100 protein-coding genes, 2 tRNA genes, 10 pseudogenes, 1 riboswitch and 1 other annotated feature (1 of these 114 running past the window's edge) are annotated in these 115,343 nt (G+C 32.8%); of the genes and pseudogenes, 84 read left to right on the forward strand and 28 right to left on the reverse strand.

Annotated features, from left to right (window positions below):
- From dnaA to gyrA, 6 genes are all read left to right on the forward strand, one after another.
- On the forward strand, positions 1–1,368 hold the full coding sequence (dnaA, locus tag LG295_RS00005; protein ID WP_107529959.1) for a chromosomal replication initiator protein DnaA: 1,368 nt from the start codon (positions 1–3) through the stop codon (positions 1,366–1,368).
- Positions 1,369–1,610: 242 nt separating this feature from the next.
- Positions 1,611–2,744: a DNA polymerase III subunit beta gene (gene dnaN, locus LG295_RS00010; RefSeq protein WP_026113537.1), complete on the forward strand. Its 1,134-nt coding sequence runs from the start codon at positions 1,611–1,613 to the stop codon at positions 2,742–2,744.
- 677 nt (positions 2,745–3,421) lie between these two features.
- Positions 3,422–3,655 (forward strand): S4 domain-containing protein YaaA, encoded by a 234-nt coding sequence (gene yaaA / locus LG295_RS00015; protein WP_171914394.1) that lies wholly within the window; start codon positions 3,422–3,424, stop codon positions 3,653–3,655.
- Entirely contained in the window at positions 3,652–4,767 is a 1,116-nt protein-coding gene (recF, locus tag LG295_RS00020) for a DNA replication/repair protein RecF (RefSeq protein WP_107529960.1), read from the forward strand. Before yaaA ends, recF begins: the two co-directional genes overlap by 4 nt.
- Positions 4,768–4,779: 12 nt before the next feature.
- Entirely contained in the window at positions 4,780–6,714 is a 1,935-nt protein-coding gene (gene gyrB / locus LG295_RS00025; RefSeq protein WP_199186474.1) for a DNA topoisomerase (ATP-hydrolyzing) subunit B, read from the forward strand.
- A gap of 35 nt (positions 6,715–6,749) precedes the next feature.
- Positions 6,750–9,464: a DNA gyrase subunit A gene (gyrA, locus tag LG295_RS00030; protein ID WP_404476064.1), complete on the forward strand. Its 2,715-nt coding sequence runs from the start codon at positions 6,750–6,752 to the stop codon at positions 9,462–9,464.
- 41 nt (positions 9,465–9,505) lie between these two features.
- On the opposite strand, the gene LG295_RS00035 is transcribed toward gyrA, so the two are convergent.
- Positions 9,506–10,324, reverse strand: a complete 819-nt coding sequence (locus tag LG295_RS00035; protein ID WP_107529963.1) for an NAD(P)H-hydrate dehydratase — start codon at positions 10,322–10,324, stop codon at positions 9,506–9,508.
- A gap of 390 nt (positions 10,325–10,714) precedes the next feature.
- On the opposite strand from LG295_RS00035, the gene hutH reads away from it, so the two are divergent.
- The 10 genes from hutH (at position 10,715) to LG295_RS00085 (ending at position 23,109) form a co-directional block, all read left to right on the forward strand.
- Positions 10,715–12,223 carry a histidine ammonia-lyase gene (gene hutH / locus LG295_RS00040; RefSeq protein ID WP_107529964.1) on the forward strand — a complete coding sequence of 503 codons (1,509 nt, stop codon included), beginning with the start codon at positions 10,715–10,717 and terminating at the stop codon, positions 12,221–12,223.
- Positions 12,224–12,286: 63 nt separating this feature from the next.
- Positions 12,287–12,483 (forward strand) — a binding site (T-box leader).
- Positions 12,484–12,548: 65 nt separating this feature from the next.
- Positions 12,549–13,832, forward strand: coding sequence for a serine--tRNA ligase (gene serS, locus LG295_RS00045; RefSeq protein ID WP_107554714.1), 1,284 nt, complete (start codon positions 12,549–12,551; stop codon positions 13,830–13,832).
- A 328-nt stretch (positions 13,833–14,160) separates the two neighbouring features.
- Positions 14,161–14,862 carry an AzlC family ABC transporter permease gene (locus LG295_RS00050; protein ID WP_107554713.1) on the forward strand — a complete coding sequence of 234 codons (702 nt, stop codon included), beginning with the start codon at positions 14,161–14,163 and terminating at the stop codon, positions 14,860–14,862.
- Positions 14,859–15,188, forward strand: coding sequence for an AzlD domain-containing protein (locus LG295_RS00055; protein ID WP_404476065.1), 330 nt, complete (start codon positions 14,859–14,861; stop codon positions 15,186–15,188). Before LG295_RS00050 ends, LG295_RS00055 begins: the two co-directional genes overlap by 4 nt.
- A gap of 131 nt (positions 15,189–15,319) precedes the next feature.
- Positions 15,320–15,419, forward strand: a riboswitch (SAM riboswitch).
- Positions 15,420–15,479: 60 nt separating this feature from the next.
- Positions 15,480–16,448, forward strand: coding sequence for an alpha/beta fold hydrolase family protein (locus tag LG295_RS00060; RefSeq protein WP_107529968.1), 969 nt, complete (start codon positions 15,480–15,482; stop codon positions 16,446–16,448).
- 304 nt (positions 16,449–16,752) lie between these two features.
- Positions 16,753–17,679, forward strand: coding sequence for a DUF2232 domain-containing protein (locus LG295_RS00065; RefSeq protein ID WP_199186481.1), 927 nt, complete (start codon positions 16,753–16,755; stop codon positions 17,677–17,679).
- A gap of 14 nt (positions 17,680–17,693) precedes the next feature.
- Positions 17,694–19,661, forward strand: coding sequence for a DHH family phosphoesterase (locus LG295_RS00070; protein ID WP_107529970.1), 1,968 nt, complete (start codon positions 17,694–17,696; stop codon positions 19,659–19,661).
- Positions 19,658–20,104, forward strand: coding sequence for a 50S ribosomal protein L9 (rplI, locus tag LG295_RS00075; protein WP_017723688.1), 447 nt, complete (start codon positions 19,658–19,660; stop codon positions 20,102–20,104). Before LG295_RS00070 ends, rplI begins: the two co-directional genes overlap by 4 nt.
- 30 nt (positions 20,105–20,134) lie before the next feature.
- Positions 20,135–21,538: a replicative DNA helicase gene (gene dnaB / locus LG295_RS00080; protein ID WP_107529971.1), complete on the forward strand. Its 1,404-nt coding sequence runs from the start codon at positions 20,135–20,137 to the stop codon at positions 21,536–21,538.
- Between the two features lie 287 nt (positions 21,539–21,825).
- On the forward strand, positions 21,826–23,109 hold the full coding sequence (locus LG295_RS00085) for an adenylosuccinate synthase (RefSeq protein ID WP_107529972.1): 1,284 nt from the start codon (positions 21,826–21,828) through the stop codon (positions 23,107–23,109).
- A gap of 92 nt (positions 23,110–23,201) precedes the next feature.
- Here the strand turns inward: LG295_RS00085 and LG295_RS00090 are convergent, their stop codons facing one another.
- Positions 23,202–24,419 carry a macrolide family glycosyltransferase gene (locus tag LG295_RS00090; protein ID WP_107529973.1) on the reverse strand — a complete coding sequence of 406 codons (1,218 nt, stop codon included), beginning with the start codon at positions 24,417–24,419 and terminating at the stop codon, positions 23,202–23,204.
- Positions 24,420–24,726: 307 nt separating this feature from the next.
- Between LG295_RS00090 and LG295_RS00095 the strand changes: the two genes are divergently transcribed.
- From LG295_RS00095 to rlmH, 10 genes are all read left to right on the forward strand, one after another.
- Positions 24,727–24,801 (forward strand) — tRNA-Glu (locus tag LG295_RS00095).
- Between the two features lie 6 nt (positions 24,802–24,807).
- Positions 24,808–24,880: transfer RNA gene (locus LG295_RS00100), tRNA-Asp, on the forward strand.
- Positions 24,881–25,300: 420 nt separating this feature from the next.
- Complete coding sequence (gene yycF / locus LG295_RS00105; RefSeq protein ID WP_017723692.1) at positions 25,301–26,002, forward strand: response regulator YycF; 702 nt, start codon at positions 25,301–25,303, stop codon at positions 26,000–26,002.
- Positions 26,003–26,014: 12 nt separating this feature from the next.
- Positions 26,015–27,847 (forward strand): cell wall metabolism sensor histidine kinase WalK, encoded by a 1,833-nt coding sequence (gene walK, locus LG295_RS00110; protein WP_107529974.1) that lies wholly within the window; start codon positions 26,015–26,017, stop codon positions 27,845–27,847.
- Positions 27,837–29,174, forward strand: a complete 1,338-nt coding sequence (gene yycH, locus LG295_RS00115; RefSeq protein WP_107557447.1) for a two-component system activity regulator YycH — start codon at positions 27,837–27,839, stop codon at positions 29,172–29,174. Before walK ends, yycH begins: the two co-directional genes overlap by 11 nt.
- Positions 29,175–29,957, forward strand: coding sequence for a two-component system regulatory protein YycI (locus LG295_RS00120; protein WP_404476068.1), 783 nt, complete (start codon positions 29,175–29,177; stop codon positions 29,955–29,957).
- 198 nt (positions 29,958–30,155) lie between these two features.
- On the forward strand, positions 30,156–31,595 hold the full coding sequence (locus LG295_RS00125; protein WP_241959654.1) for an MFS transporter: 1,440 nt from the start codon (positions 30,156–30,158) through the stop codon (positions 31,593–31,595).
- A gap of 14 nt (positions 31,596–31,609) precedes the next feature.
- Complete coding sequence (locus tag LG295_RS00130; protein ID WP_326018740.1) at positions 31,610–33,547, forward strand: right-handed parallel beta-helix repeat-containing protein; 1,938 nt, start codon at positions 31,610–31,612, stop codon at positions 33,545–33,547.
- A gap of 457 nt (positions 33,548–34,004) precedes the next feature.
- Entirely contained in the window at positions 34,005–34,805 is an 801-nt protein-coding gene (locus tag LG295_RS00135) for an MBL fold metallo-hydrolase (protein ID WP_026113541.1), read from the forward strand.
- 912 nt (positions 34,806–35,717) lie between these two features.
- Positions 35,718–36,197, forward strand: coding sequence for a 23S rRNA (pseudouridine(1915)-N(3))-methyltransferase RlmH (rlmH, locus tag LG295_RS00140; RefSeq protein ID WP_326000876.1), 480 nt, complete (start codon positions 35,718–35,720; stop codon positions 36,195–36,197).
- Between the two features lie 183 nt (positions 36,198–36,380).
- On the opposite strand, the pseudogene LG295_RS00145 reads toward rlmH, so the two are convergent.
- Positions 36,381–37,045 (reverse strand): annotated as a pseudogene (locus LG295_RS00145) (IS6 family transposase).
- A 745-nt stretch (positions 37,046–37,790) separates the two neighbouring features.
- On the opposite strand from LG295_RS00145, the gene LG295_RS00150 reads away from it, so the two are divergent.
- Positions 37,791–38,645: an SDR family oxidoreductase gene (locus LG295_RS00150; protein WP_021459430.1), complete on the forward strand. Its 855-nt coding sequence runs from the start codon at positions 37,791–37,793 to the stop codon at positions 38,643–38,645.
- A 212-nt stretch (positions 38,646–38,857) separates the two neighbouring features.
- Here LG295_RS00150 and LG295_RS00155 read toward each other — a convergent pair whose 3' ends face one another.
- The gene (locus LG295_RS00155) at positions 38,858–39,376 is read right to left on the reverse strand and encodes a type 1 glutamine amidotransferase domain-containing protein (RefSeq protein WP_325999229.1); all 519 of its coding nucleotides are present in this window, start codon (positions 39,374–39,376) and stop codon (positions 38,858–38,860) included.
- A 445-nt stretch (positions 39,377–39,821) separates the two neighbouring features.
- Between LG295_RS00155 and LG295_RS00160 the strand changes: the two genes are divergently transcribed.
- The 7 genes and pseudogenes from LG295_RS00160 to LG295_RS00190 all read left to right on the forward strand — a co-directional run bounded on the left by LG295_RS00160 (position 39,822) and on the right by LG295_RS00190 (position 44,813).
- Positions 39,822–40,562 (forward strand): SDR family oxidoreductase, encoded by a 741-nt coding sequence (locus LG295_RS00160; protein WP_002509534.1) that lies wholly within the window; start codon positions 39,822–39,824, stop codon positions 40,560–40,562.
- Positions 40,563–40,853: 291 nt separating this feature from the next.
- Entirely contained in the window at positions 40,854–41,486 is a 633-nt protein-coding gene (hxlA, locus tag LG295_RS00165) for a 3-hexulose-6-phosphate synthase (RefSeq protein WP_222985195.1), read from the forward strand.
- Positions 41,487–41,488: 2 nt separating this feature from the next.
- Positions 41,489–42,037 carry a 6-phospho-3-hexuloisomerase gene (gene hxlB, locus LG295_RS00170; protein ID WP_002510765.1) on the forward strand — a complete coding sequence of 183 codons (549 nt, stop codon included), beginning with the start codon at positions 41,489–41,491 and terminating at the stop codon, positions 42,035–42,037.
- A 437-nt stretch (positions 42,038–42,474) separates the two neighbouring features.
- Positions 42,475–42,590, forward strand: a pseudogene (locus LG295_RS00175) (DUF536 domain-containing protein); the annotation flags it as partial.
- Positions 42,591–42,960: 370 nt separating this feature from the next.
- Positions 42,961–43,396 (forward strand): annotated as a pseudogene (locus LG295_RS00180) (NmrA family protein); the annotation flags it as partial.
- Positions 43,397–43,525: 129 nt separating this feature from the next.
- The gene (locus tag LG295_RS00185; RefSeq protein ID WP_017723550.1) at positions 43,526–44,050 is read left to right on the forward strand and encodes a hypothetical protein; all 525 of its coding nucleotides are present in this window, start codon (positions 43,526–43,528) and stop codon (positions 44,048–44,050) included.
- A 460-nt stretch (positions 44,051–44,510) separates the two neighbouring features.
- On the forward strand, positions 44,511–44,813 hold the full coding sequence (locus LG295_RS00190) for a putative quinol monooxygenase (RefSeq protein ID WP_103388356.1): 303 nt from the start codon (positions 44,511–44,513) through the stop codon (positions 44,811–44,813).
- Positions 44,814–44,964: 151 nt separating this feature from the next.
- On the opposite strand, the pseudogene LG295_RS00195 reads toward LG295_RS00190, so the two are convergent.
- Positions 44,965–45,632: pseudogene (locus tag LG295_RS00195) on the reverse strand (IS6 family transposase).
- Positions 45,633–45,848: 216 nt separating this feature from the next.
- On the reverse strand, positions 45,849–46,196 hold the full coding sequence (locus tag LG295_RS00200; RefSeq protein WP_002510637.1) for a MerR family transcriptional regulator: 348 nt from the start codon (positions 46,194–46,196) through the stop codon (positions 45,849–45,851).
- Positions 46,197–46,273: 77 nt separating this feature from the next.
- On the opposite strand from LG295_RS00200, the gene LG295_RS00205 reads away from it, so the two are divergent.
- From LG295_RS00205 to LG295_RS00230, 6 genes and pseudogenes are all read left to right on the forward strand, one after another.
- Complete coding sequence (locus LG295_RS00205; protein WP_002510638.1) at positions 46,274–46,957, forward strand: type 1 glutamine amidotransferase domain-containing protein; 684 nt, start codon at positions 46,274–46,276, stop codon at positions 46,955–46,957.
- 21 nt (positions 46,958–46,978) lie between these two features.
- Positions 46,979–47,644: an NAD(P)-binding oxidoreductase gene (locus tag LG295_RS00210; RefSeq protein WP_107557451.1), complete on the forward strand. Its 666-nt coding sequence runs from the start codon at positions 46,979–46,981 to the stop codon at positions 47,642–47,644.
- Between the two features lie 34 nt (positions 47,645–47,678).
- Positions 47,679–47,826, forward strand: a pseudogene (locus tag LG295_RS00215) (NADP-dependent oxidoreductase); the annotation flags it as partial.
- Between the two features lie 610 nt (positions 47,827–48,436).
- A pseudogene (locus LG295_RS00220) lies at positions 48,437–49,215 on the forward strand (tandem-type lipoprotein).
- Position 49,216: 1 nt separating this feature from the next.
- Positions 49,217–49,588, forward strand: a pseudogene (locus LG295_RS00225) (hypothetical protein); the annotation flags it as partial.
- Between the two features lie 19 nt (positions 49,589–49,607).
- Positions 49,608–50,000, forward strand: a complete 393-nt coding sequence (locus LG295_RS00230; RefSeq protein ID WP_241961560.1) for a hypothetical protein — start codon at positions 49,608–49,610, stop codon at positions 49,998–50,000.
- Positions 50,001–50,402: 402 nt separating this feature from the next.
- On the opposite strand, the gene LG295_RS00235 is transcribed toward LG295_RS00230, so the two are convergent.
- Together LG295_RS00235 and LG295_RS00240 are read right to left on the reverse strand one after the other, a co-directional pair.
- Complete coding sequence (locus LG295_RS00235; RefSeq protein ID WP_107557452.1) at positions 50,403–51,098, reverse strand: flavin reductase family protein; 696 nt, start codon at positions 51,096–51,098, stop codon at positions 50,403–50,405.
- A 120-nt stretch (positions 51,099–51,218) separates the two neighbouring features.
- On the reverse strand, positions 51,219–52,397 hold the full coding sequence (locus LG295_RS00240) for an MFS transporter (protein WP_107557453.1): 1,179 nt from the start codon (positions 52,395–52,397) through the stop codon (positions 51,219–51,221).
- A 173-nt stretch (positions 52,398–52,570) separates the two neighbouring features.
- Between LG295_RS00240 and LG295_RS00245 the strand changes: the two genes are divergently transcribed.
- The 8 genes from LG295_RS00245 to LG295_RS00280 all read left to right on the forward strand — a co-directional run bounded on the left by LG295_RS00245 (position 52,571) and on the right by LG295_RS00280 (position 60,523).
- Complete coding sequence (locus LG295_RS00245) at positions 52,571–52,771, forward strand: hypothetical protein (protein ID WP_107557454.1); 201 nt, start codon at positions 52,571–52,573, stop codon at positions 52,769–52,771.
- 186 nt (positions 52,772–52,957) lie between these two features.
- Entirely contained in the window at positions 52,958–54,457 is a 1,500-nt protein-coding gene (locus LG295_RS00250) for an NAD-dependent epimerase/dehydratase family protein (protein ID WP_042737832.1), read from the forward strand.
- A gap of 47 nt (positions 54,458–54,504) precedes the next feature.
- Positions 54,505–55,005 (forward strand): TspO/MBR family protein, encoded by a 501-nt coding sequence (locus LG295_RS00255; protein WP_107557455.1) that lies wholly within the window; start codon positions 54,505–54,507, stop codon positions 55,003–55,005.
- 4 nt (positions 55,006–55,009) lie between these two features.
- Positions 55,010–55,483, forward strand: coding sequence for a glycosyl-4,4'-diaponeurosporenoate acyltransferase (locus tag LG295_RS00260; RefSeq protein WP_107557456.1), 474 nt, complete (start codon positions 55,010–55,012; stop codon positions 55,481–55,483).
- Entirely contained in the window at positions 55,484–56,974 is a 1,491-nt protein-coding gene (locus LG295_RS00265; protein ID WP_107557457.1) for an NAD(P)/FAD-dependent oxidoreductase, read from the forward strand.
- A 66-nt stretch (positions 56,975–57,040) separates the two neighbouring features.
- Positions 57,041–58,084, forward strand: a complete 1,044-nt coding sequence (locus LG295_RS00270) for a glycosyltransferase family 2 protein (RefSeq protein ID WP_107557458.1) — start codon at positions 57,041–57,043, stop codon at positions 58,082–58,084.
- Between the two features lie 55 nt (positions 58,085–58,139).
- Positions 58,140–59,021, forward strand: coding sequence for a phytoene/squalene synthase family protein (locus LG295_RS00275; protein WP_002510647.1), 882 nt, complete (start codon positions 58,140–58,142; stop codon positions 59,019–59,021).
- The gene (locus tag LG295_RS00280; protein WP_107557459.1) at positions 59,018–60,523 is read left to right on the forward strand and encodes an NAD(P)/FAD-dependent oxidoreductase; all 1,506 of its coding nucleotides are present in this window, start codon (positions 59,018–59,020) and stop codon (positions 60,521–60,523) included. The genes LG295_RS00275 and LG295_RS00280 overlap by 4 nt, the downstream gene beginning before the upstream one ends.
- A 176-nt stretch (positions 60,524–60,699) precedes the next feature.
- On the opposite strand, the gene LG295_RS00285 is transcribed toward LG295_RS00280, so the two are convergent.
- Positions 60,700–61,125: a pyridoxamine 5'-phosphate oxidase family protein gene (locus tag LG295_RS00285; protein WP_016911010.1), complete on the reverse strand. Its 426-nt coding sequence runs from the start codon at positions 61,123–61,125 to the stop codon at positions 60,700–60,702.
- Between the two features lie 183 nt (positions 61,126–61,308).
- Here LG295_RS00285 and LG295_RS00290 point away from each other — a divergent pair, with 183 nt between their 5' ends.
- From LG295_RS00290 to LG295_RS00305, 4 genes and pseudogenes are all read left to right on the forward strand, one after another.
- On the forward strand, positions 61,309–62,682 hold the full coding sequence (locus LG295_RS00290) for a cryptochrome/photolyase family protein (protein ID WP_404476071.1): 1,374 nt from the start codon (positions 61,309–61,311) through the stop codon (positions 62,680–62,682).
- A 21-nt stretch (positions 62,683–62,703) separates the two neighbouring features.
- Positions 62,704–63,144 carry an antibiotic biosynthesis monooxygenase gene (locus LG295_RS00295; protein ID WP_230623014.1) on the forward strand — a complete coding sequence of 147 codons (441 nt, stop codon included), beginning with the start codon at positions 62,704–62,706 and terminating at the stop codon, positions 63,142–63,144.
- Between the two features lie 660 nt (positions 63,145–63,804).
- Complete coding sequence (locus LG295_RS00300; protein WP_107557461.1) at positions 63,805–64,389, forward strand: hypothetical protein; 585 nt, start codon at positions 63,805–63,807, stop codon at positions 64,387–64,389.
- 574 nt (positions 64,390–64,963) lie between these two features.
- A pseudogene (locus LG295_RS00305) lies at positions 64,964–65,511 on the forward strand (DJ-1/PfpI family protein).
- A gap of 76 nt (positions 65,512–65,587) precedes the next feature.
- On the opposite strand, the gene LG295_RS00310 reads toward LG295_RS00305, so the two are convergent.
- Positions 65,588–66,691, reverse strand: coding sequence for a hypothetical protein (locus LG295_RS00310; protein WP_404476073.1), 1,104 nt, complete (start codon positions 66,689–66,691; stop codon positions 65,588–65,590).
- Positions 66,684–67,937 carry an acetyl-CoA carboxylase biotin carboxylase subunit family protein gene (locus LG295_RS00315; protein WP_107557465.1) on the reverse strand — a complete coding sequence of 418 codons (1,254 nt, stop codon included), beginning with the start codon at positions 67,935–67,937 and terminating at the stop codon, positions 66,684–66,686. Before LG295_RS00315 ends, LG295_RS00310 begins: the two co-directional genes overlap by 8 nt.
- A 398-nt stretch (positions 67,938–68,335) precedes the next feature.
- On the opposite strand from LG295_RS00315, the gene LG295_RS00320 reads away from it, so the two are divergent.
- The 4 genes and pseudogenes from LG295_RS00320 to LG295_RS00335 all read left to right on the forward strand — a co-directional run.
- Positions 68,336–69,289, forward strand: coding sequence for an alpha/beta hydrolase (locus LG295_RS00320; protein WP_107557466.1), 954 nt, complete (start codon positions 68,336–68,338; stop codon positions 69,287–69,289).
- Positions 69,290–69,387: 98 nt separating this feature from the next.
- Entirely contained in the window at positions 69,388–70,308 is a 921-nt protein-coding gene (locus LG295_RS00325; protein ID WP_107557467.1) for an NAD-dependent epimerase/dehydratase family protein, read from the forward strand.
- A 4-nt stretch (positions 70,309–70,312) separates the two neighbouring features.
- Positions 70,313–71,002, forward strand: coding sequence for a type 1 glutamine amidotransferase domain-containing protein (locus tag LG295_RS00330; RefSeq protein WP_107557468.1), 690 nt, complete (start codon positions 70,313–70,315; stop codon positions 71,000–71,002).
- A gap of 60 nt (positions 71,003–71,062) precedes the next feature.
- A pseudogene (locus LG295_RS00335) lies at positions 71,063–71,215 on the forward strand (MBL fold metallo-hydrolase); the annotation flags it as partial.
- Between the two features lie 466 nt (positions 71,216–71,681).
- Here the strand turns inward: LG295_RS00335 and LG295_RS00340 are convergent.
- Positions 71,682–72,431, reverse strand: coding sequence for a DeoR/GlpR family DNA-binding transcription regulator (locus LG295_RS00340; protein ID WP_107557469.1), 750 nt, complete (start codon positions 72,429–72,431; stop codon positions 71,682–71,684).
- Positions 72,432–72,574: 143 nt separating this feature from the next.
- Between LG295_RS00340 and LG295_RS00345 the strand changes: the two genes are divergently transcribed.
- The 8 genes from LG295_RS00345 to LG295_RS00380 all read left to right on the forward strand — a co-directional run bounded on the left by LG295_RS00345 (position 72,575) and on the right by LG295_RS00380 (position 81,163).
- Positions 72,575–73,330, forward strand: coding sequence for an ABC transporter ATP-binding protein (locus tag LG295_RS00345; protein ID WP_069793302.1), 756 nt, complete (start codon positions 72,575–72,577; stop codon positions 73,328–73,330).
- The gene (locus LG295_RS00350; RefSeq protein WP_318832489.1) at positions 73,320–74,945 is read left to right on the forward strand and encodes an ABC transporter permease subunit; all 1,626 of its coding nucleotides are present in this window, start codon (positions 73,320–73,322) and stop codon (positions 74,943–74,945) included. Before LG295_RS00345 ends, LG295_RS00350 begins: the two co-directional genes overlap by 11 nt.
- Positions 74,946–75,947: an extracellular solute-binding protein gene (locus LG295_RS00355; protein WP_107557472.1), complete on the forward strand. Its 1,002-nt coding sequence runs from the start codon at positions 74,946–74,948 to the stop codon at positions 75,945–75,947.
- Positions 75,948–75,960: 13 nt separating this feature from the next.
- Entirely contained in the window at positions 75,961–77,055 is a 1,095-nt protein-coding gene (phnW, locus tag LG295_RS00360; protein WP_107557473.1) for a 2-aminoethylphosphonate--pyruvate transaminase, read from the forward strand.
- A 2-nt stretch (positions 77,056–77,057) separates the two neighbouring features.
- Complete coding sequence (phnX, locus tag LG295_RS00365) at positions 77,058–77,846, forward strand: phosphonoacetaldehyde hydrolase (protein WP_107557474.1); 789 nt, start codon at positions 77,058–77,060, stop codon at positions 77,844–77,846.
- Positions 77,847–78,262: 416 nt separating this feature from the next.
- Positions 78,263–80,284 carry a heavy metal translocating P-type ATPase gene (locus LG295_RS00370; protein WP_107557475.1) on the forward strand — a complete coding sequence of 674 codons (2,022 nt, stop codon included), beginning with the start codon at positions 78,263–78,265 and terminating at the stop codon, positions 80,282–80,284.
- Between the two features lie 18 nt (positions 80,285–80,302).
- Positions 80,303–80,848, forward strand: coding sequence for a YdhK family protein (locus tag LG295_RS00375; RefSeq protein ID WP_107557476.1), 546 nt, complete (start codon positions 80,303–80,305; stop codon positions 80,846–80,848).
- A 231-nt stretch (positions 80,849–81,079) separates the two neighbouring features.
- On the forward strand, positions 81,080–81,163 hold the full coding sequence (locus LG295_RS00380; RefSeq protein ID WP_107557477.1) for a helix-turn-helix domain-containing protein: 84 nt from the start codon (positions 81,080–81,082) through the stop codon (positions 81,161–81,163).
- Between the two features lie 22 nt (positions 81,164–81,185).
- Here the strand turns inward: LG295_RS00380 and LG295_RS00385 are convergent, their stop codons facing one another.
- On the reverse strand, positions 81,186–81,740 hold the full coding sequence (locus LG295_RS00385; RefSeq protein ID WP_325999241.1) for a TetR/AcrR family transcriptional regulator: 555 nt from the start codon (positions 81,738–81,740) through the stop codon (positions 81,186–81,188).
- A gap of 151 nt (positions 81,741–81,891) precedes the next feature.
- Here LG295_RS00385 and LG295_RS00390 point away from each other — a divergent pair, with 151 nt between their 5' ends.
- On the forward strand, positions 81,892–82,569 hold the full coding sequence (locus LG295_RS00390; RefSeq protein ID WP_107557479.1) for an SDR family oxidoreductase: 678 nt from the start codon (positions 81,892–81,894) through the stop codon (positions 82,567–82,569).
- A 359-nt stretch (positions 82,570–82,928) separates the two neighbouring features.
- On the opposite strand, the gene LG295_RS00395 is transcribed toward LG295_RS00390, so the two are convergent.
- On the reverse strand, positions 82,929–84,533 hold the full coding sequence (locus LG295_RS00395) for an amidohydrolase (RefSeq protein WP_107557480.1): 1,605 nt from the start codon (positions 84,531–84,533) through the stop codon (positions 82,929–82,931).
- Between the two features lie 197 nt (positions 84,534–84,730).
- Here LG295_RS00395 and LG295_RS00400 point away from each other — a divergent pair, with 197 nt between their 5' ends.
- Positions 84,731–84,907, forward strand: a complete 177-nt coding sequence (locus LG295_RS00400) for a hypothetical protein (RefSeq protein WP_404476075.1) — start codon at positions 84,731–84,733, stop codon at positions 84,905–84,907.
- Positions 84,908–85,000: 93 nt separating this feature from the next.
- On the opposite strand, the pseudogene LG295_RS00405 reads toward LG295_RS00400, so the two are convergent.
- From LG295_RS00405 to LG295_RS00425, 5 genes and pseudogenes are all read right to left on the reverse strand, one after another.
- Positions 85,001–85,138, reverse strand: a pseudogene (locus tag LG295_RS00405) (pyridine nucleotide-disulfide oxidoreductase); the annotation flags it as partial.
- A gap of 308 nt (positions 85,139–85,446) precedes the next feature.
- Positions 85,447–86,196: an SDR family NAD(P)-dependent oxidoreductase gene (locus LG295_RS00410; RefSeq protein WP_107557481.1), complete on the reverse strand. Its 750-nt coding sequence runs from the start codon at positions 86,194–86,196 to the stop codon at positions 85,447–85,449.
- A 25-nt stretch (positions 86,197–86,221) separates the two neighbouring features.
- Positions 86,222–86,977 (reverse strand): SDR family NAD(P)-dependent oxidoreductase, encoded by a 756-nt coding sequence (locus LG295_RS00415; protein ID WP_107531648.1) that lies wholly within the window; start codon positions 86,975–86,977, stop codon positions 86,222–86,224.
- Positions 86,970–88,250 (reverse strand): MFS transporter, encoded by a 1,281-nt coding sequence (locus LG295_RS00420; protein ID WP_404476077.1) that lies wholly within the window; start codon positions 88,248–88,250, stop codon positions 86,970–86,972. The genes LG295_RS00415 and LG295_RS00420 overlap by 8 nt, the downstream gene beginning before the upstream one ends.
- 27 nt (positions 88,251–88,277) lie before the next feature.
- A complete protein-coding gene (locus tag LG295_RS00425) occupies positions 88,278–88,721 on the reverse strand; it encodes a MarR family transcriptional regulator (RefSeq protein ID WP_326028805.1) in 444 nt (147 codons plus the stop codon).
- Positions 88,722–88,872: 151 nt separating this feature from the next.
- Here LG295_RS00425 and LG295_RS00430 point away from each other — a divergent pair, with 151 nt between their 5' ends.
- Both LG295_RS00430 and LG295_RS00435 read left to right on the forward strand, forming a co-directional pair.
- Positions 88,873–89,316: a GNAT family N-acetyltransferase gene (locus LG295_RS00430; protein ID WP_107531645.1), complete on the forward strand. Its 444-nt coding sequence runs from the start codon at positions 88,873–88,875 to the stop codon at positions 89,314–89,316.
- 69 nt (positions 89,317–89,385) lie between these two features.
- Positions 89,386–90,120: a glucose 1-dehydrogenase gene (locus LG295_RS00435; protein ID WP_325999243.1), complete on the forward strand. Its 735-nt coding sequence runs from the start codon at positions 89,386–89,388 to the stop codon at positions 90,118–90,120.
- Between the two features lie 359 nt (positions 90,121–90,479).
- Here the strand turns inward: LG295_RS00435 and alsE are convergent, their stop codons facing one another.
- The 6 genes from alsE to LG295_RS00465 are packed head-to-tail and all read right to left on the reverse strand — an operon-like array spanning position 90,480 to position 94,930.
- On the reverse strand, positions 90,480–91,166 hold the full coding sequence (alsE, locus tag LG295_RS00440; protein ID WP_107531643.1) for a D-allulose 6-phosphate 3-epimerase: 687 nt from the start codon (positions 91,164–91,166) through the stop codon (positions 90,480–90,482).
- Positions 91,167–91,178: 12 nt separating this feature from the next.
- Entirely contained in the window at positions 91,179–92,279 is a 1,101-nt protein-coding gene (locus tag LG295_RS00445) for a PTS fructose transporter subunit IIC (RefSeq protein ID WP_197715148.1), read from the reverse strand.
- Positions 92,280–92,293: 14 nt separating this feature from the next.
- Positions 92,294–92,740, reverse strand: a complete 447-nt coding sequence (locus LG295_RS00450) for a PTS sugar transporter subunit IIA (protein ID WP_107557486.1) — start codon at positions 92,738–92,740, stop codon at positions 92,294–92,296.
- Positions 92,741–92,751: 11 nt separating this feature from the next.
- Positions 92,752–93,069, reverse strand: coding sequence for a PTS fructose transporter subunit IIB (locus tag LG295_RS00455; RefSeq protein WP_107531640.1), 318 nt, complete (start codon positions 93,067–93,069; stop codon positions 92,752–92,754).
- Between the two features lie 6 nt (positions 93,070–93,075).
- Positions 93,076–93,465 (reverse strand): PTS sugar transporter subunit IIA, encoded by a 390-nt coding sequence (locus LG295_RS00460; RefSeq protein ID WP_107531639.1) that lies wholly within the window; start codon positions 93,463–93,465, stop codon positions 93,076–93,078.
- Positions 93,458–94,930: a BglG family transcription antiterminator gene (locus LG295_RS00465; protein ID WP_404476081.1), complete on the reverse strand. Its 1,473-nt coding sequence runs from the start codon at positions 94,928–94,930 to the stop codon at positions 93,458–93,460. Before LG295_RS00465 ends, LG295_RS00460 begins: the two co-directional genes overlap by 8 nt.
- 272 nt (positions 94,931–95,202) lie before the next feature.
- Here LG295_RS00465 and LG295_RS00470 point away from each other — a divergent pair, with 272 nt between their 5' ends.
- The 5 genes from LG295_RS00470 to LG295_RS00490 are packed head-to-tail and all read left to right on the forward strand — an operon-like array spanning position 95,203 to position 100,075.
- Positions 95,203–95,964: an IclR family transcriptional regulator gene (locus tag LG295_RS00470; protein ID WP_081325033.1), complete on the forward strand. Its 762-nt coding sequence runs from the start codon at positions 95,203–95,205 to the stop codon at positions 95,962–95,964.
- Positions 95,961–96,902 (forward strand): sugar kinase, encoded by a 942-nt coding sequence (locus LG295_RS00475; RefSeq protein ID WP_318832492.1) that lies wholly within the window; start codon positions 95,961–95,963, stop codon positions 96,900–96,902. Before LG295_RS00470 ends, LG295_RS00475 begins: the two co-directional genes overlap by 4 nt.
- Before the next feature lie 8 nt (positions 96,903–96,910).
- The gene (locus tag LG295_RS00480; protein ID WP_107557489.1) at positions 96,911–97,534 is read left to right on the forward strand and encodes a bifunctional 4-hydroxy-2-oxoglutarate aldolase/2-dehydro-3-deoxy-phosphogluconate aldolase; all 624 of its coding nucleotides are present in this window, start codon (positions 96,911–96,913) and stop codon (positions 97,532–97,534) included.
- A gap of 12 nt (positions 97,535–97,546) precedes the next feature.
- Positions 97,547–98,692 (forward strand): galactonate dehydratase, encoded by a 1,146-nt coding sequence (gene dgoD / locus LG295_RS00485; protein WP_404476083.1) that lies wholly within the window; start codon positions 97,547–97,549, stop codon positions 98,690–98,692.
- A 21-nt stretch (positions 98,693–98,713) separates the two neighbouring features.
- A complete protein-coding gene (locus tag LG295_RS00490) occupies positions 98,714–100,075 on the forward strand; it encodes a gluconate:H+ symporter (protein WP_318832494.1) in 1,362 nt (453 codons plus the stop codon).
- A 423-nt stretch (positions 100,076–100,498) separates the two neighbouring features.
- On the opposite strand, the gene cstB is transcribed toward LG295_RS00490, so the two are convergent.
- Entirely contained in the window at positions 100,499–101,833 is a 1,335-nt protein-coding gene (cstB, locus tag LG295_RS00495) for a persulfide dioxygenase-sulfurtransferase CstB (RefSeq protein WP_318832495.1), read from the reverse strand.
- A gap of 35 nt (positions 101,834–101,868) precedes the next feature.
- On the reverse strand, positions 101,869–102,936 hold the full coding sequence (locus LG295_RS00500; protein ID WP_404476084.1) for a DsrE/DsrF/DrsH-like family protein: 1,068 nt from the start codon (positions 102,934–102,936) through the stop codon (positions 101,869–101,871).
- Between the two features lie 138 nt (positions 102,937–103,074).
- On the opposite strand from LG295_RS00500, the gene cstR reads away from it, so the two are divergent.
- From cstR to LG295_RS00515, 3 genes are read left to right on the forward strand one after another with little or no spacing between them, the layout of a single operon-like run.
- Positions 103,075–103,335 carry a persulfide-sensing transcriptional repressor CstR gene (gene cstR, locus LG295_RS00505; RefSeq protein ID WP_017722250.1) on the forward strand — a complete coding sequence of 87 codons (261 nt, stop codon included), beginning with the start codon at positions 103,075–103,077 and terminating at the stop codon, positions 103,333–103,335.
- Positions 103,335–104,090, forward strand: a complete 756-nt coding sequence (locus LG295_RS00510) for a sulfite exporter TauE/SafE family protein (protein ID WP_124227457.1) — start codon at positions 103,335–103,337, stop codon at positions 104,088–104,090. The genes cstR and LG295_RS00510 overlap by 1 nt, the downstream gene beginning before the upstream one ends.
- A 23-nt stretch (positions 104,091–104,113) precedes the next feature.
- Positions 104,114–104,722 (forward strand): bifunctional 2-polyprenyl-6-hydroxyphenol methylase/3-demethylubiquinol 3-O-methyltransferase UbiG, encoded by a 609-nt coding sequence (locus LG295_RS00515; protein WP_124227456.1) that lies wholly within the window; start codon positions 104,114–104,116, stop codon positions 104,720–104,722.
- Between the two features lie 166 nt (positions 104,723–104,888).
- Here the strand turns inward: LG295_RS00515 and LG295_RS00520 are convergent, their stop codons facing one another.
- On the reverse strand, positions 104,889–105,644 hold the full coding sequence (locus LG295_RS00520; protein WP_404476087.1) for a DeoR/GlpR family DNA-binding transcription regulator: 756 nt from the start codon (positions 105,642–105,644) through the stop codon (positions 104,889–104,891).
- Between the two features lie 200 nt (positions 105,645–105,844).
- On the opposite strand from LG295_RS00520, the gene LG295_RS00525 reads away from it, so the two are divergent.
- The 8 genes in view from LG295_RS00525 to iolG are tightly spaced (at most 58 nt apart) and all read left to right on the forward strand, a layout consistent with a single transcriptional unit that may run on beyond the window.
- Complete coding sequence (locus LG295_RS00525) at positions 105,845–107,299, forward strand: CoA-acylating methylmalonate-semialdehyde dehydrogenase (protein ID WP_404476088.1); 1,455 nt, start codon at positions 105,845–105,847, stop codon at positions 107,297–107,299.
- Positions 107,300–107,315: 16 nt separating this feature from the next.
- Positions 107,316–108,134: a 5-deoxy-glucuronate isomerase gene (gene iolB, locus LG295_RS00530; protein WP_404476089.1), complete on the forward strand. Its 819-nt coding sequence runs from the start codon at positions 107,316–107,318 to the stop codon at positions 108,132–108,134.
- Between the two features lie 15 nt (positions 108,135–108,149).
- Entirely contained in the window at positions 108,150–109,109 is a 960-nt protein-coding gene (gene iolC, locus LG295_RS00535) for a 5-dehydro-2-deoxygluconokinase (protein WP_404476090.1), read from the forward strand.
- Between the two features lie 14 nt (positions 109,110–109,123).
- A complete protein-coding gene (iolD, locus tag LG295_RS00540; protein ID WP_404476092.1) occupies positions 109,124–111,037 on the forward strand; it encodes a 3D-(3,5/4)-trihydroxycyclohexane-1,2-dione acylhydrolase (decyclizing) in 1,914 nt (637 codons plus the stop codon).
- Between the two features lie 16 nt (positions 111,038–111,053).
- Positions 111,054–112,073: a Gfo/Idh/MocA family oxidoreductase gene (locus tag LG295_RS00545; RefSeq protein ID WP_404476094.1), complete on the forward strand. Its 1,020-nt coding sequence runs from the start codon at positions 111,054–111,056 to the stop codon at positions 112,071–112,073.
- Positions 112,074–112,083: 10 nt separating this feature from the next.
- The gene (gene iolE, locus LG295_RS00550) at positions 112,084–112,968 is read left to right on the forward strand and encodes a myo-inosose-2 dehydratase (RefSeq protein WP_404476096.1); all 885 of its coding nucleotides are present in this window, start codon (positions 112,084–112,086) and stop codon (positions 112,966–112,968) included.
- Between the two features lie 58 nt (positions 112,969–113,026).
- The gene (locus tag LG295_RS00555) at positions 113,027–114,616 is read left to right on the forward strand and encodes a solute:sodium symporter family transporter (protein WP_404476098.1); all 1,590 of its coding nucleotides are present in this window, start codon (positions 113,027–113,029) and stop codon (positions 114,614–114,616) included.
- Positions 114,617–114,629: 13 nt separating this feature from the next.
- Positions 114,630–115,343 carry the 5' portion of an inositol 2-dehydrogenase gene (iolG, locus tag LG295_RS00560; RefSeq protein ID WP_404476100.1) on the forward strand. The gene runs 282 nt beyond the window's last position, so 714 of the gene's 996 nt are visible here — the first part of the coding sequence; it begins with the start codon at positions 114,630–114,632; its stop codon lies off the right edge, out of view.

The following is a 115,343-nucleotide window of genomic DNA, read 5'->3' on the forward strand; positions in this document are numbered from 1 at the left end:
ATGTCAGAAAAAGAAATTTGGGAAAGAGTTCTAACCTTAGCTCAAGAAAAAGTTAGTTATCCCAGCTATCAAACTTTTCTTAAAGATACAAAACTTTATCAACTACAAAACAATGAAGCCATTGTAGTTATAGATGATCCTTTTGTTGCTAATTGGTTAAAATCGAATTACGTTGAAATTGTTCAAAGTGCCTTATACGAAGCAATTGGTCATGAAATTATGCCTGTTTTTTATACAGAAGATGAATTGGAAAACTTAAATCCAACTAAAAACCAAGAAACTAATGAGGCTGAGCAATTCAAAAAAGAATATACACCTGGAGTAGATGAAGCTGCTATTGGTGGAGAACAATTCAATACCCATAATACATTTGAAACATTTGTTATTGGACCTGGCAACAGATTTCCTCACGCAGCAAGTCTTGCAGTTGCTGAAGCGCCGGCACAAGCATACAATCCATTATTTATCTATGGTGGCGTTGGTTTAGGTAAAACCCATTTGATGCATGCAATTGGCCATTATGTATTAGCAAACAATCCTGATGCTAAAGTTATTTATACCTCAAGTGAAAAATTCACCAATGAATTTATTAAATCTATTCGAGATAATAAGACTGAACGTTTTAGAGAAAAATATCGTAATATTGATGTACTTCTCATTGATGATATTCAATTTATTCAAAATAAAGAGCAAACACAGGAAGAATTCTTCCATACGTTTAATGAATTACATCAAGCAAATAAGCAAATTGTTATTTCTAGCGATAGACCACCTAAAGAGATTGCTAAACTTGAAGATCGGCTGCGTTCACGTTTTGAATGGGGACTAATCGTTGACATTACACCACCAGATTATGAAACAAGAATGGCAATTTTACAGAAAAAAATTGGTGAAGAAAACTTAGATATTCCCACTGAAGCACTTACTTATATTGCAAATCAGATTCAGTCAAATATTCGTGAACTTGAAGGTGCATTGACTCGTGTATTAGCATTTTCGAAATTACAAGGTCAACCTATTACCACTGAATTAACAGCTGCAGCATTGAAAGATATTATTCAATCACCTAAATCTAAAAAGATCACTATACAAGATATTCAAAAAATTGTTGGCCAATACTATAGTGTAAAAATTGAAGACTTTAGTGCCAAAAAACGTACAAAATCAATTGCTTACCCTAGACAGATTGCGATGTATCTTTCTCGTGAACTAACAGATTTTTCACTTCCTAAAATTGGCGAAGAATTTGGTGGACGTGACCATACTACTGTTATTCATGCACACGAAAAAATTGTAAAAGATATACAAAATGATCCAACATTTAAACAAGAAGTTGAAAATTTAGAAAAAGAAATAAGAAATCAGTAAAACATTCTGTACTATAACAGTTTTATGGTAGCTTATTTGAGGAATAACATGATGGAACTATTTTTGTGAATTGTGGATAATGTGTAAAAGTCATACACAGTGTGCACAAGTTATCCACACCCTTTAAAGGACGATACTATCACTTAAATTTGAGTTATCCCCTAATCCACAAGCCCTACTACTATTACTACTGTTTTAAAACCTATATAATTTAATATATAAACGACTGGAAGGAGTTTAATATGATGGAATTCACAATTAGAAGAGATTATTTTATTAATCAATTAAATGACACGTTAAAAGCCATCTCACCAAGAACAACATTACCAATCTTAACTGGTATAAAAATTGAAGTTAAAAACAACGAAGTAATACTTACTGGATCTGATTCAGAAATATCAATAGAAATCACTATCCCTAAACAAGTTGATGGTGAAACGATTATTGAAATTGCAGAAACTGGCTCAGTGGTACTTCCTGGTCGTTTCTTTGTAGATATTATTAAAAAATTACCAGGTAAAGAAGTTAAATTATCTACCAACGAACAATTCCAAACATTAATAACATCTGGTCATTCTGAATTTAATTTAAGTGGTTTAGATCCTGATCAATATCCGTTATTACCACAAGTTTCTCGTGATGATGCAATTCAATTGTCAGTCAAGGTACTTAAAAACGTGATAGCACAAACGAATTTTGCAGTGTCCACCTCAGAAACACGCCCAGTACTAACTGGTGTTAACTGGCTTATACAAGATAATGAATTAATATGCACAGCTACAGATTCACACCGCTTGGCTGTAAGAAAAGTAGCTTTAGAAGACGATTCTGAAAATAAAAATGTCATCATTCCAGGTAAGGCATTATCTGAATTAAATAAAATTATGTCTGACAACGAAGATGATATCGACATTTTCTTTGCATCTAACCAAGTACTTTTCAAAGTGGGTAACGTAAACTTTATTTCACGTTTATTAGAAGGTCATTATCCTGATACGTCTCGTTTATTCCCAGAAAATTACGAAATTAAGTTAGGCATTGATAACGGTGAATTCTATCACGCAATTGATCGTGCATCATTATTAGCACGTGAAGGCGGAAATAATGTAATAAAATTAAGCACAGGTAATGAATTAGTAGAATTATCTTCAACATCTCCAGAAATTGGTACTGTGAATGAAGAAGTTAAAGCAAGTAATGTAGATGGGGGCAATTTAAAAATTTCTTTCAACTCAAAATATATGATGGATGCACTTAAAGCTATTGATAACGATGAAGTGGAAATAGAATTTTTCGGAACTATGAAACCATTTATTTTAAAACCAAAAGATGATGACTCAGTTACACAACTTATTTTACCAATTAGAACATACTAAGTTAGTATTAGGTGTGGATAAGTGAGCCATTGCAACTAAATTAAGCAGCATATAATTTTATATGCATAGCATGAAACAGTTAACTAAGCCATATTGAAACTATTTTATTAACTGACTGGTTAACTTTGCAGGAGCGAGACTATGAAACCAATTTGTATATTGGTTTCTGTCCGTTCCTTTTTTTATGGAAATTTAGCAGAATAAAAGTAATGTGACACATTAAAACGTGTATATAAGAAAGGGCTAATGCTAGAAAAGTGAGTAGATTAAGAGAATATAAAATAAATTTTAATGATTAGAAGCATATAGAAGGCCAATATAAGTGAAAAATAGACAGTAGTGGACCGAAACATCGTAATTCAAAAAAATACGCTAAAAAATAGCTTAAAATGCAAATTTTAGTTGAGCGCATAAAAATCATGAATTTTATAGCAACACTTTTAATTTATTTTTAAATAATGATTTGTACATAGATTGATATTAATTTTAAGGAAATGGATTATTAATCATTAATTTTTGATATAATATTACTAGTAAAGAGCTGTTATAAACAACTTTGAAACTAAATATAAAAAAATAGTTAAAATAAGTTGAAAGAAATCGCTTACTCACTGTATTTTACATGAAATTTTTCGTAAAAAAAGGTATAATATATAAGTGAGCTTAAAAGAAATGGAGTGATTGATTTGGTTGAAGAAGTAATCGTTGATGGGGACATTACTTTAGGACAATTTCTAAAGACAGAAGGTATTATCGAATCTGGCGGACAAGCAAAATGGTTCTTACAAGATTTTGACGTCATGATTAATGACGAGCGTGAAACACGTCGTGGTAAAAAATTAAATCATCGAGATAGCATTGTTATACCAGAAGTCGGTTCATTTTTGATTTTACATCAAGGTGAAGAATGAAATTAAAGAAACTCCAGCTAGAACATTATCGAAATTACGAGTCAATCAGTTTAAATTGTCATCCTGACGTAAATATTTTGATTGGTGAAAATGCTCAAGGGAAGACAAACTTACTTGAATCCATATATACCTTAGCATTAGCAAAAAGTCATCGAACATCTAATGACAAAGAATTGATACGTTTCAATAGCGATTATGCTAAAATAGAAGGTGAACTTAGCTATAGATATGGCGACATGCCTTTAACGATGTATATTACCAAAAAAGGCAAACAAGTTAAAATCAATCACTTAGAGCAAAGTAGACTGACACAATATATAGGTCATTTAAATGTCGTATTGTTTGCGCCTGAAGATTTAAACATTGTCAAAGGATCGCCACAAGTTAGACGCAGATTTATAGACATGGAACTTGGTCAAATATCTGCGGTATATTTAAATGATTTATCGCAATATCAGAGAATTTTAAAACAAAAAAATAACTATTTGAAGCAACTGCAATATGGTCAAAAGACGGACAGTACAATGCTAGAAGTCTTAAATCAACAATTTGCAGAGTATGCGTTCAAAATTACACAAAGACGTGAACATTTTATTAAAGAACTTGAATCACTAGCTAAACCTATCCATTCTGGTATTACCAATGAACGTGAAACATTGTCACTAGAGTACTTGCCAAGCATTAAATTGGCAGATGGAGAACAAAGTGAGACGGAACGCTTAGAGGAAGTCTTAACTTTACTTAATGACAATATGGAACGTGAGAAAGATAGAGGCGTATGTTTATATGGTCCTCACAGAGATGATTTAGGTTTTAATGTAAATGGTATGGACGCTCAGACATATGGTTCGCAAGGTCAACAGCGAACAACGGCACTATCAATAAAACTCGCAGAAATTGAGTTGATGAATATTGAAGTCGGTGAGTATCCAATATTATTGCTAGATGATGTATTAAGTGAATTAGATGATTCGCGTCAATCTCATTTATTGAGCACTATTCAACATAAAGTGCAGACTTTTGTAACGACGACATCCGTAGATGGTATAGAACATGAAATTATGAAAAACGCTAAACTTTATCGCATTAACCAAGGCGAAATTATAAAGTAACAGAAAGTGAAGGTGGAAGCATTGTCAGATGTGAACAACACGGAAGATTATGGTGCTGGACAGATACAAGTATTAGAAGGTCTAGAAGCGGTACGTAAAAGACCTGGTATGTATATAGGATCAACTTCAGAAAAAGGTTTACACCATCTTGTATGGGAAATTGTCGATAATAGTATTGATGAAGCACTTGCAGGGTATGCTAACCAAATCGAAGTTGTTATTGAAAAAGATAATTGGATTAAAGTAACAGATAATGGACGTGGTATTCCAGTAGGTATACAAGAAAAAATGGGACGTCCAGCAGTTGAAGTTATTTTAACAGTACTTCATGCCGGTGGTAAATTCGGCGGCGGCGGATACAAAGTTTCTGGTGGTCTACATGGTGTAGGTTCTTCTGTAGTTAACGCCTTATCTGAAGACTTGGAAGTTTATGTATATAAAGATCGTCAAGTTTATCATCAAGCTTATAAAAAGGGTGTTCCTCAATTCGACTTGAAAGTAGTTGATGAAACAGAAGATGATAATACTGGTACAGTGATTCGTTTTAAAGCGGACCCTGAGATTTTTACAGAGACGACTGAATATCACTATGAGACATTACAACAACGTACAAGGGAACTTGCTTTCTTAAATAAAGGTATTTCAATTACTTTAAGAGATGAACGTGGTGAAGAAGTCAGAGAAGACACTTATCACTACGAAGGTGGTATTAAGTCTTACGTTGAGATGTTAAATGAAAACAAAGAACCATTACATGAAGAGCCTATATATGTCCATCAAACAAAAGATGATATTGAGGTTGAAATTGCATTACAATATAACAAAGGCTTTGCAACTAACTTATTGACTTATGCGAATAACATACACACTTATGAAGGTGGTACACATGAAGAAGGCTTTAAACGAGCACTTTCTCGTGTATTAAATAGTTATGGTATAAGTAGTAAAATTATCAAAGATGATAAAGAGAGACTTTCAGGTGAAGATACACGTGAAGGTTTAACAGCGATTGTCTCAATCAAACATGGCGACCCACAATTTGAAGGGCAAACAAAAACAAAACTAGGTAACTCTGAGGTACGTCAAGTTGTTGATAAATTATTCTCTGAGTTGTTCGAGCGCTTCTTATTAGAGCATCCGCAAGTAGGACGCATTGTTGTTGAAAAGGGTATTATGGCTTCTCACGCACGTCTTGCTGCGAAAAAAGCACGCGAAGTAACACGTCGTAAATCTGCTTTAGAAATTTCGAGTTTACCTGGTAAACTTGCAGACTGTTCTAGTAAAGATCCTTCCAGAAGTGAAATCTTTATCGTAGAGGGTGACTCTGCCGGTGGGTCTACAAAATCAGGTAGAGACTCAGAAACACAAGCAATTTTACCATTGCGTGGTAAGATATTAAACGTTGAAAAAGCTCGCTTAGATAGAATATTAAATAATAATGAAATCCGTTCTATGATTACAGCATTCGGTACAGGTATTGGTGGAGAATTTGATTTGAGTAAAGCGCGTTACCACAAAATTGTATTAATGACTGATGCTGACGTCGATGGTGCGCACATCAGAACGTTGTTATTAACGTTCTTCTATCGCTTTATGAGACCGTTAATAGAAGCAGGCTATGTATATATTGCTCAACCGCCTTTATTCAAATTGACACAAGGTAAACAAAAGTATTACGTGTTTAATGAACGTGAGTTGGAAAAACTTAAAGCTGAGTTAGATCCTACACCGAAATGGTCAATTGCACGTTATAAAGGTCTTGGTGAAATGAACGCAGATCAATTGTGGGAAACAACAATGAACCCAGAAAATAGAGCTATGTTACAAGTATCATTAGATGATGCGATAGAGGCAGATCAAGTTTTTGAAATGCTTATGGGAGACGTTGTTGAGAATCGTAGACAGTTTATTGAAGATAACGCAGTCTATGCCAACCTAGATTTCTAATACAATGAACTGAATTTTTGAAGGAGGATATCTTGATGGCTGAATTACCTGAATCAAGAATTAATGAACGAAATATAACGAGTGAGATGCGCGAATCATTTTTAGATTATGCGATGAGCGTTATTGTATCACGTGCTTTACCAGATGTTAGAGATGGTTTGAAACCAGTACATCGACGTATATTGTATGGTTTGCATGAACAAGGTATGACACCAGATAAGTCATACAAGAAGTCTGCCCGTATTGTTGGGGACGTAATGGGTAAATATCACCCACATGGTGACTCATCTATTTATGAAGCAATGGTAAGAATGGCACAAGACTTCAGCTATCGATATCCTTTAATTGATGGACAAGGCAACTTTGGTTCAATGGATGGCGATGGCGCAGCGGCGATGCGTTATACTGAAGCACGTATGTCTAAGATCACATTAGAAATGCTTAGAGATATAAACAAAGATACGATAGATTTTATAGATAACTACGATGGTAATGAGAGAGAACCGGCAGTCTTACCATCAAGGTTCCCAAACTTACTAGTTAATGGTGCTTCAGGGATTGCAGTAGGTATGGCTACAAATATTCCACCACATAATTTAACAGAAGTTATTAATGGCGTATTGAGTTTAAGTTATAACCCTGATATCACTATTGCGGAATTGATGGAAGATGTTCAAGGTCCTGACTTCCCAACGGCGGGAATTATACTTGGAAAGAGTGGTATTCGTCGCGCCTTTGAAACAGGTCGTGGATCTATTCAAATGCGTTCTCGTGCTGAAATTGAAGAACGTGGTGGCGGACGTCAACGCATCGTCGTTACAGAAGTCCCATATCAAGTAAATAAAGCCCGTATGATTGAAAAAATTGCTGAATTAGCACGTGATAAAAAGATTGAAGGTATCACCGATTTACGTGACGAAACAAGTTTACGTACAGGTGTACGTGTTGTTATTGACATTCGTAAAGATGCAAACGCAAGTGTTGTACTAAATAATTTATATAAACAAACGCCATTACAAACATCATTTGGTGTAAATATGATTGCTTTAGTTAACGGTAGACCTAAATTAATTTCACTGAAAGAAGCTTTAGAAGCATATTTAGAGCATCAAAAAGTAGTGGTACGTAGACGTACAGAATACAACTTGAAGAAAGCATTAGATCGCGCACATATTTTAGAAGGACTAAGAATTGCATTAGACCATATCGATGAAATTATTCGAGTGATCCGTGAATCAGAAACTGATAAAGTAGCGATGGCTAGCTTACAAGCACAATTTAAATTATCTGAACGTCAAGCTCAAGCTATCTTAGATATGCGTTTAAGACGTTTGACAGGTTTAGAGCGAGACAAGATTGAATCTGAATATAATGAATTAATAGCATATATCGAGGAATTAAAAGAGATTCTTGCTGATGAAGAAAAATTATTACAAATCGTCCGCAACGAATTAATCGATATACGTGAACGTTATGGTGATGAACGCAGATCTGAAATTCAACTTGGCGGATTAGATGATATCGAAGATGAAGATTTAATACCTGAAGAACAAATCGTGATTACATTAAGTCACAATAACTATATTAAACGTTTACCAGTTTCTACATATAGAGCACAACACCGTGGTGGGCGTGGCGTACAAGGTATGAATACACTTGAGGAAGACTTTGTTAGTCAACTTGTAACGTTAAGTACGCACGACAACGTATTGTTCTTTACTAATAAAGGACGCGTGTACAAACTTAAAGGTTATGAAGTGCCTGAACTATCACGTCAGTCTAAAGGTATCCCAGTAGTCAACGCGATTGAACTAGATAATGACGAATCAATCAGTACTATGATTGCCGTTAAAGACTTAGAAAGTGAAGATGATTACTTAGTATTTGCAACACTCAAAGGTAGAGTGAAGCGTTCTGCATTGAGTAACTTCTCTCATATCAATAAAAACGGTAAGATTGCGATTAGCTTCAAAAATGATGATGAACTGATTGCTGTTCGTCTCACTGATGGAGAACAAGACATTCTGATTGGTACATCTCATGCATCACTAATACGCTTTAACGAAACTACATTGCGTCCGCTCGGTCGTACAGCAGCAGGAGTTAAAGGTATTACACTTAGAGAAGATGATAAAGTTGTCGGTTTAGATGTCACTAATGCTGAGAGCGACGAAGAGATTCTAGTCGTTACTGAAAATGGATACGGTAAACGTACCCCAGTTGGTGATTATAGATTATCAAACCGTGGCGGTAAAGGTATAAAAACAGCTACAATTACTGAGCGTAACGGTAACATTGTATGTATTACTTCAGTAACTGGAAAAGAAGACCTGATGGTTGTAACAAACTCAGGTGTCATTATTCGTATTGATGTAGAAGATATCTCGCAAAATGGTCGTGCTGCCCAAGGTGTAAGATTGATTAAATTAGGTGAAAACCAAATTGTATCAACAGTAGCTAAAGTAAATGATGAAGATGAAATTAAAGAAGTTGATGAATCAACTGAAGCTAAAGCCTCTGATGTAGATAATGACAATGCATCACAAACTGATTTACAAGGTTCTCAAAATAGTGAAAACATTGTAGAAGATGATGCGCCAGGAAATGCGATTCACACAGAAGTTGAAGACGAGGAAAATGCGTCAAACAATGATGAACGACAAGAAGTAAGACAAGACTTCATGGATCGTGTTAATGAAGATATAGACAACGCGGATCATGGAACTGATGAAGACAACGAAGAAGAATAACGCTAATAAAAAGACCTACCTCATATGAGGTAGGTCTTTTTTTATTTTTCATTTTCTAATGATTTCATAGCGATTGGAATCTCACTGATTAGTCTAGAAGGCGGAACGACATACATTTTTTCAGCTAATTGTTCGCCAATAAAACTGTGTGTATATGTCGCACTTGTAACAGCTTCTTCGATATCATTAAATTGTCCAACGAAGCTAGTTATCATACCAGATAAAGTATCACCCATGCCTCCAGTAGCCATCGCTGGTGTACCAATAGGTAGTTTGTAATCTTTATCTTTAAAGTAAAGTTCTGTACCGTGCATCTTCAGTATAATTGTTGCACCAATACGGTCTACCGCTTCACGGTTACGTTCATAAGTTTGTTCATCTATCGGGATACCACTTAAACGTTCCCACTCTTTTTGGTGCGGTGTGAATATGACTTTACAAGTTGGAATCTCAGGTTTCAATTTACTGAAAATCGTAATAGCATCACCATCTACTATCAAAGTTTGATGAGGTTGTATATTTTGAAGTAGGAAAGTAATTGCATTATTACCTTTAAAATCACAACCTAATCCAGGACCGATTAAGATACAATCTGTGTTTTCAATCATTTTTGTTAACATTTTTGTATCATTTATATCGATTACCATTGCCTCAGGACAACGTGAATGCAAAGCAGCATGGTTTGTGGGATGAGTTGCTACTGTTATTAAACCACTACCACTGTATACACATGCTCTTGCTGCAAGCATGATTGCACCACCTAAGTTCGCATTACCACCAATTAAAAGAATTCTACCATAATCACCTTTATGTGTTTCATCTTTACGTTTTGGAATGCTCACTGATGATAAAGTTTCCATATTGAAACCCCCTTCTTAAATTACTGAATGTGTGTAAATTTCTGTATTTTAATAAAGAAAATGAACCGACTAACACCTTAAAGAGGTTCTGCTTTTAATAGCGATTATAACAATTGCAGAACGATTTGTATTTCAGTTACTTTTCCTTTGTTTTCGTAATAGGAATTATAAATACAATAAGAAATATTATACCTGGTTGTCCTATTAGTCAATAGTTAAAAGCGTTAAGAAATTATAAATTTCAATAAACTTATTTTTATTACAACTTTATCCCATTAAAACAGTAATTTAATACCATGTTACGGATATTGGTTAAGCTATTGTCCAACAAAAAATGTAAGCGTATACTCAAAATAATTAGAGAAAAATATTAAGCGAGGAGATGGGAAAATGACATTACAACTTAATGGGGAAACATTAACGATTAATGATATTAAACAGTTTTTAAATAGAGAAGATAAGGTAGAAGTTACGGAAGATGCATTTGAACGTGTGAAAAAGAGTCGCCAAACAGTTGAAGATATTATAGAGAATAAAGAAACAATTTATGGGATTACAACTGGCTTTGGTTTGTTCAGTGATGTACGTATAGACCAAGGAGAATACAACCAATTACAAGTCAATTTAATTCGTTCACATGCATGTGGTATGGGGAAACCATTTTCAGAAGAAGTTGCATTAGTGATGATGGTATTAAGATTGAATACGTTATTAAAAGGGCACTCTGGTGCAACTGTAGATTTAGTAGAACAACTACTGTATTACATCAATGAAAGAATTATACCTGTTATTCCGCAACAAGGATCATTAGGTGCTTCGGGAGATTTGGCGCCACTATCACATTTGGCTTTGGCATTAATAGGAGAAGGTAATGTCTTTTATAAAGGTGAAGAAGTAGACAGTCGGTATGTCTTAAATCAGTTAAATCACAAAGTTTTAGAGTTACAAGCTAAAGAAGGGCTTGCGTTGATTAATGGCACACAAGCAATGACTGCTCAAGGGGTTATAAATTATATAGAAGCGGAAGCTCTAGGTTATCAAGCGGAGTGGATTGCCTCCCTTACACACCAAGCTTTAAATGGTATTACAGATGCCTATAATGACAAGGTACATAAAGTGCGTAATTTCCAAGAACAAATTGATGTTGCGGCCAGAATGTTAGACTGGTTGGAAGGTTCAGAATTGACGACGACCCAAGGTGAAATACGTGTACAGGATGCTTATACTTTGCGCTGTATCCCTCAAATTCATGGTGCTAGCTTCCAAGTATTCAATTATGTGAAGGAAAAATTAGAGTTCGAAATGAATGCTGCAAATGACAATCCACTTATATTTGATGAAGGTGATGAAACACTTGTTATTTCAGGAGGGAATTTCCATGGTCAACCTATAGCGTTTGCTTTAGACTTTTTAAAATTAGGTGTCAGTGAATTAGCGAACGTGTCAGAGAGACGTCTAGAACGCTTGGTAAATCCTCAATTAAATAATGGGTTACCGGCCTTTTTAAGTCCACAACCAGGCTTACAAAGTGGTGCGATGATTATGCAGTATGCAGCAGCAAGTCTTGTTTCAGAAAATAAAACACTCGCACACCCAGCAAGTGTTGATTCTATACCTTCTTCCGCTAACCAAGAAGATCATGTTTCCATGGGAACTATAGCTTCAAGACATGGCTATCAAATGATTGAAAATGCACGTCGTGTATTGGCCATTGAAACAATCATTGCTCTGCAAGCTGTTGAATATAAAGATATTGATAAGTTATCACCTAAGACGTATGAAAAATATCAAGAACTACGTCATATTGTGCCTTCTATCACAGAAGATAGACAATTCCATAAAGATATTGAAGCAGTATCACAATATTTGCGTGATGTTGCTTATATGGATGAAATATAATTGACATAAATACTATCACTCTTGAAAAAAATGAAGTTATTTGCTATATTTAATTTAACTTAATAAGTCATTGTTCGTAGGATAAGTAGTATTAATTTTTTGGTTTCAGAGAGCCTGTGTTGAGTGTGAACAGGTAGCCAAGGTTAATGTGAATCTACCTACTATTAAGAGAACAATCGGATTTAACCGTTATTTTTGTGAGAGTGCAGTCTAATTTAGACTGTTAAATAGGGTGGCAACACGTAGACCACGTCCCTTGTAGAGGGATGTGGTCTTTTTTGCGTGTTTATCTCAAATTTTAAAAATTGAAAGGATGGATGAAGTTATGTTAGATATTAAATTATTTCGTAATGACCCTGATTTCGTTAAAGAAAAAGTAGCTAAGCGTGGTATGGAAGATACAGTAGTAGATGAAGTACTAGAATTAGATGAACAGCGTCGTCAGTTAATTAGTAAAGCTGAAGAAATGAAAGCTGAGCGTAATAAAGTTAGTGGTGAAATTGCTCAGAAGAAACGTAATAAAGAAGATGCAGATGATGCAATCGCAGCAATGCGTAAGCTTGGTGATGAAATTAAAGTTTTAGATGATACGCTTAATCAAGTTGATGTGGATCTTAACGATAAATTATCACGCATTCCAAATATTATTCAGGATGATGTGCCTGAAGGTGCTACAGATGAAGATAACGTAGAAGTTAAACGTTGGGGTACACCAAGAACATTTGATTTTGAAGAAAAAGCACATTGGGATTTAGTAGAAGAATTAAAAATGGTTAATTTTGAACGTGCAGCTAAAGTATCTGGAGCTAGATTCGTCTTCTTAACAGGGGAGGGCGCACAATTAGAAAGAGCATTAATGAACTATATGATTACGAAACATACAACACAACATGGTTATACAGAAATGATGGTACCACAATTAGTTAACGCTGATTCAATGTATGGTACTGGACAATTACCTAAGTTTGAAGAAGACTTGTTTAAAGTTGAAAAAGAAGGATTATATACTATACCTACTGCAGAGGTACCGTTGACAAATTATTACCGTAATGAAATTATCGGACCGGATGAATTACCAGCTAAATTCACTGCTCAATCAGCATGCTATCGTAGTGAAGCGGGCTCAGCTGGTCGTGATACTAGAGGTCTTATTCGTTTGCATCAATTCGATAAAGTTGAAATGGTTCGTTTTGAAAAACCAGAAGATTCTTGGCAGGCTTTAGATGAAATGACTGAACATGCAGAAGCAATTTTAGAAGAATTAGGCTTACCATACCGTCGTGTTATTTTATGTACAGGTGATATTGGTTTTGGCTCAAGTAAAACTTATGATTTAGAAGTTTGGTTGCCAAGCTATAATGAATATAAAGAAATAAGTTCTTGTTCAAATATTACTGATTTCCAAGCACGTCGTTCAAATATTCGTTTTAAACGGGATAAAAATGCTAAACCAGAATTAGCACATACACTTAATGGTAGTGGATTAGCAGTTGGACGTACGTTTGCTGCAATAGTTGAAAATTATCAAAATGAAGATGGTTCTGTAACAATACCAGAAGCATTAGTGCCATATATGGGTGGTAAAACAGTCATCCGTCCTATTAAATAAAATATTTAAAGTGCGTAGTTAAAGTATTAGCTACGCACTTTTTTATATGTAGAGGAGAGGGTAGGGGAGGTGTAAAAGTTGGTGTAAGAAATACATAAAATATGCGCTATTAAAATAGTTGATTTGATTGAAGTAACTGGAATTTTTAAGGGATGTCTAATAAATAACACAAAATTCTGAAATATCTATATAGCTTTATTCACAACTTTTTAAGACGAACGTTAGACTTACGTCACACAAACCTACCTCTAAAACTATTGATTATTTTTATGATATTATATTAGAATAGATTTACTGTTTTTAGCGTTTGAGGTGAGAGGGTGGAAAAATGGACAATGAGGCGCATGTTACTTTTAAACAAGGTGTAAAAGCATGTATTCCTACTTTGTTAGGTTATGCTGGTGTTGGCCTGTCTTTTGGAATTGTTGCAGTGGCATCGGGATTTAGTATGTTGGAAATTATTTTACTTTGTTTGTTAGTGTATGCCGGCGCTGCACAGTTTATTATTTGTGCACTTGTTATTTCTGGCACGCCCATATCGGCAATTATATTGACGACATTCATTGTGAATTCAAGAATGTTTTTATTAAGCATGACGCTTGCGCCAAGTTATAAAAACTATAGTTTATTAAATAGGATTGGTCTTTCTACATTAGTAACAGACGAAACATTCGGTGTAGCTATTACACCACATTTAAAAGGTGAGAAGATAAATGATCGTTGGTTGCATGGATTAAATATAACGGCATATGTCTTTTGGACATTTGCATGTATGATTGGTGCAGTCTTTGGTAAATACATACATCAACCAGAAGCACTAGGATTAGATTTTGCAATTACCGCTATGTTTATATTCTTAGCTGTCTCACAATTTGAGTCGATTAGACGCTCGAAGATAAACATATATTTTGTATTGATTATATGTGTGATTGTAATGATGCTTAGTTTAAGCTTGTTTATGCCTTCATATTTAGCTATCATATTAGCTTCGACTATTGCAGCGTTGATTGGAGTGGTGATGGAACGATGACAACGACGATACATGTGTTAACAATTATCGTGTTATGTGGTGTGGTAACGTGGCTTACACGAATTATTCCCTTTATCTTGATAACTAAAATAAAATTATCTGAACGTGTTATTAAATGGCTATCATTTATACCAATTACATTATTCACTGCATTAATCATCGATGGATTAATAGAGCAACAAGAAGGTGTGATGGGTTATAGCATTAACGGGCCGTTCTTAATAACGATGCTCCCAACTATTATTATTGCTGTGATATCACGTAGCTTAACAATCACTATACTTAGTGGCATTATCATTATGGCAGTGTTACGTTGGGTATTTTAAACAATCCTATTGAAGTAAGTTATATTATCCGTTAAACTATAAACAATTAGAAAATTAAGATATTTCAGATTACATTAACACTTTAATTTTATCTGAATTAATGAGCTTATCTTTAATACAATTAAAATCAAATCTTATTTCGAGAAGCTGAGGGACTTGGCCCGTAGACGCTTCAGCAACCGGCTTATAAAGTACGGTGCTAATACCATCGATACACTCGAATGATAAGAACTTTTAACTTCTTACTTATTTTATGAGTGAGGAGTTTTTTTACTAAGTAGGAGGTAAAACATGACGAATTATACGGTTGATACACTGGAACTAGGACCATTCACAACGGAGTCAGGTGAATTCATCTCAAACTTAAAACTACGTTATGAACATGTAGGTTTAAAAGGGCAACCACTTGTGGTGGTTTGTCATGCTTTAACAGGTAATCACTTAACGTATGGTACAAATGAAAACCCTGGATGGTGGAGAGGGATTATTGACGGTGGTTATATGCCTATTAATGATTACCAGTTTTTGACATTTAATGTTATTGGAAGCCCTTATGGTTCAAGTTCTGCATTAACAGATCCAAACTTTCCTGAGACACTTACGTTAAGAGATATCGTACGTGCTATAGAATTAGGAATTGAAACATTAGGTTTCGAAAGGATTAACATATTAATCGGTGGTTCGTTAGGTGGCATGCAAGCAATAGAATTATTATATAATCGTAAATTTGATGTTGAAAAAGCAGTGATTCTCGCAGCTACAGATAAAACATCATCCTATAGTCGTGCGTTTAATGAGATAGCGAGACAGGCTATTCATTTAGACCATAAAGAGGGTATGAGTATCGCAAGGCAGTTAGGTTTTTTAACATACCGTTCGTCTAAAAGTTATGATAAACGTTTCTCACCAGATCAAGTTGTAACCTATCAAAAACATCAAGGTAATAAATTTATGAATCATTTTGATTCTTTATGCTATTTAACACTCCTAGACGTCTTAGATAGTCATGACGTAGATAGAGGACGCAATGATGTAGATGAAGTTTTTAGTAACCTAGACACTAAAGTAATGACAATGGGCTTTACAGATGATTTGTTATATCCAGATGACTTAGTACGTGCCGTGGGAAATCGTTTTAAATATCACAAACATTTCTTTGTACCAGATAACGTAGGTCATGATGGTTTCTTACTGAATTTTAATGACTGGGCGCCTAATCTATATCACTTTTTAAAAGTATATAAAATCAAAAGAAAATGATTTAACGACTCTATTATATTAATTTTTAGGATGAAGCTATATGACTACTTTCGATAGGGGAGGGTAGACTGACATATATATAGTACATCCTTTTTTTGTACAATTATTTAAGTTGTGGTGGCATAAAATGAAACTAAAAGTAGTAGCATTAAAAATGTAATACCATGAAGTGTTGATTAGTTCAGTTATTTATACGTTTATAATTATGGAAAGTATAGTATATCGTTATCTTCTGTATTTGGATTGCCAATAATTGTATAAAAGTTTTAAAGAGGTTAAAATAATAGTTATAGTCAAAAATAGTATGGGAGTGGCGAAATTGTTTTCAAAAATATATCCTAAAGTAACTGTGCTTAGTATACTAACGCTAATCGTAGTGGCTTTAGCTTTACATATATTACCTCCGTTAGGCCTGGTGTTAGGTATCTTTGCAACAATTCCAGGTATTATCTTATGGCATAAGTCTATTGAATCATTTGGTTTAACAGCAGTCATTACAGTGGTATTAACAACGTTACTAGGTAATATATTTGTGTTGAGCACTATGGTCATCATACTCTTAGTGAGTTTTGTTATTGGCCAATTATTAAAAGAACGTACATCTAAAGAACGCATACTTTATATAACAACTACATATATTAGTATGTTCTCGTTAATTGCGTTTATGGGACTACAAACGTTTGATAAAATACCAAGTTCTACAGTTTTGATAAAACCAGTGAAAGATTACATGCATAACGTTGTTTCTGGAATTGCGGGAACTGCAGAATATAAGCAAATGCTGGAAGAAGGCTTCCGCCAGATGTCAGTTCAGTTACCAAGTTATGTCATTATTACAGTATTTCTACTTATTTTAATCAATTTAATTATTACTTTTCCAATTTTACGTAAGTTCAAAATCGCTACACCAATATTTAAACCGTTATATGCTTGGCAAATGAAGCGTTCACTATTATGGATGTATATTATCGTCTTAATTTGTGTTATGTTTTCGAGCCAACCAGGGACTTTCCAAAGTATCGTTTTAAACTTTGAAATTGTGTTATCATTATGTATGTATATTCAGGGCTTAAGTGTTATTCACTTTTTCGGAAAGGCAAAATCAATGCCAACCGCACTTTCTGTGTTATTCATGGTTATAGGGACAGCTTTAATGCCACTAACACATATTGTGAGTCTCCTGGGTGTTATAGATTTGTGTATTAACTTAAAAAGTATCATTAAAAAATGATTTGAGGTGGAAGAATGAACCGTCAATCCACTAAAAAAGCGTTAGTTTTACCATTTATTATTATGGCGTTCACAGCAATTGCACTTGTCGTAGTTTGGTTTGTTTTTAACCAGCTCATTGCAGGCATAGCGACAGTTGTATTAGTGATTATTATTGTAGGGACAGCAATAATGGTAAGACGAGCTTTACAGAAACTAGATAGCTATGTTGATAATCTAAGTGGCCATATTTCGGCAGGCAATAATATCGCAATTAAAAATTTGCCAATCGGTATGATTATCTTAGATGAAAATGAAAACATAGAGTGGATGAACAAATTTATGTCGGAACGCTTAACGCGTAATGTAATTTCCGATCCAGTTAATGAAGTATATCCTAATATCTTAAAGCAATTAGAAAAAACACAAGAAGTTGAGATTTCTGAAAATGAGTACCACTATCGCGTACGTTATTCTGAAAAAGAACATGTATTGTATTTCTTTGATATTACTGAAGAAGTACAGACAAATAAGCTATATGAAGACTCTAAACCGATTATTGCTACATTGTTCTTAGATAATTATGACGAGATTACGCAAAATATGAATGACACACAAAAATCAGAGATTAACTCGATGGTTACACGTGTGATTAGTAGATGGGCTAGTGAGCATAACATTTATTTCAAACGTTACAGCTCAGATCAATTTGTTGCTTATTTAAATCAAGATATATTAAACAACATAGAAGCAACAAACTTTAGTATTTTAAGTCAGTTGCGTGAAAAGAGTGTCGGTTACCGTGCACAACTAACTTTAAGTATCGGTGTCGGTGAAGGATCTGAAGATTTAATAGATTTAGGGGAACTATCACAATCAGGCCTAGACTTAGCACTAGGACGTGGTGGTGACCAGGTTGCTATCAAGCATATGAACGGCAATGTACGTTTCTATGGCGGTAAGACTGACCCAATGGAAAAACGTACACGTGTTAGAGCACGTGTTATATCACATGCGCTTAAAGATATTCTGATGGAAGGCGACAAAGTTATCATCATGGGACATAAACGCCCTGACTTAGATGCCATCGGTGGTGCAATTGGTGTGTCACGTTTTGCAATGATGAATAACCTAGATGCGTATATCGTCTTAAATGATTCTGACATTGATCCAACATTACGACGTGTTATGGATGCAGTAAATGAAAAACCAGAATTAAAAGACCGTTTTATCACATCGGATGAAGCATGGGATATTATGACATCTAAGACAACATTAGTCATTGTAGATACGCATAAACCTGAAATGGTTATCGATGAGAACATTTTAAATAAAGCTAACCGTAAAGTGGTTATTGACCATCATAGACGTGGAGAAAGCTTTATTTCGAGTCCATTGCTTGTTTATATGGAACCATATGCAAGTTCAACTGCAGAACTTGTGACAGAACTACTTGAGTATCAACCGACAGAACAACGATTAACGCGTTTAGAATCGACAGTAATGTTTGCAGGTATTATTGTAGATACGCGTAACTTTACGCTACGAACAGGTTCTAGAACCTTCGATGCTGCAAGTTACTTACGTGCACACGGTGCAGATACAATATTGACACAACATTTCTTGAAAGACGATCTTGATACGTATATCAATCGTACCGAGTTGATTCAAACAGTAAAATTACAAGAAAATGGTGTGGCTATTGCACACGGTTCGAATGATAAAATTTATCATCCTGTTACAGTTGCACAAGCTGCCGATGAACTGTTAAGTTTAGATGGTGTAGAGGCTTCGTACGTAATTGCAAGAAGAGAAGAAAATGTAATAGGTATGTCTGCCCGCTCACTTGGTGCTGTCAATGTGCAATTAACAATGGAAGCACTTGGCGGTGGTGGTCATTTAACTAATGCAGCCACACAGTTAAAAGATGTAACAGTGGATGAAGCAATAGAACAATTACAACAAGCTATAACAGAACAAATGAGTAGGAGTGAAAATGCATGAAAGTAATATTCACACAAGATGTAAAAGGTAAAGGTAAAAAAGGTGAGGTTAAAGACGTACCAGTAGGTTATGCAAATAACTTCTTATTAAAGAAAAATTATGCAATAGAAGCAACGCCTGGTAATTTAAAACAATTAGAACAAAAAAATAAAGCTGCTGAAGCAGAGCGTCAACAAGAAATTGAAGATGCTAAACAATTAAAAGCACAATTAAGTGAAATTGAAGTCGAAGTGTCTGCTAAAACAGGCGAAGGTGGTAAATTGTTTGGTTCAGTAAGTACGAAACAAATCACGCAAGCATTACAAGAACAACACAACATTAAAATTGATAAACGTAAAATGGATTTACCAAACGGTATCCATGCATTAGGTTACACTAACGTACCAGTTAAACTAGATAAAGAAGTTGAAGGTACAATCCGTGTACACACAGTTGAACAATAATAGTGGATTGAGATATGAGGTGTAATCACAATGGATGGAATGTATGAACAAAATCAAATGCCACACAGTAATGAGGCTGAACAGTCTGTCTTAGGTGCCATTATCATAGATCCAGAATTAATCAACACAACTCAGGAAGTATTGCTTCCTGAGTCATTTTATAGAGGTGCACATCAACACATCTTTAGAGCAATGATGAACCTCAATGAAGATAATAGAGATATTGATGTGGTAACCATTATGGATCAGTTGACACAAGAGGGTCGATTGAATGAAGCGGGTGGTCCTCAATATCTTGCAGAATTATCAAGTAATGTGCCGACAACACGTAATATCCAATACTATACTGAGATTGTTTTTAAGCATGCAACTAAACGTAAATTAATACAAACTGCAGATAGTATTGCGAATGATGGTTATAATGATGAGCTGGAACTAGATACGATACTTAACGACGCTGAACGTCGTATATTAGAATTATCATCCTCACGTGAAAGTGATGGATTTAAGGATATTCGAGATGTACTTGGTGAAGTATATGAGAATGCAGAACTATTAGATCAAAACAGTGGTCAAACTCCAGGTATTCCAACGGGCTACAGAGATTTAGACCAGATGACAGCAGGGTTTAACCGTAATGATTTAATCATTTTAGCAGCACGTCCTTCGGTAGGTAAGACTGCCTTCGCACTTAATATTGCGCAAAAAGTTGCAACACATGAAGATCATTTTTCAGTAGGTATATTCTCGCTAGAGATGGGTGCAGATCAACTTGCAACACGTATGATTTGTAGTTCAGGAAACGTGGACTCAAACCGCCTGAGAACTGGTATGATGACTGAAGAAGACTGGAATAGATTTACTATAGCAGTCGGCAAACTGTCCCGTACTAAGATATTTATCGATGACACACCAGGTATTCGGATTACAGACATTCGTTCTAAATGCCGTCGTTTAAAACAAGAGCACGGATTAGATATGGTTGTTATTGATTACTTACAATTAATTTCAGGTAGTGGCTCACGTTTTTCAGATAACAGACAACAAGAAGTTTCTGAGATTTCACGTACATTAAAGGCTATTGCTAGAGAGCTAGAATGTCCTGTTATTGCACTGAGTCAGCTATCACGTGGCGTTGAGCAGCGTCAAGATAAACGTCCGATGATGAGTGATATTCGTGAGTCAGGTTCTATCGAGCAAGATGCCGATATCATCGCTTTCTTATACCGCGATGATTATTATAATCGTGGCGAAGACGAAGAAGACGATGATGATGATACTAATTTCGAACCTCAAACAAATGATGAAAATGGGGAAATTGAAATTATTATCGCTAAGCAACGTAATGGCCCTACAGGAACAGTGAAGCTGCACTTTATGAAACAATATAACAAATTTACAGATATAGACTATGCACATGCTGAAATGGGTTAAAAAATAATAAAAAATATTTTCCGTATGATAAATCGATTTGAAGTTTTATTGTACGGTTTTTGTTTGTGTTTGGTTCATAGATTTATAAGTAAGTATGTGTCCTTGTTTTACAAATTAGTCCGATAAGACCTTGATATCACTAGCCTAAAGCTGCATACAAGTTAGTTGATATTTTTTGTTGAGTAGAGAGAATCATTGAAAATCAATGTTCGATTTTTGGTTTGCAATCTATCCTGTGTATTGGTAAAATACGTAATGGTTAATCGAGAAAACTTGGAGGTGCTCATATGTCATCAATAGTAGTAGTTGGGACACAATGGGGAGACGAAGGCAAAGGTAAAATCACAGATTTCTTAGCAGAACAAGCAGATGTTATTGCACGTTTTTCAGGCGGTAATAATGCAGGTCATACTATTAAATTTGGCGGAGAAACATATAAATTACACTTAGTACCATCTGGTATTTTTTATAAAGAAAAATTAGCAGTGATTGGTAACGGTGTCGTTGTAGATCCAGTGGCACTATTAAAAGAATTAGACGCTTTAAATGAAAGAGGTATTTCAACAGATAACTTACGTATTTCAAACCGAGCACAAGTTATTTTACCTTATCATATTAAACAAGATGAATATGAAGAAGAACGTCGTGGAGATAATAAAATTGGTACAACGAAAAAAGGGATTGGCCCTGCTTACGTAGATAAAGCACAACGTATTGGAATTCGTGTTGCCGATTTATTAGACAAAGAAACATTCGAAAGATTATTAAAAGATAATATTGAGTACAAAGGTGCATACTTCGAAGGCATGTTTGGTAAACCATGTCCAACATTTGATGAAATTTTTGAAGCTTATTATGCAGCCGGCCAACGTTTAGCTCCATTCGTTACTGACACTGCAAAAGTTTTAGACGATGCATTCGTAGCAGAAGAAAAAGTATTATTTGAAGGCGCGCAAGGTGTAATGTTAGACATCGATCATGGAACATACCCATTTGTTACTTCAAGTAACCCAGTTGCAGGTAATGTTACTGTTGGTGGCGGTGTAGGTCCAACATTCGTATCTAAAGTGATTGGTGTATGTAAAGCATATACATCACGTGTAGGCGATGGTCCATTCCCAACTGAACTATTTGATGATGACGGACACCATATCCGTGAAGTAGGCCGTGAATACGGTACAACTACAGGTCGTCCACGCCGCGTAGGTTGGTTCGATTCAGTTGTATTACGTCACTCTCGCCGTGCGAGTGGTATTACAGACTTATCAATCAACTCTATTGATGTGTTAACAGGTCTAAAAGAAGTTAAAATCTGTACTGCTTATGAGTTAGACGGTAAAGAAATCACTGAATATCCAGCAAACTTGAAAGACTTACAACGTTGTAAGCCAATTTTTGAAACATTGCCTGGTTGGACAGAAGATGTAACAGGTTGTCGTTCATTAGATGAATTGCCTGATAACGCACGTAGATATTTAGAGCGTATCTCTGAATTAAGTGATGTTAAGATTTCTATCTTCTCAGTAGGTCCAGACCGTAATCAAACAAACTTATTAAGTTCATTATGGTAAGTAAATAGTGCCAGTGAACTTCTGTTAAAAGAAAACCTTGTAGTCATTCATTTTGTAAAAAATGATTTGGCTACAAGGTTTTTTGTATATATTTATTTTTGCATTATGCAATGCGCGTCACGAAACTCTAAAATTTTATTCGTGGCTAATTCATAACCGTATTGTTCACTATGTGAAGGGTCTTTAATCATATCTATATTGTTTTGGTATTCTTCTAAATGATTAAGCATTGTTAATACGGTTTGTTTCAATTGTTCTACAGTAAAAGTTTCGGAATTTAATTGTTGCCCGATATTTAAATCTTCTATTTGTTGTGCTACAACGGGTTGGTCTGCATTTTGTGGAAAAGCTAGCATCGGTACGCCCATCATAATTGCTTCATTTGCACTATTCATACCTGCATGTGTCAAGAATAATGAAGTGTATTGGAGTAATTCAGTTTGAGGTACAAATGACTTTATAATAAAGTTGGAAGGCACTTCATCAAAATCCTCTATACGATTCGTTTCTCCAATAGAAACTACAACTGTGGCGTCAACATCAGCCAATGCTTTAAAACACTTATTGAAAAACGGGATATTTTCATTAAAAACAGTACCTAAAGAAATGTAGATAATTGGTTTAGACTGATCAATTTCTGCCATGAAGTCCGAAGGCTGTGGCATGATGACGGACGGTCCAGCAAAGAAATAGCGATTACTGTCAAACGTATCAGAGTTAATTTGGAAGTTTCGCATGACGTATGAAATATTTAAGTCGCCTGGATTATTCATCACTTCAAATCTTGATGGAATTGAAATATCATAAGTTTGTTCTAAACGTGTCTTTAAAGTAGTAAACGCTTTGTCAGCTTCATCTTTTGCTTCATCGCTTAAATTTACGTTCAATTGATTTGTGAATTGCTCAAATGAATCTTTAGTGTGTGCAAATGTTGTAATAGAAGAAATAGCAGGAATACCTAATTTTTGAGCCAACATATAGCCGCATCCAAACATAGAATCATAAATCATATAGTCATAGTGTTCATCTTCGATTTCTTTTAATATTTTTGGTAAGAACAGATCTGTAGTATTTAACAAGCCATTCATGACATTAAAGAGATTATCACGTCCATAAGTCGAAAAATGAGCCATCATATCATCTGAATTGAATGTACGTATTTCTACGCCAATATCCTGAAGCCTATCTGTGAATTTATCAGTTGCGTAATATACAACTTCCTCGCCTTTCTCTACTAATGTTTTACAAACGGCTACTGTTGGATTTACATGTCCTGCAGAACCTGGGTTAATAAATAGTACTTTTGCCAATTGAGTGCCTCCTCATATGTATTATTTAATTATTTTATCAAAATACATAGAAAACCTAAAATATTTCAAATTTAATAAATAGGTTTAATATTAAAGTTTGATGCATTGTTATTGGTATTTTAGTAGTGATCCTTAAAGTTTGAGTGCGATTTTGTCGGGCTTTCATCATATTTTTATAGTTTTTTATAGGTATTGGTAAAAAAGCTATACATTATACCATTAAGATAGAAAATTATACTAATTTAATTTAAAAAAGAGCTTGTCATCCTATGAAAGAGTTGGTATAATTTATTTTGTGCTTAAGAGAGGCTCCTTGGTCAAGCGGTTAAGACACCGCCCTTTCACGGCGGTAACACGGGTTCGAGTCCCGTAGGAGTCACCATTTTTAGGTCTCGTAGTGTAGCGGTTAACACGCCTGCCTGTCACGCAGGAGATCGCGGGTTCGATTCCCGTCGAGACCGTATAATGCCCATCCAACAGGATGGGCATTTTTTTGTATCTATTTTTTAATTACTACTTGATTAGATTAGACTTCAGTATAAATTGCTAATCTAGCAAGTATAATATTTTGGTAGTTACATCAGGATAAAAAGAATTTATAAGTATTAAATATAGAAGGAAAGTAGATTTTTATTTCGTAAGTAAATTGTGTAAGCAATTAATTCGAACGTAAACGCAATATTGTTTAGACTGGAAATATCTATTCATGACTCGAAGAGTACCCATTTTATAGCAACAATGTTATAATTTTACAATATACAATTTTAATTTTCTATTTAGAAAAATAGAATTGAAGTGCCATAAATGGTAAATTATATTATAGAGATATGCGTAGAATTTAATGTAAATGTACTACAATATAGAAATGAGGTTTATAAAATATGGCTAGAAAAGTTGTTGTAGTCGATGATGAAAAACCAATTGCTGACATTTTAGAATTTAATTTAAAAAAAGAAGGATACGAAGTATTTTGTGCCTATGATGGAAATGATGCAGTAGATTTAATATATGATGAAGAGCCAGATATCGTGTTGTTAGATATCATGTTACCTGGTCGTGATGGCATGGAAGTCTGCCGTGAAGTACGTAAAAAATATGAAATGCCAATCATTATGTTAACTGCAAAAGATTCAGAAATAGATAAAGTATTAGGTCTTGAGCTAGGTGCCGATGACTATGTAACGAAACCATTTAGCACACGTGAATTAATCGCACGTGTGAAAGCAAATTTACGTCGTCATTATTCACAACCAGCACAAGAAATTAACGACGAATCTAATGAAATTACTATTAAAGATATCGTTATCTATCCAGATGCTTACTCTATTAAAAAACGTGGCGGTGACATCGAATTAACACACCGTGAATTCGAACTATTCCATTATTTATCTAAACATATGGGGCAAGTCATGACACGCGAACATTTATTACAAACCGTTTGGGGCTATGACTATTTTGGTGATGTGCGTACTGTAGACGTTACAATTCGACGCTTACGTGAAAAAATTGAGGATGATCCATCTCATCCAGAATATATAGTGACACGCCGTGGTGTTGGATATTTCCTCCAACAACATGATTAGAGGCCATGTTAAATGAAATGGCTTAAACATTTTCAATCCTTACACACGAAACTTGTTATCGTCTATGTATTGCTGATTATAATCGGTATGCAAATTATCGGTTTATATTTCACGAATAGCCTTGAAAAAGAGTTAACACAAACATTTAAAAATAATATTTCGCAATATGCGAAACAAATAGAAATTAATATTGAAAAGGTCTACGACGAAGATAATTCGGTAAATGCTCAAAAAGAAGTTCAAAACTTATTGAATGAGTATGCTAATAGACAAGAAATAGAAGAAATTCGCTTTATTGATAAAGATCAGATTATCATGGCTACTTCAAAGCAGTCTACGCGTAGTCTAATAAATCAAAGAGCCAATGATAATTCCATTCAAAAAGCACTGTCACTAGGTGAAATCAATAGCCATACCGTATTAAAAGATTACGGTAATGGTAAACAACGTGTTTGGGTATATAACTTACCTGTTAAAACATCTAACGATGGTACGATTGGTGACGTTTATATTGAAGCAGATATAAACGATGTATATAACCAGTTAAGTAATATCAACCAAATCTTCATCGTTGGTACAGGGATTTCATTGTTAATTACGGTAATCCTTGGGTTCTTTATTGCACGTACAATTACGAAACCCATTACAGACATGCGGAACCAGACCGTAGAAATGTCTAAAGGTAACTATACGCAACGTGTAAAAATTTATGGTAACGATGAAATTGGCGAGCTCGCACTCGCCTTCAATAACCTATCTAAACGTGTACAAGAAGCACAGGCAAATACCGAAAGTGAAAAACGGCGTCTCGATTCCGTTATCACACACATGAGTGATGGTATTATCGCAACAGATCGACGCGGACGTATACGTATTGTTAATGACATGGCATTAACGATGATGGGGACAATGAAAGAAGATATTATTGGCGATTATATGCTTAACGTATTGAATCTTGAAGAAGATTTCTCATTAGATGAAATTCAAGAGAATAACGATAGTTTCTTGTTAGACATCAATGAGACGGAAGGCATTATCGTTCGAGTTAACTTTAGTACGATTGTTCAAGAAACTGGCTTTGTCACAGGTTATATCGCCGTGCTACATGATGTAACTGAACAACAACAAGTTGAACGAGAACGTCGTGAATTCGTGGCTAACGTGTCTCACGAATTACGTACACCACTGACTTCGATGAACAGTTATATCGAAGCATTAGAAGGTGGCGCGTGGAAAGATGACGACCTAGCACCACAATTCCTATCCGTTACACGTGAAGAAACAGAACGTATGATTCGTCTTGTAAACGATTTACTACAATTATCTAAGATGGACAACGAATCTGATCAAATTACTAAAGAAATCGTCGACTTTAATATGTTTATCAATAAAATCATTAACCGTCACGAGATGTCTGCGAAAGATACGACGTTTATCCGTGAAATTCCAAAACAAACGATCTTTACTGAAATTGATCCAGATAAGATGACACAAGTGTTTGATAACGTTATTACCAATGCGATGAAATATTCACGTGGTGATAAACGTGTTGAGTTTCACGTGAAACAGAATGCGTTATATAATCGTATGACGATCCGTGTGAAAGATAATGGTATTGGTATTCCAATCAATAAAGTAGATAAGATCTTTGACCGCTTCTATCGTGTAGATAAAGCACGTACACGTAAGATGGGTGGTACAGGTCTAGGATTAGCTATTTCTAAAGAAATTGTAGAAGCTCACAATGGCCGTATATGGGCAAACAGTGTAGAAGGACAAGGCACGTCAATCTTTATTACGCTTCCATGTGAAGTTTTAGAAGATGGTGATTGGGATGCGGAGTAAAGAGTTAATCAAATCCATAATCCTTATCCTTCTTGTATTAATGAGTGCCGTTTTAACATATATGACTTGGAATTTCTCACCCGATTTAGCCAATGTGGATAAGCAACAAGATAATAAAGAAACAGAAGCTAAGACCATAGGGAAGCCATTAGATCAAGGAATGGATAAAGTGGTTACACCATATCAGGTAATTCATTCTAAAGGTGAAGATTCTGAAGGTATGGAAGCGACGAAAAGTAATGTAGAAGCAACATTGAAGCCATTGAAGAATCATCGTGTATTACGTTCAGAGCAAATGCATAGTAACCATAACTTAATTATCCCAGATCTTAGTGATGAATTTTTAATATTGGATTTTACGTATGATATGCCATTAGCTACTTATTTAGGTCAAGCCTTGAATATTAACGCTAAAGTGCCAAACAATTTTAAATTCGATCGCTTAATCGTCGACAATAATAAAGATGGTACAGTGAAGCTCTATGCGATTAGTAAAGATCGCCATAACGTTGTACGTATGACAACGTCTGCTAAACTCAGCCAATTTGAAAAGGTAATGAAGCAGCAACAGAAAAATATGCAGCCTTATACTGAGATTATTACGAATAAAGATACGATTGATAGGGCTACACATATTTTCGCACCAAAAGCGCCTAAAGGCTTGAAATCGTATCACACTATTTATAATCGCATTAGTGTAGATACGATGAATGCAATACTATTTAATGACTCTGTCGTTGTGCGTAGTTCGAAAAGCGGTAACGCAACATATAATAATAATACGGGCGTTGCCAATTATAGCGATGACAGTGAAAAATACCGCTATACAAATCTCTCAGAAGATGAAAATCGTTCTACTAATATGAAAGAAAGCATACCGAGTACCTTTGATTATATAAACAATCACGGTGGCTTTACAGATGATTTCAGGTTATTCAATGTGGATAACAAGACTGGTGAACTGACATATCAAATGTTCTTAAACGGCCGTCCAACGTTTAATAATGATGATCTTAATAACATTAAAGTATCATGGGGCGATAAAGGCGTCTTTAGTTATGCACGTGCACTATTGAAAGCCAATGTAACGATTGATAGTGGTGAAGATGAGGTTAAACTTCCTGGTGCTGAGACTGTACGTGCAGAGTTAGCAAACAATCCAGAGATTAACTTTGAAGAAGTAACAAACATGACGATCGGCTACAATATGGATAACAAATCAGATAATACCGATATTGAAATCCAACGCAATAGTGAATTCAAACCACAATGGTATGTACAATATGATGGCGAATGGCGTGCATACAGCGATGGGGGGCTAGAATAAATGAACTGGAAACTTACAAAAACTTTATTTATTTTCGTCTTTATTCTAGTGAACATTAGCTTGGTCATTATCTATATAGATAAGGTGAATAAGTCCCATATCAATGATAGTGAAGCTGAAAATGCTGTGGATTTTAAACAAGAAGAAATTAAAATTCCAGACAACCTCCCAAGTGTTAAAAATTTAAAAATGCAGTTGTTAACCGCGCGTTCATTTGATTTTTCATCCTATGCTAAAGCGCATTCTGATATATCGAGTGAAGACTCAGGTGCCGTGGCCAAAGGTGATATCAGTAGTCCTATCGACATCAGCAATGATCAATACACCGATTTAAAGACATATGTCAAAGATAAGGTGTATAAAGGTAAAGACTATGAAATGAGTAACATAGACAACAAAAACGTAACGTTTGAACAAACTTATGAAGATTACCCAATAATGAATAACAACAAAGCGAGATTAGAATTTAATATAAATAATGATGGTAAAGCTTCGAGCTATAAACAAACGGCAATGAAGTCTATCACACCATCAGAAGGTGCTAACAACGAGAAAAAACAAGTGAATACGGCGAGAAGCGCAATAGAAGCCCTTTACTTTAACCGTTACCTTAAACGCAACGATGAAGTTACCAACGCAAGACTTGGTTACTACACGGTTGTGAAAGAACCCAATGTGCAAGTACTCGAAGCCAATTGGGAGATTAAAGTAAAACATGGAGAAAAGATTAAAACTTACTATGTTGAAGCTGTTTCAGACAGCCCGAAAGTAATTGAAGAATAATATAACGAATCAAACGCATGTCTCTTAAAGAGATGTGCGTTTTTTTCTATCCCAAATAATAACTAACGACTTATTTCTCGAAGAGAGACATAAAACATTAATAAGAAAGCGTTTACAAAATTAAACTACAATGGTAATATTTCACTTAAGCTAGTTAGTTAATTTAAAAAACAAACCAACTAGCAAAGGGGGAATTTAATGGATAAAATTTCGGGTACGCATGATAGTTCTTATGCTGACGAAAGCCAAGTTAATGGTTCAACCAAGTTACGCACTTCTGAAAAAGTTGTATTTGGGGTAGGGGATTTTGGTGCTAATTACAGTTGGACTTTTATCGCATCATTTATCATTATTTACATGACAGATGTAGTTGGTATTGCAGGCTCAGTTATTGGAACTATTATACTTTTTTGTCGTTTTGCAGATGGTTTTTCAGACATTTTTATGGGAAGTATTATAGATAATACAAACACTAAAATGGGGAAAGCCAAGCCTTGGGTCTTTTGGACAGCACCTGTATTGGGCGTTTTAACATTTATGTTATTTAATGTGCCAACGTCGTTTAGTTATACAGGACAAATTGCATATATTTTTATCGTATATTTTTTGATTTCAGTTATTTTTTATACAGCGAATAATGTTGCTTATTCATCACTAGTATCATTTATGACTAAAGATGAAAAAGATAGAGTTTCACTAGGAAGTATACGCTTTATATTCTCTAATATAAGCGTGTTATGTATAACAACTTTCACAGTCTATTTTGTAACAAGTTTTGGCGATAATCAGCAAGGTTGGACATATACTTCAGCTATATACGCGTTGTTATGTGCAATCCCATTAATGATTACAGGTTATTTTGTAAAAGAAAGAAATGTGGCCGAAAAGCAATACCGTGAAGTTAAAAAAACAAAGCGTATTCCATTTAGTTTAATTATTAAATCTTTAATAACTGAAAAATATTTCCTGATCACAATCGTCTTATATTTATTGTGGTATTTGAGACAAACGGATAATAGTATGAGAATTTATTACGCAACGTACATTTTTAATGACGCAAATGTAATGGCAATTATGAGTATAGCGACACTATTACCTACCATTTTAGGATTATTAGTAGCACCTCAATTTGCCGAAAAAGTAGGTATCAAAAATAGTATTATCATCGGATTAATTATATCTATTATTTCGTATATTATGATGGGCATATTCTCAGAGAACTTAACACTTTTAGTCGTTGGATTAATTATTCATGGAATAGGATTAGTACCTTTTACAGCAGCATTAAGCGGTATTGTAGCAGATGTTGGAGATATCATTTATTGGAAGACGGGCGTACCAGTACAAGGCTCAATATTCAGTTTAGCAAGTGCTGGCATGAAGATTGGTTCAGGTTTGCAATCTGCAATTGTTGGATGGTCACTATCCGTAGGTGGGTATGTTGCTGGAGCCTCAGTTCAATCCCAAAGTACCATTTTTGCGATAAAATCCATGCAAATTTATTTTCCATTGTTAGCAGTAGCTATCGTAACCATATTCACTTTATTTTTGAATTATGAAAAATTTATTAGACACATAAAAGAACAAATTAGAACAAATAACGTAGGTGAAATGAGAGACAAACAAATATATAAATAAAATGAGGGATTACTATGACAAATTGTATTCATGTAGATAAAAAAGGTTCAGATTGTGGATTAGGTAATGTCGAATCACCATTCTTAACAATAGATAAAGCTGCTTCAGTTGCACAACCTGGGGACAGTATCATTGTGCATGAAGGGATATATCGTGAAGAAATAACACATATAAACACAGGATTAAGCGAGTCTAGAAGAATTTCATTTGAAGCAGCCAAGGACGAACAGGTGATTATTAAAGGCTCTGAAGAAATAACAGGATGGCAACAAATCGACGGCAGTATATGGAAAGTAGAAATAGATAACAAGATATTTAAAGATTTTAACCCATTTGCTACAAAATTATTTGGCGATTGGTTAGCAGTCGATAACGATAAGAGTTTAGGACAAGTATATTTAAATGATCAATCACTTTTTGAAGTAAGTGAATATGAACAATTGGCTAATCCGAAATTGGTTGAAGAAACACTAGACCATTGGACAAATAAACAAGTTACTTATGATTATAAAGACCTATCAGTCTATGTCTGGTACGCAAAAGTAGAAAAAGATATAACGACGATATATGTGAATTTTCATGACTATAACCCCAATAATGAAGTAACGGAAATAAATGTTAGAAAAAGCGCATTTCGTCCCTTCAAAATGCATACAAATTATATTACAATAAGAAACTTTGAAATTGCCAACGTAGCAACGCAATGGTCACCTCCAACTGCAGCGCAAACAGGCATGATTGATACACATTGGAGTAAAGGCTGGATTATCGAAAATAATACACTTTATAACGCCGTGTGTAGTGCGATTGCTATAGGTAAAGAGATTTCAACAGGTGACAATTTAAATACTTATAGAAAAGACAAACCAGGTTATCAATATCAAATAGAGACCGTCTTTAAAGCAGTAAATAGTGATTGGAATAAAGAAACCATAGGATCGCATATTGTTAGAAATAATGTGATACATGATTGTGGACAGAATGCAGTAGTAGGACATTTAGGAAGCGCATTTAGTAAAATATATAATAACTATATTTATAATATAGGTAATAAGAGAGAATTTTTTGGTTATGAAATTGCAGGTATCAAGTTGCATGCTGCGATAGATACACAAGTGTACAACAATTATGTTCATAATTGTTCACTAGGTATGTGGTTTGATTGGCAGACACAAGGAACAAGAATAAGTAAGAACATATTTAACGATAATACTAGAGACTTGTTCGTAGAAGTAAGTAGCGGTCCGTATATTGTAGATAACAATATACTAACTGCGGATTATGCTTTAGACAACCATGCACAAGGTGGGGCTTACGTTAATAATATTATTAATGGCGAAATAGTACATAGGTTAATGTTGGATAGAGCAACGCCATACCATGTGCCACACAGTACATTAATAGCAGGATTTGCACCAGTTTATGGTGGCGATGATAGATTTTATAACAACATATTTATTGGACAAGAAGGTATATCTAATGTAGGAACTGAAATTTATAATGGTTATAGCACGTCACTATCAGAATTTAAAGAAGCGGTTGCTAAAGAAGAAGGCGATCATGAATCATTCCATAAGATAAAACAACCAGTCTATATTGAAGATAATGCATATTTTAATAAAGCGAATCAATTTAATAGAGAAGATCGTAATTTTATAGATGAAAATGTTAACCCTGATTTATCAATAGTTGAAGAAGGTAATGATGTATATTTAAATATCTCTGTACCAGAATCATTTATTGAATTTAAAGGAAAAGTACATGATACCGAGACATTACCTAAAGTACGTATTGTTGATGCAGACTATGAAGATGAAAATGGTAATTCATTAACACTCAACACAGATTTAAATGATGAGTTGAGAGAAAATGAGTCTATGATAGGCCCACTTCAAACGCTAACTACTGGAAATAATAAAGTGAAAATTTGGACTAAAAACGATGCAAAATAATAGCGTTTATTTCAATAAATAAGAAAGTTATATAACTATATAGCATGACGTAAAAGATTTGTTTTCTACATTGCGTAGGAGATGAATCTTTTATTTTTATAAATTGAAAAATGATTAACAAACCTTTCCAATTTTATTCAGATGAAATATCCATAAAGTATGTTAAAATTAAATACTGTTGATGAGCGTTATACAAAAGCAAAAAATAAAGCGCTGTAGTATAATAAAAGCGTAAAATTCGCGATAAGTTGAAGCGGAAAAGAGAGAGTAAGATTATGCGACAGGATTTTTAAAATTCTGTGATTGCAGTCGTATGCATGATATGACATTAGCTATGCGCAGTGCTCCTAATAGCAAGAGCAACGAAAATTTTAGACAGAGGGTATATTGACGGCACATAAACCGAAGTCTGCCCTATAACAATATATTACTAAACAGTGTTTACAGATTAGAAAGGGTGAATCGCTTGATACGTATGAGTGTATTAGCGAGTGGTAGTACAGGAAACGCCACTTATGTGGAAAATGATAAAGGCAGTATCTTAGTTGACGCAGGTTTAACTGGGAAGAAAATGGAAGAACTTTTTGGACAAATTGATAAACAAATTAAAGACTTAAACGGTATTTTAGTTACTCACGAACATTCAGACCATATTAAAGGATTAGGCGTATTAGCACGTAAATACAACCTGCCTATTTATGCGAATGAAAAAACATGGTCAGCCATTGAAAAGAAAGACAGTAAAATTCCAATGGATCAAAAATTCATCTTTAATCCATACGAAACGAAATCATTAGCTGGCTTCGACATCGAATCGTTTAACGTTTCACATGATGCCATCGATCCACAATTTTATATATTCCATAACAACTATAAGAAGTTTACTATTTTAACTGATACAGGTTACGTTTCAGATCGCATGAAAGGTATGATTCAAGGCAGCGACGCATTCGTCTTTGAAAGTAACCACGATGTAGATATGCTACGCATGTGTGGTTATCCGTGGAAGACAAAACAACGTATCTTGAGCGACATGGGACACGTTTCCAATGAAGATGCAGCACACGCAATGACAGACGTCATCACAGGTAGCACTAAACGCATTTACCTATCTCACTTATCTCAAGATAATAACATGAAAGACTTAGCACGCATGAGCGTCGGACAAGTTCTAAATGAACACGACATCGACACACAAAAAGAAGTATTGTTGTGCGATACTGACAAAGCCAACGCTACACCGATATATACGTTATAAGGAGCGGGACAGAAATTTAAATTTCGTTGTCCCGCCCTCGCAAGGATGACTAGGTTTCTAAAAAGCTTATACAAGGTGCATTTAGAAACCAGTCATCTACTGCGCATTAACAGATTATCAATAATAGCGAATTAATGTGAGACTCAGGCTTCTTAATGCATTAGCCAATGGCTAATGTAATCCAAAAGAGGAAGAGAGTGTAACTGAAAAGTTTAGCGGATTGTAAAGCATTGGAAATAAGCCAACGTTAACTTAATTTTATAGTGGCATTTAATTAAAAAAATCAGAGACTTTTCATAAATTAGCTGAGATTTAATATGATGTTTGAGGCGCAGCCTCTTTTTAATAAAGTATTACGTAATAATGATGCATTCTATAAATAAACTCACAAATTAATTGAGGAAGACTAGTGATTATTGATAAATCATTAGGCTGATTTGTATTGTAATAATCTAACCAATATCACAATTTGAGATATTGGTTTTTTATTATTTGTAAGAATAGTATTACTAAATTCGTTGGTCATACATCCCTGTGTCTTAATTGAAAACCAATATACAATTAGAGCATAATTATAAATAGTGGATAACTTAGCTAATAAAAGCTTTTTATAGGTAAAAATCATGAAGAAAACGTAAAATTTGTGAATAAGTATGTAAGACGCCCATCAACTTATCCACTGTTTTATCCATAGTTATCCAGAGATGTGCACAATTAACAAGGAAATACCCACATTGTACACAGGGTTATCCACAAATCAACATGTTATTAACGTATTTTTGCTTAGAAAACGTAAAGATTATTAAATAATGATATACATTCCTGTTATAATAAGAGGGAATAGTGTGAATAAGTGTACAACTTGTGGATAACTCTAATAACTATTGTTTATTATGAACTTGGAGGACAATGATGAAGATTACGATACTAACAGTAGGTAAATTAAAAGAAAAATACTGGAAACAAGCAATCGCAGAATATGAAAAACGTTTAGGAGCATACTCCAAAATTGAAGTTATAGAAGTGCCCGACGAAAAAGCACCTGAAAATATGAGCGATAAAGAAGTTGAACAGGTAAAGGAAAAAGAAGGCCAGCGTTTACTAGCAAAAGTAAAACCTCAGTCAACTGTCATAACACTTGAAATCAAAGGCACTATGTTGACGTCTGAAGGATTAGCTAAAGAAATAGAAGGACGAATGACTAGAGGACAAAGTGACTTTACTTTTATTATTGGTGGATCCAACGGCTTACATAAAGACGTGCTAGACCGCAGCAATTATGCATTATCCTTCAGTAAAATGACCTTCCCACACCAAATGATGCGCGTCATATTGATAGAGCAGATCTACCGTGCATTTAAGATTATGCGTGGGGAAGCGTATCATAAATAAAACTAAAAAACGGATTGTGTATAATATATTTTAAATATAAAAAGGATTGATTTTATGTTAAATAAATTAGAAAATGTTAGTTATAAATCATTCGATAATTACACTAATGAAGATGATTTGACTGGTTCTGTTGCAAAGTTAGAAAAATATAGCTAATCACCATTTTATTGTGTCAGTCTTCGCTTAACCGGCTAACATGTAACTAATTTCGTGGCATGGTGAAAATCCGTAGATCTGAAGAGACCTACGGTTCTTTTTATATAATCCGTAAATACATTCAATGCCTTTGAGTGTATTTTTTGCTGTATTGAGACATTGATATCTTGTCTTTCTCAGCTTAATATGACGATGATCTTGTTCAATGAGGTTATTGAGATATTTAGATGTGCAATGACAATTAGGGATCAGCTTAAACACTTTCATTATTTTAGCTATGGCTACCTTCGTTGAAGGTACTTGATCTGTAATTATCATTTGAGGTGTGCCAAATTGTTTAATAAGGCGCTTAATAAACGCATATGCTGAATGACTATCCCGTTTCTTACGTAACCAAATATCTAATGTATGACCCTCTGTATCAATGGCACGATACAAATAACACCATTGCCCTTTGATTTTGATATATGTTTCATCAATACGCCACTTATAATATGCTTTTTCTTCCAAATTTGTTACAAAATAGGTTCATATTCTTGAACCCAACGATAAACGGTTGAGTGATGAACATCAACACCACGCTCCCTTAATATTTCAGATATATCACGATAACTTAATGCATATCTTAAGTAGTAGCCAACGACTACAGTTATAACATCTTTATCGAATTGTTTATATCTGAAATAGTACATACAGAAGACTCCTTTTTGTTAAAATTATACTATAAATTCAACTTTGCAACAGAACCCTTGTAAATCTGGTAGACCCAATTGTTATTGCATTATAGGTCTAAAATTCATCGTTATAATTTAGTTAAATCCTGTAAAGGACGCTTACACGTTTGTTCCAAACGGTGCAAAAATCATAATCGACCTTCGTCGATTTTTTTATTTTAAAGTTAAAGAAACGGCTCGAGATATTCCGAGCAGTTATAAAAATTAATTTGTCTTGAATATTGTTGTTACATTTTTGAAAAGTGATGTAGATTTATAACCATAATTTTTGGATTTACATTGACGATACTGCATCGAAAGAAAAAGGCAATCTATTTTTTCTAGGTTGCCTTTTATTTTTATACCTAAAGGCATACTTACACACCTAAAAAACGTCGTGCTAAAAACAAATTTACATGTGGTAATCCAATATCCTTATTATACATTTTAACATTTGATTTAAAGCAACCTTTAAAAATATATAATTTTCAACCTATTTAATTACATTTGTTTCTTAAAACGCATATATGAGCCAGAATAGAAAATAGTTCCAGAAAAGATAAAAATTGCTTAAAAATCGTTAAGTTTTGACATTATACTTTTTAATCACTTAATAAAATTATTACTTAAAAATACTATTTTAATAAACTGATAACTGTACTTTTCCAAAAAAATGTGTATGATTCAACTTATATTCAATAATTAATTAGAAAGGGTTGATATTGTGAATATTTTAATAACAGGTGCCACAGGTGGTATGGGTAATTATGCTCTTGAATTTTTGAAAAAATTAGTTCCCCAAGATGAGATTTTCGCTTTAGTAAGAAATAAAGAAAAAGCAAGTCAATTGGAAGAAAAAGGATTTAATATAAGGTTTGGAAATTATGATGATTTTGAAGCGTTATCAAAAGCTTTCAAAGATATAGATCGTCTTTTATTTATCTCAGGGAATGAAGTTGGGCAACGTCAAAAGCAACATAAAAATGTTGTAGAAGCAGCTAAAGCAAATGGTGTTTCTTATATTGCTTATACAAGCTTTGGAAATGCTAATATTTCTAGTAGTCCGTTAGCAGAGGATCATAAATATACCGAAAAATTAATTTTAGATTCTGATATAAATTATACATTTTTGCGTAATAACTGGTATTTAGAAAATGAATACGGGTTAATTACAGCTGCTTTAAAAAGCGGAAACTTTGTTCATTCAGGTGGAGAAGGCAAAGTCGGTTGGGCATTGAAAGAAGAATATGCTCAAATAGCTGCTTATGCAGTATCAGGGAAATATGAATTTCCTAATATTATTGAAATTGGTGGAAATTTGATCACATATCGCCAATTAGCAGAAGAGTTAGAAAAAATTTCAGGTAAAAGTCTTGAGATTATTGATACAGATGTTAACACGGCTTCAAAATTCTTACAGGAAAACGCAGAATATCCTAAAGATTTAGCTGATTTTCTTGCTTCAGCACAAGAAATTATAAAAAGTGGAAGTTTAGATATTGAACCTGATGATTTAAAAAAATATATAGGAAACTCGTTATTACCGATTCAACAATCACTAAATAGATTATTAAAATAGTATAATCGCTTTAGGTTTAGATTTTGAACTGTTCTTATTAGAGTGCTAGCGATAAAGATGAAACTGTTGGGCGAATCCAACTATTTAAAGTTACAACAATTCACTGAAGCTTTAAATATGAGTGTGTAAAATGAACAATAAGAGACTAACAACAAAGTTATAAACTTTGCTGTTAGTCTCTTAGATAATAAATACTGATTGATATTACAAAATTATGCTTTTAATTTTTTAATAATTTCTCTATTGAAATCATCTAAGTCGTCTGGGACACGACTCGTTACAATATTGTTATCTATTACAACTGATTCATCAACAACGTGTGCACCAGCATTAGATAAATCTTTACGTACATTGATAACGCCAGTTATTGTGCGGCCCTTTAAATCATCAGTATCAACTAGTAGAAGTGGACCATGACAAATCGCAAACGTAGGCACATCATTTTGAGTAAAATACTTAGTAAATGTACCATAGCGACCTTCTTTATCACCACGTAAATGATCGGGTGAGAATCCGCCAGGAATTAATAATGCATCATAATTTTCTGGTTTCGCATCTGCAATGCTAACATCTACAGTTACTTTCTCCCCATGTTTGCCAACAAGTTCATGTTTTGCTGTATCTCCAATAACTTCAGTCTCAAATCCAGCATTTTCTAATGCTTCTTTTGGACTAGTCAGTTCTATATCTTCAAATTCATCTGCTAAAATGATTGCTACTTTTTTAGTCATAATACAACCTACCTTTCAATTATACTTTAAAACCTAAGTACTATATACACTAGAAAAAGGAAGTTTAAACATAATAGGTTGATTGATATCAGGAAGTTTGTTTTGTAATTCACTTAATGGTATTTGATAACCTAGAATAAGTTTTATAGACAATTTCATAGTAAATTATTAATTGAGTATAGTGTTTGCTTAAAATAAAAATAGATTATGAGCATAACGCTAGATTATTATATTGAATATTTTCTAATAGTATAGAAGTATAAAATTGATCAATATACAATCCTCTCTTTATAAAAAGTTTCAAAAAATCTTTCAGCTTTTAAAGACACAGTTTTTTATCGTTATACTAGATTGAAATTGAAATATTTTGAAAAAAGTATTAATGAGGTTTCGATAACAATAAAATAGTGAAGTATATAGTTATAATAATTTAGGAGGTAAGAAAATGAATAATGTAAAAGATAAAGTTGTTGTGATAACAGGGGCATCTAGTGGTATTGGTGAGGAAACTGTGAATTTGTTATCTGAAAATGGTGCCAAGCTTGTTTTAGGTGCGAGACGTTTAGATAGATTAGAAAAAATACAACAAAAAGTAGGTCATGATAGTGTAAGTATTAAAAAAACTGATGTAACAAAGCCCGATGAAGTAAATGCATTAATTGAAACAGCTTATAATGATTTTGGCCGTATAGATGTTTTAATTAATAACGCGGGTCTTATGCCTCAATCCTTTTTAGAAAAGAATAAGCAAGATGAATGGAATCAAATGATAGATGTGAATATTAAAGGTGTATTATACGGCATTGGTGCAGTATTACCTTATATGAGAAAACAAAAATCAGGCCATATTATTAATTTGGCTTCTGTGGCGGGACATGTTGTTTTCCCAGGTAGTGCTGTTTATTGTGGTACCAAATATGCAGTGAGAGCGATAACTGAGGGATTAAGACAAGAAGAAGCTATAGTGGGTTCAAATATTAGAACAACAATTCTATCTCCGGGGGCTGTAAGCACTGAATTAACAGATCATATTAGTGACAAAGATATGAAACAAGATATAGATGAATTATATAAAAATGCAATTAAACCAGATGCTATTGCTAGAGCTATTAATTACGCAATTAATGAGCCGGAAGAATCTTCTGTAAATGAATTTATCATTCGTCCTAGTAGCCAAAGTTTATAATTTGGAATCTCTTATTTAGTAACTAATTTTAATAAAATACGCTGAGTAGATTATTTTATAATTCACTTAATCTTAAACGATTAATTTGCAAAAGATAGAAGATAAAAGTGATTTTCATCTTCTACCAATTATAGAAAAGCTAAATATTTGGGTATATAAAATTCTTTATTATTATATTTAATTAACAACAAAACACCTTTAATTTATATAGTGACAAAAATGTCAGTATTGTTATTTATCGTAAATAATACCATAATGATAATATAAAAGATATATAGGAGGTAATAACATATGGAATTACAATTAGCAATTGATTTATTAAATAAAGAGGATGCTGCAGAATTAGCAAATAAAGTTAAAGATTATGTAGATATCGTAGAAATTGGAACACCAATTGTTATAAATGAAGGATTACCAGCTGTACAACATTTAAATGATAATATTGATGGTGTAAAAGTATTAGCAGATTTAAAAATTATGGATGCTGCCGATTACGAAGTAAGCCAAGCAGTTAAATTTGGTGCAGACATAGTAACAATTTTAGGCGTTGCAGAAGATGCATCAATTAAAGCAGCAGTTGATGAAGCACATAAACATGGCAAACAATTATTAGTAGATATGATTGCAGTACAAGATTTAGAAAAACGTGCGAAAGATTTAGATGATTTAGGCGCAGATTATATCGCTGTTCATACTGGTTATGACTTACAAGCTGAAGGTCAATCTCCTTTAGAAAGTTTACGTAAAGTTAAATCTGTAATTAGTAATTCTAAAGTAGCAGTCGCAGGTGGTATTAAACCAGATACAATTAAAGATATTGTTTCAGAAAATCCTGATTTAATTATTGTTGGTGGCGGCATTGCAAATGCTGATGACCCTGTAGAAGCTGCTAAACAATGTAGAGCTGCGATTGAAGGAAAATAATGATGACAGAAATCACAAATTATCGTTTAATACTAGATGAAATAGACAACACATTATCACATGTGAAAGACAGTGAAGCCGAAACGTTTTTAAAGCAAATTATTAAAGCAGAGCAAGTTTTTGTATCTGGAAAAGGACGTTCGGGTTTTGTAGCAAATAGTTTTGCGATGAGATTGAATCAGCTTGGGAAGGGGGCACATGTAGTTGGTGAGTCCACTACACCTTCCATTACCGAAAAAGATTTGCTTGTTATCCTTTCTGGCTCAGGTTCGACAGAGCATTTAAGATTATTAGCAGATAAAGCTAAAGCTGTAGGTGCAGAAGTTGTATTATTGTCAACAAATCCAACGTCAAAGATTGGTGAACTTGCAAATGCAGTGATTGAATTACCGGCGGGAACGAAATATGATGCTGAAGGTTCAGCACAACCTCTAGGTAGCTTATTTGAACAAGCATCACAAGTGTTTTTAGATAGTATTGTTTTAGATTTAATGACTGAGATAAACGTTGATGAAGAAACAATGCAGCAAAATCATGCTAATCTGGAATAAAACCTACAAAAGATGATTCACTTTAATACTCCACATTTATTTGTGGGGTATTTTTAATTTAAAGAAACGCCTTGAGATATTTCCTAGTAGTTATAAAATTAATTAGTATTGAATATCACTACTACATTTTTGAAAAGTGATGTAGATTTATAGCCAGAATTTTTAGATTTACATTGACGATACTGCATCAAAAGAAAAAGTCAATCTACTTTTTCTAGGTTGACTTTTATTTTTATATCTAAAGGCACACTTACACACCTAAAAAACGTCGTGCTAAAAACAAATTTACATGTGGTAATCCAATATCCTTATTATACATTTTAACAGTTGGTTTAAAGCAAACTTTAAAAATATATAATTTTTAACCTATTCAATTACATTTGTTTCTTAAAACGCATATATGAGCCAGAATAGAAAAGAGTTGCAGGAAAGATCAAAGATTGCTTAAGAATCAGCAAGTTTTGGCGTTAGAGAGTAATAAAAAAGATTCAAAAATTAATTAGAGGAAGAGAGGCTGCTTAATTATTCCTTTGATACACCTACTAATGATAGATAAAACGTGGATGTGTAAGAAGTATCATATACTACAGACACTGTAAATATTAATCAACATTAGGAAGAAAAAAAGGGTGAATAAACACAACTTAAAAAGGCTTTTGGAGTCGTTTGTTAGTAACTAATTGTAATTAAAAAGGTGCGACAAGCTCATAAACTTGTCGTACCTTTTTATGTAAATCTTACTTCTGATACTCATCAATTTAATTTTAAATTCAAGTTTATTTATCAATAAAATTGGGTATTGTTTATTAAGAGACGTAGAACGCTTGCCACACTTATATCAAATTAATTTAATTGTAGTGAGCAATTTAGCTTATTATGAAAAAGATGAGCTGAGGCAAGCATGTGCCTGCTCATTTTTAAAATTGGAGGCTAAATTCACAAAAAAAATTCTATTAACAGGTGCTTCAGCATATATAGAAAATAAGTCTAATGAACAAAATATTATATGGAAATCTTCAGATTTATTTGATTTAAATGAGATAACAGAAGTAATGAAAAACGTAGATATCGCTATCTATCTTGTTCATTCGATCATACCTTGAGCTAAGTTAACACAAGCAAGTTTTGAAGATATGGATGAAATATTAGCAGATAATTTTGCTAAAGCATCAAGGTTTTAATAAAGTTAAACATATCATATTTATGAGTGGCCTAATTCCAAATACGAATGAATTACCACAATGTTTAAGAAGTCGCTTAGAGTGTAAAGACATTTTAGGAGCATATGGTGTGCCAGTAACTACGTTGAGAGCTGGACTAATTATAAGTGCTAAGGGAAATTCTTATCCAATACTAAAAAATTGGTATCCAATGCTCGTTTTTATATAGTTAATATGAAATTTATATTCATAGATTGTTGAATATAAATTGTTTTATGCTACGTTTAATTTCCTACTACTATTTCCTAAAAAAGAAAAGGAGCTAAATATGATTAATATTATATCAGCGATAGGATCACTTGGAACATTTATTATGGCGTTATTTTATTTTGTATCAGTATCAGTTCAACTTTACCAAATGAAAATAAGTTTTATTCCTGCATTAGGATTTAATCAGATTTTATTAATTAGAGATAAAGACCAAAAATTAAATTTAAAAAACACCACTTCCAATGTGGAAGAAAATGAAGATTATTTGAAATTATATAATTTAGGAGGCGGTGCAGCAAAAAAAATCACCATTGAAGTTTTATTAGGTGAAGATAAAGTTATTCAAAAAAAGTATGTTAATATGTTACCTAGTAAAGAAGGTTATATGTTACCTATAAATAAGACAGTATTTGATGAATTAGACGATACTATAAAAAATAACGGTTACGAATCCAATATGAATATTAAGTTATCCTATTATCATAATGTGAGTAGAAAAAAACAAGAAATATTTTTAAAAGGGCATATAGATGCATTCAATAACTACAAAGATAAGGAAATTTATGAATTACAGTTTATTTAAAGTAATAAAATGAATGAAAAATAAGATAGTTAATAGTAAGGTCTTTCTTTAACAAAATGCTTTTTAATCATAAAATATGCTAATGATTCTTATAATAATCGTATTTTTTATATCATCTCATTAGTTGATACTTTGCTTGTTCAGTTAACACTAACAAAGAAAAAATAGAGTTCAGCTTGTTTTAAATACTGATTATGAGTTAATTATTTTATAAGAATACTAATCTACATTTTCATGATTAATTCATAAAATAACTAGCCTAGAATTACAAAGAGTGTAAATTTATGTCTATAATTAAAATTCTAGTTAGAAAAATCGTTCCTTATTAAGACAAAATTTGATTATGAAACGATTAGGAGAGCTCTTTTTAAAAGGACTCTTTATATATATATCTTCTAATAAAAAATGTTATGTGATATATTAATGGATGAAGTTTCTAATTTGAGGAGGAGGTAGAAAAATGGTTAATGTAGCGCTATTGGTTCGACTTGAAGCAAAACCTGGAAAAGAAACGGAAGTTGAAAGCTTCCTACGTGGGGCCCTACCTGTGGTTCAGGAGGAGTCAGAAACGATCGCATGGTTTGCGATCCGACTTGGACCTACGACATTCGGCATCTTTGACGCATTCCCGGACGACACAGGTCGTCAAGCACACCTTTCTGGTCAAGTGGCTGCGGCATTGACGGAGAAATCTCCTGAACTTTTCGTAGAGCCACCAGTGATTGAAAATATTGACGTCCTTGCTTCCAAGCTTCCTAAATAAAGTCATATTATCGCTGCCATCGTATCTGTCCAGAGACAGTGGATGGCAGTTTTTTGATTATTAGTTTTGGCGTGAGCTATATAAAGTGGAAGGTTCTGTTGCAAAGTTAGAAAAATATAGCTAATCACCATTTTATTGTGTCAGTCTTCGCTTAACCGGCTAACATGTAACTAATTTCGTGGCATGGTGAAAATCCGTAGATCTGAAGAGACCTACGGTTCTTTTTATATAATCCGTAAATACATTCAATGCCTTTGAGTGTATTTTTTGCTGTATTGAGACATTGATATCTTGTCTTTCTCAGCTTAATATGACGATGATCTTGTTCAATGAGGTTATTGAGATATTTAGATGTGCAATGACAATTAGGGATCAGCTTAAACACTTTCATTATTTTAGCTATGGCTACCTTCGTTGAAGGTACTTGATCTGTAATTATCATTTGAGGTGTGCCAAATTGTTTAATAAGGCGCTTAATAAACGCATATGCTGAATGACTATCCCGTTTCTTACGTAACCAAATATCTAATGTATGACCCTCTGTATCAATGGCACGATACAAATAACACCATTGCCCTTTGATTTTGATATATGTTTCATCAATACGCCACTTATAATATGCTTTTTCTTCCAAATTTGATACAAAATAGGTGCATATTCTTGAACCCAACGATAAACGGTTGAGTGATGAACATCAACACCACGCTCCCTTAATATTTCAGATATATCACGATAACTTAATGCATATCTTAAGTAGTAGCCAACGGCTACAGTTATAACATCTTTATCGAATTGTTTATATCTGAATAGTACATACAGAAGACTCCTTTTTGTTAAAATTATACTATAAATTCAACTTTGCAACAGAACCCTTATGTAGATGAAGAAAAATTCATTCCAGCTTTGTCTATCCACCTATCGCCTTTATCTACGCACTCCACCTTTAAAATCTACAATTTCTTTATGCTTATTCATTCACTATCCCTCCATACTCTTCTTATCGTTCTTTTAATTCACACACCCCCTTTTCCCTCGTCACTCGGTCATGGCAGTTTGTAATTCTTGTTCAATTAAGTCGATATGTGTACTGATTAAATTCCGTTGTTCATTCAAGAATTTTAGGTGTGCGCGTAACACGCTTGGGACATCTATTTGGTTTTGATAAAGCATATCTGTGTTTTTTCGGATTTCTTTTAATGGCATATTCAAATTGCTTAGGCACTGGATAAATTTAATCATTTCGATATCGTCGTCTGTGTATAAACGCTTGTTATTGCTATCTCTGTCGATGTGTTTCAAGATATTCTTTTTCTCGTAATAACGCAGTTTGCTTTTAGGTATATTGCAATAATCTGAGACATATTCAATGTAATATTGTTCCATGTAAGCAAATCCTTTCCCTTAAACCAAGGTTTAACTGATATTGTACTCTATATAAACATGAATGAGGAGGAAAGACAATGAAAAAAGCTTTAATTGTTGTAACAAACATTGCGAAATACGATAATTTAGACAGACCTACGGGTGCGTGGTTCTCAGAGGTTACGCACTTTGCGAAAGATTTCTATGACGCAGGTTATGATGTTGATTTCGTAAGTCCGAACGGTGGATATGTGCCTCTTGATCCTATCAGTCTTAGCCCTGAAATGATGGGAGCTGAGGACTGGGAATACTACACGGATCATGATTATATGAATAAATTTGGACAAACATTATCTCCAAAAGAGGTTAATCCTAGCGACTATCAAGCCATTTACTTTGCAGGTGGACATGGTGCGATTTGGGATTTTAGAAATAACAAAGAACTTAACGACATTGCGTTAAGTATTTACAATAACCAAGGCGTTCTCTCTTCTGTATGTCATGGTGCGGCTGGTCTACTCGACATTAAAGAAAATGGCGATTACCTCGTTCGTCATAAAGACGTGACTGGTTTTACAAATAGTGAAGAACAAGCAAATGGTACAACTGAATACATGCCATATTTATTAGAAGACGAATTTATTAGTAACGGTGCACATTTTAAAAAAGAGGATGACTGGAGCAATTTCGCAGTCGTAGATGGTCGCATTGTGACTGGTCAAAATCCTCAATCAGGACATGCTGTTGCTGAACACGCTTTAAAAATCTTAGCTAATCAATAATTTCATAAAGGAGCGATACACATGAAATCATTAATTATCGGTGCTAATGGTGGCGTCGGTCAACATCTTATACGTAAAATGAAAGCACGAGATGTTGATTTTACTGCCGGTGTTAGAAAAGAAGAACTAGTTGAATCTTTAAAAGCAGATGGTATCGATGCAACTTACATTGATGTCGCAAAACAGTCTATTGATGAATTAATAGAATTATTTAAATCGTATGATCAAATCCTTTTTTCCGTTGGTTCTGGTGGGAGCACAGGTGACGATCAAACAATCATTGTAGATTTAGACGGTGCAGTGAAAGCAATTAAAGCAAGTGAACACGTCGGTCATCAACACTTTATTATGGTATCAACGTACGACTCACGTCGAGAAGCGTTTGATGCGTCAGGCGACTTGAAACCATACACTATTGCTAAACATTATGCGGATGACTACTTAAGACATGCAAATTTAAAATATACCATCGTGCATCCGGGCGCTTTAACAAACGAACATGAAACGCAACAATTCAATATGAGTGCACAATTTGAAAATGTACAAAATCCGTATATTACAAGAGAAGATGTAGCAGAAGTGCTTGTTTCTGTATTAACTGATGAAGTATTACAAGGTCACGAATTCCAAATCATCAATGGTGATTTGTCATTATCAGACGCAACGACTAAATATCTGAAGGAATAATCAACAAGTTGTACTTGCAAAACGATCACAAGCGATCCCTCAAGACTGATGTATTTAGATTTGAAACAATAGAAGTATGAGAACCTCAAGTAGGTGAAGTTCAAGTAGAATCCATTTATTTATCTATAGATCCTTACATGAGAGGCAGAGTGAATGATACAAAAAGCTATTTTCAATCTTTCTAAGTGGATGAGCCATTACAATTTGTCGTTTTCGCATTCGCGAAACTATTATAAGACTTATCATAGCAACGTCTGGAACATACATTTTGTTCCAGGCGATTTTTTTATATTTACACTTAAAATCAATGTATATCAAACACTTACTTTGTAATTTGACTATAGTGATAAGTCTCTAAACTAAGAAAATGAAAAGTTAAATTGCGTGTATGAATGTAAAAAGAAGTAAAAAATTTATATTTTTATATAATTATTTTGTGGCATTGTAACATTAATGTAATAATGTGGACTGTAAGACAAATATGAGGAGGGTTTTTATGAAAAAAGTTTCTAAATTAATTTATACTGCATTTAATTCAAAAGTTATTTTACAGTTTAAGGTTGACGATAAAACAAAATAAAAAACCGCATCATTAACCGATACGCAGAAGCATATCATAAATGATGCGGTTTTTTAATGTTAATTATAAAGCGCAAAACTAAAATAAATTTATATCTTAAATGAATTGAATATTTATTGTTTGGTAATATTAAAGAGTGATAAGTAAAGTATTTAATATTTTGATTTATATAGTGTTTACAAATTTTACGATAAATAGAGAGATGTGAAAATATGAAACATTCAAGAAGATTAATAGTATTTGCAAGTTTCTTAATTTTAACGATTTTTATTGGGGGATGTGGAAGTATGACAAAAGAAGATAATAAAGAAGAAAAAATTAAAAAGAGTTTTGAAAAAACATTAGGTATGTATCCTATCAAAAACCTTGATGACCTATACGATAAAGAAGGTTATCGAGATGAAGAATTTGATAAAGATGATAAAGGGACATGGACATTATATTCTGAAATGGCTATACAACGTAAAGGCGATGATCTTGAAACGAGAGGTATGGTTTTGAAAGTAAATCGAAATACAAGGACATCAAAAGGAAATTATATAATTAATAAAATATCTACGGATAGTAAAGGGGTTAGTCAAAATACTCAAAAAAATACCCTATAAAAATGGAAAATAATAAAATCATTCCAACTGAAAGAATTGAAAATTTTAATGTGAAGAAGGAAATAGAAGAATTCAAGTTTTTTTCTCAATATGCAAATTTCAACTCTTTAAAAGATTATAAAAATGGAAATATAGCAACCAATCCAAAAGTTCCTAGCTATTCAGCAGAGTATGATTTAGAAAATAGTGATTATAATGTAAAACAATTAAGAAAGAGATACGATATTCCTACCCAACAACCACCTAAATTATTGTTAAAAGGTACAGGTGACTTAAAAGGTTCTTCTATTGGGTCTAAAGATATTGAATTTAATTTTATCGAAAAACCTAAAAAGAACATATATTTTTCTGACAGTTTAGACTATAAACCAAGTGAGGGTCATTAAATATGAGCTCAATAGTAATGAAGCTCAAATTTTATCAAATGAAATTGACAAAGCTGATACGGATGGAGATGGTGTAATTACAACTAAAGAAATGACCCCTACCTTACAACAATTTGCAGAAGAAGGAAAATTCCAACCAGCTGGTGGAGGCGCAACTGCATCAGAAGATAGTGCCGGACAGGAACAACCTAAATATACTGCAGAAGACGCAAAAAATATGACAGATGATGAATTTCTTGCGGCATATAAAGAAGGTATGACTGAAGATCAAGCTGCAGCAGTGGATGAAGCTACAGAGGGGTCAGAAGATTATGTAGACTTCTTAAGAGGTCAAGTAGAAGCTCGTGCAAATGGTCAAGGTGGGAATTATTAAATTTAAGGACGGATAGGTTATGAAAAGATTATTAAGCGCAATAACAATAGTTTCTATTTTAGGTATATTAGCAGCTGTTGGGTTTTTTGGATATACTAAATATCAAGCAGAAGAGTTAGAAAAAGATAAATTACAAGCTCAGCAAAAAGAAAATGATGACAGTGATTCGCAAAGTATTAACGAATCAGCTAACAATGAGAGTCAAAATAATAGTCAACAGCAATCTACAACAGAAGAATATACAAGCGATGAACAACAAGTGACTAGAAATAAAGTGTTTGATTACGCTATTGCTGCTGTAAATGAAGTTGGGATGCTGATTTATAAAAATTCCAAGAACCAGTTTATAATAATGGAGAATGGAAAATTGATGCAAATAACAAATCAGGTGCTGGAGCAAATACCATCATAGTTAAAGATGATGGGACAGTTCAAATTTGGAATGGACCTAAAACATCTATAGATCATGAAACTAAAATTGAATTGTAGTAAGAAAATGATGAAACATCAACTATACTAGCTAATAATACATGTGGACTATATAAGTATATAATCAGAATAAAAGAAGTAATACTATAAACAGAGCATTTCCTACTCCATAAAGGTAGGAAATGCTCTTGAAATTATATTTTTTACTTATTCGTTATTTTTAAAAGTTCAATATTTTGAATAAACGAAATTAAAACTCACTAAAAACTTTTATTTTAAGTTCATGAACTATATTTTCAAACAGTTCTATAATTATACTACTAATTGTCTCTAATCCAATCAAAATCGAGAAGAAAAGTATATATAGCGATAATAATCAATAGTATTATTCGAAAGTAAATCTAGTTTTATTATCAAAATTTCTACCCTCTAAACCAGCTAATTCTTCTTCTGATGCAGATGGTGCCTTCATTTCAAAAATTTGATCGACAACTGTATAGTCATAATAACCTAAACGTGCAATAGGTCTAATAGATTGTATATCAAGTTTCCCGTTATCTAATATCACTTCGTCATCAATGTGAACTTGTGCTACACGGCCGACAACCATATCTACAGTAGATACCGGATCGCCAGTAGGGATACGCACTGTTTGGACATATTCACATTCAAAATGTACAGGAGATGCTTTGACTCTGTGACCAGGCGCTTCAATGCATTTCTCTTTTTCTACACCTGCAAATTCAAATTCATCTTCTTCTGGTGGCAATGCCTTAGCAGATAAGTTTACTGCTTCTCTTAAATCATAAGTTGCCATGTTCCAGACAAACCATCCTGTTTCTTCTGCATTTTTAACTGTATCTTTACGCTCGTGTTCTCCTAAAACAGATTGATTAGCTGCAAACATTACCATAGGCGGATCCCATGTTAAATTTTGGTATTGGCTATAAGGTGCTAAATTATCTTTACCATCCTTTGATATTGTTGAAATCCATCCAATTGGTCTAGGAACAGTACTGCTTTTAAAAGGATCGTGTGGTAAACCATGGCTACGTGTGCCTTGTTTTGGTGAATAATTCATAACATGATCACTCCTCAAAAATTTTGAAACTACTGCAAGAATAATTGTAATTAATGTAAACGTCTAATACTAAATTTGAATTGATTTATTAGTTCAAACTATAGAACAATGATAAGTGCATCAATAAGTTGTTTGTTCATCGCTTGGCAAGAATAATGAAGCAAGGAATGCTAAGCATGCAATAGAGGATATGATTACAAACATACTTGTAAAATTATTTAGAGAAGTAAGGTAAATCGATAGGATCGGAGCAACTGCTGTACCTAAAAATAGAATAAATGTGTTAACAGACAAGAAGAAACCTCTATTTCCATACACTAACATATTTACTTTTGCGATAACTAAAGGGACTGCAAACGCAATTCCAGCAACAAAACATATACTTAAAAATGTTATTAGCAGAATATTATGTGCAAAAGGCATTAATATTAATGTCACACCACAAACGCCTAAAGCAATATTTAAAACAAATTTGACACCATACCTACTACTAATACGTCCCGACATTAATGAACTTAGCATACCAAAAACACCGAATAATTTTACTAGAAATGCTGTGTGATTATCTCCGTGTATAGAATACGATAGTATGAATTCATTTATTACTGCATACATAGAAATGAATGTTGTAAGTAATGTTAGAGAAATAAAGTAGCAGATTAATACTTTTCGATTTTTAGCAAAGTCTTTGAAATTGCTAAAGTATTTAAGGATTTGAACATCTGAATTTTTTACAGGGCTTTCTGGGACATTTCTAAAGATGATAATAGCTAAGCAGATGTATAGCGAAGAAAGTATAAAGAAAATAATGTGCCAATCGAATTGGCTAATTAATATTTCTGAAAAATTTTGACCTAAAATACCAGATAGCATAAAACTTGTACTAATAAAACTTACTGTTGTTAACCTCTTTTTAAGTGGATAAGTTTCGGTAGTGTAAGTAATAGCTATGGGAGAAAATGCAGCTGCAAATATTCCTTGGAGGCCTCGTAAAATCAATAATGTATTAAAAGAAGTTACAAATCCAATCGAAAAGCAAACTATAATTAGACCAATTAGTGAAAGTAAAATGACGCGTATTCTTCCAAATTTTTCTGAAATAGTACCATAAAATAAACAGCTAATGGAATAAGTGACTGAAAAAACCACACCATTCATTGCTGCAACTGACTGAGATATACCAAAATCATTAGCTAAATGCTCTGTTATAGGTATTGCGGTATATAGATTAAACATAATTAAGATACCAGAAATAAACAAAACAAATGTTATTATATTATAATTTTTTGACGCTTCCATACGTATTACTCCTTGAAAATGAATTGTTTCCATTATTACATTTATTTAGGTTTTGAAACCCCTTTTTTGGAAAATTGTTCATTTCAGTTTTGAATTTTTTGTGAAGTGGAAATAGGTAAGTGAGTGTAGAAGTTGATGACAATCGAATGGGAGCTTTTTCAGGAGGTAAATTAATGAAAATAAACTTAAATTGGGAAAATACTTTTCAAGAATATCAAGATATATTGAATTCTGGTTTAAATCCAGAATGGTTATATAGCGCTAAAGCAAATATGATACTAATTCCAGCTTATACAGGAAAGGGGAAAGAGTTTTTTTACACTAGTGACATAATTAAAGCAAGTAAGATTATCCCTTTTTTTAGACAATTGTGATAATTTCGTAGAGTTATTTCATAATTCGTGCTAATAAAGATTGAAAAGTTTTAAAAAGGGTACAACATTAAGTAAGAGACTTGGAGCTCTTGTCAATTAAGATAATGAGCAAGTGAGCTCGTTACGTAAAAGATGAGCTGAGGTAAAGTTTACCTGCTCATCTTTTTCTATTTGGAGGCTAAATATATGAAAAAAATATTATTAACAGGCGCTTCGGGATATATCGGTAGTCACTTAATGAATAAATTAAAAGATAACTATGAAATTATAGCTATTTCTAGAAATATAGAAAATAAATCAAATGAACACAATGTTACTTGGAAGGCAGCTGACTTGTTTGATTTAAATGAAATCACTGAGGTAATGGAGGACATTGATATCGCTATATATCTTGTCCATTCTATGATGCCTTCAGCTAAGTTGACGCAGGCGAGCTTTGAAGATATGGATGCATTATTAGCTGATAATTTTGCTAAAGCCGCAAGTTATAACAAAGTTCAGCATATTGTATTTATGAGTGGTTTGATACCTAATACAAGTGAATTATCACCACATTTAAGAAGCCGTTTAGAGTGCGAACAGATTTTAGGATCATATGGTGTACCAGTAAGTACTTTAAGAGCTGGTTTGATTATAGGATCTAAAGGAAGTTCTTACCCTATATTAAAAAAATTAGTAGATAGATTACCTGGCCTGTTACTGCCAAAATGGGCTTATAATACAACATTGCCAGTCGCAATAGACGACGTGATTGACGGTTTATATAAAATTGTAGAGAGACAGCCGAATAAGAATGAATCGATAGATATTGGTGGACCTAGTCATATGACTTATAAAGACCTTTTCAAGCAAACTGCAGAGGTACTAGATAAACGATTACCTACGATAGATTTGCCTATTATTCCAATTTGGCTAAGTAAATATTGGGTGAAACTTATTTCTGGGGTACCAAAAGAAATGGTTTATCCGTTAATGGATAGCTTAATTCATGATATGATTAGAAACGATGAAAATGTTGTGAAAGATATTTCTATAGGTAAAATTGATTATAAAGAAAGTGTGCGTAATGCCTTGGAAGAAGAAACTAAGACACAAAAGAAAGGGAAGTCATCACGTAAGGGCGATATTAAAGATGTTAGAGCAATATCAAGGGTAGTCTTACCTAAAGATGTAAATATGATTCAATTGGCAGAATCATATGCAAATTTTTTAAATAGAATTACATTAAATGTCGTTAATAGTGATTTTAACGAAGATAACTTTACGATTAGTGTGCCGTGTTTAAATAAGGACTTACTATTATTAAGTAAAGATTTTAAAGCTTCTAATAATGAGAGAATTTTATATCGAATTGTTGGTGGAGATTTCGCTTTAGATTCAGATGGTGGTAATGCGAGATTAGAGTTTAGAAGGTTACCTAATAGTGACGCATGTATCATAGCGTTACAAGAATATGAACCGACGTTACCTTGGTGGGTATATAAGTATACCCAAGCAAAAGTTCATAAAAGTGTAATGAATCTTTTTAAATTCAAGATTAATAGCCAAAAAACTAATAAAGGAGAATACTTTAATATGAAGAAGTTTATTTTGCCAATTGTTATTACAGGTGCAATTGTTTTGAAAGTATATGGATTGAAAAAGTATTTAGCTAGAAAAAATAACATGTCCAATGCCGAATTGTAACGGCTAAAATAAAGGCTAGTTAGTTACAAAAAAAGAGGGGATCAACTATGAAATCAAACGAGATAATTAAAACAATTATAAAAGTTATAACACCAATTACAGGCGGTAAATTTATAGGGAAATTTGCAGTGAAAAACGCGAGAAAAGATTATAAAAATAATGTTAAACCACCTTTTTCACCACCCGGCTATGTCTTTCCAATTGTGTGGCCAATACTTTATACAACGATGGGCGTAGCTTATGCATTAGTGACTAATAAATCTACTAGTAAGGATTTAAAAGGTGCTTATTACACGCAATTAAGCCTAAATTATCTATGGTCGATATTTTACTTCAAATATAAATTACGCTTTAGTGCGTTGATAGAGAGTGTTGTATTACTGGGCGCAGTAGTTACAACAACTGTAAAATTTTTCAATGTAAAAAAAGTTGCTGGCATTTTACTAGTTCCATATATGCTTTGGAGCGCTTTTGCTACTTATTTAACAGCTGGTAATTGGTATTTAAATAAAGATAACCCAAGCTATACAGCGAAATCTGAGCATTAAATTGATGAAAAAGATTATATATATTGCGCTATATTGGTTTATAGTTCAAATGATTATTGCTCAACTTGGTACTCGTATTAGTTATAAGTTCTTAGAAAAAGATAATAAGTATTTTCGAAGTTGGAATATTGAACAAGAGGGTCAATTATGGCAACAATTAGTTAAAGTGCAATATTGGAAAGATCATTTGCCAGACGGTCAATATCTTAACCCTAATATCAGTAGTAAAGCGACTTTCGATTTATCTAAAAATATGAATGATATACAGCGATTTATATTAGAAACTAGACGTGCAGAGGTGGTTCATCTGCTATCCATATTTCCTGTTATTGCGTTTTTTAAAGCGTCAAAAAGCGTTAAAATAATTAATTTTATATATGTCATTATAGCTAATGTGCCTTGTATGATTGTTCAGCGCTATAATCGCCCTAAGTTAATACGTATTTATAATAAATTACAAAAAAGAAAAGGTGATTAAATGGGAAATAAGAAAGTGGTTGTCATAGGAGGTGGCTTGGGAGGGATTGCCAGTGCAATTTGTATGGCTCAAGCAGGCTATCAAGTGGATTTATATGAACAAAATAATCATATCGGTGGAAAGGTAAATAGGTTAGACATAGATGACTATGGATTTGATCTCGGTCCATCAATTTTAACCATGCCTAAAGTATTTCAACGCCTATTTCAACGATGTGATGAAAGGCTAGAAGATTATGTTAGCATTCGTAAGTTAAGTTTACAGATTAGAAACGTTTATCCAGATGGCCAAATTTTAGATTTATATGAATCCATGGAAGATATGTTAACTAATAACAAGACGTTAACAAATAAAGATATAGAGCAACTTTCTTCGTTTTTTAGTTACGCACAAAAGATACATCAAGTTGCTGAAAAAAGCTACTTTGGTAAGGGATTAGATACGATGTTTGCAATTATTCGTTATCATGGTCCGTTTTCAGCTTTAAAGCAATTCGATTATTTTCATACAATGCAACAAGCCATTAATAAAAGGGTGGATAACCCATATTTAAGAGAAATGCTAGGTTATTTCATAAAATATGTAGGCTCCTCATCTTATGATGCTCCGGCTGTATTGAGTTTATTACCTCAAATGCAACATGAGGAAGGTTTGTGGTACGTAGATGGTGGCATTCATAAGTTAGCGGAAGCGATGGAACAATTAGCGAGAAAATTAGGTGTGGGCATACATTTTAACACCCCTGTAAAACGTATCAATTATAATAGTCAAAATAAGGTGACAGGGATAACAATAGAAAGTAATAAGGAAATATATGCAGATTACATTATATCTAATATGGAAGTAATCCCTGTTTATAAGTATTTATTGAATTTTGATGCAAACCAAATAAACAAATTGGAACGTAAATTTGAGCCAGCTAGTTCAGGTTATGTCATGCATCTTGGTGTGGACAAAAGTTATCCAGAGCTTCAACATCATAACTTTTTCTTTTCAAGTAATTCTAAAGTTAATTATGATCAAGTTTTTCACCAGTATGTTTTGCCTGAAGATCCGACTATTTATGTAGTGAATACAAATAAAACAGATAAGACACAGGCGCCAGAGGGACACGAGAATATAAAAATATTGCCACACATACCGTACATTCAGAGTAAGTCATTTAGTGAAGCAGAATATCTGCAATTCCAAGAACGTATATTGGATAAATTAGAGTCCATGGGCTTGAAAGATTTGAGAAAGCACATTGTATATGAAGACGTATGGACACCACATGATATAGAAAATACATACAATTCTAATAAAGGAGCTATATATGGCGTAGTATCCAATAAGAAGAAAAATAAAGGTTTTAAATTTCCTAAAAAAAGTCAGTACTTCAAAAATTTGTACTTTGTAGGTGGTTCTGTAAATCCTGGCGCTGGTATGCCTATGGTTACTTTGAGTGGTATGCAAGTAGCAGAATCTATTATTAATGGAGAAAGTAGTTGAGGCTGAATGATACTTTATATAATAGCAATAGTATTGACGATACTATCACTAATAAGTGGAATGTGTATGTATGCGCTTCGAGCGATTATAAATAACTCCGGAAAAGGAAGAGGTCAGACAGCCGTCAGTGTTATTGTACCTGCTAGAAATGAAGCGGAGAACTTACCTAAATTACTTAACAGTATAAGTAAAGAGCAAGAAATAGAAGTAATTGTTATGGATGATGGTTCAACTGATGAGACACAAGTTGTCGCTAGATATTATGGTGCGAGCGTATATACTGTTGAAAATGATACTACATGGCAAGGTAAGTCACATGCTTGTTGGCAAGGTAGCAAATATGCAACGCATGATTTATTAATGTTTGTTGATGCTGATGTTCAGTTTGCTTGTGATGATAGTATTCAAAATATAGCCAATCAATATGATTTACAAGGTGGTAAAGGTTTGTTGTCAATACAACCTTATCACAAGATAAAAAAGCTATATGAAAATATATCGGCGATTTTTAATTTAATGACAATCGTAGGTATGAATCAATTTTCAATCACGAAATCAGCAAAGAATGAGCAAGGCGCGTTTGGACCAGTCCTTGTGACAAATAAGCAAGATTATAAATTGACACAAGGACATTTGAAAGCTAAAAATCAAATCATTGAAGGCTTTGCAATAAGTAAAGCATATAATCAGCAAGGTTTGCCAGTTAGTTTGTATGAAGGCCAAGGCGTAGTGAATTTTAGAATGTATTCTCAAGGATATAAAGCGCTATTAGAGGGTTGGAGTAAACACTTTGCACTTGGCTCTCAAGTAACTAAAAACTCTACGCTTACGTTTGTATTTTTATGGCTATTTGGTTCACTTACAACAGTTTTAGCGATAATTTTTTCAATTAATTTAGGCTCGTTATATATATTATTAGCTATTACTCTATATTTTATATATGCGATACAATTTCATATATTTATTCGAAGAACAGGAAATTTTAATATCGTTGCGAGTTTATGTCATCTACTGCTCTTCATATGCTTTGTCGTGATATTTTTTAAATCATGGTTAGATATCAATGTATTCAAACGTATATATTGGAAAGGCCGTAGAATAGATTTATAGCTTAGTTTTTTATACAAATATCAAGAAGTTCTAGGCTTACTGAGGAGGCCAATAAATGAATCAATTAGAGAGAGATTATAATCATTGTCACAATATAATGAAAGAACATTCAAAAACGTTCTCATATGCCTTTGATTTTTTGGATTTAAAAAGGAAAAAAGCAATTTGGGCTATTTATGCAGTTTGCAGAATCATAGATGACAGTATTGATAAATACAAAGACCTTGAGCAATTAAACGGCATAGCTAGAGATTTAGATGTGATTTATAGCGATTGTGATTATATTCAAGCGTATCAAAGTGATGCAGCTATTATGAATGCTTTAAGTAATACATTGAATACATATTCAATACCTAAAAAACCTTTTGAATCTTTAATTCAATATGTGAAGGAAGATTTAGTTTTAAAAGAAATGAAAACTGATTCAGATTTATATGAGTATTGCTATGGTGTGGCAGGTACTGTCGGTGAATTGTTAACTCCTATATTAACTTCATCAAATGAAAATAATTTCGAGCAAGCTGAAGAAGCTGCGATTGCTTTAGGCAAGGCAATGCAAATAACTAATATTTTAAGAGATGTCGGCGAAGATTTTCAAAATGGAAGAATTTATCTAAGTGTAGAAAAATTAGCTCAATATCGAGTTAATCTACATTCTATATATTATGAAGGAGTTACGCCAAATTATATAGAACTGTGGGAAAGTTACGCTACAGAGGCAGTTAGGTTATATGATATTGCATTAAACGGTATTAATTATTTTGACGAAGAGGTACGTTACATTATCGAATTAGCTGCGATAGCTTATCATGAAATACTTGTGGAAGTAAGGAAGGCAAACTATACGTTGCATAAGAAAGTATATGTAAGCAAATTGAAAAAAATGAAAATTTATCGTGAACTTAGTGCGAAATATAATAGGAGTGAAACATTATGAAGATTGCAGTTATAGGCGGCGGTGTTTCAGGTTTAGCTGCAGCTTCAAGGTTAGCAGCAAACGGTCACCAAGTAGATTTATATGAAAAGAACCAACAAATAGGTGGTAGGATGAATCAGATCAAGCAAGATGGATTTACATTTGATATGGGACCAACCATCGTAATGATGCCTGAGATTTATCGAGACGTTTTTAATTACGCTCAAAAAAATATGAATGATTACTTGGAAATTAAACAATTATCACATATATATGATGTTTATTTTAGTGAAACAGATCAAATTCGCGTTCCTACAGATCTTGCTCAATTAAGAGATATGCTTGAAAGTATTGAACCTAACTCTACACATGGTTTTATGTCCTTTTTAACAGATATATACGAAAGATACGAAATAGCACGAAAATATTTTCTAGAACGTACGTTTAGGAAACCTACAGATTTTTATAATCCTTTTACTATATATCAAGGTATGAAACTCAAAACATTTGATAAAGCAGATAATTTAATTGAAAAATATGTTGATAATGAAAAAATCCAAAAGATTTTAGCGTTTCAAACATTATATATAGGTATCGACCCTAAACGAAGCCCGTCATTGTATTCAATTATACCCATGATAGAGTTAATGTTTGGTGTTCACTTTATAAAAGGTGGTATGTATAGCTTTGTCAGAGCGCTTCAAACGCTAAATGAAGAATTAGGTACTCGAATTTATACCAACGCAAACGTTGAAGAAATTATCATTGATGGTAGGTATAAGTGTGCGGAGGGACTAAAAGTAAACGGACATATAGAAAAGTATGACAAGATAATTTGTACTGCTGATTTCCCATATGCTACTTCATCTTTAATTAAAAATGAACATCATCCTAAGAAGTATACGACACAGAAAATTGATAATATGGACTATTCTTGCTCAGCCTTTTTAATGTACATAGGTGTTGATAAAGATTTATCTGAAGAAATCTTGTTACATAATGTTATATTTTCAAAGGATTTTGATAATAATATCAATGAAATATTTTCCGGGCAAATATCCCAAGATCCATCAATATATGTATACGCTCCTAGTGTGGAAGATCAGTCGTTAGCGCCAGAAGGTCAAACAGGTATTTATGTGCTGATGCCCGTTTCAGAATTGAAAACAGGTGATACGGATTGGTCTGATGAGTCAACAATCACACAAGTAAAAGATATTATTTACAATAAGCTTTTTACGATTAAAGCGTTAAAAGATTTGAAAAAGCAAGTTGTGACAGAAATTATTTATACGCCTAAGGATTTTGAAGGAGATTATAATGCTAAATTTGGAGCAGCCTTTGGTTTAATGCCTACTTTAGCGCAAAGTAACTATTACAGACCGCCTAATGTGAGCAGAGATTACAAAAATTTGTATTTTGCTGGAGCTAGTGTTCATCCAGGGGCGGGAGTGCCAATTGTACTGACGAGTGCTAAAATTACAGTTGATGCTATGTTAGAAGATATTAATAATGGTATATAAAAAACGGGAGTGGGACAGAAATCAAATTTTCTAATATAGATTTCGTAGTCCCACCCCGGCAAGGGTGACTAGGATTGAAAAAAGCTTGATATAATAGCATTTTCAATTCAGTCACCTACTGCCAAATTGAAAAGGAGCCTGAGACATCTATTTATGTCTCAGGCTCGCCTTTTTAACTAATCGAACGTAATGGTTTGTGGTGTGTCTAATTTTTTATCGTTCATAATTTTTATGGATTTTGGTATTACTTTAATTACACACAAGTTTGGATCATCCTTAGAGTCAAAAAAGGACTTATCTTGTTTGTTCCAAATCCAATCAATAGTCTCTTGATCTTTCAGTATTTCAACATTAGCATCAATTTCTAGAAAACTACGATTATTCGTTTCATCGTAACCTATAAGTACATGAGCTTTGGGATTATCTTTAAATTCAGCAATTTTTTTAGACTCAATGCTTGTCTTAGTATAAAGTGTGTGTCCATCATTATAAAATACCATGTATCTACTATTAGGTGTATTGTTATGTGCAGTAGATAGGACACCTATTTTTGATGTATTTAATATATTTTCAATTTCATTTTGTAATTGTTCGTTATTCATAATTTAATCACCTCTGATAATAATATACCCTGAAGTTGCCTATAATATGTAAGGTATTAAAATTTATTTTATTTTTTAGTGAATTATACAAAAGCTAAAACGGGTATATGATTGAAAACACAATCTTAAGTTAAAGGACAATTATAAAGTGAATTTGTATGAAACAAGCTGGGAGGCAATAAAATGCATTTAGGAGTCATACTTAACAGAGTTTTTAGAACGAAAGATAATCCACTTTTTCAATATATAGTGAAGCATCAAAATGAGATAAATAAATTGTATTTTATCTTACCTTTAGAAGATTTAACTGACGCATCAGAAGTAAAACGTGACTATTACCATAAAGTTGTAAAAGGATTTGTAAATGCTTTAGATAAGCATGATATACAACCTTATATTGTCACATATGAAAAGCTAGGTGAATTAGCAGAAACATTGGCGTTATCTCACGTATTAGTAGCAAAAGATATTATGAGTTATCACAAAGAAATATATGACTATCCTCATGTAAAAAAGGCTTTTGAAAATCACCAAGTTACAGTAATTGGACAGCGCGTGAATCATTACTTTGAGCCAACAAAGACTTTTAATAAACAGCAACAGCCTTATAAAGTATTTACTAGTTTTTATAAAGCAAATCGTCAGGACTTAGTACACACCCCTAAAAAAAGTTATCAATTTAAGCAGTTGTCTCAAATTGCGGAAAAGGGTTCAAATCAAAGTGACTTAAAATTTGAAAATAATAAAGATATAGAAAAGTTAGCGCGTAAAGATTGGGATGATTTTTTAAATGGTGACATAGCTCATTATGATAAATTGACTGACGATGTGTCGCAGGATTTTGTAAGTGGATTAGGTAAATATTTAGCATATGGACTACTCGATATTCGTGAAATTATAAATGATTTACTTGAAGATTATGAGAGCGATGAAAAAAATTATGAAGCTTTTATAAGAGAGGTTCTATTCCGTGAATTTTATTATGTGTTAATGACACAGTATCCAGAAACGGCAACTAAATCTTTTTCTGAAAAATATCGAAACATGCAATGGTCGTATAATAAAACACATTTTGAAGTATGGAAAAAAGGTCAAACTGGTTACCCAATCGTTGATGCTGCAATGAAGAAGCTGAATCGTACAGGATATATGCATAATCGCTTACGAATGGTCGTAGCACAATTTTTAACGAAAAATTTATTTATTGATTGGACTTGGGGGGAGGAGTACTTTAGACAGTATTTGATAGATTATGATAATGCATCTAATGTACATGGATGGCAGTGGTCAGCATCAACTGGAACAGATGCAGTGCCTTATTTCAGAATGTTTAATCCTATACGTCAAAGTGAGCGTTTTGATGCGCAAGGGTATTTTATTAAAACACAGCTAGAAATATTCAATGATGTGAGCAGTAAATACATTCATGATCCAACTAAATATAAAGACAAGTTACAAGAAATTTATCATATTGAAATTGGAAAAGATTATCCACAGACTATCGTGAATCATAAAAATAGTAGAGATTATGTTATGGATAAATTTAAGCAATTTTGACATATCATCCAATAAAAAGGAGTGATTCATTTGTTGAAAAATGAAATACATCGTATTTATTTAGACAAAAATAATAATGAGGTAACTATTAATAGATTTAATGTGACATATCACTATACTATATTAGAACAAATTAATGATTTGCCACAATATGGTTATGCAGTTTTAAACCATTTATATGCTAATCCTGGTTTAGAGGCAGACTTCGAGCGTGTGTTCTTAAATAGAGATAAACATCTAGAGAATACTGAAGGGTTTGAAAATCTATTATTTCTAAAGCCACATAGTACACATGAACATCATGTTATCATTACGTTTTGGCAAGATGAAGCAGCTTACAAACATTGGCAAGAGTCTCAGGAATATAAAGCATCCCATAAAAATAGAGGAACCAAGCAAGGTGCTGATAAATCTATTGTAAACAGAAACCTATCATTTAATATTAGTTTAGAATTTAAATAACATAATTTTTGAATTAAATGATATTTCTGCAAACATATAGGCGAGTTATTTAAATACTAACTTGCCTATTTTTTAAGCGATATAAAAATTTTAGCAAAATCACTGATAAGGGGAAGCGTATCACAAGTGATGCGTTTTTTTGATAAGATTCCCTTGTTAATGACATTAGTAAAAATTATAAGTTTTGACCCAAAATTGTATATGTCACGTAAATATACTTTTTGTCCCTCTTAGGTTTGAATTCAGTTTTGACTATCAGCCACTTTCCATTAGTATGTGATTCATTAAATTAATGATTTAACGCATACCCTATTTATTGGAAACAAGCAATGCTATATAGGAAAACTATAGATAAACCTGAATTTTTAGAAATAACGATTACATATGCGATGATTATTGTGCCAGTTATATTTATCTAAATAATTAATCATTATCATTTGCCAAATGGACATAAAATATATACGATGCTTCAAGATGTCTTTTAACTAGTTCTTGAGAATTTGTTCTAAATATCTAGAATGAAAGTCTTATTTTATTATAAATTCATAAGACACTTACGTACTAAAATCAGACACTTAGGAAATAATTAATAATATGACAACATAATATTATATTAATAAAGTTGTGCAAAAAATATTTTCTAAGGAGTGTCTTTTAATTATGAAGAAATTCGTTTCTAAGTCAATTTTAGGTAGTATGTCAGTAGCATCTTTACTAATGGTGGCAAGTCCAGCAATTTATGCCGCAGAACAAAGTGCTGAAAAACCAACAGCAGAAAGTCTTCAAAATAACGACCAAGAAAACATTAAAGAAGTTACTACATATGAAGATTTTAAAAATGCAGAAGGACCTGTAAGCATTAATCCAGCTAACTTATCTGATAAACAACTTGAAGAACTTGGCCAAAACCCTCAACAAGTTAAAGAGGAATTTGGAATAAGTAAAGATGGTATTCAAAGAGAAGCAACTAAACAGTGGTCTCAAAAAATATCTAAAAACCAACTCGCAGGTGGTGCAGCAACAATTGGTGGAGTTATAACAATTGTTAGTGGATTATTAAGTGGTGGAACAGTTGCTACTGTTTCAGGTGGCGCATTTAGTGTAATTTCTGGAGTTATAACATCTTCTAAACATAATGGTGTAACTGTTGGTGGCACAGCTACTAAAAGATTAGTTAGAGAAAATCCTTATCAAAAACCAGTTAAGAAATGGGTATACAAAATCACATGGGCAAAACCTTATTAATATAAACACAAAAGAGGGGATAATACCCCTCTTTTTAATTTAAAAAATTATTCCTAATAATATTAAAATTGAACTAAGGATAAATAAAATTGAAGCAATCTTTTCACGTTCAAAAAGATATATTGACGTTGAAAGAGTAAATATGAATAAAAATACTAATCTAAAAGTTTCTCCGAATGAAAATACATCAATGAAATCTAATAAGAATCCTAGAAAAAAGATTACACTTATTATGAATAAAGCCGTCTGATAGTTTTTCCAATCCTTCATTTGAACTCTCCTTTATATATATATTCTTTCTTTATCATACTTACATAAATTAAACAAAAAGTAAAATCTACATTCTTTTTTTAAAAATTATATTTCAAGCAACTTCTTTAAAAATACTCTCCTTATCACTTACATATTCATTTTTGTAGATATAAATATATAGAAATTACTACTTAACTAATCGGAGGATATTTATATGGCTACAAACAATGTAATTCAATTACCTACAAATAATCGTTTACCAAAATCTTAATCATTAATGGTAGGGATCAAGTCGGAAAAGATTCATTTATTAATGAAGTAGATAAACAAACTAAGTATAGACACATTAAACGTAGTTACTGTAGGTGCTAATAAGAAAAAGTAAAAACGATGAGTGAATTACATATAACGCCAGATATGACTCAAAATGAGTGCAAGTTAAAGCGTAATAACCTTTTAATTTTACCTGGAGGAACGAACTGGAATGACCAAGTACATCAGCCAATCATAGAAAAGGTTGGAAGTGCATTAGAAGAAGGCGTTGTTATTGCTGCAATTTGTGGTGCAGTGGATGCTTTAGCTAGTAGTGGCTATTTAGATACTAGGAAACACACGAGTAATAATTTAGAATATACTAAAATGATATGTCCTAATTATAAGGGTGAAAAATATTTTGAAATGAGGTCGGCTGTGTCTGATAAAAATTTAATTACTGCGTCAGGTATTGCGCCAATAGAATTTGCTAAGGAAGTTTTGAAAAAGGTAAACGTATTTGAATCATATACATTGGAATACCGGTATAAGTTGAATAAAATGCATAAAATTGAAGATTTTCATCAGTTAATGAAATCAATTGATTTATTCAAATAGCTTAAAACAGCCCTTCATCAATATGAAGGATTTATATTGTAGATAACCGCATATTATAGGAGTATTTTTGATTTAGTCAAAGATATTTATGTTCTGAAATATCAATTTTCAATAAAAGCATCAGTACAATTAATAAAATAAATGATGGGAACCAAACAAAGTTTAAATTTAATATACTTAGATAAATACAGAGTGCAAGGGCTGGGAGACCTAAAGCATTTCCCAGGGAATAAATGTGTTTTACAGTATGACTCGAATATGTTGTAACAACGATTTTCCTGAAAATAATTCTTGCGCCACCAAAAATGAAACCGAACAATAACATTAATAGCAATTTAAGTACAAGCGCGTCTGCAGCCCAATACCACAAGACAGTGATAGAAATACTTACTATAAAAAATAAGTGTAACCAATTATGAGATAGAAATTTACTGAGTATCATCCCAATCAAAGCCATTCCTAGACCTAAAGCACAGTCTAATAGTGCGACTTCATGAACTTCTCCACTTTTAAAGGTTGTAAAAGTAGGTAACATGAAGTTGATAGTTCCTAATATTGGCCACATAAGCATACTTATGAAATAATGTATAAATTTTACAGATTCTTTAGTATGAACTTCCTCATCTTTAGAAAGAAGTTGATTATCCTTATGTTGTTTCCTAATGGCAAAGTAAAGAAGTAGATAGGTCAAGGCATACATTAAAAATATCCAACGCAGAGCAATAAATGTAATGATGACTGAAACAAATAAAGGACCGATCATTAAAGCAACTTGATTTATTGTCATTGAAAGTGAAATATATTGGTTAATAAATCGTTCACTTTTCTTTTCAACTAATTGTGAAAACCAAAATTCTAAACTTGTTTCCAACAGAAAAAATATAACCCATAAAGTAAAGTTTAGAATAATTAATTGCAGTGCATTTTGATAGCATACCGTTATGACAATGACTATATAAAATAGAATTATGAAAGATAATTTTGTAAGGGCAGCACCTGAATAATTTTTAAAGAATAACTTTATTAGAAATGGAGTGAATATTGCTGGAACAAATGAAAGAATTGTAGCAATTGCTAATTCACTGGTAGATTCAGGGTTTGCTAGTTCCCAATTTATAATGAGGATTAAACCACCGCAAATAAATCGGTATAGCGCAGTAATGGTTAAATAGTTAGTCATTGTGAGCATCACTGCAATCAAAAATCTTATTTGCTAATGCATTGGCTCTGTTAATATGTTTGTATGTTTTTGTAGTTGGTAACTCAGGCCAGTTAAACTGAATAAGCCCCTCACGATTACTCCAATTTTCAGGATCAGTTACGGTATCCCCAATATTTTTAAAGACATTTATTTTTTTGATTTCGGTATCTTTTGATACATCTGGATAATGAATGTGCATTATCTTACCTTTTTGTGCTTTCATAAACGCTATGGCAGATGCTTTTTTGGGCGTAAATGCATATGTAGGCTTTACTTCATTATTGATATACATAGATATATGAAGTTTGTAGGGGTTAATGTCATAAGAAGATTCGACTAAATCCATAATAGCATCGCCACCAGGTCTAGCTGCAGCTTCTATGACATAGAGGTTGTTGTCTTTTATTTTTATTTCAACATGAGCGATGCCAAGCGTAATACCTAAAGATTTACAGGCTTGTATTGCAAGGTCTTTAATATTTGTATCCTTATACCTGAAACTGGGAACTAAATGACCCATTTCAGTAAACCACGGTCTAGGTGATAAATATTTCTCTGTAACGGTAATGACTTCATAGAAATTGTGGCCGCACAATACTTCAACTGAAACTTCGTCATCACTATCAATAAATGCTTCGATTAGGAATTCACTCTTAGATACTTGAAAGTCGTCTGCATAAATCTCCATCGTTTGTTTCGATTTAGTATAGGCATCCATACATTCTTGTTTATTATTAGCTAAATAAACACCGCCACTACCTCCAAAATCAACTGGCTTTATAATGACTGGAAAATTAAATTCATTCATGAGCTGTTTTAATTGTGAAGCATTATCAAAATACATAGACTTTGGTGTGGGAATATTAACTTGATCAAATATGGATTTCATGATGTGTTTATTTCTACACGCATCGATAACTTGTTCATCAAGGTAAGGCAAACCGTAGTCTTGATTTAGTCTGTTGGCTACTTTTAGCGTCCAATCATTTAAAGGAACGATAGCTTTTGGTTCGTAACCTTGAGATTTATGATAAGCTATTTCACTTTTTAATTCTTCATAGCTTAAAGGATTGGCATTTATACAATAATCAAAATATGAATTATATTGATATTTCGCATTTTTAATAGCTGTCCAAATTTGAAAATCTCCGATTGCTTTACCCCCTGCATAAGAGCGTTCTCTAAGAAACTGATCTGCACCTAACAACAATAGATATGCTTTCATATTAGCCTCCTCGTTTTATGAAATATTTATTATATAAAAATAATACCATATAAATTTAAGTTATAAAATGATAGAGTAATGAATTGTAGAATGTCTTTATAGATGCTTCTTAGAAGAAGTTAGCTTTAAAAATATAAACTCAAGAATATTTACTTAATATATATAGTAGTTTTTGTTAGCGCTTAAACAAGGAGGGTTAAAATGGTATTATAGTTCTGACTTAGGAGACACATTACTTTGGCTAAAAGAACTTACAACTTCCTCTGAGGAGAATATAAAAACAAAGAAACCGTATAAAAATTTTTACCCTTACGTTTATATGTCTGAACATAAGGATAGTGTAATAATATTATTCTTATATAGAGTAAAAATTTTAATGTTGAAGGAGATTGTTAATTATGGTCAATAAAGTCGTTTTGGAACAAGCTGCTCAAGAATTTAGTGAAGCTAATAAACCACATCCTCGTATTTATGAATTAGAGCCTAAAGATGGTAGAGCTTTACTAGAAGAAGTGCAATCATCCTCAGTCGAAAAATACAATGTAGATATTGAAGATACAACATTTACAACTGAAAAATATGGAGATGTGCCAGTGCGTTTTATACGTCCAGAAGGAAATAAAGATACACTGCCTGTCATTTTTTATATACACGGCGCTGGTTGGGTATTCGGTAGTACTAAAACACATGATAAATTAGTTAGAGAGTTAGCCGTAAGAACGAATTCGGTCGTTGTTTTTCCAGAATATACACTTTCACCCGAAGCGAAGTATCCAACAGCAATTGAACAAAATTACGATGTTTTACAACAATTAAAAGAAGTTGCTGATGAGAAAAAACTAGATATCAATAAGCTTACAGTTGCAGGGGACTCAGTGGGCGGTAATATGGCTACGGTTATGACAATAATGACCGAACAACGCCAAGGCTTACCAATCAACCAACAATTACTATACTATCCAGTAACAAATGCTGAGTTTGATACTGAGTCATATAATCAATTTGCTGAAAACTATTTTTTAGCTAAAGAAGGCATGAAGTGGTTTTGGGATCAATATACGACAGATCCTAAGGAAAGAGCAGAAATAACAGCTTCTCCTCTTCGAGCATCAATAGAAGATTTAAAAGAGTTACCGAGTGCCATGATTTTAAATGCTGAAGCTGATGTATTACGTGATGAAGGTGAAGCGTATGCGAACAAACTAAGAGAAGCTGGCGTAGAGGTAACACAAATGAGATTTCAAGGTATTATTCATGATTTTGTTATGGTAAATTCTATGGATCAAACAAATGCGACACGCGCTGCTATGGACGTATCGACAAAATGGATTAATAAAAAGAATAATCAATAATAAAATCGTTAATTTATCATATATAAATTGATGTTATATAAAGTGGATCAATGAAAGGAATTGATTCACTTTTTTAAAATTCAAAAGGAGTTGTCAACATGCAAACAGTATTAGGAAGTAATGGACAAATTGGACAAGAAATAGCAAAGGAAATTTATAATAACTATACTAAAGATATTCGATTAGTTGGCAGAAAGCCTAAAAAAATTCATGATACTGATGAATTAGTAGCAGCAGATTTAATGAACTACGAGGATACTTATAAAGCCGTTAAAGGAAGCGAAATTGTATATTTTGCTGTGGGTCTACCTGCTAATTCAGAAATGTGGGAAAATAAATTTCCTATAATTATGGAAAATGTAGTTAAAGCATGCCAAGAAACAAATACTAAGTTAGCATTTTTTGATAATACATATATGTATGAGAAAAACGCTGACGTTCAAGTAGAAAATAGTCCGTTTGTTCCAGTAGGTAGAAAATCACAAGTTCGTGCTAATATGGCTGAAATTTTGTTGTCAGCTATGAAAGACAAATCTATTGATGCAGTTATTGGCCGAGCACCAGAATTTTATGGGCCTGGATTGACTCAAAGTATAACGAATTCTTTAGTATTTAATCGAGTGAAAAATGATAAACGAGCATTTGTTCCTGTAAATGACGCTGTATTACGGACGCTTATTTGGACTCCGGATGCAAGTCGCGCTTTAGTACTATTAGGTAATACGCCTGATGCATATGGTGAAACTTGGCATTTACCGACCGATGACAGTATCACTTATAAAGAAATAATGAGTAAAGCAGAAAAGATATTAGGTAGAAAAATTAATTATACGATTGTACCGATGTGGCTATTTAAAATAGGTAGTTTATTTAACCAACAAGTTAAAGAACTTACAGAGTTGTTACCAAGATATAAGTATGACAATGTCTTTAAATCTAACAAATTTAAAGAAAACTTTCCTGACTTTAAAGTTACAACATATGAAGAAGGTATTAGAAATATTTTAAAAGGAGATTAAAGTAATGAAAAAAATTATGATAGTTAATACAAGTACCGATTATTTTGAAGGCAGCAGTAAAGCGACAGGACTATGGCTTGGAGAACTTGTTCATTTCTATGATCATTTTAACTCTAAAAATTATCAAATTGATTTATTTAATATTAACGGGGGGAGTACACCAATTGACCCGGTTAGCTTAAAACCATTTATGTTAGATAGTATGACTAAAAAGTATTACAACAATGAATCATTTATGGGTGTGTTAAGTAATTCTCAATCTATAAATGAAGCAAAACCTTCCGAATATGATGTGATTTACTTTACTGGCGGGCATGGGGTAATGTTTGATTTCCCTAATAATGAAGCCATACAACATGCAATAAATGAAGTTTATAATCATGGAGGTATTGTTGCTGCAGTGTGCCATGGTATAGCTGCGTTACTGAATGTAAAAGATGAAAATGGCAGGTACTTTATTGATAATAAAGAAATAACTGGTTTTTCTAATACTGAAGAAATTTTAGCTAATCGTAAAAAAATCGTACCATTTATGTTAGAGAATGAAATAAAAAAACGTGAAGCGTTTTACAGTAAAGCCAAAGTGCCATTTATTCCCTATGTTAAAGTTGACAATAGACTGGTTACCGGACAAAATCCACAATCACCAAAACAAGTTGCACAAGCTGTTGATAATATACTTAATAAAAATTAAGCTGAGCAAATTTTGCTCAGCTTTTTAAAACCCCCATTTTAACGGTAAATTATTAAACGCAATCGTCCCTTTGATGAAAGGGACAAAATATAAATAAATTGTCTATCTGGAGTTAGAAATTCTATCGCTGTGGGGGTCTTAGAATACAGAGGATTTACAAATATTGTTAACATGAGAGAAGGCTATCAAGCATTCCCAGCATTATTTAAATAATTATGACAATAATGAGTTATTTTTAAATTTAGGTATTATTTCTATGTAAATGTATGATGAAATAAAATTGCTTCACTATTTTTAATGGAGATGAAGATTACGATGAATTTTCAGTAACAATAAAATTCATCTAAATTTATGTAATGGGACTTAATTACTTTATTAGTATACAAACTATAAATATTAGCAAGTAGGAGAGAACAGTATAATTTCTGTTCTCTCCTATTAATTTATTATATTTATTATTTATCATCATCAAACCAATAGATAAAGTAACATAAGATAAATGATGTTAAAAATAACTTCCCAAATACAAAAGTTTGTTTATGAAACGAGTAAGAAAATCGTTAATTATTAGGCTATTTTTAGCTTCATTTTTTGATAATTATCTTTATCTAATTTACTAATACTAGTGGGAACGGTTAATAAAAATTTTTAGAAAGTAATGACAATCTATATTTTAAAGTTAAATGATACATATTTCATTAATTAATTTCTCTTTATCACTTTCATTTAATTCGTTATCGCAGATTAATACATCAAGTTCGTTAAAATCACATATTTTTATAGTCACAGTTTTATTTAATTTACTACTGTCTGCTGTAAGGTAATTAATTTTAGACATTTGTAATATTCTGCGACGTGTTTCAACTTCTTCTAAACTGTAATCAGTAATGCCATTATTTGAGGAAAAACCACTACAACAAATAAATGATTTTTCAATATTTAACCGATCAAAATTAAATAAAAAATCAAAACTTGTAATAGATTGTTCTGATTTACGCACTTTTCCTCCTATGCTAATTACTGTGTGACCTTGGTTTAATGTTTGTAACATGACCGGGATAGAATTAGTAATGATAGTTAGGTTCTCATGATAAGTTAAGTTTTTAGCAATTTGTAAAGTAGTAGAGCCACTATCTAAAAAGATACAATCTCCATTTTTAATTTCATTGGTTGCTTTTTTAGCAATCTCTTCTTTCTTAGCTAAGTTTAAAGATAAGCGTTGTTCAATCATTGATTCCCCATTTTGCTCTTTTTTGATACGGATGCCTCCATATTCTTTAGTAATCAAATCTTCTTTAGCTAATTTTTGAACATCTCTTCTTAATGTTTCCATAGAAATATCTAAATTTTCTTGTAACGATTTCAATTTCATAAAATCGTTTTCTTCAAGTACTTTAATTATTTTACGTCTTCTTTCAGTAGGTAACATAGTGGAATCCTCCTAAATTATATAGTAATATATTAAACAGTTGGTAATTAATTAGTCAACACTTAATCATTTTTTACATTTGTTTAACATGAGGTTAATAAACAATTTGTATACTTTTAGTATAGCAAATTGGAGGTGCTACATTGTTAGAATTAAAAAATGTTTCAAAAAAATATAAAAATAATGAAGTTCTAAATGATATTAACTTAGCTATCAACAATGGAGAAATTGTTAGTTTACTTGGCCCGAGTGGTTGTGGCAAAACAACGTTATTAAATATGATTTTAGGTTTGACAGAAGTAAGTGCTGGAGAAATTATTTATAATAATGAAGTTATTCAAAATAAGCCAATGCACAAACGTGATTTTAATATTGTATTTCAAGATTATTGCTTGTTTCCACATTTAAATGCTTACGAAAATATAATTTACGGTTTAAAAAATTTGAAGAAAAATCCATATGATAAAAAGGTGACTGATTTAATAGAATTGCTCGAGCTTAGACCACATTTATATAAAAAGATACATGAATTGTCAGGAGGGCAAAAGCAACGTGTATCTATTGCAAGAACGATTGCTATGGAACCTAAAATTTTATTGATGGATGAGCCGTTGAGCGCATTAGATGGTGTAATTAAAGAATCTATTAAAGATATGATTCAAAAAATAGCAAAAACACTAAATTTAACGACAATCATTGTAACCCATGACCCAGAGGAAGCCTTAACTATGGCTGATAAGGTGGTTGTAATAGAAAATGGAAAGGTAGCACAATTTGGTACGCCAGATAATATTATTAATGAACCGAAAAATAAATTTGTCGAACAATTTATTTTAGACCAGCTTAAAGTGAAAAGAAATCATATTTATCAACTATTTGGAGCATCCTATGGTGCCTAAAATTTATAGTCAGCGTATATTATTTACACTTATTATTTTATTTTTTCTTATATTTCTTGTTATACCTATTATTTTCTTATTAGGACGTTCAATTATCAGTGATGGTCAACTTAGCTTACATTATTATGATGATATTTTAAATAACAAAACTATAGTGACTTCATTATTTAATAGTATCAAAATATCGTTGTTAGCGGCTACTGTGACAACTATATTAGCTTTTTTTGCAGCTTATACAATTCATATGACACACGGAGCGAGTTGGGTTAAAACATATAATAAAACAATGGTGTTGTTACCAATGCTTGTACCGACAATTACATATGGTTTTATACTTATGTATCTATTTGGTAATGAGGGGATATTAGCTCGTATATTAGGTGATGCACCATTTACGATTTATGGTAAAAATGGTCTTTTTATTGGTTATGTAATCTATACATTACCAGCAGCCTATTTCATTATCTCAAATGCATTTAATTATGTAGACCATAGATTTTATTACATTTCACTAATTATGAAAGATAATAGGTGGAGACGTTTCTATCATACATTATTAAGACCATTATTAATTCCGATTGCAAATGCTTTTGTATTGTCATTTATATTAAGTTTTACTGATTTTGGGATTCCAGCATCGATAGGTGCGGATTATAACGTTATAGCAACCTCATTGTATCAAATGATTTTAGGATCTATACCTAAATTTGCAGAAGGTGCAGTAATTGCGGTACTAATGCTTATTCCAGCAGTCTCCGGCTTTATATTCTTGTCAGTGATAGAAAAATGGAATGTGAGACAACAAGGAGATAACCATACTAGTGTCAAAAAACGACCTATTCATGACAATATTATGAATGGTGCGAATTTTATACTGAGCACTGTTATTTTATTAATATTCATGGTTATGTTTATCGTACCTTTTACAGAACGTTATCCGTATCAATTGAACTTTACATTGATGCATGTAATTAAATTATTTCAAGATGATATTTTGATTCATATTTATATTCAAGCATTATTTGTAGCTGTAGCAACAGCAGTCTTTGGGACTATTATTAGTTTCTTTAGTGCGCTCATTACTGTGCGTACTCAATTATATGGGAAACAAGTGTTGAAAATGATGTCGATGGTTACGAATACCGTTCCAGGAATGATTTTAGGTCTTTCATATTTATTGTTTTTCCAAAATAGTAGCATTAAAGGCACATTTCTTATCATTATTTTGAGCATTGTAGTGCATTACTATACGACACCATTCTTAATGGCTAAGTCTGCGTTAGATAAGCTAGATCCCTCGTGGGATACAACAAGTACATTAATGCGAGATACTTGGATGGAGACAGTATTCAAAATTATTATTCCTAACATGAAAACAACTATCGTAGAAATGGTTAATTATTATTTTATCAATGCAATGGTAACTATTAGTGGTGTGATCTTTTTAGTGTCGACATCGACACAAATCGTATCTACACAAATTAATCAGCTACAACACTTTAATCGCTTTGTAGATATCTTTATCCTTTCAATTTTGATTTTTCTTACTAATGTTATTGCGCGACTGTTAACGAGTTGGTGGCTAAAGTCACAAAGTAGAAAAGGGGAGAGCTAAATGAAATGGAAACTGTTTGTTGGTGTATTACTATGCCTAATACTGTTATATTTTTCGTATTTTGGTCTTGGCTCATCTACCGATAAAGTCGTCATTGCAACGAATTCTGATGAAGAAGCTATTACTGTTATGGAAAAAACTTTAGACCAACATGGCTTTAAAGGAGAATATATTATTCAGCCACATTCTACTGCTGAATTAGGAGGGAAAATGATTGCAGAAGGTAAAAATATTGAAGCAGATGTTGTTACACAATCTACTTATTACTTAGAAAGTGCACAAGATAAAAATAATATGTTTGCCTCAATGGAAGCAGAAAAACAGAAAAAGGCTATTGATTCCTTTCCTAATTATATAACTCCATTATTAGGAAATATGGGTTCCTTATTTGTGAATACTAAAGCGTTAGAAAAGCAAGGCTTACCTATTCCTAAAACAGTAAAAGATTTGACCCAACCTGAATACAAAAATCAAATTGCAATGCCAAATATTATGGAATCCTCAACCGGGTGGTTAGTCATTCAAAGCATTTTAGGACAATACGGTAATGACGAAGGTAGCAAAATTTTAGAAAAATTAATTGATAATACAGGACCTCATTTAGAAAGTTCAGGTTCTGGGCCACTTAAAAAAGTAGAGTCTGGGGAAGTAGCTGTTGGTATTGGATTAAGGGCCCAAGCCGTTAAATCTGAACAGAATGGAAATCCGATACATTTTATTGACCCTAAAGAAGGTAATTATTCACTAGTGGAAGCTGCAGCTGTAGTGAATAAGGGCGGTAAGAAACAACAGAAAGCACAGGAAATGGTTCAAACAATTCAACAACATGGCCGTGAAGATTTACTGAAAACATATCCAGTGCCTTTATACCAAGGGGAAGAAGTAGAGAGAGCACAGAAGCCTAAACATCCTAAAAAATGGGATGAACGCTTAACGGTAGAATTATTAGAAAAACATCAAGATATTTTTAATGATGCTAAAAAACGAGTAGAAAATAACTAAGGAGGCGTTTATTATGTCACAATATAAACTTTTAACACCAGGACCATTGACAACAACGGAAACAGTAAAAGCGCAAATGCTAGAAGATCGATGTACTTGGGACGTTGACTATAAAAGTCTAACACAGTTAATACGTCAAAAATTGTTAACAATAGGAATGACAGATCCGAGTAAGTATACGACAGTGTTACAACAAGGGAGCGGCAGTTTTGTAGTAGAGAGTGTACTACAGACAGCATTATCCGATGATGATCATATACTTATTATTAGCAATGGTGCGTATGGTGAAAGAATGGTTAAGATGGCGCAAGTAATGAAAAAAAGCGTTACTCCAGTCTATTTAGGATATAATGAAATACCAAATATCAATGAACTGAAGGAAATAATAGATAGTGACACCTCAATTACGCATATCGCATTTGTTCATTGTGAAACAACGACAGGTATTTTAAATCCAATCGAAGAAATATGCGAAATGGCTACTCAAAACAACTTGCAAGTAATAGTAGATGCAATGAGTAGTTTTGGCGGTGTCCCAATCAATATACAAGCATTAGATATTGACTATTTAATTAGTAGTGCTAATAAATGTATTCAAGGTGTGCCAGGATTTGGATTTGTTATCGCCAAACGAACATCATTAGAACTATGTGAAGGGAACGCATCGAGTGTCTCCCTAGACCTTTATGATCAATGGAAAAATATGGATATAGATGGAAAATGGCGTTTTACTTCACCCACACACGCAGTTGGAGCTTTCAGACAAGCCATTATAGAATTAGAAGAAGAAGGCGGTGTAGAACAACGATATCAACGATACCAAAGTAATAATACGTATATTATCAATGAAATGAAGAAAATTGGATTTGAACCTTATGTTAAAAGTACAGTACAATCACCAATTATTACTACATTTTTATATCCTAATGAATCGTTTGAGTTTAAAGCTTTTTATGAATATATGAAACAGAGGGATTTTGTATTATATCCTGGTAAATTAATGGAGACACCTTCATTTAGAATTGGTAATATTGGCGATTTACATCGAAATGACTTTGAATTAATGATTAAATTAATAAAACAATATCGAATAATGAGAGGGGAATAAATATGACTAAAATCAAAGGAATTATATTCGATTGGGCTGGTACTACAGTTGACTTTGGGTGCTTTGCGCCTGTAAATGTATTCATAGATATCTTCAAAGAAGCTGGTATTACTGTAAAAATAGAAGAAGCACGTGAACCCATGGGTATGTTAAAAAGAGATCATATTCAAACTATGTTAGAAATGCCAAGAATACAACAATTGTGGCAAATGCAATACGGCAAAGTACATAGCGAACAAGACATAGATCATTTATATAATCAATTTGAAAAGTTATTAATGAAGAATTTAAAATCATTTACTGATCCAATAATTAATGTGACGGAAGTCATAGACGATCTTCGAGAAAAAGGATATGTTATTGGTTCTACAACAGGATATACAAGAGAAATGATGAAAATAGTGAGTTCAGCTGCGAAAGAAAAGGGATATGCACCTGACCATATTGTAACAGCTGATGATGTGGGGGGGTATGGTAGACCCTATCCATATATGATTTTTGAAAATATGCGCCAACTCAAATTACAATCGGTTCATGAAGTAATAAAAGTAGGAGATACTGTATCCGATATCAAAGAAGCAGTTAATAGTGGTGTTACAGCAGTGGGTATTATTAAAGGCAGCTCAGTTGTTGGATTAAGAGAAAATGAGTGGGATGATTTGAATAAAGAGGAAAAAAATAAAATTATAGAAGAAACAAAACAAAAATTTATAGCTAATGGGGCAGATTATGTATTACAAGATATAACAGAATTACCGCTATTATTAGAAGAATTAAATAAAAAAGAATAAAACATTAAAGACATTCTTTATTTACTAAAATAATCTCAAACATAGAATGTAAAATAAAGACACTTTCGTTGAATTCATCTTTAGAATGAGTTTATTCGGAAGTGTTTTTCTATGAAAATTATCAAATTCGTTAACATAAGGGAATAAATTTCTTCCTCTCGAAATATTCAAGATTTTTAAACTAAGTATTATGGGTTTAATAACAATTTTTATTAAAAAATATAATTATGAAAGATTTAAGAGCATTACTTTAATATGTATATTTTTCTATTAATCATCAATTATGTTAATAAAAAGTGAATATTAAATGATTGGGGAATAGATGAAATTGTTTGTATGTATAATGCTTTAATTATACCCTATAAGGGTATATAATGTTATGATAATTAAAAGTATGGAGTTAAGGAGGTTTTAATTTGTCAAACCATGAACATCATGATCACTATGACAACCATGACCATCATAGTGATCACGAACATCACCATCATGGTGAGTTTAAAGTTAAATTTTTTGTCTCATTAATTTTTGCGATACCTATCATTGTTTTATCACCAATGATGGGAGTTAAATTACCATTTCAATTCACATTTTCAGGCTCTGAATGGGTAGTGTTAATACTTGCTACAATTTTATTCCTTTATGGCGGTAAACCATTCTTAATTGGCGGTAAAGATGAACTTAAAGTTAAAAAACCAGGAATGATGACACTAGTTGCTTTAGGAATTTCAGTAGCTTATATTTATAGCTTGTACGCTTTTTATATGAATAACATTAGTAGTACACCAGATCATACGATGGACTTTTTCTGGGAATTAGCTACATTAATTTTAATTATGTTATTAGGTCATTGGGTTGAAATGAATGCGGTGGGAAATGCTGGAGATACATTGAAGAAAATGGCAGAGCTTTTACCTAATAGTGCTTTTAAAGTAACGGATAATGATCAACGTGTAGAAATTAAAATATCAGACATCGTTATTGGGGATATCGTTGAAGTGAGAGCCGGAGAAAGTTTTCCTTCAGATGGAATTATCGTTCAAGGTCAAACATTTGTAGATGAATCATTAGTCACAGGGGAATCTAAAAAAATACAAAAAACCCACAATGACTATGTTATTGGGGGTTCTATTAATGGATCAGGAACTATACAGGTTGAGGTTACAGCTGTAGGTGAAGATGGTTACCTTTCCCAAGTGATGGAGCTTGTTAATCAAGCGCAAAATGATAAATCAAAAGCTGAGTTATTATCAGATAAAGTCGCTGGTTATTTGTTCTATTTTGCGGTAAGTATTGGTCTGATTGCATTTATCGTGTGGATGTTTATTCAAAATAATATTGATTTCGCATTAGAACGCCTAGTAACTGTATTAGTAATTGCTTGTCCCCACGCATTAGGCTTGGCAATACCTTTAGTAACTGCTCGTTCTACTTCGATAGCTGCCCATAATGGCTTAATCATTAAAAATAGAGAGGCTATAGAACTAGCACAATATATAGACTATGTAATGATGGATAAAACTGGCACACTTACAGAAGGAAATTTTTCAGTTAATCATTTTGAAAGTTTGCAAGCTGACTTGAGTGATGATGCAGTAATAAGTCTGTTTGCATCGTTAGAAAGCCAATCTAACCACCCGTTAGCAATAGGTATTGTAGATTTTGCGACAGAGAAAAACATTTCATACGTTGAACCTCAGGATGTGAATAATATTTCAGGTGTAGGGTTAGAAGGCATAGTTGATAATAAAAAGTACAAAATTACAAATGTTTCTTATCTTGATAAATATGAATTTGATTATGACAAAGACTTGTTTACAACATTAGCTCAACGAGGTAATTCTATTAGTTATTTAATTGACGAACAACTAGTTATTGGTATCATCGCACAAGGAGATAAAATTAAAGTAAGTTCTAAACAGATGGTAGCTGATTTATTATCCAGAAATATCACACCAGTCATGCTAACAGGCGATAATAAAGAAGTAGCGCATGTTGTTGCCAAAGAATTAGGTATCAATGATGTACAAGCACAATTAATGCCAGAAGATAAAGAGAGTATCATTAAAGATTATCAAAGTAATGGTAAGAAAGTAATGATGGTTGGTGATGGTATCAATGATGCTCCTAGTCTTATAAGAGCTGACATTGGTATAGCAATTGGTACAGGTACAGATGTTGCCGTTGAGTCAGGTGATATTATTCTTGTTAAAAGTAATCCATCTGACATTATCCATTTCTTGACGCTTTCAAAAAACACCATGAGAAAGATGATTCAAAATTTATGGTGGGGTGCAGGATATAATATAATAGCTGTTCCCTTAGCCGCTGGTATTTTGGCTTTTATAGGTTTAATTCTCTCTCCAGCTGTAGGAGCAGTGTTAATGTCACTAAGTACAGTTATCGTTGCAATTAACGCCTTCACGCTGAAATTAAAATAGTAGATAGGAGTTTTTATCATGATTAAAAAAGCGACTTTTCTTATATTAGCATCAATTTTAGTATTATCTGCTTGCTCAAATAGCAAGGAACAAAATGAAGAATCTAAAGACCAAAAACATGAAAACCACATGAATCACAATAGTGAAAGTAAAGCTCTAGAGGATATGACATCAACTAAGAAAGGGAAGTTTAAACCAGGAGATAAAGTGACTATAACAACAGCTCATATGCCAGGCATGAAAAGCGCAGAAGCTACAGTTAAAGGTGCCTACAAAACGCATGCTTATGTTGTCAGTTATAAACCTACAAATGGGGATGAAAAAATAAATAATCATAAATGGGTCGTAAATGAAGAAATTAAAGATGCTCCTGAAAAAGGGTTCGAAAAAGGCGCTACAGTTAAATTAGAAGCTGATCATATGGATGGTATGAAAGGTGCACAAGCTAAAATAGATGATGTAAAAAACACAACTGTCTACATGTTAGATTATAAATCGACAAAAAATAATAAGATGGTTAAAAATCATAAATGGATGATAGGTGATGAACTAAAACCTCGTTAAATACAATATTAACATCTATAATTAAATGTTTAAGAATATACTTTTGAAAATAGATGATTGAAAATAAAACAACCTATTTTTGTACCTATAAATTAATTTAATCAACAATATAATATTTTTCATTTTTGACAAAGAACCTCTTAACTATAAATTAAGAGGTTCTTTAGCTATTTATGTCTATAGACGATCGCATTTATTACGTGATCATAAGGTAGAAGAAAATAATTTACTATGGGAAAAACAAAATTTACAGTAGAAGAAATTGCTAAACAAACTGGAGTAATTAGACCAACTGTATATAGGTTACTAAAATAATATATTTTCTATAATTAAAAAATTAAGCTCTTCCAACTATAAATAATGCAATTTTCTTAGCTAATGCTTCTTTCTCTATCGTGTCATTGCTATCAGCTAACTGTAATGCGGCTTCATGAACCATTTGTGCAAAAATAGGCACAAATATTTCTTTTTCATTATCTTCATAAACACCTTTCAAACTTATTGTTAAAACATTAGTCAACTCGTTTAGCATTTTTTCTCTCATTTGAGGTAATGCTAATCCAGCATAGCTACTTCTGCATTCAATATTAGGTTCTTGATAAAAATCATGAACTGCTAAAATGAGTTGACTTATATTTTCTTCGTTAAAAATCATGTTTTCCGAAATATAGTTCTCAATAGAAACTGTGGCAAAACCTTCCATAACATAGTCGATTAAGTCATATTTATCTTCAAAGTGCGCATAAAATGTTGCTCTATTTACTTTGGCCCCTTTTGTGATATCTGCTATTGTTATTTTCTCAAAATCTTTTTTATCTACTAAACTAAAAAAGGCGTTAATCAATGATTGTTTCGTATGTGTCACTCTCAAATTTTTTACTTTTTCTGCCATTTGAATCATCTCCTCAACAATTTAAAGTACTTGTTGCTATAGCAACATTTAAGCATGGTTTGTTGATTGTTATACCACTTTATTAGCTGTATATTTTACTTAAAGCAACACTTTGTTGTTTTAATATATCATAGACAAGGAGCTACTTAAAATGAAAACATTAGTCATTGTAGGAGCAGGTACTGGTTTAGGACTATCTATAGCTAAAAAATTTGGTGCTGAAGGATTTAGAGTAGCAACTATTTCTCGAAATGCTGCGAAATTAAAAGTTATTCAAGAAGAACTGAGTAATTTAAACATTGAGACAAAAACTTATATAGCAGATATCACAGACTTGGAAGCATTAAAACAATCTATCCAAACAATTAAAATTGAGTTTGGTTCGATTGATGTCATAGAGTTTAGCCCTTACGCCAAAGAAGATAAATTTACAAATATATTAGAAACTACGCCAGATAGTGTATCAGAAATGTTAAAAACTTATCTATTCCCATCAATTCAGTTGGTTAACGACGTTTTACCAGATATGATAAATAAAGAGGATGGGGCAATTCTATTTACAACAGGTGTATCTACAATATTCCCTTTACCTTTTGCTGGAAATGCTGGAATTATAGGAGCTGGCTTACGTAATTATGCTGAAAGCCTCTACACTCAACTGGAAGATAAAAACATATTTATAAGACATCTTTCAATAGGAACAGTGATAGAACCTGGAACAGTAGGAGACCCAAATTTGATTGCAGAAGCATGGTATAATTTATATAACCAAAGAGAAAAGTTTGAAGAAACCTTCCCAAAAGATCTTAAACAATCTGATATTTTCTAATTTGTGTATTGTGCTTAAATGATAAAAATTTATTTTTATATTAATTAAACAATTTATGTTTTACTGTATTAGGATGTTATAAAACATTTATCAAGTGAATAACATAGACTAGCCCCTCACTATCAGCAATAGTGAGGGGTGTAGGTTTTACTAATCGTCTATTTAATTACATCGGTGTAGCTAATACATAAATGTTGCATTAATATAATTACTGATGACGAGCGTTACGTGAACAAGGGATTTAAATATAGATAATGCTTTTCTCTCAGGGGCTAATTTGATCCTGAGAGAAAGGCAACTAAAGTATTATATAGTTTGTGAATGTTATAAGTATCATACTTTCCTTAAGTAAATATATATTAAATAGAGTATATAACTTCACTGTTGCATATAGTCATTTCAATTAAATCATCATTCAATACTACGTTGGTGTCCAGTGGGTTTTTATTTAATATTACAAAATCAGCTACGTTACCTTTTTTTATAGCTCCTTCGTAATCGTCCGTATTATTCAATTTAGCAGCGTCTATAGTCATTTTTTTATATGCTTCGCTACGTGTTAAACGTTGATTTTCACCTAAAACTTTTCCGTTTTTTGTGATCCTATTAACTGCAATTTGAATTGATTCTAAAGGAGAAATCGGTGTAACAGGTGCATCTGTATGAATTGTGAATGTCATATGCGCATCTTCAGCCCATCTTAATGGGTCTAAATTTTGTGCTTTATCTTCACCTAAAAATACATCACGATGTAAATCTCCAAAATAATATACATGGTTGATAAAGAAAGAACCACCAATGTTGTGTTCAGCCATTTCTTTAATATCATCCTGTGTGACTGTTTGTAGATGTTCAATACGATTTAATAAAGGTGTTTTTTTATAATCAGCTGTAGCTTTATAAGCGTTAATGACTGACTTAGCAGCAAAATCACCATTAGCATGCGTCACGATATTAAATCCTAATTTTTGAAAATGTTTAAATATATCAATTAATTTGTTGTTATTCATTAGTGGTCCAGGCGCTTCACTGCCATCCAAGTACTTATTACGAATTGATGCAGTTTGTAATTGTATAGAGCCATCGCTAAAGCATTTAACTCCACCTAAATGTCCCATACCATTACTTATATTATTTAACTTTTCTTCAATTTCGTTAGCATGAATATTTTTTAAATTGTTATCTTGTTCTAATAATTCATGGCTTAACATCCAACGTGTACGAATTCTTTGAGGAGATTCTAAGAATTTAAGTACGCCTTCATAATCTATATAACCTCTACTTCCGATTAATAAATCAGATGTGTTAGTTATACCACTTTTAACATAGTCATCTACAGCTAAATTCATTGTATAGATAGTATCTTCTGGTTTAGCCTCAGGTAAAACACGTTGTAATTTTGCAGTTGCTGGAATTTCAATTAATACACCATTAACTTTGCCATGTTGGTCACGCTCATAGTAGCCACCCTCAGGATCTGGGTCATCCAAACTAACCCCCATATATTCTAAAGCTTTTGTATTAACAGTAGCCATATGCCCTGAATAGTGCATAACGCATATAGCAATATCTTCTGAAATTTTATCTAAATCAAAGCGATTAGGATGTCTTTGTTCTTCTAATGATTTTTCATTATAACCGAAGCCCATAACCCAACCTTTTTTGTATAAATTTTCTTTTTGTACTTTGAATTGCTGAATTAATTCATCTATATTAGAAATTTTATTTGCAGAACAATCTACCATTGTTTTTGTAGTACCATATGCTGTGGGATGACTATGAGTGTCAATAAAACCTGGTGTAATCCATTTTTCTTCTAAATCAAGTGCCTCATTATCTCTTATAATTGAATCTTGGGGTATAATTTGATCAATATATCCCTCTTTTAAATATAATGTAGCAAGATAAGGCTTGTTATCTATCATATCTAAAATATTTGCATTAATTATCTTTGAAATTTTCATTTAAAAACCACCTATTTTTTTATTAATAGAAACTCATTGAATACCTTATTCTTAAAGTAATAATTTTTCAACAATTTATAGTTTACTATTTACACTAATGTGTATAAGTTATGATAAATAAGAATTTATAAAAACAAAAGACGCTAAAAGAGCAATATTTATGTGTGTTTTGTATGACTTAGTGATTTAGCTATCTTTTGCCAGGATATAAAGCTATACCGGGAAATATTAATAAACTCCCAATTGCTATAGTTAATGATGTTAATGGAAATTATGGATATCAAATATCAAAGCAATTAAACAAAAGTTTACCTTTTGATAATATTAATAAAAATATTAAATACGTAGAAGCAAATAAAGAACTAAAGAAATAAAACACAATAAGGTGAACGTTTTCCTGTTTCAGGAGGAGCTTTTGCTTTTAGTTTGTTAGTTAAATTTTTAATGCCAAACATTTTAAATATAGATAAGTCGTATAATATGCCATGCCAAGACATTCTAGCTAATAAACATTTCTTAAATATATACATACTTCTAAGTTCTTTAGCTTGATTAAAAGGCATTGTTTCTTGTGATTTTTTATTATAACCAAATTCACCGTAAATAAAGATGATTTAAAGGGGTGTAAAATCTCTAGAAATCAATTAATACAATTTGCTGGTTTAATGAGGTTAAGAATTGTTGATTAAAACAACGTCAAAAAATTTTTTAGATTTTAGTGATAAATCAATTGGTGAAGCTAAAAAAAATCAAAACCTATTTTTTCGCATATACCATCTATTGTCGCTTCTATTTGCTGACAAGATAATAAGCGCAATCTAATCGATAATAACTGATACTGTGATATTACTAACAACCTTAAACGTACTTACGTTGACAAATTTATTCATGTGGAATAACTAAAAATAAAATCTTATTCTGCAGTTTCCCCGCCATCAACGGGGAGGTTGATCCCTGTAATAAAAGAAGATTGTTCAGAACATAACCACACTGCGGCATTCGCTTGTTCATTCGGTATGCCCATACGGCCCATTGGAATAGCAGATTCAAAAGCTTTTGCTTGTTCTTCTGCATCTTGACTCCAATTTTCTACAGCTGCTGTTTTTGTCATACCAGGACAAATTGAGTTAATGCGTATGTTTTGTTTGCCAAATTCTAGTGCCGCACTTTTAGTTAACCCATTAACGCCGTGTTTAGCAGAAATATAAGGCGTTAAACCAGGTGTTCCAACTAACCCACCTGTAGATGCTGTATTAACAATTGCGCCTCCACCAGATTCAAGCATAGCTGGTATCTCATATTTCAAACATAAAAATGTACCAGTTAAAGTAACATCTATTACACGCTGCCAATGTTCTGTGTCAATTTCTGTTACTGGGGCCGTTGGAGCACCGATGCCTGCGTTATTATGTGCCCAATCCAATTGACCAAATTGTTTAACAGTTTGGTCAATTAAATTTTTAACGTCTTTTTCTTCGGCTACATTACACTTAATAAATTGTGCTTCTCCACCTTCGTTTTGAATGAGTCTTACAGTTTCATATCCTGCCTCTTCAGAAATATCTGATACGACAACTATCGCACCTGCTTTTGCAAAGGCGATAGCACTTGCTCTACCAATGCCATTACCTGCTGCGGTTACAATACCAACTTTATTTTTCATTATTTATCACGCTTTCTTTATATGATTAATATAATTTAATACTACCACCGTCTACCATTACGGTTTGTCCAGTAATATATTGAGCATCTTTACTTCCTAGAAATACAGCGACTGGTCCAATATCCTTTTCTACGTCTCCAAATTTTTGTAGAGGAATGCCTTGGATAACTTGGTTATAATATTCTGGATTATCTTTTCTCCATTGATCAACACCTTCAGAATAAGCAATAGGGGAAATAATATTAGCATTGATACCAAACGATCCGAATTCATTTGCAATCACTCGTGTTATGCCACGAATAGCTTCTTTTGCAGCAACATAGGAACCTTGATTTTTATCTCCCTTAACAGCTGCGCCAGAACCAAAATTTATAATATTTCCTTGTGTTTCTTTTAGATGAGGAATTACCATTTGGCATAAATAAAACGTTGCGTAAAATCCCGTGTTAAATGACAAATTCAAATCATCTTCCGTAATATTTAAAAAACTATTCATACGAGATGCATGAGCATTATTAACTAATATGTCAATTTGTCCATATGTCTGTAGAGTACGGTCAACACAATATTGTAATGATGCTTTATTACTTAAATCTGTTTTGATAAACAAAGTATCATAACCTTGATTGTTTAATTCTTGGCTCAATGCCTGTCCTTTTTCTTCAGCAATGTCAGCAATAACAACTTTTGCATTTTCTTTAACGTAGGCTCTTACAATTCCAGAACCAATGCCTCCTGCGCCGCCTGTTACGATAGCAATTTTATTATCTAGTCTAGCCATTTAAATCACCTTTCTTTTTAGAATTCCAATATCCTTCTTTAACAAGTTTTTCTTTATTTTTAAAAGCCAAAATAATCGCAATGATATTAACCAAAAATAGTAAAATAATGATAATAAGGCCCGCGGTATAGCTTCCTGAAATATCATATATAAAACCATAAGCTGGTAAAGCGACAATAGATGCAAGGGCTAAGCCAATTGACGAGGTGGAATAAATTTGACTATAGTCTTTACTTCCAAATAATGACGAAGCCATCGCTGGTGCTATTGTTCCAATCGATGAAGTAAACACCCCAAATAAGAATAAAGCAACAGCTACTACCACAATAAAATTAGGCATAGCAATCAATAAAATAGTGGCGATTAGCCCTAGTATCATAGCCAATAAACCCACTTTTTTTGCGCCAATCTTGTCTGTTAGATAACCAAATACGAGTGAACCGACAAAAACACCCACCATCAGTGCAGACATCATTGCGCCAGCAATACTAACTTTTTGTCCATGATTAACAAGATAAGTAGGGACATGCATTGTAAAGCTTGATATGGCGGTAATAATGAAGAAAAATAGGGCTAATAAGAAAAAAGCTGGTGTTTTTTTGGCCGTAGTATACGCAATACCTTCGATGTTTTGTATTTGTTTATGGGGATCTATATCAGTGCTTGTATCTCCATAAGCTGTTGTATTTTTATCTTTAGGAGAATTACGAATTAATAATAAAATGATAGGTGCAACAATAATAAGCACACCTAATCCTGTAATAAAGTATGCATTTCTCCAACCAAACTGACTAATTAAAGCGCCTATAATAGGTTGCGCAAATACACCCAGTAATCCTCCAATTGCTGATAAAATACCAAGGGCCAGCCCTTTCCCTTTATTAAACCATCTTTCGATTAAAACAGGACCACCTATTACAGTAATGAAAACACCGCCGATAGCGAGTGGTATAGCTAAGAGGTACCATCCCCAAATTGAATTCATTAAACCAAATAAAGCGAACGCACCTGCTTGAAAAACAATGGCAAAAAATAATACTAACCGTGCACTATATTTAGATAATAGCTTTCCCCCAAACGGTAGAAACAGTAGGGTTACAATCGAAGAAACACTTAAATAAATCGTTAAATTTCCTACACCTAAATTTAAATCTTGGGACACAGGGGATAAAAATAAACCCGCTGAATTATTTAACGCTGCTTTACCTAATCCTACAGAAACACAGAGTCCTATTAATATGAACCACGCAAAATGTAACTTTCTTTTATGCATTTAAGCCACCTCTAAAATTTAAAATATTTATCTGTTTTCTGTATTTAGATATTTTACACGTTCAAATAATTTCTTTTGTATGCTTAGTAGTTGCTCAACTTCTTGGGTGTTTAAAACAGAATAAACTTCATTTCTCATGTTTCGCCCTTGCTTTTGAGCTTCTTCTAAAACATCTAATCCTCGATCAGTAATTGTAATTAAAATAACACGTCGATCATTTTCTTGTTGCTCTCTTACTATATAGTCTTCTTTTATAAGATTGTTCGTTAATTTAGTAATAGCGCCAGAAGTATAGCCTAAGGAAAGCGCTAGAGACGAGGTTTTTTGTGGCCCCTCCTCTTTTAATTTGGATAGAGCCAATATCTGTGAAATATTGACGTTCATATCAAATTTTTTCATAAAAAGTGTCATTGTAGCATCATTAAACAGTTCGGCATTATGAATAAGTTCAAAAAAATTGTTGTTTTCCATGTTATCTCCTTCCTAAAAATAAATTGTAATGTTAATATACCAGTAATTATCTTTCTGGTAAAATATTTAACGGTATAATAAATGTCTGGTTTTTTATAAATTGAAAATAAGCAAAAAGATAATAATTTTAGGGAGAAGACGAGGAGGAATTATGAGTATTTATATAGAAAGTATTGATTCATTTAATATAAATGAAGTTAAAAATTTAAAAATAGCTAAGAAACAATTTCATTTTATAGAAACAATAACGGATTGTTTGAACGAAGCAATGAAATTTTCACAGTGGCATCCAGTAGCAATTTATAAAGATGATATTGTCGTTGGATTTGCGATGTATGGTTGCTTTGGAGAAAACAAAGAAACTTGGATTGATCGGATCCTGATTGATGAACAACATCAACGTAAAGGCTATGGTCGAGAAGCAATGAAATTGCTGATAAATTTAGTTTTAAATAAATATGATATAAACACAATCTATTTAAGTATTGTTAGAAACAATGATATTGCAAGAGCGTTATATGAAGAGTTAGGTTTTCGTTATACATCAATAGATGATTTAAATGGTGAATTAATATTTAAGTATGATAAACATTAATTATCACTGTAGTGCTTAATAGCTAAAGTTAAAAACATAAATTAAACCAAATAAGGAGTGTATAGAAAAATGAAAAGATTAAAAGATAAAGTTGTAATTATTACTGGAGCTGCACAAGGTATGGGCAAAATGCATGCTGAAAAAGCTTTAAATGAAGGTGCAAAAGTTGTGATTACTGATATAAATAAAGATCTAGGGTTACAAACTTCACAAGTACTCGGAGAAAACGCTATATTTATTCAACATGATGTGGCGAATGAAGAACATTGGAGCAATGTAATAAGCACAGTTATTAAGAAATGGGGGCGTATTGATGTATTAGTCAATAATGCAGGAATTACTTACAGTACACCTTTAGAAGAATTGAGTTTAGCAAGTTATATGAAGATTGTGAATATTAATCAGGTTTCTGTATTTTTAGGTATCAAGACTGTAGCAAAAACAATGAAATCTCAAAACGCCGGTGCAATCATTAACATATCATCTATGAACGGCTTAGTAGGGGGCGCTATTGGATATACTGATACAAAATTTGCTGTTAGAGGTATGACTAAAGCAGCATCTAGAGAATTATCTCCCTATAATATTCGTGTTAATTCCGTACATCCTGGGGTTATCCAAACCGCTATGTTAGAGCAAGAAGATGTTAAAGAACAAGTAGAACAATTTAAAAAAACGATTCCCATGAGACGTGTAGCACAAGTAGAAGAAGTATCAAATATGGTTATCTTTTTAGCTTCAGATGAAGCTAGTTATTCTACAGGGGCTGAGTTTGTTATTGATGGTGGTCTGACAGCATTATAATAAAGCAGTTTTAAGAATTTCATACTATGGCAAACTATTATTTTATATTTTTGTTTTGACGCACCAAAATTCTAGTTAAAAATTTTTATGGTCCTATAGTTACTTATCTTTTTATATTCAGTACAATAAGAAAAATAAGTTCTTATTTAACAACGTTATCGAAAAGCAGAAATATATTCTATATAAAACAAGGAACATTATTACGTACATTAACTCGACCAAAGCATCATATAATAAACTTCCCTTTATTATTAACAAATCAACAATAAAGGGAAGTTTATTATAAATGATGTGTTTTTATAACAGATATGTTTTTGACATAGGTTGTTGCTGTGTTTGTTGAAATTAAAGTTTTATAGTTATAAAATTTGTGACTTTGCTCTATTAAAATCTTCTAACATTTCATACCATGATGCTTCAATGCTTTCGTTCAATCCAAAGAGACCGCTCCGTCCCAATATATATACATCTGGCCCAGCCTTTTGAATTTTTTCAAAAGTATTTTTATTTGAGGATCCATCCATTTCTATAAGATACCCAAAGTTGTTGATATCTCTTAACACACGTAATTCTCGTATTTTTTCTAGTGTATGGTCTATAAATTTTTCACCTGCAAAACCAGGATCAACAGTCATAATAGTTATTTTATCGACCAAATCGATATATGGTGTTATTACATCAATTTTAGTTTCGGGGTTTAAAACAACTCCAAACTTTAAATCTGCATTGTGTACTTGATTGATTAAACGATAAGCAATTCCGTTCATAACTTCTGCATGTACACAAATATAGTCACTTCCAATTTTTATTAATTGATCTATCCATTGAGTTGGATTGGTTACCATTAAATGTGTAGAAATTGGTACAGAAGAAATTTTTTTAACTTGTTCAATAAACCAGGGTGACAAAGTAATGTTTGGTACAAAGTGTCCATCCATAATATCTATATGGTATGAATCGACATGTTTATTTAAAAAAGTGATTTGATCTTTAAATTTATCTAAGTCCATCGTCATTAATGATGGAGAAAATTTTGCATTCACCATAAATTTACCTCCTTAAGTAATCTTTAGTTCGTTTAAATCTATGTCATCTTCTTCTGTCTCGCCTTTTAAGTCATTTGATTCATCAATTGGTCTTTTTAAAAGGGTAAGAACTAAAGCAGTAACAATTACATTAGCTAATACGGCTAGTACAAAAGTAAATGGTTGAGACATGGTAGGTAGTACTAATAAACCTCCGAACGGTACCTGCGCATCTCCACCGAGTACCATAGAAATCGCACCACCTACAGCACCGCCTATTCCAGTTGCAATAACGCTTCGGATTATATCATTTAATGCCAGTGGTAAAACCCCTTCAACAATCTCAATGAGCCCCATTGGAAAAGCAGTTTTCAACGTTTCGACTTCAACTTGTTTATAAATATTTTTTTTGAAAATTTTAGCAACCCAGTAGGCTAAAGCAAATCCTAAAGGTGTGGCAGTATTAACAACAATCAATGCAGTTATAGGTTCATGAATACCTTGTGCTTGTAATGTCAAAACGAAAGCAAATACTGTTTTGTTAATCGGTCCGCCAAAGTCAATACTAGCTAGGACTCCAATCAATAGGCCATAGAATAATTTAGAAGTGCCATTTAATGATTGTAAGTATTCCGTTAACCAATGTGTAAAAGCACCAATAGGAACGCCAATGATATAAACCATAATCAATCCTCCGACGAGTGAAGCGATAAATGGAATAACAAGCATTGGCATAAGACCTTTAGCCCAATTTGGTAATTTTATGAATTGAATAATTAGTAATACAAGGTATCCTGTAAGAAACCCTCCAATGATACCACCTATAAAATCTGCGCCAACAGCTGTTGAGGTTAAACCTATAATTACACCAGGTGCAATACCTGGTTTGTCTGCAATGGAATAAGAAATACCTGTAGCAATTATTACAGGTAATAATTTTAATCCTAGACCTCCTATGACAGCGAGAACATCCCAAAATGAATAACCTGTTTTAGTTAGATCGGTAGAACTATCTCCACCGAATGCCATTCCTATAGCTATCATAAACCCAGCACCACAAACTACAGGGATAAGATAGGAAATGGCAGTTAATAAATGTGTTTTTAAATTTAAATTATAAAAAAATGATTTCATAAACCTCATCCCCTTTAAGATGTAAGTATCTGTATGATTTCTTCTTTTCTTTTAGCACCAAGTAATTTAGAATTTATTTCATCATTACCTAACTTTCTAGCTATTTGAGATAACAATTTTAAGTGGTCTTTTGAGTTTTCGGTGCCAATTGCAATTAAAAACACTATTTGAGCACCGTCATTATCCAATGATTCCCATTCCACTTTATTATTTAATGTTGCAATTGCGACGCCTGGCTTCTGAACACTTTTACTTTTGCCATGTGGGATGGCTAATAAATTACCAATCCCAGTAACACCTTCATTTTCTCGGTTATACACATCATTTAAAAAAACATCTATATCGTCGATGTAATGTTCTTTTTTAAATGATGCTGCTAAATTCTTTAAAGTTTCATCTTTATTAGTATAATTTGATTTAGGAAAAATTATATTTTTATCTAAGATATTTGTAAGTTCCAAATTTTCACCTCTTAACTTTTGCTTGCAGCAATTTCTTCTATTTTTTCAATTAACTTATTTGGTGATTTAATTGCTAAATCTGTAGGTATTTCAACTATTTTTTTTCCATCGAAACGCTCTTTATTTGATATTTTGACGTCTACTGCGAGTATCACAATATCTGCATTGTTTATTGATTCTTCACTTAACTCATTTTCGGAACCAATCGTTCCTTGTGTTTCAATTTGAATTGAATGTCCTTGCTTTTTAGCTGCTTGTTCCAATTTCTCTGCTGCTATATATGTGTGTGCAATACCTACTGTACATGCGCAAACACTTACGATATTCATATGCAATTACTCCTTTGTCATCAATTTTTTTATATAATCTTCATTTGCTAAGTCCCTCATAAAACTTCTTATTAAATTTTTCTCTCTATCTTCAGCTTTCTTGGGCATTAGTATTAAAATAATTAAATCTATTAGTCTGTTTTGCCACATAATAGGTGAGGAATTGTTTTTGACTAAGATAATACGAGTTTTATAAATGTAAGATTCTTTAATATGCGGTAATATTACTTTGGGATATATTTCTAAGTTCCCTTTTGACTCTCTTAAAGCAATGTCCTTTAACATGGTATTCTTTTTATCAACAATGCTCTCCTCAATAAGCAAGTTCTCAATGTCACCTAAAATTTTGTACTCATTATTTGATTTTGTCGTTAATTCAAATAAAATTTCATTCATAATTAACACCTAACTTTGGAATAATAGATTTTAATTTTGCTTGGTCATTTTTATTAAACATTGCACTTACGACAACGACAGGCCTAACGTTAAAATCTTTTATGGAAATAGTGGAAATTATTAAATCAATATCGTTAATAATTTCACTATTGATAGTATCTGATGATATTACATCTGTTACTTCAATCTCAGGTATGTTTTTTTCAATTTTAACCCTTAATAGTTCAGAAGTACCTATACCGGTTGTACATGCAATAAGTGTTTTGATTTTTCTAGGGTTACGTTCTATTTCACGAGCAAAATATAATGTTAAAAATCCTATTTCATCTTCTGAAATGGTTGGTATTAATTTTTTAGAAATATGAGATGTTTGAGAATGTATTTCAGAATATTCAAACTTTATTTGTTCTAATAAAGTATTTTTAATAAGAATATTGTTCTCTAGTCTATTTATCATGGGCTTTATATGTTTCATTAAATCAATACGAAATACAGCGTTTGAAAAATCACTATGCAATTTTTTTTCCAAAGGTGTTATTAAATTATTAGCAAACTTTATAATGTCATCTGAAAAATCACATTCTTTTTCATTGTTTGAAGGTTTATCATGTTCTATTCGATATGATGTTAGATACTTATATAAATAGTCTTTTTCTATGCCAGGTAGCTTGGAAGATAAATATGTCTCGAAATTTTTGATAATAATATCACAAATTCTGTAATATCTTGAATCCATAGTGTTTTCATCAGTCTCTATATTTTTATGATTTCTAACATCATGTTTTCCATGTTTTCTAAAACGTAATATTAAAATATATAGGTGTGAAAATATATTAATATTATATGGATATGGGATGTTAACATTAAGTGTTTTTTCAATAGTGCTTATTTGGTTATAAACAAAATTTTTATCTTTCTCTTCCATGCTTTTGGGAATACTAGATAATTTTTCAACATTTAAATATAAAGTATCCATACTTTGCATTAGTGCACTTCTAATATTGGATTCATCCCCTGAAATTACCAGGGTACGATCTTTACGAATGAGTTTTAGGCTAAACTGTTGGATAGTTTCTATAATGGCTTTTTCGTCTACTGATAACATACTTTCACTAATATAAAATTTACTTACAATTTGGTTCACATTAATTGGTTTTGGGGAGCTTATTAAAAGGTCCTTTATAATTTCGTTTCTTCTTTCAATAGGTGACATTGCTAACTTTACACTTTTAGAAATAATATTTTGTGTAATTTCCAAACTATTAAAATCAGGATTGATATAAAATCCTTTTCCTTTTGCTGAATAAATTTTTTTACATGTAGTAGAATTATTAATTTCATTTATCAAACGATAAATACTTTTAGAAGATATTGATAATAAATCAGCTAATTCAGTTGCCTTGGTGTATCCTGAGGTGTTTAGTAAAAAATTTATAACTGTATTCTTTTTTTCCTCCTTATTCAAAATTATTCCCTCCTCCATACATTCAGTATATATTAACTTTTTGTAAGCGCTTAATCTAAAATTGTCCAATACAATGGACAATTTATTATAATCTTATTAAGCATCATATAATTTTCTAGTATAATTCTTTGAAAATATAATTAAATAACGTGTTATATATATAATAGTAAAATAAAATGTTAATTATTGACATTTAAAAAATAATATGATTATATTCTTATGCTTTCACATACATATATGAGTTTCACATATATGAAATTAGGAGGATTAGTATGGTTAAATCTGCAAAACGTGTGTTTGAAGTTTTAGAGTTATTGAAAGATGCTGTAGTGCCATTGAGTGAAAAAGAAATAGGAGATAAGTTGAATATCCCACCAAGTAGTTTATTTAACTTACTTAAAACAATGTTGGATTCTAAATATATAAGGAGAGATTATCAAAATAAATACTTATTAGGACATAAATTGATTAATTTAGGTAATAGGGCTCGGGAAGATTTAGATTTATATAATGAGAGTTTGACGTACGTTAAGCATTTAAATGAAAAAATTAATGAAACCATTTTTTTAGCCTATCCTCAAAACAATGAAATGATTTATTTAACTAAATTTGATAGTGATAGATCTATCAGGACGGCAGCCCAACCAGGGGTTAACAAACCAATTTATTCTACTGGATTAGGCAAGGCATGCTTATCAATGTATAACGTAAAAACGTTGGAAAATATTTTTGAAAACATTGACTTTGAAAAGATAACACCTAAAACTGTTGATAATTTTACAGAACTTAGAAAGCAATTATTAATATTTAAAGAACAAGGTTACGCTTTAGATGATGAAGAAAATGAAATAGGGTTATATTGCGTCGCAGCACCAATATTGAATGATGAAAAACAAGTTGTTGGTGCAATAAGTTGCGCAGGACCAAAAGAACGAATTATTAAAAATAAAGATATCCCAATTCTTATAAAGAAAAACGCTTATTTTATTTCAAGAGCAATGGGTTTAACGAGAAATGGAGTTGATATAAATTGACTGTAATTTCATACGGAGAAGTCATGGGTGTATTCTCAGTTAATGATGGTAAGTTTATGCATAGAGACAGCGCACAGTTTCATATTGCAGGTGCTGAAGCGAATACTATGATTGGGCTATCTAAATTAGGGGTTGCTTCACAATTTATCTCTGCTATAGGTAATGATGGAGTTGGAGATGCTATTCAATATCAATTAAGAGGAGAAGGGATAGGTACTCAATTTTTAACTAGCTTAAATAATTATTCTACTGGAATCATGACTAAAGAAAGAAGCGTTTCGAATACAATTCGTGTAGATTACTTTAGAAAGTTTAGCGCGATAAATCATTATGAAATCAGCTATTTTTTTAAAACTATTTTTGAAAGCGCAACCATATTATATGTTACTGGTATTACTCCATCTTTAAGTCAACTTACTTATGAAACAACAATATCATTAATAAAAGGGGCTAAAGAAAGAGGAATAACAGTAATATTTGACCCTAATTATCGAAAAAAACTTTGGAACCAAAATGAATTCAAAAAATTTTATAAAAAAATAGCTAAAGAAATTGATATTTTATTAACTGGTAGTAGCGAAGCAAACATTTTATTTGGAAATAAAACAAATGAAGAAATTGTGAAAGAAACAGATGCTAAGTTATTAGTTATTAAAGACGGTTCTAATGGTGCGTTTTTTGCAAATCACGAAGAAAGTTTCTTTAAAGAAGCATATAAAGTTAAAGAAATAGATTCAATAGGTGCGGGTGACGCATTTGCGGCAGGTTTAATTTATGGAATTCAAAAATATAATATTGATGATTTATCACAATTGTCCAAATATGCCTTAGCTATGGGGGCTTTAGCTACAACATCTTATGGAGACTTTTATGGATTGCCAACGTTAAATGAATTAAACCAATTTTTAAATCATCAACTAAGTGATGTGGAAAGGTAGTATTTTAAATGAACATTGATGCTATTAAGAAATATAAAATCATATCAATAATTAGAGGATATGATACTAAAGATACCTTAGAAATAGTGGAACAGTTATATAAGGCAGGTATTAGATTAGTAGAAGTAACACTTAATTCTCCAAACGCTCTGGAGTCTATCAAGAGTTTAAACGAAATTTACAATGGAGAAATGTTTATTGGAGCAGGCACAGTTCTAAATGCTGATTGTTGTCAGAAAGCTATAAATATAGGTGCGAAATTTATTGTTTCGCCAGATACAAATTTAGAAGTAATATCTTGTACGAAAAAAAACAATATAATTTCAATTCCAGGTGCTCTCACGCCTTCTGAAATTACATACGCTGTTAATGCAGGAGCAGATATAGTAAAAGTATTTCCAATATCTGAAATGGGACCAGCATATATTAAAGATATTCGAGCGCCACTAGATAAAATAGATTTGTTACCAACTGGAGGTATTGATGAAACAAATATTAAGCAATACATCGATATGAATTCAATTGGCGTGGGCGTTAGTAGTGCTATTGTAAAAAGTGGTCTAGAAATTAATGAAAAATCTTTAAATGAAATTAAAGTAAAAGCTGAAAATTTGATAAAAAAGATAAAATAGGAGGATATTAACATGAAAATTACAAGTTATGAATTATATCAAGTGCCGCCTAGATGGTTGTTTTTAAAAATAACAACAGATAGTGGGCTTACTGGTTGGGGGGAACCAGTAATTGAAGGAAAAGCAGCCACTGTGAAAGCAGCAGTAGCTGAGTTGATGGATCAAATTATTGGGGAGGATCCATGTAATATTGAGGGTTTATGGAACCAAATGTATCGCTCTTCGTTTTATAGAGGGGGACCAATATTGATGAGCGCTATTGCTGGAATTGACCAAGCACTTTGGGATATTAAAGGAAAACACCTTAATGCTCCCGTTCATCAATTATTAGGTGGGAAAGCGAGAGAAAAAATAAAAGTTTATTCATGGATAGGTGGAGATAGACCGACTGATGTTGCTTTAGAAGCCCAAAAGGTTTCAGATAAAGGCTTTACAGCGATTAAAATGAATGCAACCGAAGAATTACAATATATTGATGACTTTAAAAAAGTTCAGGATGTAGTTGAACGTGTCAGTGCGATTAGAGAAAAAATGGGGGACGGTTTTGGTATAGGTATTGATTTTCATGGTCGAGTACACAAACCTATGGCTAAAATTTTATTTAAAGAATTGGAATCTTTACATCCGTTATTTATTGAAGAACCTGTATTGCCAGAACATAACGGTACTTTAAAGAATTTATCAAACTTTTCTATTCCTATTGCTACTGGAGAAAGAATGTACTCACGTTATGATTATAAATCAGTGTTAGCTGATGGGTATGTAGACATTATCCAACCTGATTTATCTCATGCTGGTGGAATTACAGAATGTAAAAAAATAATATCCATGGCAGAAGCGTATGATGTAGCAGTAGCACCACATTGTCCTTTAGGCCCGATAGCATTAGCTGCGTGTTTACAAGTGGATGCGACTTGTCACAATGCAATCATACAAGAGCAAAGTTTAGGAATTCATTATAACAAAGATAATGATTTATTAGATTATGTGAAAAATAGAAATATTTTTGAATATAATAATGGGTTCGTAAAAATACCTGACGCCCCCGGTTTAGGTATTGAAATTGATGAAGACTATGTTAAGGAGCGAGCAAAAGAAAGTCACAACTGGAAAAATCCAATTTGGAAACATAAGGATGGTTCTATTGCCGAATGGTAAATAGCATTAAGGGGGGTAAATATGAGCTTAGTTGGAGTTATATTTAGTGTCGTTGTTAGCGTGGCGATACTGTTAGTGTTAATAATTGTTTTAAAACTAAATACTTTTATTTCACTAATAATTACATCAGTAATTGCCGGCCTTTTTCTAAACATACCTCTGGAAGAAATAATGGGAAGTATTGAAAATGGGATAGGAAGCACGCTTGGCCATATAGCTTTAATATTTGGGCTTGGCGCTATGTTAGGTAAATTACTATCTGATGGTGGTGGTGCAAGCAGAATTGCAGAAACATTAATTTCAAAATTTGGTGAAAGATATACACAATGGGCAATTATAATTGCTTCATTTATTATAGGTATCGCTCTATTTTTAGAAGTTGGTTTAGTTTTACTTATACCATTAGTATTTACTATTGCCAAAAAACTTAATGTATCACAATTGAAAATTGGTATTCCAATGATGGCAGCTTTATCAGTAACACACGGGTTCTTGCCGCCACATCCAGGGCCAACAGTTATAGCTAAAGAGCTACATGCTAATATTGGTGAAGTACTTATGTATGGAATAATAATAGCGATACCTGTAGCTGTTATATCTGGACCTTTATTCTTGAAAGTTGCAGAAAAAATTGTGCCCTCTGCATTTAGAAAAGAAGGAGATATTTCAGAGTTAGGAACTCAAAAGCAATTTTCTGAAAGTGAAATGCCGAGCTTTGGATTAAGTGTACTTACGGCATTGTTACCTGTTTTATTAATGTTATTATCTACTGTTTTACAATTAATAACGGGACATGAGGATGGCAAAGGTATAAACTATTTAGAAAACTTTGTATATTTCATAGGCACTGCTGGGACAGCGATGATGATTTCAGTTATGTTCGCTATTTTTTCTATGGGATTATGGAGAGGAAAACGGATTGAAAAAACAATGGCTTCAGTAACTAATTCAATATATCCTATTGGAATGATGTTACTTATAATAGGTGGTGGCGGCGCCTTTAAACAAATCCTTATTGATGGTGGTGTAGGAGATACAATTAAAGAGAGCTTTACGAATACATCAATGTCTCCGTTACTGTTTGCTTGGATTATAGCAGCAGTGTTGAGGATTGCATTAGGGTCTGCGACAGTTGCAGGAATATCTACCACAGCAATTATATTACCAATTGTACAAAATTCAGATACTAATGTGGCGCTAGCAGTTTTAGCGATAGGGGCTGGTAGTTTAATCTTTTCTCATGTAAATGATGCAGCATTTTGGATGTTTAAAGAATATTTTGGACTTACGATTAAAGAAACATTTTTAACATGGTCACTTTTAGAAACTGTCCTTTCAGTTTCAGGTATTATATTTATTTTATTTATAAGTTTATTTTTATAAATATTAGCAAGATAGGATATCTTGTTCCATATTTTAGCTATTATTTTAATACTATATTTACAATAGTATAGTTTTTATGTAGTACACCACAACTTTCACAAAAAGCTTGCGTATACAAAAATTTTACGTATTCGCATAATAACACTTAAACTTTTGTCCTTTATATTCAATTTCTCTCAGTTTATTGTCGAAAATAATATTAGAGTCTTCAATTCCAAGTGTTTTTGATATGAAATAATTGATAGGCGCATAATCTCTCCTTAGTTTATTTGGTAGGACATTTAAATTATAGAGATTTTTGCGCTTTTTTTGTATCAAAAAACAGGACTGATTTTTATATCAGTCCTGTTTACCTTATTATTTCAATAGAAATTGACTTTTATTTATTAACCAAATATTTTATACCCTGAATCTTGATTAGATTTATTTCAATGCTAATGGAAAGTCTTTATAACCTTCGCTAACGTTTACAATATTAGTAAAACCTCTATATTCTAGTATACCGATTGCAATCGAACTTCTAACTCCTGATTGACAATGAACGTATATTTTATCATTTTTATCAAAAGGTATACTCTCATTTAATAATTTTCCGTGAGGGATATTCACCGCTTGTTCTAAATGACCTTGGTTCCATTCTTCATTGTTACGCACATCTAGCACATTGGTTTCTTTGTCGGTCATATCCGCGCTATGAATAGAAGATGTCATGATTGTTGTTTGTGGTAAACGATACCCTGCTACATTTTCAAAACCAATTAACTGTAAAGTATGCACTGCTTCTTCAACCGTAGCTTTATCACCGATTAAGTCTATATCTTTATTATAGTCTAAATACCAACCAATTTGATTAATGAAGTTGTGATTATAAGGAATATTGATAGTTCCTTGCGCATGACCGCCATGGAAAGCTTCTTTACTACGAAGATCAAATGCGATTCTTTCATTGTTTAAGCTAGGGTAAACATTATATGGTTGATACATGTTCATACCAAATTGGTTAATTTGTTTCATTTGGGCAAAATGATGCGGTGGGGCTGGTTGATTTGACGTTAATGTTTCAATAAACGTTGCTTCCTCAGTTACATTAAAGGCCCAGTTGTTTATTTTTTCGTAACCTAACGTAGATATCGGTACTGCCCCTAAAGCTTTACCACATGGACTACCTGCACCATGGCCTGGCCAAATTTGAATATAATCTGGTAAATCTTTAACACTATTTATAGATTGATACATTTGTTTGGCACCGACTTCTGTTGAGCCTTTCATTTGTACTGCTTTTTCTAATAAATCAGGTCTACCTATATCACCAACGAAGATAAAGTCGCCACTAAATAGCCCCATCGGTATATTAGAACCTCCGCCTTCGTCAGTGAGTAAGAAACTGATACTCTCTGGGGTATGACCTGGTGTATGCAAGACTTCTAATTTAATATTTCCTACATAAATAGTGTCTTGATGTCTAACAAAATGGGTTTGTTGTGGCATGTTTTTATAACTCAAGTCATCGTTACCTTCACCAGATACATATATACTTGCGTTTAATTTTTCCGCAACGTCTCTAATACCTGAAGCAAAGTCAGCATGAATATGCGTTTCAGCAGCTTGGGTAATTGTAAAACCTTCTTCATCTGCCACTTCCATATATTTTGTTAAGTCTCGTATTGGATCAATAATCATCGCTTCTCCTGTACGTTGACATCCAATTAAATAAGATGCTTGAGATAAATTATTATCATAGAATTGTTTAAAAAACATAAAATTCTCCCTTTTTAAAAATATAGTTTAGTTTATTAAATAAATAAATTGTGACTGGCTTGTTCTGTTTCACCAATATAAGTCCCTACGCCACCATATTCGACTTCATCTCTAAGTTCTTCTTTTGTAATGCCCATAACGTCCATACTCATCGTACATGCGATTAACTTGATGTTTTGATCAATTGCTTGGTCTATAAGTGACGGTAAAGAATCAACATTTTTCTTTTTTATAACATAACGCATCATGATATTACCTAAACCGAACATGTTCATTTTTGATAATGGCATGCGTACTGGTGTATTAGGCAACATAAAATCAAACATTTTTGCAATACCTTTCTTCTTAACATGAGTTGCTTGTGCTTTTTTCAATGCATTAAGCCCCCAAAAAGTGAAAAAGATAGTTACATCTCTGCCGGCAGCTTTAGCACCGTTTGCGATAATCATTGCTGCTACTGCTTTATCTAACTCACCATTAAATAAAACGATAGTCGTACCTTTATCGGTATGATTTACTTCTATTTCTCGCAGTTTTTCTTTTTGAATAACGGCGTTAATTTCATTGTTATTTTCATTCAGTTTTACAAGTGTGTGTCCTGTTTGTTTTACCCAGCTTTTAATATCGCTAAGAAAACCAGGATCAGTGACGGTCACTTCGATTTGGTCACCAATTTCAATATTTTTAATTTCTTTACTAATATTAACTATTGGGCCCGGGCACTGAAGACCATTAAAATTAAATTGTTTGCGGCTCGGTTTGAGTGCTTTATTACTCTCTTCTACCACATCGTCATGATTAATGTTTTGTTTTTCATAAGCTGTATAACCACCGTCTAAATTCACAACGTCATAACCTTGTTTAGCTAAATATTCACTTGCTTTAGCGCTTCTGTTACCACTTTTACAGTAGACATAATAAGTTTTATCCTTGTTCTTAGAGAATGTGTCAATATTTTCTGCAGAATGTAATATTGCACCATCAATACGTCCTAATTTGTATTCTTCTGGTGTTCTAACATCAATCAATTGTCCTTTTTTCGCTAATTGCTCTAACTCTACTTTACTTAATTCGTTAATATGTTCTTCTTGATATTGTTTCATATTTTCCTCCTCTAGATACCTATAGGGGTATAGTAACAGGTGGGAATAACTTGAGTCAAATACCCCGTTGGGTATTTGACAATTTACTATAAATTTATTACTATAAGTATATTCAATTTAAAATCGGAGGAAACCAATATGGATTATAATAAACAAATGGTAAATCGCATCAATAGAATACAAGGCCAATTAAACGGCGTTATTAAAATGATGGAAGAAGAAAAAGATTGTAAAGATGTCATTACACAACTCAGTGCATCAAAGAGCTCAATCCAACGTTTGATGGGTGTTATTATAAGTGAAAATTTAATAGAATGTGTAAAAGCAGCCGATGATAAGGGAGAAAGTTCTCAAGAAATGATTAATGAAGCTGTAAATTTATTAGTAAAAAGTAAATAATGGACATGCTAAATATAATAGCAATGTTGTTGATTGGCGTATTCGGAGGTTTTATATCTGGCTTGGTAGGCATAGGAGGAGCCATTATTATTTATCCAGCTATTTTGTTGTTACCAACATTATTAGGTGTTCCTGTCTATAGCGCATATATTGCTTCGGGTCTCACTTCTAGTCAAGTGTTTTTTAGTACACTCAGCGGTTCATTTAAAGCGAGAAAGAAAGCTGAATTCTCACCTAAACTTGTAATGAATATGGGTGGGGGTATGGTTATTGGAAGCATATTCGGAGCAATGCTAGCTAATTTATTTAACGCTAATTTTATCAACACTATATATATAATAATCGCTTTAGTTGCATTACTATTAATGTTTATTAAAGTTAAATCTGTTTCCCAAGAGGTTAGATTCAGACCTATTTTACTTATCTTAGTAGGATTTGTGATTGGTGTAGTGTCAGGCATTGTAGGTGCAGGCGGCGCATTTATTATTATTCCTGTATTATTAGTTTTATTCAAACTGCCAATGAATACAGTAGTGACTAACAGTATCGTCATTGCTTTCATCTCATCAATAGGGGCTTTTATTATTAAGTTCATACAAGGCTATATCCCTATCGAAAGTGCAATATTTTTAATAATTGGGAGCATGCTCTTTGCGCCTATAGGACTAAAAGTAGGTTCCAAGCTACCTGACATTGTTCAAAAAAGTATTGTTAGTATCTTGATCGCGATTGCAATTATACAACTTGTATTTTAATTAATTTAAAAAGGGGCTTTAAAGTGAATCACTGGGATGAAAAATTTGATTCAGAAGAATATATTTATGGCAAAGAAGCGAATTCATTTGTTAAAGATATTTTTAAAAAGCAAACAGACAATAATGAGAAAATTTTATTACTTGCAGAAGGTGAAGGCCGTAACGCGATATATCTAGCAAAACTCGGGTATGATATAACGACTTATGATATGTCGCAAGTGGGGATTAATAAACAATACCAATTAGCGAGCGAAGCACATGTTGACATCGATGCAAATTATGGAGACATCACAAAACCTAACTTAGCGCCTCAATCATCATTTGACTATAGTATTAATGTATTTGGTCATGTACCTAATGAAGGCAAACAAGAGATGTTCAATAATCTCGTTCAATCATTAGTTGTAGGGGGTTATAGTTACTTTGAGTTTTATTCAAAAGAACAATTAGCATATGGCACTGGTGGTCCTAAAGATGAATCCATGTTATATACTATTGATGAAATCGAAGCTTATTTAAAACACTTACCTGTTAAGATTCATCAATTAGAACAGCATGAGGTTTATCGGAATGAAGGTATTAAACACACTGGTACAGGTTCTATAATCCAAGGCTATATAGAAAAAATATAATATTTGAGTATAAGATGATAACAGAGTCCTTGAAATAAATGACTTTGACTAAAAATAAGCGTCAATTTCTATTGAGTTAATATAGAAATTGACGTTTTTATATAGTCAAAAGCGCCATGTAATAAATGATTTGTTACATGGCGCTTTATCTTATTGAAATACACCGTTAAAAATAAACAGCTATATTATACTCTTGGCAAAAATCATTGATATTTTTTGGAGGAATTTTATCGGTAAACATTTTGTTAATGTCACTTAAATCACAATAGGTGAGTAAAGTGGATTTCCCCATTTTACTATGGTCGGCTAAGATAAATGTTTCTGTGGCTTTACTCGTAATATACTGCTTTATTAAATTCTCTTCCATTTCAGAATTAGACAATCCGTTTTGAATATTAACACCTGTTGCTGACATAAAAGCTTTATTAATATTGAATTTTTCTAGCAACATATTAGAATCAATACCTATAAATGATCTAGTTATTGGTTTATATTTTTCCCCGATAATAAATAAAGTGACATTGTCAAATTGTGAGGCTTTATTCATAATATCAAGGCTATTCGTTATTATAGTAAAAGTCAGATGTTTATCTACATAATCTAACAAATGGATTGTGGTCGTACCTGTATCGATATAAATAATATCATTGGCTTCTATTTCGTTAGCAGCTAGTTCGCCAATTAATTTTTTGGAATTACTGTTTTCGATATTTCTTTGATTATAGTCCACGGCTTTATGTGAGTCTTCAATTACTTCAATACCACCGTAAACTTTTTTAACGATATTCATATCTACAAGTTGATTAACGTCACGCCTAATAGTGTTAATTGAAACATTGAACCTTTGCCGCAATTCTTCTATAGAAGCGGTTTTATTTTCTTTTATGAAAGATTCAATTTCATAAATACGTTTAGCTTTCATATATAATTCCCCCATTTATTACAATATAACCAATTTCATGAAAATACACAACCTAATATGGAAAAAGTTACTCAAAAGTTGACATAATTTTGAGAATATTATAAAGTTATTCCAAGAAGTAACCAAAAGATTACCAAAAGATACAAAAAATAAAAAGTGTTTTGTAAGCGGTTACCAAAAAATAATTGGAGGATTTTATAATGGCAGAAATCTTAAAGAATTATATTAACGGTGAATGGAAAGAATCAAAGAGTACAGAGACGCTGGATGTTTTGAATCCTGCAACTAAAGAAGTGATTGCCAAAGTACCTCTTTCGACACGTGAAGAATTAGATGAAGTTGCACAAATCGCTGCTGAGGCATTCCAAGAATGGAAAGAAGTTGCTGTACCTAAGCGTGCGCGTTTGTTATTCAAGTTACAGCAACTATTAATAGACAATAAACAAGAATTAGCTGAAATCATAACGAAAGAAAACGGCAAGAATACAACAGAAGCTTTAGGTGAAGTACAAAGAGGTATTGAAAACGTTGAATTTGCGGCCGGTGCACCGTCGTTAATGATGGGAGATTCATTATCAAGTATTGCAACAAATATTGAAGGTACAAGTTATAAATATCCGGTAGGTGTTGTAGGGGGGATTACACCATTTAACTTCCCTATGATGGTGCCATGTTGGATGTTCCCAATGGCCATTGCTTTAGGTAATACATTTGTAATTAAACCATCAGAGAAGACACCATTGTTAGTAAATAAATTAGCCGAATTAGTAGAAGCAGCCGGTTTCCCTAAAGGTGTATTTAATGTTGTGCATGGTGCACACGATGTCGTTAATGGTATTTGTGAAAATGAACATATCAAAGCAGTTTCATTTGTAGGATCTAAACCAGTTGGCGAATATGTCTATAAAAAAGCGACAGAAAACTTAAAACGCGCCCAATGTTTAACAGGAGCTAAGAACCATACTATTGTATTGAATGATGCGAATATTGATACAGCTGTGAAAGATGTCATTGGAGCTGCATTTGGTTCTGCAGGTGAACGTTGTATGGCTGCGGCAGTTATAGCAGTAGAAGAAGATGTTTATGACGAATTTAAAGAAAAATTAGTTCAAGCAGCTAAAGATATCGTGATTGGTAACGGTTTGGAAGATAACGTATTTTTAGGTCCTGTAATTAGAGAAGAGAATAAATCTAGAACACTGAGCTATGTGGATGCAGGTGTCGAAGAAGGCGCAACACTAGTGCTAGATGGTAGAGAAGACAATAAAGAAGATGGCTATTTCGTTAAACCAACTATCTTTGAAAATGTCACACCTGACATGAAATTATGGCAGGATGAAATTTTCGCACCAGTGTTATCACTAGTTAAAGTTAAAAATTTAAAAGAAGGTATCGAACTCGCGAATAAATCAGAATTTGCAAATGGTGCTTGCTTATTCACTGATAGCGCTTCTTCCATCAGATACTTTAGAGAAAATATTGATGCAGGTATGTTAGGTATTAACCTTGGTGTACCAGCGCCTATGGCTATCTTCCCATTCTCAGGTTGGAAATCTTCATTCTATGGCTCATTACATGCTAACGGTAAAGATAGTATTGAATTCTATACACACAGAAAAGTTGTTACAGCACGTCATGACGAACCTAATTTTTAAGGAGTGAACATTGATAATGGCTCAATTATTAAATAAACCTGTACATCGTCGTCTCAGCGATGATGTGCAAGTTATCCACGATTTAAAACCCAGCGACATTAACTTAAATTATATTGGTTTAAAAGTACTAGATATTAAACAGAATGGTATTTACGAAGCATCAACTGAAGATTTTGAATTATGTATTGTGGCTTTAACTGGAAAGATTAATGTATCAGATGGTAATGAAACTTTTAATGACCTAGGGACAAGAGACTCAGTGTTTGAAAGAATTCCAACAGATAGTGTGTTTATTTCGAAACACCATAATATAAAAATTGAAGCAACGCGAGATGCTAGAGTGATTTTATGTTATTCGCCTACTGATGAAGTTAGGCCAACACAACTGATACCAGCAAAAGAAAACGGTGTTGAAGATAGAGGTAAATATTCAAATCAACGTCATGTGCATAATATATTGCCAGATACACATGAAGCGAGCGAAAAATTATTAGTAGTAGAAGTTTATACGAACCAAGGTAATTGGTCTAGTTATCCACCACACAAACATGATCAGGATGATTTACCTAATGAGTCATTACTAGAAGAAACTTATTATCATGAAATGAATCCAAGTAAAGGTTTTGTGTTCCAAAGAGTATTTACCGATGATTTGTCATTAGATGAAACAATGGCAGTTGAAAATGGTGATGTTGTAGTAGTTCCAGAAGGATATCATCCTGTAGCCGTCCCAGATGGTTACGATGGTTATTATTTAAATATCATGGCTGGTCCAAAAAAAGTTTGGAAATTTTATAATCAACCAGATCATGAATGGATTATTGACCGTAAATAAAAGGGGTGTAAATAAATGACTAATAAGAAACACATCGTAGCAATTGGTCGTGCTGCAATTGACTTAAATGCGAAAGAAATCAACAGACCAATGGAAGAAACAGCTACATTTAGTAAATACGTTGGTGGATCTCCGACGAATATCATGATTGGCGCATCAAAATTAGGTTTAAACGTTGGTATTATTGCCAACGTATCCGACGACCAACATGGAAGATTTATTACAAACTATTTTGAAGAAGTGGGTGTAGATACTTCACAGATTCATATTGATGAAGAAGGCCGTAAGATTGGCCTAACTTTTACTGAAATAAAAAGTGCTCAGGAATCAAGCATCTTAATGTATAGAGAAAATGTAGCTGATTTATACCTTGCACCAGAGCATGTAAATCCAGATTACATTAAGAATTCCGAATATTTGCTCATTTCAGGAACTGCGTTATCCCAATCGCCTTCAAGAGAAGCAGTGTTAAAAGCGTTATCGATTGCTAAAAAACACGGTGTAAAAATCATATTTGAATTGGATTATCGTCCATATAATTGGGTGAACAAGGAAGAAACATCGATTTATTATGAATTAATTGCTGAGCAATCAGACGTTGTTATCGGTACGAGAGATGAATTCGATATGGTTGAAAGCTATCAGAATATTTCAGACCAAGAAATTAGTCATTTGCTGTTTGAAGCAACGCCTAATTTGGTTGTTATTAAGCATGGCGTGCAAGGTTCATATGCATTTGATAAAGCTGGTCACGTTTATGAAGGAAAAGCATTCAAAGCGAATGTAGTAAAAACGTTCGGTGCAGGGGACTCATATGCAGCAGCATTTATATATGCCCTCGTTAAAGGTAAACCTGTAGAAGACGCGTTGAAATATGGAGCAGCTTCAGCAGCCATTGTTGTAAGCAGTCATAGTTCGTCAGAAGCAATGCCTACGATAGATAAAATAGAAAACTTAATTAAAGAACAATCATAAGGCGGTGTTGAATTGTGGTCAAAACAGTGAGATTAACAACAGGTGAAGCAATCGTTAAATTTTTAACAAAACAATACATTTATGTTGATGGAGAAGAAATAAAATTTGTAGAAGGTGTAATGAATATCTTTGGTCATGGCAATGTGCTTGGTTTAGGTGAAGGTTTGTCTAAATATCAAAAAGAATTAAAAATAATTCAGGGCAAAAATGAGCAAGGTATGGCACATACTGCAATTGGATTCAGTAAGCAAAGTTTAAGGAAAAAAATATTTGCCGTAACCAGTTCTGTGGGTCCTGGTTCAGCGAATCTGGTTACTGCAGCTGGCACGGCATCAGCAAATCATATTCCAGTGTTATTCCTTCCAGGAGATACGTTCGCTACACGTCAACCAGACCCAGTTTTACAACAGATAGAAGATCCTCAAAGTATTGGGACAACTACAAACGATGCCTTGAAGCCTTTATCTAGATATTTTGATCGTATAACGAGACCAGAACAAATTATGTCAGCACTCATTAGAGCATTTGAAGTTATGACAAATCCTCAAACAGCTGGTCCAGTAACGATAGCATTAAGTCAGGATGTACAAGGAGAAGCATTTGATTTTCCAGAAACATTCTTTGATAAACGCATACATTATGTAGATCGATTAGAACCTTCTAACCGTTCTATTGAAGCTGCGATTGAAGTGCTTAAAACTGCTAAAAAGCCTTTGTTAATCGTCGGAGGTGGGGCTAAATATTCTGAGGCACAACATGAAATTGAGCAACTAATAGACAATCATCATATACCGATGGCTGAGACACAAGCAGGAAAATCAACCATTGCAGCGTCGCATCCATTAAATTTAGGTGGTTTAGGTGTAACTGGAAACTTAGCAGCAAATATTTATGCGAAAGATGCGGATGTCATTGTAGGTATCGGCACAAGATATTCTGATTTTACAACTAGTTCAAAAACAGCTATCAATTTTGATTCAGCCAAAATCATTAATATGAATGTAAATAGAGTGGATGCTTATAAATTAGATGCGATTCAAGTAGTTGGTGATGCGAAAGTATCTATTTCTAGATTAAGACAGCAATTAAACAACCATCAATATGATATTGAGGACACTGTTCGTGATGTTAAACAAGAATGGAACAACGAGCGCAATCGCTTAGCGAACATCGATATCAATGATACGCATTATGCACCTGAAATAGCAACGCACTTTGATAAAGAGAAACTAAAGCGATATGTAACATCATTACAAACCGAGTTACCACAAACGAACGCTTTAATAGAGGTCAATAACTCCATTGATCATGACGCAATTATTGTCGCTGCAGCTGGTTCATTGCCAGGTGATCTAGAAAGATTATGGGAAACAGACACCTTTAATACTTATAACATGGAATACGGTTATTCAACTATGGGTTATGAAATTGGCGCTGCTGTTGGTGCTAAAATATCAGAACCAAATAAAGAAGTATATGCGCTCGTTGGCGATGGAAGTTTTCTAATGTTGCATTCCGAATTGATTACCGCACTGCAATATAACTATAAAATTAATATCATTTTATTCGATAATAGTGGTTTTGGTTGTATTAATAATTTACAAATGGATAACGGTAGTGACAGCTTTTGTACAGAATTCACTGATATGAATGGTGACATATTAAATGTTGATTATAAAAAAGTCGCTGAAGGATATGGTGCAGTTACTTACAAAGTAAATGATGTCAATGCATTAGCAACAGCTATCACAGAAGCTAAGAAAGAAGCGAAATCTACATTAATAGAAGTTAAAACATTACCTAAAACGATGACGGCAGGATATGAGTCATTTTGGAATGTAGGTGTTTCTGAACATAGCGACAAGCCAGCCGTACAAGAAGCATTTTCAAACAAAGCCGAAATCATGAAAACAGCGAAACATTATTAAGACAGGTGAGAAAATAATGACAAAAATAAAAATAGGTCAGGTAGGTCTTGGCCGTTTAGGCAAAGTGCATGCGTCGAATATTGTAAAACATGTGAATAATGCTGAATTATACGCAGTCGCAAGTGTAGTTGAACAAGAATTAGAATATGCCAGTGAAGTGTTAGGCGTTCAACATTGTTATACATCATACAGTGACATGCTGGGTAACGACGCGTTAGATGCGGTTGTAATTGCTTCACCAAGTGGATTTCATGCAGTCCAAATTACTCAAGCCCTAGAAAAAGGGTTGCACGTATTTTCTGAAAAACCGATTGGCTTAGAATTGGAAAATATTAGACAAGTTGTAGATAAAATTAATGATTATCCACATAAGGTATTTCAATTAGGCTTTATGCGTAGGTTCGATGAATCTTATTTATATGCAAAAGATGTAGTAGATCGAGGTGAATTAGGAAAAATTACAGCCATGCGTTGTTATGGTATTGATCCTAGTTCAGGGTTAGATAGTTTTATACAATTTGCAAAAAATAGTGCTAGTGGTGGTTTATTCTTAGATATGTCCATTCATGACATTGACTTAGTGAGATGGTTTACTGGTTCGGAATTTAAAACAGTTTATTCCCTAGGAAATAATATTGCAGCACCTGAATTAACTGCTTGTGATGAATTAGAAACAGGCGCATGTTTATCAGAGTTAGAGGATGGAACAATTGCATATTTTTTAGCTGGAAGAAATGCGCAACATGGCTATCACGTTGAAACAGAAATTATAGGGACGGAAGGCATGATTAGAATTGGTAACGCACCTGAAAAGAATTTAGTCACTTTATATGACAAAAATGGTGTAGTGAGGCCTACCTCAGATCATTTTCCGGAACGATTTAGGTTTGCTTTTATAAATGAAATGAATACATTTGTTAGCGCCATTAAGAATAAAGATCAATCATCTGTTACAGCTATGGATGGATTGAAAAGTACAGAAGTAGCAATTGCTATGCAAAACTCCATCGAAACTAAGAAGGTTATTACGTTATGAGGTGAACAGAATGACTAGAAATATTCGTTATGCATGTGCGCCAATCGCATGGACGAATGATGATATGCCAGAATTAGGCAGTGAAAATTCATTTGAGCAATGTATTAGTGAAATGGCATTAGCTGGGTATGAAGGCACAGAAATAGGTAATAAATACCCGAGAAACCCTGAAGTATTAAAGTCTTATCTTGAACCACGTGGTTTATCGGTTGCTAGTGCATGGATAAGCTTGTATTTAACATCAAAACCGTATGAAGTAACGGCAGAGGCATTTATTAAACATAGAGACTTCCTATATGAAATGGGCGCTAAAGTGATTGTCGTATCAGAACAAGGTAATAGCATTCAAGGCAAATTAGATAAAGCATTATTTAGAGACAAGCCTACTTTCACCGAAGAAGAATGGCAATTGCTAAGCGAAGGTTTAGAAAAATTAGGCGAACTAGCGCACGAAAAAGATATGGAAATTGTATATCATCACCACATGGGAACTGGTATACAAACTACAGAAGAAATTGATGAACTAATAGAAAGAACAAGCAAAGACAATGTTTCTCTCTTGTTTGATACTGGGCATCTGGTTGTTTCTGGTGAAAACCCCATAGAAATATTTAATAAGCATGTAGATCGCATTAAACACATTCATTTTAAAGATGTAAGGCCAGAAATTAAAGAGGCAGTGGATAAAAAAAATCAATGTTTTTTAGATGGTGTACGAAAAGGTATGTTCACTGTCCCTGGTGATGGGGCGATTGATTTTGAACCTATTCTAAACCTTATATATCAATCAGATTATAAAGGATGGATTGTAGTTGAAGCAGAACAAGATCCATCTGTAGCAAATCCTTTTATATACGCTAAAAAAGCAAAAGAGTACATGGCTCAATACCAATGAACACATAGTTCATGTCAGACTGAGGGTATTCTTAAGCTTCCAAGGGGAGAGAGTAATCATGAGTATGTTTGCAGTAATTTCATTTTTAGTAGTCATTGTAATAATCGCATTATATGCATTCTTAAAAAGTAAAAAAATTAATACGAAAAATGCTGATGGATACTTTATGGGTGGCAGAAGTTTAACTGGTTTTACGATTGCTTCTACAATTATCATGACCAACCTGTCTACAGAGCAAATCGTAGGTCAAAACGGTCAAAGCTTTAGAGCTGGTATGGAAGTTATGGCTTGGGAAGTAACTTCAGCGGTAGCAATTGTTATATTAGCGCTTGTGTTTCTACCAAGATATTTTAAATATGGTGTAGATACGATATCTGACTTTATTGAAATGAGGTTTGATACATTTACTAAGAGATTGGTATCGCTACTATTCATATTCACATATGTTGTATCGTTTCTGCCGGTTGTCCTGTATTCAGGCGCACTGGTATTTAATAAAATTTTTAATATTAGTGAAATTTTAGATATAAGCGATATGACGGCTGTTGTACTGATTTCAACATTTATAGGTATCTTCGGGATCATTTATTTGTTTATCGGAGGTCTTTCTTTAAGTGCACATAGTGATTCTATTTATGGAGTAGGACTTATTCTCGGAGGTCTTGCTATACCAGTTTTAGGGTTAATCATGTTTGGTGACGGCAGTTTCTTAAAAGGTTTCGACAAAGTGATTCAAAATACACCTGAAAAATTAAATTCTATTGGTGCCATTGATTCGGACATCGTACCTTGGCCAACGTTGTTCTTTGGTATGTTCTTTAACAATTTATTTTTTTGGTGTACGAATCAAATGATTGTTCAAAAGGCGCTCGCTGGTAAAAATTTAAAAGAAGCTCAAAAAGGTGCAATGTATGTTGGTACATTTAAAATATTTGGCGCATTATTCCTAGTATTCCCAGGTGTACTAGCATTCAATATGTTAGGCAATAAGGTTACTAATCCTGATACTGCATATCCTATGCTTGTTAATGAAGTGTTACCAGGTTGGGCTTATGGTTTATTCGGTGCAGTTATATTTGGAGCGATTCTCAGTTCATTTGTTGGATCACTCAATAGTACGGCAACCTTATTCTCGCTTGATTTTTATAAATCCGTAATTAATAAAGAAGCAACTAATAAACAAGTTTCTAGAGTTGGTAGATTAATAACCGTCCTTGTCGGGATTATTGTAGTGATTATTGCACCAATGATTTCACTGTTTCCACAAGGTTTGTATGCTGTAGTACAAGAGTTTAACGGCATTTATAATATGCCATTATTAGTACTGATACTTGTTGGATTTTTTGTTAAACGTACATCACATCAAGGTGCTAAAGTGATGTTTATTTTACACATAGTTTTGTATGCGCTTTCAAAGTTATTGATATCAGAGATACATTATTTATATGTTCTAAGCGTATTATTCTTTATAGATTTATTTATAGTATTAATATTCAACAAATGGAAACCATCAGACGAATTTGATTTCAATGTCAATTACGCAAAAGTAGATATAACGCCTTGGAAATACAGATATTTCGTAGGGGCTATGATTATCATTGTTGTAATAGCAACTTATATCTTATTCTCACCACTTGGTTTAGCTTAATAGGAGGAATTTCATGACACTTACATTCGGAGTGATTGGCGCTGGTAGAATTGGTCAATTACATATTAACGGTTTAAGAAATAATAAAGACGTCAAAATTAAATGGGTTTCAGATTTATATTGCGATAAATTGTCGGAATGGATTGCAGAAGCAGGTATAGAAAATAAAACAAAAGATCATAGAGATATGATTAACGACCCAGAAGTAGATGCGATTGTCATCTGTTCACCTACAGATACACATGTTGAAATTATTAAAGAAGCGGCAGCAAAAGGTAAGCACATCTTTTGTGAAAAGCCTATCAGTCTTTCTTTAGAAGAAGCTGAGGAAGCTGTTGAAGCTGTGAAACAAGCTAATGTAAAACTTCAAATGGGCTTTAATAGAAGATTTGATAAGAATTTCAAACAACTTCATAACATTTTAAGTAAAAAAGAACTAGGTAAGATTCAGACATTACGCATCACTTCAAGAGACCCAGAGCCACCTCCAATTGAATATATTAAACATTCTGGTGGATTATTTATGGATATGACAATTCACGACTTTGATATGGCGAGGTATTTAATGCAATCTGAAATTGTTGAAGTGTATGCAACAGGTTCAGCATTAGTCAATCCCGAAATCGCAGTATATGATGATATTGATACGGCGTTGATTACATTAAAATTTGAAAATGGTTCAATTGCAATGATTGAAAATTGCAGAAGAAGCGTTTATGGCTATGAT

It is taken from the genome of Staphylococcus pseudoxylosus, assembly GCF_044794325.1.
Lineage (GTDB): Bacteria > Bacillota > Bacilli > Staphylococcales > Staphylococcaceae > Staphylococcus > Staphylococcus pseudoxylosus.

Bases quoted from the DNA above. Each gene is read 5' to 3' on its own strand.
- dnaA (WP_107529959.1), top strand. From the start codon at position 1: ATGTCAGAAAAAGAAATTTGGGAAAGAGTTCTAACCTTAGCTCAAGAA.
- dnaN (WP_026113537.1), top strand. From the start codon at position 1,611: ATGATGGAATTCACAATTAGAAGAGATTATTTTATTAATCAATTAAAT.
- recF (WP_107529960.1), top strand. From the start codon at position 3,652: ATGAAATTAAAGAAACTCCAGCTAGAACATTATCGAAATTACGAGTCA.
- gyrA (WP_404476064.1), top strand. From the start codon at position 6,750: ATGGCTGAATTACCTGAATCAAGAATTAATGAACGAAATATAACGAGT.
- LG295_RS00035 (WP_107529963.1), bottom strand. From the start codon at position 10,324: ATGGAAACTTTATCATCAGTGAGCATTCCAAAACGTAAAGATGAAACA.
- hutH (WP_107529964.1), top strand. From the start codon at position 10,715: ATGACATTACAACTTAATGGGGAAACATTAACGATTAATGATATTAAA.
- serS (WP_107554714.1), top strand. From the start codon at position 12,549: ATGTTAGATATTAAATTATTTCGTAATGACCCTGATTTCGTTAAAGAA.
- LG295_RS00050 (WP_107554713.1), top strand. From the start codon at position 14,161: ATGGACAATGAGGCGCATGTTACTTTTAAACAAGGTGTAAAAGCATGT.
- LG295_RS00055 (WP_404476065.1), top strand. From the start codon at position 14,859: ATGACAACGACGATACATGTGTTAACAATTATCGTGTTATGTGGTGTG.
- LG295_RS00060 (WP_107529968.1), top strand. From the start codon at position 15,480: ATGACGAATTATACGGTTGATACACTGGAACTAGGACCATTCACAACG.
- LG295_RS00065 (WP_199186481.1), top strand. From the start codon at position 16,753: ATGGGAGTGGCGAAATTGTTTTCAAAAATATATCCTAAAGTAACTGTG.
- LG295_RS00070 (WP_107529970.1), top strand. From the start codon at position 17,694: ATGAACCGTCAATCCACTAAAAAAGCGTTAGTTTTACCATTTATTATT.
- rplI (WP_017723688.1), top strand. From the start codon at position 19,658: ATGAAAGTAATATTCACACAAGATGTAAAAGGTAAAGGTAAAAAAGGT.
- dnaB (WP_107529971.1), top strand. From the start codon at position 20,135: ATGGATGGAATGTATGAACAAAATCAAATGCCACACAGTAATGAGGCT.
- LG295_RS00085 (WP_107529972.1), top strand. From the start codon at position 21,826: ATGTCATCAATAGTAGTAGTTGGGACACAATGGGGAGACGAAGGCAAA.
- yycF (WP_017723692.1), top strand. From the start codon at position 25,301: ATGGCTAGAAAAGTTGTTGTAGTCGATGATGAAAAACCAATTGCTGAC.
- walK (WP_107529974.1), top strand. From the start codon at position 26,015: ATGAAATGGCTTAAACATTTTCAATCCTTACACACGAAACTTGTTATC.
- yycH (WP_107557447.1), top strand. From the start codon at position 27,837: ATGCGGAGTAAAGAGTTAATCAAATCCATAATCCTTATCCTTCTTGTA.
- LG295_RS00120 (WP_404476068.1), top strand. From the start codon at position 29,175: ATGAACTGGAAACTTACAAAAACTTTATTTATTTTCGTCTTTATTCTA.
- LG295_RS00125 (WP_241959654.1), top strand. From the start codon at position 30,156: ATGGATAAAATTTCGGGTACGCATGATAGTTCTTATGCTGACGAAAGC.
- LG295_RS00130 (WP_326018740.1), top strand. From the start codon at position 31,610: ATGACAAATTGTATTCATGTAGATAAAAAAGGTTCAGATTGTGGATTA.
- rlmH (WP_326000876.1), top strand. From the start codon at position 35,718: ATGAAGATTACGATACTAACAGTAGGTAAATTAAAAGAAAAATACTGG.
- LG295_RS00155 (WP_325999229.1), bottom strand. From the start codon at position 39,376: ATGACTAAAAAAGTAGCAATCATTTTAGCAGATGAATTTGAAGATATA.
- LG295_RS00160 (WP_002509534.1), top strand. From the start codon at position 39,822: ATGAATAATGTAAAAGATAAAGTTGTTGTGATAACAGGGGCATCTAGT.
- hxlA (WP_222985195.1), top strand. From the start codon at position 40,854: ATGGAATTACAATTAGCAATTGATTTATTAAATAAAGAGGATGCTGCA.
- hxlB (WP_002510765.1), top strand. From the start codon at position 41,489: ATGACAGAAATCACAAATTATCGTTTAATACTAGATGAAATAGACAAC.
- LG295_RS00185 (WP_017723550.1), top strand. From the start codon at position 43,526: ATGATTAATATTATATCAGCGATAGGATCACTTGGAACATTTATTATG.
- LG295_RS00190 (WP_103388356.1), top strand. From the start codon at position 44,511: ATGGTTAATGTAGCGCTATTGGTTCGACTTGAAGCAAAACCTGGAAAA.
- LG295_RS00200 (WP_002510637.1), bottom strand. From the start codon at position 46,196: ATGGAACAATATTACATTGAATATGTCTCAGATTATTGCAATATACCT.
- LG295_RS00205 (WP_002510638.1), top strand. From the start codon at position 46,274: ATGAAAAAAGCTTTAATTGTTGTAACAAACATTGCGAAATACGATAAT.
- LG295_RS00210 (WP_107557451.1), top strand. From the start codon at position 46,979: ATGAAATCATTAATTATCGGTGCTAATGGTGGCGTCGGTCAACATCTT.
- LG295_RS00230 (WP_241961560.1), top strand. From the start codon at position 49,608: ATGAAAAGATTATTAAGCGCAATAACAATAGTTTCTATTTTAGGTATA.
- LG295_RS00235 (WP_107557452.1), bottom strand. From the start codon at position 51,098: ATGAATTATTCACCAAAACAAGGCACACGTAGCCATGGTTTACCACAC.
- LG295_RS00240 (WP_107557453.1), bottom strand. From the start codon at position 52,397: ATGGAAGCGTCAAAAAATTATAATATAATAACATTTGTTTTGTTTATT.
- LG295_RS00245 (WP_107557454.1), top strand. From the start codon at position 52,571: ATGAAAATAAACTTAAATTGGGAAAATACTTTTCAAGAATATCAAGAT.
- LG295_RS00250 (WP_042737832.1), top strand. From the start codon at position 52,958: ATGAAAAAAATATTATTAACAGGCGCTTCGGGATATATCGGTAGTCAC.
- LG295_RS00255 (WP_107557455.1), top strand. From the start codon at position 54,505: ATGAAATCAAACGAGATAATTAAAACAATTATAAAAGTTATAACACCA.
- LG295_RS00260 (WP_107557456.1), top strand. From the start codon at position 55,010: ATGAAAAAGATTATATATATTGCGCTATATTGGTTTATAGTTCAAATG.
- LG295_RS00265 (WP_107557457.1), top strand. From the start codon at position 55,484: ATGGGAAATAAGAAAGTGGTTGTCATAGGAGGTGGCTTGGGAGGGATT.
- LG295_RS00270 (WP_107557458.1), top strand. From the start codon at position 57,041: ATGTATGCGCTTCGAGCGATTATAAATAACTCCGGAAAAGGAAGAGGT.
- LG295_RS00275 (WP_002510647.1), top strand. From the start codon at position 58,140: ATGAATCAATTAGAGAGAGATTATAATCATTGTCACAATATAATGAAA.
- LG295_RS00280 (WP_107557459.1), top strand. From the start codon at position 59,018: ATGAAGATTGCAGTTATAGGCGGCGGTGTTTCAGGTTTAGCTGCAGCT.
- LG295_RS00285 (WP_016911010.1), bottom strand. From the start codon at position 61,125: ATGAATAACGAACAATTACAAAATGAAATTGAAAATATATTAAATACA.
- LG295_RS00290 (WP_404476071.1), top strand. From the start codon at position 61,309: ATGCATTTAGGAGTCATACTTAACAGAGTTTTTAGAACGAAAGATAAT.
- LG295_RS00300 (WP_107557461.1), top strand. From the start codon at position 63,805: ATGAAGAAATTCGTTTCTAAGTCAATTTTAGGTAGTATGTCAGTAGCA.
- LG295_RS00310 (WP_404476073.1), bottom strand. From the start codon at position 66,691: ATGACTAACTATTTAACCATTACTGCGCTATACCGATTTATTTGCGGT.
- LG295_RS00315 (WP_107557465.1), bottom strand. From the start codon at position 67,937: ATGAAAGCATATCTATTGTTGTTAGGTGCAGATCAGTTTCTTAGAGAA.
- LG295_RS00320 (WP_107557466.1), top strand. From the start codon at position 68,336: ATGGTCAATAAAGTCGTTTTGGAACAAGCTGCTCAAGAATTTAGTGAA.
- LG295_RS00325 (WP_107557467.1), top strand. From the start codon at position 69,388: ATGCAAACAGTATTAGGAAGTAATGGACAAATTGGACAAGAAATAGCA.
- LG295_RS00330 (WP_107557468.1), top strand. From the start codon at position 70,313: ATGAAAAAAATTATGATAGTTAATACAAGTACCGATTATTTTGAAGGC.
- LG295_RS00340 (WP_107557469.1), bottom strand. From the start codon at position 72,431: ATGTTACCTACTGAAAGAAGACGTAAAATAATTAAAGTACTTGAAGAA.
- LG295_RS00350 (WP_318832489.1), top strand. From the start codon at position 73,320: ATGGTGCCTAAAATTTATAGTCAGCGTATATTATTTACACTTATTATT.
- LG295_RS00355 (WP_107557472.1), top strand. From the start codon at position 74,946: ATGAAATGGAAACTGTTTGTTGGTGTATTACTATGCCTAATACTGTTA.
- phnW (WP_107557473.1), top strand. From the start codon at position 75,961: ATGTCACAATATAAACTTTTAACACCAGGACCATTGACAACAACGGAA.
- phnX (WP_107557474.1), top strand. From the start codon at position 77,058: ATGACTAAAATCAAAGGAATTATATTCGATTGGGCTGGTACTACAGTT.
- LG295_RS00375 (WP_107557476.1), top strand. From the start codon at position 80,303: ATGATTAAAAAAGCGACTTTTCTTATATTAGCATCAATTTTAGTATTA.
- LG295_RS00380 (WP_107557477.1), top strand. From the start codon at position 81,080: ATGGGAAAAACAAAATTTACAGTAGAAGAAATTGCTAAACAAACTGGA.
- LG295_RS00385 (WP_325999241.1), bottom strand. From the start codon at position 81,740: ATGGCAGAAAAAGTAAAAAATTTGAGAGTGACACATACGAAACAATCA.
- LG295_RS00390 (WP_107557479.1), top strand. From the start codon at position 81,892: ATGAAAACATTAGTCATTGTAGGAGCAGGTACTGGTTTAGGACTATCT.
- LG295_RS00395 (WP_107557480.1), bottom strand. From the start codon at position 84,533: ATGAAAATTTCAAAGATAATTAATGCAAATATTTTAGATATGATAGAT.
- LG295_RS00410 (WP_107557481.1), bottom strand. From the start codon at position 86,196: ATGAAAAATAAAGTTGGTATTGTAACCGCAGCAGGTAATGGCATTGGT.
- LG295_RS00415 (WP_107531648.1), bottom strand. From the start codon at position 86,977: ATGGCTAGACTAGATAATAAAATTGCTATCGTAACAGGCGGCGCAGGA.
- LG295_RS00420 (WP_404476077.1), bottom strand. From the start codon at position 88,250: ATGCATAAAAGAAAGTTACATTTTGCGTGGTTCATATTAATAGGACTC.
- LG295_RS00425 (WP_326028805.1), bottom strand. From the start codon at position 88,721: ATGGAAAACAACAATTTTTTTGAACTTATTCATAATGCCGAACTGTTT.
- LG295_RS00430 (WP_107531645.1), top strand. From the start codon at position 88,873: ATGAGTATTTATATAGAAAGTATTGATTCATTTAATATAAATGAAGTT.
- LG295_RS00435 (WP_325999243.1), top strand. From the start codon at position 89,386: ATGAAAAGATTAAAAGATAAAGTTGTAATTATTACTGGAGCTGCACAA.
- alsE (WP_107531643.1), bottom strand. From the start codon at position 91,166: ATGGTGAATGCAAAATTTTCTCCATCATTAATGACGATGGACTTAGAT.
- LG295_RS00445 (WP_197715148.1), bottom strand. From the start codon at position 92,279: ATGAAATCATTTTTTTATAATTTAAATTTAAAAACACATTTATTAACT.
- LG295_RS00455 (WP_107531640.1), bottom strand. From the start codon at position 93,069: ATGAATATCGTAAGTGTTTGCGCATGTACAGTAGGTATTGCACACACA.
- LG295_RS00460 (WP_107531639.1), bottom strand. From the start codon at position 93,465: ATGAATGAAATTTTATTTGAATTAACGACAAAATCAAATAATGAGTAC.
- LG295_RS00470 (WP_081325033.1), top strand. From the start codon at position 95,203: ATGGTTAAATCTGCAAAACGTGTGTTTGAAGTTTTAGAGTTATTGAAA.
- LG295_RS00480 (WP_107557489.1), top strand. From the start codon at position 96,911: ATGAACATTGATGCTATTAAGAAATATAAAATCATATCAATAATTAGA.
- dgoD (WP_404476083.1), top strand. From the start codon at position 97,547: ATGAAAATTACAAGTTATGAATTATATCAAGTGCCGCCTAGATGGTTG.
- LG295_RS00490 (WP_318832494.1), top strand. From the start codon at position 98,714: ATGAGCTTAGTTGGAGTTATATTTAGTGTCGTTGTTAGCGTGGCGATA.
- cstB (WP_318832495.1), bottom strand. From the start codon at position 101,833: ATGTTTTTTAAACAATTCTATGATAATAATTTATCTCAAGCATCTTAT.
- LG295_RS00500 (WP_404476084.1), bottom strand. From the start codon at position 102,936: ATGAAACAATATCAAGAAGAACATATTAACGAATTAAGTAAAGTAGAG.
- cstR (WP_017722250.1), top strand. From the start codon at position 103,075: ATGGATTATAATAAACAAATGGTAAATCGCATCAATAGAATACAAGGC.
- LG295_RS00510 (WP_124227457.1), top strand. From the start codon at position 103,335: ATGGACATGCTAAATATAATAGCAATGTTGTTGATTGGCGTATTCGGA.
- LG295_RS00520 (WP_404476087.1), bottom strand. From the start codon at position 105,644: ATGAAAGCTAAACGTATTTATGAAATTGAATCTTTCATAAAAGAAAAT.
- LG295_RS00525 (WP_404476088.1), top strand. From the start codon at position 105,845: ATGGCAGAAATCTTAAAGAATTATATTAACGGTGAATGGAAAGAATCA.
- iolB (WP_404476089.1), top strand. From the start codon at position 107,316: ATGGCTCAATTATTAAATAAACCTGTACATCGTCGTCTCAGCGATGAT.
- iolC (WP_404476090.1), top strand. From the start codon at position 108,150: ATGACTAATAAGAAACACATCGTAGCAATTGGTCGTGCTGCAATTGAC.
- LG295_RS00545 (WP_404476094.1), top strand. From the start codon at position 111,054: ATGACAAAAATAAAAATAGGTCAGGTAGGTCTTGGCCGTTTAGGCAAA.
- iolE (WP_404476096.1), top strand. From the start codon at position 112,084: ATGACTAGAAATATTCGTTATGCATGTGCGCCAATCGCATGGACGAAT.
- LG295_RS00555 (WP_404476098.1), top strand. From the start codon at position 113,027: ATGAGTATGTTTGCAGTAATTTCATTTTTAGTAGTCATTGTAATAATC.